The organism is Bradyrhizobium sp. WSM2254, from assembly GCF_000472645.1.
Lineage (GTDB): Bacteria > Pseudomonadota > Alphaproteobacteria > Rhizobiales > Xanthobacteraceae > Bradyrhizobium > Bradyrhizobium niftali.
On sequence record NZ_AXAB01000001.1, the window covers coordinates 338,889 to 449,976 of the forward strand.

Genomic DNA, 111,088 nt, shown 5'->3' on the forward strand with positions numbered 1-111,088 from the left:
GCCGAAGAGCATGGCGCCGAGCGTTGCGCGCGGATCCCGGTCGAACTCCGCTTCGGCGACCCCCGGCTCCTGGAAGTACAGCTGATAGAACTGCGCATCCGCCGTCTGCGGCATGACGCTCGTCGGCCGCACCGGACCGCGCGGCCGATAGGGCACGCTGAGGATGGCGGCAGCGCGGAAGCGATCAGGCCGCAGGCGCGCCGTGTGCCAGGCGATCGTCGCGCCCCAGTCATGTCCGACGATGACGGCGTCCTTCGCTTCGAAGGCGTCGAGCACGCCGACGAGATCGCCGACCATGTGGAGGATCGTGTACTGGTCGATTGCTTCGGGCCGGTCGCTCTTGCCGTAGCCGCGCATGTCGGGCGCGACCGCGTGGTAGCCGGCCGCCGCCAGCGCCTCGAGCTGGTGGCGCCAGGAGTACCAGCCTTCCGGAAAGCCGTGGCAGAGCAGCACCATTGGCCCCTTGCCCTGCTCGGCGACGTTGAGGCTGATACCGTTGGCCTTGATCGTCCGCTGCGTCGGCTCGCCCATCTCGTCGCCTCCCGATTATTTGTGGTTGGGGCGCATCCTAATCGGGTCTGCGAGCTCCGCAAAGATTCTAATATATTGGACTGCCGCTCGCGGCGTTCGCCTCCGTCCGCGCTAAGCTACCGCTCGCCCTGATGGGTGCGGTCCTCGTGTCGGGCAATGTTCGGATGAAGACCATGGACCAGCAGAAACTCGATCGCGCGATCGGTCGTCGCTTGAAGACCCTGAGGACGCAGGCGGGCATGACGTTGAACGAACTTGCAGGCCGCTCCGGCGTCAGCCGAGCCATGATCGGGCGGGTGGAGCGGGCGCAGAGCAGTGCAACGGCGGCGCTGCTCAACAAGCTCTGTGCGGCGCTCGACGTCACGCTGAGCGACGTCGTCGCGCTCGCGGAGAAGCCGCCGGAGCGGCTGATGCGGCTTGCCGACCAGCCGCTTTGGCGTGATCCCGACAGCGGCTACCGCAGGCGCCATGCCTCGCCGCCGGACGCGGCAAGCGGCATCGAGATCATCGTCGTCGACCTGCCGGCCGGCGCGCGCGTCTCCTACAGCCCCTGGGGCCGCAACGCCTTCACCCAGCAACTGCTGATGCTGGAGGGCGCGGTCTGCGTGCATATCGACGCCAAGACGGTGCGCCTGCGCGAGGGCGATTGTCTCGATTTCGACGTGATGCGTGCGGTGACCTTCGAGAACGAAACCAGACAGGACGCGCGCTACGTCATCATCACGCGGCGCGGCACTTCTTACGGGAAAATGTGATGCCGATGATCGTGCGGGACGCCACGCTGGAGGATGCCGAAGATATTTTGGCCATCTACAACCATGCCGCGATCAACACCACGGCGGTCTGGACCGACGGCCCGGTTGATCTCGATTCGCGGCGCGCGTGGATCCGGGCGCGACGGGAAGCCGGCTATCCCGTTCTGGTCGCGATGAAGGGCCGGGATGTGGTCGGCTTCGCGTCCTTCGGCGATTTCCGTCCCTGGCCCGGCTATCGCCACACGGTCGAGAATTCCGTCTATGTCGACGAGCGGCATCATCGTGCGGGCATCGGCCGCGGCCTGATGGTTGCGCTGATCGAGCGGGCCACGGCGCTGAACAAGCACACGATGGTCGCCGCGATCGAGGCTTCGAATTCCGCCTCGATCGCGCTGCACGCCTCGTTCGGCTTTGCCGAGGTCGGCCGGATGCCTGAGGTCGGCTGCAAGTTCGGCCGCTGGCTCGATATGGTCCTCATGCAGATGCGGCTTTCAAGCGGAGTGAGGCCGTGACGATGCAGGTTCGTACCGGCGACACGTTCGATCCGCGCGTCGTCGCGCTGCTCGACCATCATGTCACGGCGGCGCGGGCGCAGACCGCGCCGGGCAGCGCCCATGCGCTCGATCTGGCAGGCCTTCGCGCGAGCGACGTCGCGTTCTGGTCCGGATGGGACGGCGAGACGCTGGTCGCCACCGGCGCGCTGAAGACGCTGTCGGCCACCCATGGCGAGGTGAAGTCGATGCATACGCTTCAGACCACGCGGCGGCGCGGCTTTGGCGGCCAGATGCTTCGCCACATCATCAGTGAAGCCCGCGCGCGCGACTTGACGCGGCTCAGCCTCGAGACCGGCTCGTGGGACTATTTCAGGCCGGCCCACGCGCTGTACCGGGCGCACGGCTTCGTCCCCTGCGGCCCGTTCGAGGGCTATGTCGAGGATCCCAACAGCCTGTTCCTGACGCTGGATCTGAGCGGCAGCTGAGGCCGCCGACGAGGTGGGGCCCCGGTGCAGCCGGGCTCGAAAAATCCGACACGCCCCTCAAAATGAGTTGCGTACCTCAAAACACATCTGCTAGCCTTCAGCCATGGCCCAAGAGAGCTACTCAGACACGCTCACTGCCACCGCGCTGACCCTGAAGGACATCGCGCGCGAGGCGGGCGTGAGCTTGGCGACCGTGGACCGGGTCCTGCACAATCGCCCGGGTGTGCGGCCGGACACGGTCAGGCGCGTCAAAGAGATCATCGAGCGCAACTCCTTCCAGCCGCATGTGGCCGCCGCAGAGCTCGCCCGTGCCCGCGCCCGCCGCTTTGCCTTCGTGATGCCGTCCGGGCCGAACCCGTTCATGCAGCAGATCGAGGCCTATCTCGGCGAGATGTCGGCGTGGCTCTCGGCGCGTCGCCTGAGTGTCGAGATGGTCGCAACCGACGTGTTCGATCCCTCCGTGCTCGCGGTTTCGCTGGAGACGCTCTTCGGCGACTACGACGGCGTCGCCGTGGTGGCGCTGGATCATCCCGGCGTCCGCGCCGCGATCAACGATCTCGTCGACGCCGGCACCAAAGTGGTCACGCTGGTCTCGGACGTGCCGACGTCGCGGCGCCACCATTATGTCGGCATCGACAACATCGCCGCGGGGCGCACCGCCGGTGCGCTGGTCGGTCGGCTGGTCGGCGGGCGGACCGGCAAGGTTGCCATCGTCGCCGGCTCGCAGGGCCTGCGCGATCACGCCGAGCGCATTTTCGGCTTCAACCAGGTGATGGCGTCGGAATTCCCTGGTCTCGCCGTGCTGCCGGTGCTGGAAGGGCGCGACGAGGACGAGCGTTCGGAGCAGCTGCTGGCCCGGCTGTTCGGCAGGCATTCTGACATTGTCGGCCTTTATAACGTCGGCGCCGGCACGCAAGGCGTCGCCAAGGCGTTGAGCGATTCCGGCCGCGACAAGCAGGTGGTCTTTGTCGGGCACGACGTCACGGCGCTGACGCGCCGGCTGCTGTTGCAGGGCGTGATGGATGCCGCGATCTCGCAGAACCCAGGACATGAAGCGCGCGCCGCCGTGCGCGTGCTGCTTGCGCTCGCCCGCGGCGAGCCGATCTTGCGCGAACAGGAGAAGATCAGGATCGACATCGTGATGCGGGATAATCTGCCCTAGCGGCAGGCGATTTTTGAAACGGCCCGTGGCGGGGAAGGCGACGCAAGATCGCACGCTGCGACAGGTGAATGGGAGGGATGGCGTGTATCTCGGAATGGACATCGGTACGTCCGGTGTGAAGGCGGTGCTCGTGAGCGAAGCCGGCGCGATTCTCGCGACGGCGGCGCGCGAGCTTGCGCTGTCGCATCCCGCGCCGCTGTGGTCCGAGCAGGATCCCGACGCCTGGGTCGACGCGGCGACCGGCGCGGTCGACGATCTCGCATCCCGCCATCCGCGTGAGGTCGCGCGGGTAGCCGGCATCGGACTATCCGGCCAGATGCATGGCGCGACGCTGCTGGGCGAGAACGGCCGCCCGTTGCGTCCCGCAATCCTCTGGAACGACGGCCGCTCGCAGGCCGAATGCGGCGAGCTCGAGCGACGCTGTCCGTCACTGCACGCCATCGCCGGCAATCTCGCGATGCCGGGCTTCACCGCGCCAAAGCTGCTCTGGGTCGCGCGGCATGAGCCGGACATCTTCGAGCGCGTCGCAAAAGTGCTGCTGCCGAAGGCCTATGTCCGCTATCGCCTCACCGGCGAAATGGTCGAGGACATGTCGGACGCCGCCGGTACGCTGTGGCTCGACGTCGGCCAGCGCCGCTGGTCGGAGGCTCTGCTGCAGGCCACCGGGCTCGATCTGCGTCACATGCCGCGCCTCGTCGAAGGCAGCGAGACCAGCGCGGTGCTCGCGCCGGACCTGGCGCAGCGCTGGGGCATGGCGAAAGGTGTCGTGGTGGCCGGCGGCGCCGGCGACTGCGCGGCGAGCGCGATCGGGCTCGGCGCCATCGCACCCGGAGATGCGTTTCTGTCGCTGGGAACTTCAGGTGTGGTGTTCCGCGTCACCGATCGCTTTGCGCCGGCGCCGGCTTCAGCCGTGCATGCCTTCTGTCACGCGCTGCCCGGGCTCTGGCACCAGATGGGCGTGATGCTGTCGGCGGCGGCCTCGCTCGCCTGGCTCTCCGGCGTGATGGAGACGCCGGCCGCGGCGCTGCTGGCGCCACTCGGCGAGCGTGTCGATGGACCGAGCCCGATCAAGTTCCTGCCCTATCTCGATGGCGAGCGCACGCCGCACAACGATGCCGCCGCCAGCGGCGCCTTCGTCGGTTTGCGCGGCGCGACCGGGCGCGGCGAGATCGTGCAGGCCGTGCTCGAAGGCGTCGCCTTCGCCGCGCGCGACAATCTGGCGGCACTGAGCGCGGCGAGCGCGCCGATCGTGGAAGTCGATCTCGTCGGCGGCGGCTCGCGCTCGCAACTCTGGGCCCAGATCTGTGCCGACGTGCTCGGCATTTCCGTCCATCGCGTCGAGGAAGGCGAGGTGGGGGCCGCGCTCGGCGCCGCGCGGCTCGGGCGCCTTGCCGCCACCGGTGAAGATCCCGCCGAAGTTTGCACGCGCCCGCGCCGACTCGCGAGTTTCGCGCCCCGCGCATCCGTCACCGCCGCCTATGACGATGCCTATCGTCGCTGGCGCGCGCTTTATCCCGCGTTGAAGGAGTCCGCCTAAGTGAACGCGTCAGCCAAATTCTTCGAGGCAAGCACGCCTGTCGCCTTCGCCGGCCAGGATGCCGGACAAGCGCCCGCCTTCCGCTGGTACGACAAGGATCGCCTCGTCCATGGCCGCCGGCTCGAGGATCACCTGCGCTTTGCGGTCTGCTACTGGCACTCCTTCTGCTGGCCGGGCGGCGATCCCTTCGGCGGCGAGACGTTCGTGCGGCCCTGGCACCACGGCAGCGATGCGATGGCGCAGGCACGGGCCAAGGCCGATGTCGCCTTCGAGCTGTTCCGCCTGCTTGACGTGCCCTTCTTCACCTTCCACGACGTCGATGCGGCGCCGGAAGGTGCTTCGCTCGCGGAGTCCGTCGCCAACCTCAACGCGATCGCCGATCTGTTCGAAGCGAAGATGGCCTCCGCCAAAGTCCGGCTGCTCTGGGGCACCGCCAATCTGTTCACGCATCGCCGCTACATGGCGGGCGCCGCGACCAATCCGGACCCTGACATCTTCACCTATGCCGCCGGCCAGGTCCGTGCCGCGCTGGAGGTGACGCACCGGCTCGGTGGCCAGAACTATGTGCTGTGGGGCGGGCGCGAGGGCTACGAGACGCTGCTCAACACCGATCTCAAGCGCGAGCTCGACCAGCTCGGCCGCTTCGTCTCGCTCGTCGTCGAGCACAAGCACAAGATCGGCTTCAAGGGCCCGATCCTGATCGAGCCGAAGCCGAAGGAGCCGACCAAGCATCAATATGATTTCGACGTCGCCACCTGCTACGGCTTCCTCGCGCGCTACGATCTCCTCAAGGACGTCAAGCTCAACATCGAGCAGAACCACGCCATCCTCGCCGGCCATTCCTTCCATCACGAGGTCGCGCTCGCCGAGGCGCTCGGCGTCTTCGGCTCGCTCGACGTCAACCGCGGCGACGATCTGCTCGGCTGGGACACCGACCAGTTCGCGATGAATGTGCCGGAGCTTGCACTGGTGTTCCACGAGATCCTGAACCGCGGCGGCTTCACCTCGGGCGGGCTCAATTTCGACGCCAAGATCCGGCGTCAGTCGATCGACCCCGACGATCTGATCCATGCCCATGTCGGCTCGATGGATGCCTGCGCGCGCGCCTTCCTCGCCGCTGCCGACATGCTCGATGCCGGCGCCCTCTCCGCGCCGCTTACTAAGCGCTACGAAGGATGGGCGAGCCCCGAGGGCCGGGCCATCCTCGGCGGCCAGCGCTCGCTCGCCGATCTCGCCGATCGTGCGCTCGGCTCCGGCTTCGATCCGCAGCCGCGCTCGGGCCGGCAGGAATATCTGGAATCCCTGGTCAACCGCTATGTCTGAGGAAGGCCCGCTGATGACAAATGCTGAAGCAACGCCGGTGCTCCAACTCTCCGGCATCGGGAAGGAGTTCGGCGCAATCCGCGCACTGCATGACGTCGACATGCAGGTCCTTCCCGGCGAGGTGGTCGGCCTGATGGGCGACAACGGCGCGGGCAAGTCGACGCTGGTCAAGATCATCGCCGGCAATTTCCGCCCCAGCCATGGCGAGATCCGCTTTGCCGGCAGCGCGGTCCATTTCAATCGGCCGATCGATGCCCGCACGGTCGGCATCGAGGTGGTCTATCAGGACCTTGCACTGGCCGACAATCTGACCGCGGCCGCCAACGTGTTTCTCGGCCGCGAGCTGAAGCGCAAGTTTGGCCCGCTTGCCTTGCTCGACCACAAGGCGATGGCGGCGCGTGCGCTGGAATTGTTCGGCGAGCTGCGATCGGAAACGCGGCCCGACGATCTCGTCAAGCAGATGTCGGGCGGCCAGCGCCAGGCGGTCGCGATCGCGCGGACGCGGCTCTCAAATGCGAGGCTGGTGATGATGGACGAGCCGACCGCTGCGATCTCGGTCCGCCAGGTCGAGCAGGTGCTGAGCCTGATTCACCGGCTGAAGGAGCAAGGCGTCGCCGTGATGCTGATCTCGCACCGCATGCCCGACGTGTTCGCGGTGTGCGACCGCGTGATCGTCATGCGCCGCGGCGAGAAGCGCGCCGACAAGGCGATCCATACGACGTCCCCCGAGGAAGTCACCGCACTCATCACCGGCGCGAAGGAGGCGGCGTAATGGCCATGCAGTTGGAATCCCCGGTCAGCTTCTCGAATGTCGGCGAGATTAAATGGTGGCGGCGTGGCATCTTCGCCTCCCAGACCGGATACGTCCTGCTAGCGCTCCTGGTGCTGATGGTCGTGATGCATTTTGCCAGCCCCTATTTCTTCACCCAGGGCAATATGCAGAACGTGGCGAAGAACTTTTCCTTTATCGCCATTGCCACCCTGGGCGTCACCTTCGTCATCATTACCGGCGGTATAGATCTCTCAGTCGGCTCGCTGATGTGCTTCTCCGCCATGATCACATCGATGGTCATGTCGGGCCTCTCGACGCCAGGCATGCCCGGCGCGTCGCTGTTCGTGCACCTCGCGGCCGACGGCAAGACCGTGGTAGCGAACCTGCCGGGCCTGATCCTGGTCGTCTCGATCGTCGCGGGCCTCGCGGTCGCGTTTCTCGTCGGGCTCGTCAACGGCTTCTGCATCGCAGTGCTCGGGCTGTCGCCCTTCGTCACCACGCTCGGCATGCTCTCGATTGTGCGCGGCCTCGGTTATGTTGTCTCCAACGGCCGCGGCAGCTTTCCGGGCGGGCCGGACGCCGATTACTTCTATGCGCTCACCTCGGGCGACGTGCTTGGTGTGCCTGCGCCCTTCATCTATCTCGTGATCCTCGCGCTGACGATGGCGGTGGTGCTGCACCACACCTCGTTCGGCCGCCACGTCTTCGCACTCGGCGGCAACGAGAAGGCGGCTGAACTCACCGGCATCCCGGTGGTGCGTGTGAAGATCGAGGTCTATGTGATCTGCGCGCTCGCCGCAGGCCTCCAGGGCATCATTATCTCCGGATGGCTCGGATCGGCACCCGCTAACATGGCGACTTCCTACGAGCTCAACGTGATCGCGGCCGCCGTGATCGGCGGCGCCAATCTGGCCGGCGGTATCGGCGGTCCGCTCGGTGCCATCGTCGGCTGTGTGTTGCTCGAAGTGATCCGTAACGGCCTCGTGCTCGCGCAGGTCAACTCCTATTGGCAGCAGACGCTGGTGGGCGTGATCATCATCCTTGCCGTGCTGGTCGACCGTATCCGCTCGCGCATGACTTAACGAGTTAATCCGGAAGGACAACGAAAGATCGTCTATCCGCCTGCCGGACCATCGCATCACAAATGGATAGGCAACAAAGTGTGGAGGGAAAGTAATGAAGAAGTTTCTGTTGGCTGGCGTGACCATCGCGATGATGGCGACCCCGGCATTTGCCCAGACCTACAAGTTCGCCATCGTGCCCAAGGCGATGAACAATCCGTTCTTCGACGTGGCGCGCGACGGCTGCCTGAAGCGAGCCAAGGAACTCGGCAACGTTGAGTGCATCTACAAGGGACCGGTCGAACACGAACCGGCGACGCAGGCGCAGATCATCCAGGACTTCGTCACGCAGAAGGTGGATGGGCTCGCGATCTCGGTTGCCGACGTCGCGGCGATGACCAAGTCGATCGAGGCGGCAACGGCGGCCGGCATTCCCGTCATCACCTTCGATGCGGACGCGCCGGGCTCCAAGCGCATCGCCTATATCGGCACCAACAACAAGGACTTCGGTCTGGCGCTCGGCAAGCAATTGGCCCAGCTCAAGCCCGAAGGCGGCAAGTATGCGATCGTATCCGGCGGTCCCGGCGCGAAGAACCTTGCCGAGCGTGTCGACGGCGTCCGTGAGTCGCTCAAGGGAACGAAGTGGGTCGAGGTCCAGGGCTCTCCGACCTTCTGTAACGACGACCCCGCGCTCGCGATCCAGCAGATGGCCGATTTGCGTACGGCGACGCCGGATCTCGGCGCCATCGTGCCGATCGGCGGCTGGCCGATGTTTGCACCCGAAGGTTACAAGGCCTTCGTCAACAAGAACAAGAAGGACATCGACGCCGGCAAGTTCACGCTCGTCGTCGCCGATACGCTGAAGATGCAGCTTGAGCTGCTGCGCGACGGCTACTCCAACGCCCTCACCGGCCAGCGCCCGTTCGAAATGGGCGAGAAGTCGATGGACACGCTGCTCGCGATCAAGAAGGGCGAGAAGGTGCCGGAGATCATCTATACCGGCCTCGATCTCGTGACGAAGGACAACGTTGCGCAGCTGCTGAAGTAGGAGCGCCACCAGCCCCGTGCTCCTGCGTGCCTCTCCCGCTTGCGGTTTCCGCAAGCGGGAGAGATGATTTGGGCTGTCGGAAGGAAATTTGGAATGAAACGGTCGCGGCTCGGCCCCCTTGATGTCACGTCAATCGGCCTCGGCTCCGCCCCGCTCGGCGGATTGTTTGCACCGGTCAGCGATGCCGATGCGCAAGCGACGCTCGAACGGGGTTGGTCGGCCGGCATCCGCTTCTATGACACCGCGCCTCTCTACGGTTTTGGCCTCGCGGAACGGCGGCTCGGCGCATTTCTGCGGCAACAGCCGCGCGACTCCTACGTCATCTCGACCAAGGTCGGCCGCCTGCTGCGCGCGCCCGATGGCGCTGCCGCCGAGGACGATCATTACAAGAGCGGTCAGCGCGAGCGGCCGGTGTTCGACTTCTCTCATGACGGGGTGATGCGCTCGGTCGAGGAGAGCCTGCTGCGCCTCGGGCTCGACCGCGTCGATGTCCTGCTCGTGCATGATCCCGACGATCATTACGACGACGCCGTCGCCGGCGCCTTCCGCGCGCTCCAGCGTCTGCGCGCAGAGGGCACGGTCAAGGCGATCGGCGCCGGCATGAACCAGTCGGAGATGCTGGTCCGTTTTGCCGAAACCGTACCGGTGGACTGCTTCCTGCTCGCCGGCCGCTACACGCTGCTCGACCAGGGCGCGCTGGATGCGCTGTTTCCGGCCTGTCAGGCCAAGAACATCGGCATCCTGCTCGGCGGCATCTACAACAGCGGCATTCTGGCCAACCCCCGCACCGGCGCGAAGTTCAACTATGAGGATGCCGACGCGGCGCTGGTCGCGCGGGCGCTCGAGCTCGACGAGCTCTGTCGCAAGCACGGGACCGAGCTGAAGGCCGCCGCGCTCCAGTTCTGCATGGCCCATCCGGCCGTGACGGTCGCCGTGCTGGGCGCGCGCAATGCCGCCGAGGTCGCCGACAACATCGCGATGTCGCAGGCGCCGGTGCCGCCGGCCTTCTGGCAGGAGCTGCGTGCGCGGAAACTCGTCGACGCGCGGTCGCCGCTGCCGGGTGGAGCGTGAGCCATGATCATCGACGCCCACCAGCATTTCTGGGATCCGGCGCGTGCCGACTATCCCTGGATGGACGCGCCAGAACTCGCGCCGATCCGCCGCGCCTTCGGGCCTGCCGATCTCGCGCCACTTCTGAACGCGAATGGCATCGGCGCGAGCATTGTGGTGCAGTGCCGCTCCGCGCTGGAGGAGACTGAGGAATTTTTGCGCATCGCGCATGCAACGCCCTTCGTCGTCGGCGTGGTCGGCTGGGTCGATCTGACCGATGCTACGCTTGGTGACACGCTCGACCGGCTGCGCGCAGGGCCGGGCGGCGACAAGCTGGTCGGAATCCGCCACCAGGTCCATGACGAGGCCGATCCCGATTGGCTGCTCCGCGAGGACGTCCAACGCGGGCTCACCGTATTGTTCGCCACCGATCTCACTTACGATTTCCTCGTCCGCACCCGCGAATTGCCGGCGGCGATCGCAACCGCGCAGGCCTTTCCCAACGCGCGCTTCGTGCTCGACCATGCCGCCAAGCCGCCGATCGCTTCGGGCGGAAGCGCAGAATGGGCCGATCGCATCAAGGCGCTCGCCGCCTGCGGCAATGTCTGGTGCAAGATCTCCGGGCTCGCGACGGAAGCGAAGTGGCATGATTGGGATGCGGAGCGGCTGTTTCCGTTCGTCCAGCACGCCGCAAATTGCTTCGGTGAGGATCGCCTGATCTTCGGCTCCGACTGGCCGGTGTGCCTGCTTGCAGGCAGCTACAGCGAGATCAAGGGCGCACTGGAGGCGTGTCTGGCGAAGCTAGGCTCCAGTGTGCGCGAGAAGGCGTTCGGGGTGAATGCGAAGGCTGCGTATCGGTTGGCGATTGACTAAAGCCTGCTGAGTTGGGCAGACCTCGTACCCAACCAAAGGTGTCGTCCCGGCGAAGGCCGGGACCCATAACCCCAGGGAGTTGTTTGGTGAAGATGAGTCGTTCGGTACTCCCGTCCTTCGCTATCCGAGAAATCACGCGGTATGGGTCCCGGCCTTCGCCGGGACGACGGCTCAGATTGGGGAGGCAGTGCAACGCACCTCACGCGCCCGCGGGCACCTGGTCCAGAAATCCGGTGATGCTCCTGATGCGGCCGTCCTTCAGCACGGCGAAGTCGGTGCCCTTGATCGGGCTGTCGACGCCGTCAGGGCCAAGGCCCCAGCTGAAGCGCAGCTGATCGCCGTAGCCGTTGGGTTCGCCGATCAGCTTGAACTTGAAATCGGGAAAGCGCTGTTGCACGCCCGCGATCAGCGCGTCGATGCCGTCCTGGCCGTCGCCCTTCATCAGCGGGTCGACATAGCTCGCATCCGCCGCCCAGTTCTCGCTGAGCAGTTCGCGCCGGCGGCTTGTCGTGCGCTCGTTCCAGAGCTCGATGTAGCGGCGGGCAATGGTGACGTGGTCGGTCATGGTGCTCTCCTTCGGTGACGCCGTCTTCGGCTGCTCGTCACTATCGAAGGTTTGCGCGCGCTGATCGATTACCTCCGAGGTCATCGGCGTGCGCAAAAAAATGAAGCGCGATGATGGTCTCATCGCGCTTCATCGGCATGCGACTGGTTCGCGAAGATTACTTCGCCGCCGTCACCATGATCTCGACGGTGTATTGCGGCGCCGCCAGCTTGGCTTCGACGGTGGCGCGGGCCGGGGTGTTGCCGGGGGAGACCCAGGCGTCCCACACCGCATTCATCTCGCCAAACGTCTTCATGTCGGTGATGTAGATCGTGGCCGAGAGCAGCTTCGACTTGTCGGTGCCGGCCTTGGCGAGATGGCCGTCGATCGTCGCCAGGATGTCCTGGGTCTGCTTCGTCACGCTTTCGCCGCCGGCCTTGTTGGCGACGACACCGGCGAGATAGACGGTGTTGCCGTGCACGACGACCTGGCTCATGCGCGGGCCGGTTTCAAAACGCTGAATGCTCATTTGGGATCTCCTGGTGGAATGGCGGCCCTGTCTAGCGCAGCCCCCCGCGCTCAGCCACCCCAGGCACGCATGCGTTGCCAGGCACGCATGCGTTGCCAGGCACGCATGCGTTGCCGGGCACGCATTCCCTAAGGAAACTGACTGAAGAACGTCCAGATCGTCTCGGCGCCGTCGATGTCGCTGTTCTGTGGCCCGAGCAGGCTGGTTGCGACCTTGGGGAAGCGGGCGTCCGGAGCGAAGCCGGGCATGCGATGCCCACCATGGTTGACGCGATAGAGCACGACGTCGTGCCCCCTGGGGCAGCGCGAGGCGATCCGCGTGACCGTGGACTGGTCCGCGGGCACCCTGTCGGGCATTTCGGTCACGTTGGCATCATCGGCCTCGCAGCCGTTCAGCTTGCGCCAGAATGCCAGCGTCTCCTCGGTCGACCAGAACCCGTCTGCGGCAAAATAGCCCGATCCGCGTCCGCCCTCGTAGGGCACCAGCGGGTCGGCCGTGCCGTTCATGATCAGCATCGGCAGCGGCCGCGAGGGATGGCACGTGACCGCGGCTTCGTCGGTGAGGTTCATGATCACGCTCGCACCTGCCGTAAACAGATCGGCGCGGGCGCAGGCAAGCGTCATCGCCATGGCACCGCCATTGGAGATGCCGGCGACATAGACGCGGCCAGGGTCGGCCGTGCCGTTCGCCACCAGTTTCTCGACGAGCTTCGCGATGAAGGCGACGTCGTCGGTGCCCTCGGGCGGGCCACGGAGCGCGGGTCCCGCCTTCGTCCTCGCATCGGCCCAGGCATGGTTGAGCCCGTCCGGAAAGACCACCGCAAAACCTTCGCGCTTTGCGACCTGGGGCCACGCCGTCCGCGCGACCATGTCGGCGCCGCGCTGGGTCTTGCCATGCAGCACGACCACCAGCGGCACAAGTCGCTTGGCTGGCAGTTGCACGGTGTAGGACCGCATCACGCCGTTGACGTCGATGGTGTCGGCCGACGCCGCCGGGGCGGCGGCGAAGCCGGCGAGAAGCGCCCCGATATGCATCCACCGCCGCACGATCTACCCCACCGCCTTCGCCGCCGCGCGGCCCGCGTTGCGGCCCGAGAACAGGCAGCCGCCGAGGAAGGTGCCTTCGAGGGAGCGATAGCCGTGCACGCCGCCGCCGCCGAAGCCCGCGGCTTCGCCGACCGCATAGAGGCCGGGAATGACGCTGCCCTCGCTGCCGAACACGCGCGAGTCGAGATCGGTCTCGAAGCCGCCGAGCGTCTTGCGGGTGAGGATGTTGAGCTTGACCGCGATCAGCGGTCCGTGTGCTGGATCGAGGATGCGGTGCGGGGAGGCGGTGCGGATCAGCTTGTCGCCGATATAGCGACGCGCATTGTGGATGTTCATCACCTGCGCATCCTTGACGTAGGGATTGGCGATCTCGCGGTCGCGCGCCTCGATCTGCATCTTGATGTGCTCGAGCCTGAGGAGGTCGCTGCCGACGAGCTTGTTCATGGCCGCAACGAGATCGTCGATCTTGTCACGCACGATGAAGTCGACACCATGGCTTTTGAATGCTTCCACCGGCGCCGGCGCGCCCTTGTTGGTGGCGCGGCGCAGCGTCATGCGCCAGCTCTTGCCGGTGAGGTCAGGGTTCTGCTCCGAGCCCGATAGCGCGAACTCCTTCTTGATGATGCTCTGGGTCAGGATGAACCAGGAATAATCATAGCCCGTCGACATGATGTATTCGAGCTGGCCGAGCGTATCGGAGCCGGGGAATAGCGGCGCCGGCAGCCGCGTGCCCGTGGCGTCGAACCACATGGACGAGGGCCCCGGCAGGATGCGGATGCCGTGGCGTGGCCAGATCGGTGACCAGTTCTGGATGCCCTCGACGTAATGCCACATCCGGTCGCGGTTGATCAGCCGCGCGCCCGCCTTCTCCGTGATGCCGATCATGCGGCCGTCGACGTGTTCGGGCACGCCGGAGATCATGAATTTCGGCGGCTCGCCGAGTCGCTTGGGCCAGTTCTGCCGCACCAGCTCGTGATTGCCGCCGATGCCGCCGGAGGCGACGATCACGGCCTGCGCCTTCAGTGCAAACTCCCCGATGACATTGCGCGAGGAACTCTTGCCGCGCTCGACATCGTCAGGCGCGAGAACGGCGCCGCCGACGCCATCCACCGTGCCGTTGGTGATGGACAATGCGTCGACGCGGTGGCGGAATTTGAAGGTCAGGCGGCCGCTCTTCATCGCCTCGCGCGCGCGGCGCTCGAACGGCTCGACGATGCCGGGCCCGGTTCCCCAGGTGACGTGGAAGCGCGGCACCGAATTGCCGTGGCCCATCGCGTCATAGCCGCCGCGCTCGGCCCAGCCGACCACGGGAAAGATGCGATGCCCCATCGCGCGCAGCCAGTCACGCTTCTCGCCGGCCGCGAACGCCACATAGGCCTCGGCCCATTTGCGCGGCCAGTGATCCTCGTCGCGGTCGAAGCCGGCGGTTCCGAGCCAGTCCTGCATCGCGAGCTCGAAGGAATCCTTGATGCCGAGCCGGCGCTGCTCCGGCGAATCGACCAGGAACAGCCCGCCGAACGACCAGAACGCCTGGCCACCGAGCGACTGCTCGCCTTCCTGGTCGACCACGATCACGCGCTTGCCGGCATCCGCGATCTCGGTTGCGGCCACGAGGCCGGATAGTCCGGCGCCGACAACGACGACGTCTGTCTGTTCAGCCATAAGTTCCCCCCTGTAGTTGCCCGGATTGAAGCCAGCGGTTGTTACTGAGATCAAGGGTGTGGCGCGTAAGACATCATTAACTTGTTCCACTTTGAGATAGAGCCCGGCCAAGTGCAGCGCGGACGCAACACTGGATTTGAATTTGTTTTGAGCGAGCCGGCCTGCCTAGACAAAACCTTGGTTACGACGGACGCTAGCCGTGCATCACCACCTGACACGCAGATTCGAATTCGACTGGGGCGGGGGACAATGAAGTTTCTGACGGGGTTGCTGGCCGCGGTTGTGCTGATCGCTTGCATGGGGGCTTCTCACGCGGTGGTCCGGATCGCGGATGACCGCGGCGGCCGGATCGGAACCTACGTCGACAAATATCAGGACCTGCGGCAATCGGGCGAAACCGTCATCATCGACGGCCTCTGCGCCTCCGCCTGCACCATCGTCCTTGGCGCAATCCCGCGCGACCGCATCTGCGTGACCTCGAGCGCGACGCTGGGCTTCCACGCCGCCTGGGATTTCGGCGCCAATGGCCGCGCCGTCACCAATTCCGAAGCAACCCAGATGCTCTATGCGATGTACCCCTCGCAGGTGAGGCGCTGGATCAACCAGCGCGGCGGCCTGACCCCGCACATGCTCTTCCTGAGGGGCAAGCAGCTTCAGGCCATGTACAAGCCCTGCTACATGGACGCACAGGCCTCGACGATCAAGCCGACCCGCCGGTCTCTCCCGCAATCGGACGAGCTCGAGTCCGCTCGGGGCCAGCTCCTGCACTGACATCCTCGGCACGACGGGTTTGTTTCAGCCCGCCAGCGGCGCCTTGCCCGCAGGCGGGCTAAAGCTTATCTGAAAGCCTGGGAACCGGGGCCTTCGCCCCGATCATTGTCATGGCTCAACCAGTGCGCCCGGCCCATCCGTTACAGGACAATTCGTCCACTGCCGGCCGGACGCCGTCCGTGCTGCTGTTGGCTGGCACAGGTGTTGGCGGTCTGGTCGTGATTGGCGCGCTGGCGCTGTGGTTCCACTACGGCACCCAGGTGTTCTTCGAAATGATCAGGACCGGCTTCATTGCCTGCTTCTGACCCCCGACAGGAAGTCTTCCGCCCATGAGCTCCGCCGCCCGCCCGCTGGTGATCGCGACCGCATTCGCCGCAAGCCTTGTCGTCGGGCTGCTGATCATGTTCTGGGCCATGGGCGGGGTCGGCAAGGTGGCGCAGCCGGCTGCGATCGGCGGCCCGTTCCAGCTCACCGACCAGAACGGCAAGGCCGTCACCGACAAGAGCCTGAAGGGCAAGCCGACCCTGATCTTCTTCGGCTACACCCATTGCCCCGACGTCTGCCCGACCTCGCTGTTCGAGATCTCGGAAGTGCTGCGCGCGATGGGCAAGGACGCCGACAAGGTCAACGCCATCTTCATCTCGGTCGACCCCGAGCGGGACACGCCGGCGGCGATGAAGGACTATCTGTCGAGCTTCGATCCGCATCTCGAGGGCCTCAGCGGCGATCCCGCCGAGACCGCCAAGGTGATCACCTCCTACCGGGTCTATGCCAAGAAGGTCCCGACCAAGGACGGCGACTACACCATGGACCACACCGCGCTGATCTATCTGATGGACCGCGACGGCCGCTTCGTCTCGCCGTTCAACCTGAAACGGACGCCGGAAGAGGCCGCGGTCGAGCTGAAGCGGTATCTCTGAAGGCCGTTTTCGGGCCGCAGCTGCGTCCACATCGTCATGGCCGGGCTTGACCCGGCCATCCACGTTCTTGGGTTAGGCTAGAAAGTTCGTGGATGCCCGGGACAAGCCCGGGCATGACGACCGCCTGACCTTCACCGTGTCTGCAATCGGCGCTCGCGTTCCCGGGCGGATGGTCTATAAGGCCTCCGATCCCAACGAAATTCGTTCATTTCCGGCCGATGGCTCCATCGCAACAGGCGAAATCGTCCAAATCTGCCCGTGGCTTGCTGACAGGGCTGGCGGTCGGCGCCTGCCTGTTCGCAGCCCTGCCCGGCGCGAGGGCGCAGGCTCCGGCCAAGCAGCCACCGGCGGCAACTCAGGCAACCCCGCAGGTCGCGCCCCAGGCGGCCCCCCAGGCGGTGCCCGGCTTCTGGGACCCGCGGCGGCGGCCGGAGCGGCCGGACCTGTCGCGCCTGACCGTGATCCGCTTCTTGACCGAGACCGACTATCCGCCGTTCAACTACACCGGCGCCGACGGCAATCCGGCCGGCTTCAACGTCGATCTCGCCCGCGCGCTCTGCGAGGAGATCAAGGTCACCTGCACGGTGCAGATGCGCCGCTTCGAGACGCTGGTCGACGCGCTCACCTCGAACCGGGGCGATGCCATCATCGCCTCGATGGCGGTGAGCCCGCAGCTCCGTGCCCGCGTCGACTTCTCCGATCCCTATTACCGCGTGCCGGCGCGCTTCGCCTCGCGCAAGGATGCGGTGATGCCGGAGATCCGCCCGGAATATCTCGAGGGCAAGAAGGTGGGCGTGATCGGCGGCTCCGCGCATGAGGCCTATCTCAAGGCGATGTTCACCGACGCCGAGCTGCACCCCTATCCCAACGACGACGCGATGCGCGCCGCACTTCGCAAGGGCGAGGTCGACTTCATCTTCGGCGACGCCATCTCGCTCGCCTTCTGGATCAACGGCACGGATTCGGGCGATTGCTGCGCCTTCTCCGGCGGCCCCTTCGTCGAGAGCCGCTTCTTCGGCGAGGGCATCGGCATCGCCGTGCGCAAGGGCAACGACGTGCTGCGCCAGGCCCTGAACTGGGCCCTGTTCCGGGTCTGGGAAAAAGGCCGCTACACCGATCTGTGGCTGCGCTATTTTTCGGTGAGCCCGTTTTAGCCATTCAACCCCGTCATTCCGGGGCGCGCGAAGCGCGAACCCGGAATCTCGAGATTGTGGCGCGAGATTCCGGGTTCACACGCTGACGCGCGTGCCCCGGAATGACGATCAAGACCATTTTTGCATTCTGCCCGGAAATCGCTATTTTCCGCGGCCCGGAGGCCCCTGATGTCCGTTATCGATCTTGCCGCGAACCCGAGCGACCTGCGTGCGCTCGCCGAACAATCCAACGCCTGGCCGTTCGAGCAGGCGAAGGCCATTGTCGCGCGGCTGAAGAAAAGCCCGAAGGACGAGGTGCTGTTCGAGACCGGCTATGGCCCCTCGGGCCTGCCGCATATCGGCACGTTCGGCGAGGTCGCGCGCACCTCGATGGTGCGCCATGCCTTTCGCGTGCTGACCGAGGACAAGATCAAGACGCGCCTGCTCGCCTTCTCCGACGACATGGACGGGTTTCGCAAGGTGCCCGACAACGTGCCGAACAAGGATCTCTTGGCGCAATATCTGGGGCGGCCGCTCACGGCGGTGCCTGACCCGTTCTCGAACGAGCATCCGTCGTTCGGTGACGCCAACAATGCGCGCCTGCGCGCATTCCTGGATCATTTCGGTTTCGACTACGAGTTCGCAAGCTCGACCGTCTATTACAAGTCCGGCCGCTTCGACGCGACGCTGCTCAAGATGCTTGCCGCCTACGACAAGATCATGGACATCATCCTGCCGACGCTTGGGCCCGATCGCCGTGCGACCTATTCGCCGTTCCTGCCGATCAGCAAGACGTCAGGCGTCGTCCTGCAAGTGCCGATGATCCGCCGCGACGTCGCCGCGGGCACGGTGACCTATGTCGATCCAGACACCAACGAAGAAGTCGAAACGCCCGTCACCGGCGGAAACGTAAAATGCCAGTGGAAGGCCGACTGGGCGATGCGCTGGGTCGCGCTCGGCGTCGACTATGAGATGGCCGGCAAGGACCTGATCGATTCCGTGAAGCTGTCCGGCGCGATCGCCAGGGCGCTCGGCGCCACGCCGCCCGAGGGCTTCAACTACGAGCTCTTCCTCGACGAGAAGGGCCAGAAGATCTCGAAGTCGAAGGGCAACGGCCTCACCATCGACGAATGGCTGCGCTACGCTTCGCCGGAATCGCTGTCACTGTTCATGTACCGCGAGCCGAAGGCGGCGAAGCGGCTGTTTTTCGACGTCATCCCGCGCCAGGTCGACGACTATCAGCAGTTCGTCGACGGCTTTGCCAAGCAGGATGGCAAGCAGCAGCTTGGCAATCCGGTCTGGCATATTCACAACGGCAATCCGCCGAAGGGCGACATGCCCGTCACCTTCCAGCTTCTCTTGACGCTGGTGTCGTCGTCGAATGCGGAGAACGCAGAGACCCTGTGGGGCTTCATCGGCCGCTATCGCCCCGGCGTGTCGCCTCAGACGCATCCCAAGCTCGATGCGATGGTCGGTTACGCCATCAACTATTACCGCGACTTCGTGGCGCCGACGAAGCAGTTCCGCGAACCGACTGACACCGAGCGCGCCGCGCTCCAGGATCTGCGCGATGCGCTGTCGCAGTTGCCGCAGGATGCGTCGGCTGAGGACATCCAGAACGTCGTCTACGAGATCGGCCGCCGCGACCCGTTCCTCGACCAGGTCAAGAAGGGCAAGGACGGCCGTCCGGGCGTCACGCTCGACTGGTTCAACATGCTCTACCAGGTGCTGCTCGGCCAGGAGAAGGGCCCGCGCTTCGGCTCCTTCGTCGCGGTGTACGGCGTGCAGAACGCGGTCAACATGATCGACGGCGCGCTGGCGCGGAGCGCGTGAGGCAGGTGTAGCGGCGCAGCCCTAAAGCGGCTCGCCCGCCTTGGTCGTGAATTTGTAGACGCCATCTGGCCCGAGCACGGCGTGCATGTCGACGTCGGGATAGGTGATCACGTCGTCCGGCGTGCGGTCGCCGATCACGAGCAGTCTGACGTCGCGCGTGGTGCGATTGACGAAGCGGTGCGCATCGCCGCTGCCGGCGGGGAAGCCGGCGCACATTCCCGTCGTCAGCACCTGCGCGCCGGAATTGGTCTCGAGCACCACCTCGCCCTCGATCACGAAGACGAACTCGTCCTGGCGCGAATGCGCGTGACGGTACGAGGATTGCCCGCCCGGAATGATCCGGGTCAGGTTGACGCCGAAATTCTTCAACCCCGCATGCTCGCCGAGCCGGCGGTTGTAGCGCATCTGGTTGGCGGCCCGGTGCAGCTGCGGATAGCCGGTGAAATTGCTCTCGCTGACGTCCTCCGGATCGAATGCGGGGAGTCTCGGTTTCGATAGTGTGGTCATTTCGCTTTCTCGGTCAGGCCAGGAATCGGCTCGGCGCCCGCCGCGCAGAGCCTCCACAGTATCGCAGTAGGGCGCGTATTCCCCGGCAGTATTGGCCGAAATTGCGGCGTCAGCCGGCCCGCGCGGCCTGCGCAAACTGCAAGGGCGTGATGCCGTAGCAGCGCCTGAAATGCTTGTTGAGCGCGGCCTGGTCGCAGAATCCCGCCGCCAGCGCGCTGTCGGCCAGCGAATGGCCACGCTTCAAGAAACGGCAGGCGGCGTTGAGCCTGATGTGAACCAGATAGGCGTGCGGGGTGAGGCCAACCGTGCGCTTGAACAGCCCGATCAGCTGGAAACTGGTGAGGCCTGTGAGGTCGGCAAGCTGGTCCAGGCTCAGATTTTCGGCGTGACGCTCCCGCATCACGGCGATCAACCGTGTCACGATCGCGTCGCGGCCGGCAGGGATCTTGGTGCGGCGTCCGTCACCGTAGCGCTCGAACAGACGGCCGAAGGCATCGGCGACGAGCTCATCGGCCAAAAGGTCGTCCTGTTCGGTTTCCAGCACCCGGTGCAACCGGTCGAACCGCCCGATCAGATCGCCGTCGTCGAGCATGCTCTCCCGGAGGTGGGGCAGGGTGTCCGTGCCGAAGCGCCGCGCGAGCTCGCCGATTGCAGGCCGGGCGAGATAGAAGGCGCGATAGCGCCACCGTCCGCTATCGCCCATCCGTGCCGACTGCCGCTCGTCCGGATTGGAGACGAACAGCGTGGCGGCGCCGACCTTTCGCACGACATTGCGGTTGCGGATTTCGGCGCCGCCGGACTCGGTCACCGCGATCACATAGGCATCATGGGTGTGCGAACCGTAGTCGTGGTGACGGAAATCGGCGCGCAGCAGGCTCATGCCGGGAATCCGGCGGCTGTGCCAATAGCTCGTGTGGTTGCCAGTGTGCCGGCGCGCCATGGTCGGTCCGTGTGCTCCGTCTCTCGCACATCATGACGCGACGGGCCGTCCTGGACGAGAGGCAAAATCGGGATGGGAGCGTTGCCGCAATTTCGGCCAATACGGCGCCGGGGGTGTTCCCCGAGACTCGACCTTGCAAGTTTCGGAGAGAAGGATGATCGCTCGCATCTGGCGTGCGGCGGCCACGCGCGACAAGGCCGCCCTTTATCAGCATCACTTTGCAACCCGGGTGGTGCCGCACCTCCAGGCCATCGACGGCTTCGCCGGCGCCTCGCTGCTTCGCCGCGACGTCGAGGGCGGCGCTGAAGTGTTGGCCCTGACGCTGTGGCAGGATCTCGACAGCATCCGCGCCTTCACGGGGCCTGATCCGGGCAAAGCCATCGTTGATCCCGACGCGCAGGCCATGCTGACGAGCTTCGATGCCACCGCCGCCAACTACGAGGTCGTCGTGGAGGCCGGACCGGACATCGGAAGCGCTGCCGATCAGATCGAGCGCAGCACGTAGCGGCGGTTGTCCTTCTGCACCGGGCGCGCGTTCATCGGATAGAGCTTTGCGAAGGCGGCGACGTCGGCGGCCGCGACCTGGATCGGGGTGGCCAGCAGCAGCCATTCGACCACTTCCGAGCAGGGCGGCGTCGTCAGCGAACCGGGATAGCGGAAGTAGCTGAGCTTCGTTGGCAGCATGGCGTGGGGATCGATGCTCGCGTCGGCTTTCACCGCGGGGCCTTCCGCCGCCGGCATGGTCTTGACGATCTTGCCGAAGGCCGCGTTCGGCTTGCCCTCGGCCATCAGCACGCCGACCACAGCGAGACCGCCGGCATCGTTGCGATGGACGAAATGCGCCTCCATCGGAAAATTCTTGCCGCCGATCATGTGCTCGCTCGGCCGGTGGAAGTGCACCTGGAGCAGCTTGTATTTGACGTCGCCGAGCGTGAGCGTGCTGCCTTCGGCGAAGTTGAGCTGAATCGTGTGCCCGTTGTTGACGATGGTGTCGGCGCTCTTGCCCCAGTTCGGCTTCAGCATCGGCAATTGCGACTTGATCGTCGCCTCGATGTCGATCGGCGATTGTTGCAGGCCGACCGCGCAGGCCTTGTTGGCCGCGTCGAGATCGCCCCATTTGGCAGGCGCACCGGCGCCTTCATAGCTCCAATGCACGCCTTCGGCGGCGAAGGCCGGCTTGCAGACCGGACAAAGCGCGAGACCCGCGAGGGCCTTCAATGCGTGACGGCGATTCATCATATTCCCCCCAAGATGAATTTGATCGGCGATGCGCGCGCAACCTAGGCGAGGGCCGCGGTGAGTCGCAACGGCGATCTCGCCGCGAACCTATTGGCGCGCCCACACGATCCGCGCGATCCAGCCGACGTCGCTCGCCGCCATCGTCCGCTCGGCTTGCGAGGCATCGAGCGGCTGCAATTCCACTGCCTTTGCCGTGCGGCGCTTCAAGGTTGCGACGGTCACCTCGCCCGCCTTGGTCTTCACCACGACGCGATCCCCCTTGCGGATCGGTGAGCCGGGTGAGACCAGGATGATGTCGCCGTCGCGATAGGTCGGGGCAAGCGCATCGCCGGCAATCTCCAGCGCAAATGTCTGCCTGTCGTCGGCGATGGGAAGCGCGACCTCGGTCCAGCCCTTGCCGGATGGACGGCCGGCCTCGTCGAAAGCGCCGCTCGCGCCGGCCTGTGCGAAGCCGAGCAGCGGTACCGAGCGGCCGTCGCCTGCCTCGTCGTCGATCAGTCTTGCAAAGGTGTCGATCGAGGCGCCGGTCGCTGTCAGCGCTTTCGCGATCGATTCGGTCGAGGGCCAGCGCTCGCGGCCGTCCGAGGTGATCCGCTTGGACCTGTTGAAAGTGGTGGGGTCGAGCCCGGCCCGCTTGGCGAGGCCGGACGGAGACAGCCCGGCACGCGCCGCCAGCCGATCCAGCGCGACCCAGATCTGGTCGTGAGTGAGTATCCTCTGCGCTTTGGCCTGCCTGACCATGGAAGGTCCAGCCCGTCGCAACTCAGGAAAACTGTCCTCAAATCAACCGGTTTTCCGATTTTCGCGCAAGAGGCGGCGGGGGAAGCGTTTTCAAGCGAAGGTCGATACCGGTTTGCGTCAAGAAACCGCGTCAAAACAAGAATTTAGACCCCGTTCCGATTTCATCGGAACGGAATAGGCTCTAAGTCTTGAGTTCGGAAGGGGCCGCCTTTACGGTCGCGCCGGGTTTTGAGACCCGCAAGAGACGAAAAACCCCAAGAGACTCAACGAGCTGACTCAAAGAGCAAACAGGGCTCCACATCAGGTGGTCAAGATCTACAAAATCTGTCCGGCCTCGGCCTGGCGCGAGGCGGAACGGCAGGGCGTGTACCGCGGCAGCGCGGACGACGCGCGCGACGGTTTCATCCATTTCTCGACGGCCGCCCAGGTTCCCGAGACCTTGCGCAAGCATTATTTCGGGCAGCGCGCGCTGTTCCTGGTCGAGGTCGACGGCGATGCGCTCGGCAGCGAATTGCGCTGGGAGCGCTCGCGCAATGAGGAGCTGTTTCCGCATCTCTATGGCGAGCTCGATGTCGGCGCCGTCATCTCGGTGGCGAGCCTCAACATGCGCTCGGACGGCGGCCACGACGTGCCGGAGCTTGCCCCGTGATCCGCGCCTTCGATGCTCTTTCGCTGCCGGTGCTGCGCTGGCTCGATCCGGAGGATGCGCATCGCCTGGCGATCCAGGGCCTGCGCTTCCTGCCGCCGGTCAAGCCGCGCGCTGACGATCCCAAGCTCGCGGTGCGCGCCTTCGGGCTCAACTTTCCCAATCCGATCGGCATGGCCGCGGGCTTCGACAAGAGCGCGGAGGTGCCGGATGCGCTGCTGCGCCTCGGCTTCGGCTTCGTCGAGATCGGCTCGGTGACGCCGAAGCCGCAAAGCGGCAATCCACGGCCGCGGCTGTTCCGGCTCGAGCGCGACGAGGCCGTCATCAACCGCATGGGCTTCAACAATGACGGCGCGGATGTCGCGCTGCGCCGGCTCGCCGCGCGCGCGCAGCACGGCGGCATCGTCGGCGTCAATGTCGGCGCCAACAAGGATTCGCCGGACCGCGTTGCGGATTACGTCAAGCTGATCGAGGCCTTTGCGCCGGTCGCGAGCTATTTCACCATCAACGTCTCCTCGCCGAACACGCCGGGCCTGCGCAATCTGCAGGAGGGCGCGCTGCTCGACGACCTCCTCGCAAGGGTGATCGACGCGCGCGAGCGGGTGCGCCAGAAGGCCGGCGACACGCCGGTGCTGCTGAAGATCGCGCCGGATTTGAGCCTTGCCCAGCTCGATGACGTCGTGCAGGTCGCGCGCTCGCGCCGGGTCGACGGCATGATCGTGTCGAACACGACGATCGCGCGGCCGAGCACGCTGCGCGAGCAGATGCGGGCGAAGGAGCAGGGCGGCCTGTCGGGCCGGCCGCTGTTCCGCCTGTCGACGCGCATGGTCGCGGAGACCTATGTGCGCGTCGAGGGCGCGTTCCCGCTGGTCGGCGTCGGCGGCGTCGATTCGGGCGGCGCCGCGCTGACGAAGATCCGCGCCGGCGCGAGCCTGATCCAGCTCTATTCGTCGCTGGTCTACAAGGGCCTCGGCCTCGTCGAGGAGATCAAGCGCGACCTCACCTCGACCTTGCTGCGCACCGGCCGGGATTCGCTCGCCGACATCGTCGGCGCGGATGCCGCAACGCTGACGGCGGAAGACTGGCCGGGGATGTAGCTCTTCGCCTCTCCCCGCTTGCGGGGAGAGGCCGGATTGCATCGAAGGTGCAATCCGGGTGAGGGGGACTCTCCGCGAGTCTCACTCTCACCGCCCCTGCCGAGACTCCCCCTCATCCCGACCTTCTCCCCGCAAGCGGGGAGAAGGAGAAGAAAACGTCGCCCCATACAGCGCCGGATAGCGCGCGCCCTGCAAGCCGCCGCGGGCGACATAGAACGCGATCAGTGCGCACCATAGCCCGGCATTGCCGAGGGATTGCAGCGCCCACCAGGTGATGAGGAAGATCGCCAGCGAGGCCAGCATGAGATTGCGCATCTCGCGCGCCCAGGTCGCGCCGACATAAATGCCGTCGAAGCCGAACGCGAACACGCCGGGCACCGGCGCCAGCACGATGAACGGCAGGAACTCGCGCGCGGCCCGCCGGACGTCTTCGCTCGCGGTCATGACATTGATCAGCGCCGTTCCGAACAATGCGAACAGCACCGCCACCACCAGCGCGAAGCCGAGCCCCCACGCGAGCACCAGCCGGGTCGAATCCGAAAAGCCTCGTGCATCGCGCGCGCCAAAGGTGCGGCCGCAGAGCTGCTGGGCTGCGTTGGCAAGGCCGTCGAGGAAGAAGGCGCTGACCAGCAGGAAATTGTTGAGCACGGAGTTCGCGGCCAGCGTGACGTCGCCGGCGCGCGCGCCCTTGGCGGTGAAGAACAGGAACACGGCGATCAGCGCCGCGGTGCGGATCATGATGTCGGAGTTCACCGCCAGCAGCCGCATCAGTTTTGCCTGGTCGAACAGCGTGGCAAGGGGCACCGCAAAGCCGCCATCAGCATAGCGCCGGCAGACGATCACGCCGAGCAAGAAGCCAATCGTCTCCGAGAGCAGTGCTGCGATCGCCGCGCCTGCGATGCCGGTGTCGTAGACCAGCACCAGCAGGATCGTCGCAGCCATGTTGATGAGGTTGATGACGACCTGCAGCAGCAGCGCCGGATTGGCGCGGGCCTGTCCCACCAGCCAGCCGAGGATGACGTAGTTGGCGAAGGCCAGCGGCGACGACCAGATCCTGATCATGAAATAGGTCTTGGCGGCGCGCGTGACGCCCTCGCTGCCGCCCATCAGGTCGAACAGCCCGGCCGCCAGCGGCAGCTGCAGCGCGATCAGCACCGCCCCGATCAGGCCCGCGACGATGAAGCCGCGCATCAGGATGGCGGTCAGCTCGCGCGTCTCGCCGGCGCCCAGGGCCTGCGCGGTGAAGGCGAGCGTGCTCATGCGCAGGAAGCCGAACAGCCAGAACAGGCAATCGAAGATGACGGAGGCCATCGCCACGCCGCCGAGCAGCGTGGCATCGTCCAGCCGCCCGATCGCCGTGGTCGAGACCACGCCGATCAGCGGCGTGGTGAGGTTCGCGACCATCGCGGGACCCGCGATGGCGAAGACCTGGCGGGATCCGATCTTGAGGGGAACGGGCGCGTGCATGTCAGAACACGAGCACCATGCCGTCTTCGGCGGCGAGATGTTCGATATCGACGAGGCGCGACAGCATGTCGTCGCTCATGTGGGTGAGGACGAGGCGTTTTGCGCCAATTGCCGGCAAATGCTGTTCCAAGGTCTTCAGGCTGAGATGGTTCTTGACCACCTTCTCGTACATATAGGCTTCCGCGATGAAAAGGTCCGCGCCATGCGCCAGCGGAATGAGCGTCTCCGTCCATTCGGTGTCGGCGCTGTAGGCGAGCGTGCGGCCCTCGGTCTCGATGCGGTAGGCCAGGAACGGCCCGCCGGATTCGCCGTGCACGACCGGGTAGGGCGTCACCGTCACCGCGCCGAAGTTGCGGCTTTGCTCGGGCGCGAGTTCGACGACGGCGAGCTCGAAGCGCTGCCTGGTCTTCGAGGAATGCTCGAACAAGACCTCCATCACCTCCCGCAGCCGCGTCTCGATGCCTTGCGGGCCCGCGATCGTCAGCGGTCGCGTCCGCCGCGAGAACTGCGCGTCGAGCAGGAAGAAGGGCAGGCCTGCAAAATGGTCGCCGTGGAAATGCGTGATCAGGATCAGATCGATGTCGTTCCGATCGATCTCGAGTCGCTTCAGCGCCGGCAAAGCCGACGCGCCGCAATCGATCAGGAAGTTGGCTTCGCGCCCCGCAACGTGGAAGCAGGTGTTGAGCCTGCCGCCCGAGCCGAAGGCGTCGCCGCAGCCGACAAAGCGTAGTTGCATCGGCTGCGGGCTCCCTGAGCTTGACCCGGACCTAGCGGCGCGGCGCGCCGAAGACGCGCGACAGCAGCCAGATCGGGATCACGATGACCGCGCCGAGCAGGAAGTAGCGCCACAGCCAGTTGATGGTATCGAAGCCGAGATCCCACAGCCGCTGGAACAGGAGGCGAATGCTGTGGATGATGTTCCAGGGATCGAAGCCGATCGCCGCCAGCACGACGCCGACCAGGATCGAGAGCAGGACCAGGCGAAATGCGACCGCCAGCGGCGAGCCGCCGAGAAAGCGGTTCAGCCCGTCGCTGCGGCCGGCCGGCAAATCTCTGACGTCTTGGACCATCTGGAAACTCCTCGGGGATTCGACCCCCATTATACGGCACCGCGAGGCACATGGGGAACCCGCAACGGGGCGTCAATCGGCTTACGGGATTTTAATCCCGGATCGGGCCCGGGTTCACGCCTCCACTTCGACGGCTTCCGCCTTCAGCATCTTTTCCAGCGTTTCCAGCCGGTCGGCCTCCCGCGGCGGCTTGTCCCAGCGGAGGCGGCTGATGCGGGGGAAACGCATGGCGACGCCGGATTTGTGCCGCGGCGAGCGCTGCAGGCCTTCGAACGCGACCTCCAGCACCAGCCCCTTGTCAGCCTCGTGCACGACATGACGAACGGGGCCGAACTTTTCGGTGGTGTTGCGGCGGACGAAGCGGTCGATCTGCAAGAGCTCCTCGTCGGTGAAGCCGAAATAGGCCTTGCCGACCGGCACCAGCTCCTCGCCGGTCTCACCTTCGGTCCAGACGCCAAACGTGTAGTCGGAATAATAGGACGAGCGCTTGCCGTGGCCGCGCTGCGCATACATCAGCACGGCATCGATGATGTGCGGGTCGCGCTTCCACTTCCACCACTGCCCCTTCGGCCGTCCAGGCAAATAAGGCGCATCGCGCCGCTTCAGCATCACGCCCTCGACGGCGTCCGCGTCCTCGCCGGCGCCGGCACTTGCGGGGTCGGCACGCGCGGCGGTCAGCGCCTCCCAGCTTGTGAAGGGCACGGTGGGCGACAGATCGATGCGGGGATCGCCAAGTTCCCTGATGAAGGTCTCAAGTCGCTCGCGCCGCTCCGCGAACGGCAATTCGCGCAGATCGTTCTCATCGTCGCCGAGTAGATCGTAGGCGCGCAGGTGAATTGGGAACTCCTTGATCAGCTTTGGCGAGACGACCTTGCGGTTGAGCCTCTGCTGGAGAACGTTGAAGCTCTGCACGCGGCCCTCGCGCAGGATCAGAAGCTCGCCGTCGATCGCGCCCGGCAGGCGCAACAATGGCACGAGATCCGGAAAGCTTCCCGTAATGTCCTCGCCGGTGCGCGAATAGAGTCGCGCCGTGATGTGGCCGCGGTCGTCGCGGCCTGCCACCGCCTGCACGCGGATGCCGTCCCATTTCCATTCGGCGACGTAGTCGGCGGGGTCGAGTGCGGCGAAATCGCTGTCCTCGATCGCATGCGCGAGCATCACCGGGCGGAACGGCGCGGGATCGCGATTGACCGGCTTGTCGCTGCGGCCTTCCAGCCAGGCGAACAGGTCGAGATAGGGCGGCGCGAGCCCCGGCCAGATCAGCTCGACCTCATGCGGGTCCTTGTCGCCGAGCGCCGCCGCGGCGGTCTTCGCCAGCCGCGCGGAAATGCCGATGCGAAGCGCGCCGGTGACGAGCTTCAGCAGCGCCCAGCGGCCGGTCTCGTCGAGCTCGTCAAGCCAGCGTTCGAGCTGCCTCGGCAGCTCGGTCTTGCCGAGCGTGCGCAGCGTGGTGACGACTTCGGTGAGGGTCGGCGGCGGCGGGTTGTTGTGGTTGCTTGGGTGGAGCGCATCGCTGGCATCTCGCCCGCGGTACCCCCCTCCCTGACCCTCCCCCGCAAGGGGGGAGGGAACGGAGAGGCTCGTGCCTCCATCACTTTGGGATTCGCTATTAGTTGTTGTGCTCGCTGACAGCGCCGCGTTCCGCTGCGCTCCCTCCCCCCTTGCGGGGGAGGGCGGGGGAGAGGGGTGGCCCGGAAAAGACTCACTGTTACCGGGCACCCGCCGCGGCCACATCAGCGCCACCGTCTCCGAGAGATCGCCGACATAATCGTAGCTCAGTCCAAACAGCACCTCATCGGTGCGCGACGCGATCAGGTCGCGGATCAGCGCCGGCTTGGCGTGCTTGAAGCTGAGCGCGCCGGTCAGCGCCGCCAGCGCATAGCCGCGGTCGGGATCGCCGACCTCGCGGAAATAGCCTGTGATCAGCCGCAGCTTGTTGTTGCGGCCGGGCTCGTAGGCGAGACGGTCCAGAAGTTCGGCGAAGCGGTTCATGCTTCGGCCTCGTCTTGAAGCGGCGTCTCGCTCTCCTCCTCGTCGCCATAGCCGACCAGATCGAGCGGCTGTGCCCGCAGGCCGAGCGACTTGCACCAATGCACCAGCGCATCTTCCTGGCCGTGCGTGACCCAGATCTCGCCGGCGCCGGTGGCGGCGATCGTGGCGGTGAGGCCGTCCCAGTCGGCGTGGTCGGAAATCACCAGCGGCAATTCGACGCCGCGCTGCCGCGCCCGGGCGCGCACGCGCATCCATCCTGACGCAAAGGCGGTAACGGGATCGGGAAAACGGCGCGTCCAGAGATCGGATGTTGCCGACGGCGGCGCCAGCGTGATGGTGCCGGCGAGCGCCGCCTTCTTCACGCCCAGCACCGGCCTGAGATCGCCGAGCGCGATCCCGCGGCTCTGATAGTACTCGGTGATCTTCTCCATGGCGCCATGCAGATAGATCGGCGCGTCATAGCCGGCTTGCCGCAGCAACGCGATCACGCGCTGCGCCTTGCCGAGCGAATAGGCGCCGACGAGATGCGCGCGCTCGGGAAACAGCGCGACCGAGGCGAGTAGCTTCTTCACCTCACCGGCCGCATCGCCATGCCGGAACACCGGTAGGCCGAACGTCGCCTCGGTGATGAAGACGTCGCAGGGTACGAGCTCGAACGGCGTGCAGGTCGGATCTCGCGCGTCCTTGTAGTCGCCGGAGGCGACGATGCAGGTGTCCTTGCATGTCACCGCGATCTGGGCGGAGCCCAGCACATGACCGGCCGGGTGGAATTTCACGCTGACATCGCCGAGCCGGATCTCCTCGCCATAGCGGATCGCTTGGGTCGAGCCGGCAAAATTCTCGCCATAGCGCAGCCGCATCATGTCCAGCGTTTCCTGCGTCGCCAGCACCGCGCCATGGCCGGCGCGGGCATGGTCGGAATGGCCATGGGTAATCACGGCCCGCTCGACCGGGCGCACGGGATCGATGTGGAAGCCGCCGGGCTTGCAGGACAGGCCGGCAGCAGCTGGCAACAGGATGTCTTGCGAACGCATGTGCACCATATAGTCAGCGGACGCCTCAAATTAAGTCGTCATGCGCGGGCTTGACCCGCGCATCCATCTCCCTAAAGAGTTCCATTTTGATGGATTGCCGGGTCAGGCCCGGCAATGACGAGCTGTGTCCAATGCCCCTGCGCCTTTTCCTCTCTTCCGGCGATCTCATGGCCGACCGCCGCTTCGAGTTCGCGCGCGACCTCCAGCTCAAGGGCGATCTGCCTGCCGCTGCCGACCTGCTGGAGCAGGCGATCGAGCTCGCACCGGATTTCGCCTCGGCCTGGTTCACGCTCGGCGAGATCCGTCAGCAGCTCGGCGAGCGCGACAAGGCCATCGCGGCCTTTCGAAAATCGCGCGAGTCCGATCCCGAGGACCAGCATGGCGCCCATTTGCACCTGATACGTCTCGGCGACGAGCAATTGTCCGAGATGCCCAAGGCCTACGTGCAAGCCTTGTTCGACCAGTACGCGCCGCGCTTCGAGCACGTGCTGATCAACGATCTCGACTACCGCGCGCCGTCGCTGATCTTCAAGGCGGTGCTGGCCGCACGCGTCGCCGCGAAGAAGCCCGCCCTGTTCAAGCTCGCCATCGATCTCGGCTGCGGCACCGGGCTTGCGGCCGCCGCCTTCGCCAGGCAGGTCGATCATTTCATCGGCATCGACCTGTCGCCCGGCATGATCAGGGAGGCGCGCGCGACTGGTCTCTACGCCGAGCTCGAGGTCGCCGACATGATCGAGGGCCTGCGTGGCAAGGGCGATGCGAGCGCGAACCTTGTCGTGGCCGCGGACGCGTTCGTCTACCTCTCCGATCTCGCGCCGGTGCTGAGCGAAGCCGTGCGCGTGCTTGCATCGGGCGGCGTGCTCGCCTTCACGCTGGAGACGCATGACGGCCGCGGCATCGTTCTCGGCGAAGGCCTGCGCTATGCCCATTCGGCGGAATATGTGCGCGGCGCCATCGCGCAAGCCGGTCTCAAGCTCCTCACCCTGGAGCCGGCCTCGCCGCGCAACGAGAACAACGAGCCGGTGCGCGGCCTCGTCGTCGTCGCCGAGAAAACTTGAGTCTAGGCGCTAGCGCCCCGCGATTTGAGCGTCATTGCGTCGCAAAGCTGCGACTTCCCACTTGCGAGCTGAGCTGCGATGCCAGCACAATGCGCGCGCTAGGGAGAAACAAATAATGACCAAGAATCCATCGCGGCGCGATTTCAGCGCCGCCGCGCTCGCCACCATCGCCGCATCCACCTTGCCCGCGCCGTATGTCTGGGCCGCGGAGAAGAAATACGATGCGGGCGCCAGCGACACCGAGATCAAGATCGGGCAGACCGTGCCGCATTCCGGCCCCGGCTCGCTCTACGGCGTGCTCGGCCGCGTCGGCGAGGCCTATTTCCAGATGCTGAACGAGAAGGGCGGCATCAACGGACGCAAGATCAAGTTCCTCACCATGGACGACGCCTACAGCGCGCCGAAATGTGTCGAGGCGACGCGGCGCCTGGTCGAGCAGGAAGAGGTGCTGGCGCTCTACGGCTCGCTCGGCACCGCGCCGCAGACCGCCGTGCACAAATACCTGAACTCCAAGGGCGTGCCGCAGCTGCTGCTCAACACCGGCGCGTCGAAGTGGAACAATCCGAAAGAGTTCAAATGGACGATGGCGGGCCTGCCGCTCTATCCGACCGAGGCACGCATCCTGGCCCGGCACGTCGTTGCCGTGAAGCCGAACGCCAAGATCGGCATCCTCTACCAGAACGACGATTTTGGCCGCGACTTCCTCGGTCCCTTCAAGAAGGTGCTGACTGACGCCGGCGGCACCGCGCAGGTGATCATGGAGCAGACCTATGATCTGACCGAGCCGACCGTCGATTCCCAGCTCATCAATCTCTCGAAGTCGGGCGCCGACGTCTTCTACAACATCTCCACCGGCAAGGCGTCGTCGCAGTCGATCCGGAAAGTGGCCGAGCTCGGCTGGAAGCCGCTGCAACTTTTGTCCGCGGGCTCCACCGGCCGCTCGATCCTCAATGCCGCGGGCCTCGAGAACGCCACCGGGATCGTCGCCATCCGCTACAACAAGGAAGTCGGCCTGCCCAAATGGGAGAAGGACCCCGACGTGATGGCGTTCGAAGAGCTGCGCAAGAAGTACACGCCGGCGATCGATCAAGACAACACCATCGCCTTTGCCGGTTACGGCCAGGCCGTCACCATGGGCGAGATCCTGCGCCGCTGCGGCGATGATCTCACCCGCGCCAACGTGCTGAAGCAGGCCTCCACGCTAGCGGGCTTCCACTCGCCCTATTTCCTCGACGGCGTCACCTACAGCTACACGCCCGAGGACTACACGCCGATGAAGACGCTCTTCATCTCCACCTTCTCCGGCAAGGATTGGGACATCTCCGACAAGCCGATGTCGGAGTAGAGCGGCGCGCTGTCTCTTCCCCTCTCCCCGCGTGCGGGGAGAGGGTAGGGTGAGGGGGAGTCGCTTCGCGCCGGCCTCTCCCCGCAGGCGGGGAGAGGCGAAGGAAGCCCACCCCCTCGACGAACCCGTCCCCACGGCTTACCTGTGATGCCGTGCCGCCCCGCATCCTCAAAATCCCGGCCGAGCCGGCCGCGCTGCTGCCCGACCGCTTCAACGCGTGGTTCGCGGGGCGCGGCTGGTCGCCGCGCGAGCATCAGCTCGCGCTGCTGGAGAAGGCGCGCGAGGACGCTAGCGCGCTGCTGATCGCGCCGACCGGCGCCGGCAAGACGCTGGCGGGATTTCTGCCGACGCTGGTGGAGCTTTCGACGCAGGCGCTTGAACGAGACGCCGGCGCCAGGCAAAACCTCGTCTCCACCGGCCGTTCCGTGCAGCGCGCCGGCGGCCTCCACACCCTCTACATCTCGCCGCTGAAAGCGCTCGCCGTCGACATCGCGCGCAACCTGGAGCGACCCATCGCCGAGATGGGTCTGCCGGTCAAGGTCGAGACCCGCACCGGCGACACGCCGGTGTCGCGGCGGCAGCGCCAGCGGCGCTATCCGCCCGATATCCTGCTGACGACGCCGGAGCAGCTCGCGCTTCTGCTCTCCTCCGACGACGCCCCGTTCCTGTTCTCCTCCTTGAAGCGCATCGTGCTCGACGAGCTGCACGCGCTGGTGACGTCCAAGCGCGGCGATCTGCTCTCGCTCGGGCTGGCGCGGCTGTGGCGGCTCGCGCCGCAGATGCGCGCGATCGGATTATCGGCGACCGTGGCCGAGCCGGATCAGCTCGCGCGCTTCCTGGTGCCGCAGCCTGATGGCAAGGAAGTGGCCGCCGACATCGTGATCGCCGGCGGCGCCGCGCCGCCGCTGGTCGAGATGCTCGATACGAGAGAGCGGCTGCCCTGGGCCGGCCATGGCGCGCGTCACGCACTCGCCGAGGTCTATGAGCTGATCAAGCAGAACAAGACCACGCTGGTCTTCGTCAACACCCGCAGCCAGGCCGAGATGTTGTTCCAGGATCTCTGGCGCATGAACGACGACGGGCTCGCGATCGCGCTGCATCACGGCTCGCTCGACGTCGCCCAGCGCCGCAAGGTCGAGGACGCCATGTCGGCGGGACGCTTGCGCGGCGTGGTCTGCACCTCCTCGCTCGATCTCGGCGTCGACTGGGGCGACGTCGATCTCGTGGTCAATATCGGCGCGCCCAAGGGCTCCTCGCGACTGATGCAACGCATCGGCCGTGCCAACCACCGCCTCGACGAAGCCTCGCGCGCGGTGCTGGTGCCGGCCAACCGCTTCGAGGTGCTGGAGTGCCGCGCCGCCATCGACGCCATCGCCGAGAACGCGCAGGACACCCCGCCGCTCCGCACCGGTGCGCTCGACGTGCTGGCCCAGCACGTGCTGGGCCGTGCCTGCGGCGAGCCATTCTTCAACGATGACCTCTATGACGAGGTGCGCTCCGCCGCGCCCTATGCGGGCCTCGCGCGCGTCGATTTCGACGATGTCGTCGATTTCGTCGCCTCCGGCGGCTATGCGCTGAAGACCTACGAGCGCTTCGCCCGCATCAGGCAGGACAAGCAGGGGCGCTGGCGTGTCGCCAATCCAAAGGTGCGGCAGAGCTATCGTCTCAATGTCGGCACCATCGTCGAGGAGCCGATGCTCAAGGTGCGGCTGGTGCGTTCCCGCTCCACCGGCAGCGGTTCGACCGGCGCGATCGCGCGGGGCGGCCGCGTGCTCGGCGAAATCGAGGAATATTTTATCGAGGGGCTGACCGCCGGCGACACCTTCGTGTTCGGCGGCGAGGTCGTGCGCTACGAGGCCCTGGCCGAAGATCAGGTCTACGTCTCTCGCGCCAACGACAAGGATCCGAAGGTACCGTCCTATATGGGCGGCAAATTTCCGCTCTCGACCTATCTTGCCGAACGTGTGCGCCGCCTGCTCGACGACAGGCGCGCGTGGAACGGTCTGCCGGAGCAGGTGCGCGACTGGCTGTCGCTCCAGAAGGACGTCTCGCGCGTGCCGGGTGTCCGCGAGCTCCTGGTCGAGACCTTTCCGCGCGGCAGCAAGCATTACCTCATCTGCTATCCCTTTGAGGGGCGGCTGGCGCATCAGACGCTCGGCATGCTGCTGACGCGGCGGCTGGAACGCGGCCGCGCGCGGCCGCTCGGCTTCGTCGCCAATGAATATGCGGTGGCGATCTGGGGCCTGGGCGATGCCTCCTTCATGATCCGCAACGGTGAGCTCGATCTCGACGCGCTGTTCAACCCCGACATGCTGGGGGACGATCTCGAAGCGTGGCTGGCCGAATCCGCGCTGATGAAGCGCACGTTTCGTAATTGTGCCTTGATCAGCGGCCTGATCGAGCGCCGCTTCACCAGCGAGGACAAGAGTCGCCGCCAGGTGCTGTTCTCGACCGATCTGGTCTACGACGTCTTGCGAAAACACCAGGCCGACCACGTCCTGCTGCGCGCCGCCCGCGCCGATGCCGCCACCGGCCTGCTCGACCTGCGCCGTCTCGGCGGCATGCTGGCCCGCATCCAGGGCCGCATCACGCACCGGGAACTCGATCACGTCTCCCCGCTCGCCGTCCCCGTGATGCTGGAAATCGGCCGCGAGTCAGTTTATGGCGAAGCTGCAGACGAGCTGTTGGCGGAAGCCGCCGACGAACTCGTCAAAGAGGCGATGTCGTAGACTGCTGCATAATGTCATTTCGTGGCGCAACTCTCTCCACACCGTCATGCCCGGGCTTGACCCGGGCATCCACGTCTTTCTCGCTGCGGCAAGAACGTGGATGGCCGGGCATAGGCGAGCGGAAGCGACGCCGTTTTTCGAACGGCTACGCCCGGCCATGACGGAGCAAGCGGCGCTATCGATCTCTTTGACGCGCACGCTGGATGTCGCCGGCATCTCGCTCCACGCCGATCTCTCCGGTGCCCTGTTCTGGGAAGAGCAGCGCCTGCTCGTCGTCTCCGACCTGCATCTGGAAAAGGGCTCGAGCTTCGCCAGCCGCGGCGTGCTGCTGCCGCCTTACGATACCATCGCGACACTCGGCCGGCTTGCTGCTGTCATCTCCCGCCATGATCCGCGCACCGTCATCGCGCTCGGCGACAGTTTTCACGATCGCACCGCGCATGAGCGCCTCTCCACGGAGGATCGCGACGCCGTCGCCGCGCTCCAATCTGGCCGCGACTGGATCTGGATTTCCGGCAATCACGATCCGATGCTGCCGCGCGATCTCGGCGGCACCATCGCGGACGAGGTCGCGATCGGCCCGATCACCTTCCGCCACGAGCCGACCGGCGCCCGCGGCGAGATCGCCGGCCATCTCCATCCCAAGGCCCGCGTCTCCGCGCGCGGTCGTTCGATGGAGCGTCGCTGCTTCGCCAGCGACGGGATGCGCGCCGTGATGCCCGCCTTCGGCGCCTATGCCGGCGGCCTCAGCATCCGCGATGCCGCGTTTGCAAAGATCTTCCCGGAGAACGGTTTCGTCGCCCACTTGCTCGGCGATCGCCGCGTTCACGCCATCGCCGCGTCGCGGTGTTACTGAAGCGGGGGCTTCGTAGGGTGGGCAAAGCGTAGCGTGCCCACCATTTGCAAGATTCGCTGAACGATGGTGGGCACGGCGCTTCGCGCCTTTGCCCACCCTACGCTTCCTGCCAGCTCATGCCGCCTTCGCCTGCACGTTATCGCAGAACTCCGCGAGCCGATCGGCGAGCCGCAGCGTCGCCGGGCTCGCATCCGGTGACGCCATCAGCGCCACCTCGGTCTTGTTGATCGGCGCAAAGCCGTCCTTTGCAGTCAGCACGCGATGATCGGCCTGGATCGACATTTCGGACAGGATGCTCAGCCCCATGCCGGCGGCGACCGCGGCCTGGATGCCGGCGAGGCTCGACGACGTGTAGGCCATGTGCCAGGTGCGGCCGGCGCTCTCCAGCGCGTGGATGGCGCCGGCGCGATAGAGGCAGCCCAGCGGAAAGCCGATCAGCGGCACCGACGGCGCGCCCGCATCGATCGGATGGCTCTTGCTGGTGACCCAGTGCACCCGCTCCGGCCACACCGCGATGGCGCCCTTCTCGCCGGCCTCGCGCTTGTAAAGCGCCAGATCAAGTTCGCCGCGTTCGAGATCGCGGGCGAGGTTCTTGCTCTGGTCGGCGCGGACGTCGAGCCGCAGGCCGGGATGCGAGCGCGAGAACGTCGCCAGCAATTTCGCCAGGCGATAGGCCGCAAAATCCTCGGGAATGCCGAGCCGGATCGCGCCTTCGCTGTCGGGCTGGCTCAGCACGTCGCGCGCCTCTTCCGCAAGCGAGAGCAGCCGCCGCGCATAGGACAGCAACCGCTCGCCGGCCTCGGTCGGGCGCACGTCCTTGCCGTCGCGATGCAGGAGGACCTGGCCGACGTCGTCCTCCAGCCGCTTGATCTGCTGGCTGACGGTCGACTGCGTGCGGTGGACGCGCTCGCCGGCGCGGGTGAAGCCGCCGGCCTCGACGACCGAGACGAAGCTGCGCAGAAGCTCGAGATCGAGCATGGGCGCCTCCATTCGAAAATCCACTGATTGGAAGTTAATCATTTAATTTCCAAATGACAAGCGGGCTCCCTAGATCGAGGGCTCAGGAGAATGCCCTCATGTCGCTCGCCCCCTCGATTCCCGTTCCCCGCCGCCGCTTCAACACGCTGCCGCTCGCTATCGGACTGTTCTGCCTGCTCTGGAGCTATGCCTTCGTCGCCGGCAAGATCGGCGTCACCCATTGCCCGCCGCTGATCCTGCTCGCCGCGCGCTTCTCGCTCGCCGGCATCTTGATCCTCGGCGCGACACTGATCCGCGGCGACGACTGGTCATTGTCCTGGCGCGATGTCGCGATCTTCGCCGTGCTCGGCATCGCCAACAACGCGCTCTATCTCGGGCTCGGCTACACCGGCCTGCAATCGGTCTCCGCCGGGCTCGGCGGCCTGATCGTGTCCGCCAATCCGGTGTTCACCGCCGCGCTCGCCGCATCGCTCCTTGGCGAAGGCATGACCTGGCGCAAGGCGAGCGGTCTCTTGCTCGGCGTCATCGGCGTGATGGCGATCGTCTGGCACCGCCTGTCGGTCGGCACCGACAGCCTGCATGGCATCGTCTTCACGCTGGCCTCGCTCGCCTCCATCGTCGCCGGCACCATTCTGTTCAAGCTGCTCGCGCCGAAGGGGTCCTTGTGGATCGGCAACGGCGTGCAGAACCTCGCCGCCGGCATCGTGCTGACCCCGGTTGCGCTCACCTTCGCCGACGTCCACGCGATCGATTTCACCCCAAGCCTGGTCGGCGCCTTCGCCTTCCTCGTGCTCGGCGGCTCCATCCTCGCCTACTGGCTCTGGTTTCATCTCCTGAAAGTGTGTGGCGCCACGGCTGCCAGCGCCTATCATTTCCTGATGCCGCCGCTCGGCATGCTGTTCGCCTTCCTCGTGCTCGGCGAGCATGTCGAGGCCCGCGACCTGCTCGGCATCGTCCCGGTCGCGCTCGGCATCTATCTGGTAACGCGGCCGGCCGCGAAGCCTGTGTCGTAGAAGGAGTTATTCATGCCCATCTCCATCACCCTGATCGGCGGCCCGACCGCACTGATCGAGATCGACGGCTTCCGCCTGCTCACCGATCCGACCTTCGACGATGCGCACACCGCCTATCAGCTGCCGCATGTGACGCTGGAGAAGACGATCGGCCCCGCGCTGACCGCAGATGCGATCGGCCCGGTCGACGCGGTGCTGCTCAGCCACGACCAGCATTCGGACAATCTCGACAATTCCGGCCGCGAGTTTCTCAAACATGCCAAGCGCGTGCTGACGACAGAAGCCGGCGCCAGGCGCCTCGGCAGCCATGCCGAAGGCCTTGCGCCCTGGGCGACCTCGCATGTGAGGGATCGTGACGGCAATTCACTGACGATCACCGCGACGCCGGCGCGCCACGGTCCGGCCGGCATCGAGCCGCTGTCGGGCGATGTCATCGGTTTCGTGGTGTCCTCAAACCGCAAGGACACAAGCGCGGTCTATATCAGCGGCGACACCACCTGGTTCGACGGTGTTGCCGAGGTCGCGCGGCGTTTCAAATGCCGCGTGGTGCTGCCGTTCGCGGGCGCTGCGCAGACGCGCGGACCGTTCCATCTTACCATGGACACCAACGACACCGTCGAGACCGCACGCGCCTTTCCCGACGCGGTGATCGTGCCGCTGCATACCGAAGGCTGGGCGCATTTCCGCCAGAACGGCGAGGATCTGCGCAAGACGTTCGACGTGCTCGGCTTCGGGACGCGATTGCGATTGCTGGAGCCGGGCGTGCCGACGGTGATCGAAGCGCCATAGCCTCCGCTGTCATGCCCCGGCTTGACCGGGGCATCCAGTACGCCGCGGCGGTTGTTGTGAGAGCGAACTCCTTAACGCCGGCCTCTGGAATACTGGGTCGCCCGGTCAAGCCGGGCGACGACGAGAGGAGAGAGCGTCGCCCCCTCAATCCTTCCGGAACACGATCGACGCCATCCAGCCCGTCATCAGCGCCATGGCCGCGGTGGCGAGGCCGTAGATCAGGCCGTTCTGTCGCGCGGTGGTCGCGACGAACTGTTCGAAACCGACCTTGACGATCTCGAAGGCGGTCTCGGTCTTGCCGATGAACGCGCCGTTCGCAAACAGCTTGATCTCGACCTCGTAGGTGCCGATCGGCACCTCCGCCGGCAGCGGAATGCCGGTACGGAACAGCGTCGGTGTCAGGAACGTCACGGCGCTCGTATCCTCGCGGTAGAGGCCGCGCTGGGTGCGCAGGCGGATGAAGGCGGAGCGGAAAGCGTCGTTCGGCACCACGTCGGCATAATCGCCGCTGACTCGCTGAGTCAGCAGCACGTTGTTCAGCCCGATCTGCTGCCGCCGTGCGATGTCGGGCGAGGTGATGACGTCGAACGGGCGGTTGGCGAACAGCGCCAGATAGCTCGGCACCTGCAGGAACTGCCGGTAGTCGGTGTTGATCCAGATGCCGAAAGTGCGCTCCTTGCGCCGTGTCACCATGTCGGCGCGCGGGCCCATCACGGTGACCACGAGGTCGTAAGCCGTGCGATCCGCGGGCGTCGTGGCGTCCTTCTCGACCGAGCCGAACAGCACCAGCTCCTCGCCGGAATAATTCGGCGTCACCGTGACGCGGTGGTTGGAGACCGACACGATCAGCCGCTCGGCCCGCGCGGTGCTGCCGAGCAACAGAACGAGCACGACTGCGAGAAGCGCGCGTGTCATCCGCTCACCCCCAGCTCACGGATGGTGAAGAGATCCTCCGGCCGGATTACCAGCTCGATCACAAAGCGGACGCCGACCGAGAGGATCAACAGGCCCAGCAGCAGCCGCAGCTGCTCGCCGCGGATCTTCTGGCCGGCACGCGCGCCGAACTGCGCGCCGGTGACGCCGCCGACCATCAGGATCAGCGCCAGCACGGCATCGACGAGGTGATTGGTCACCGCATGCAGCATGGTCGCGAGCAGCATGGTGGCCACGGTCAGGACCATCGAGGTCCCGATCACCGTCGAGGTCGGCACCCGCAGCAGGTAGATCATGATCGGCACCAGGATGAAGCCGCCGCCGATGCCCATGATGGCGCCGATGAAGCCGATCATGATGCCGACGATCACCACGGGGATCACCGAGAGATAGATCTTCGAGCGCTTGAACCGCATCTTCAGCGGCAGGCCATGGATCCAGTTGTGCGTGCGTCGCGGCGGCACCGCGCCGCGCCGGGTCCGCATCAGGGCGCGCAGGCCTTCGGAGAACATCAGGCTGCCGACGGTGGTGAGCAGCACGACATAGGACAGTGCGATCATCAGGTCGAGCTGGCCGAGCGCGCGAAGCTGCGTGAAGGTCCATACCCCCAGCGCGGTGCCGGTTACGCCGCCGCAGAGCAGCACGCTCGCCAGCGTCGGATCGATCGCGCGCCGCCGCCAGTAGGAGATCGCGCCGGAAAAGGAGGAGGCCGCGATGTGGCTCGCCACCGAGGCGACCGCGACCGCCGGCGTGATGCCGATGAAGATCAGCAGCGGCGTCATCAGGAAGCCGCCGCCGATCCCGAACATGCCGGAGACGAAGCCGACCGCCGCGCCCATCGCCAGCACCAGGAAGACGTTGACCGGAAGATCGGCGATCGGGAGATAGAGTTGCATTGAACCACGCACCGGCGAGACGGATCGACTAGCGCGGAATGCTCGCGGGAAGATCGGAACGATTGCCGCGTCCCTCAATAGCCGAATTCGCCGGCGGAGGGATCAGGAATCTTGGGCGCTGCGAATGGGCTAAGAGGGATCAGATCACAGCTTCGCTGCGAGCGGAGGATTCCGCCACATTCTCCGCCGTCATGCCCCGGCTTGACCGGGGCATCCAGTACGCCGCAGCTCCTCCGCATCCAACCGGCGTCTCTGGAATACTGGGTCGCCCGGTCAAGCCGGGCGACGACAAGAGGAGAAAGCGTACTCAGCCGCTCAGTGCGCTGCTGACGCCGAGCGCTTGGTCGCGACCGGCTTCGGCGCGGGCTTGGCGTTCGCCTGCGGCGCGCTGTCCCAGCCGCCGTTCGGGGCCGGGACGTTGACGGCGTCGTCGGGCTGCGGTTCGGCGCTGAAGGTCTGGATCGCGAGCTTGGCGGCGGCGAGCGATTGCGGGTCGAGGCGCTTGGCCACGTCGTCGCGCTTGCCCGCCGCGTCCGCATCGCCCTGGGCGGCTGCGAGGCTGAACCATTTGTAGGACTCGGCGAGGTTCTGCTCGACGCCGATGCCGCGGGCATAGAGGATGCCGAGATTGAACTGGCTGTCGGCGACGCCGCGGTCGGCCGCTTTCCGGAACCACTGCGCCGCGCGATTGTAATTGGCACCGCGTCCGCCGCCGTCGGCATCGAGCACCGCGAGATTGTGCATCGCCTTGGCGCTGCCGCGCTCGGCGGCCTGCGTGTAGTAGCGGCGGGCGATGTCGGCGTCCTTCTTCACCCCGAGGCCCTTTTCGTAGAGCGTGCCGAGGCGGAAGGTTGCGGGCACCACGCCGGCCTGCGCCGCGCGGTCGTACCATTTCGCAGCTTCGTCGTAGTTTGCAGCGACGCCCTTGCCTTCGGCAAAGCGCACGCCGATCTCGTAGGCGGCGGTCGCATCGCCCTTCATCGCGGCGGTGCGCAAGGCCGGGCCGCCGATACCGTCAGGCAGCTTTTCGCTCGGCGGCACCTGGATGAGACTGAGCCGCGCGCGGCTCGTGCCGGACAACGCGCCGGTGACGTCGCTCGACGCCATAGGCGGGGTTGGCGCAGCGGCCGGGGTTTGCGGGATTTCGACCGAGGCGGTGCCGCTCGGGCTTGTCACCGACACCGGCGCGGTATTGTTCTGCGACTGCTTTCCAATCGGCGTCGGCGAGGTCATCGACGGCGTGACCTGTTCCGGCGCAGCCGGCTTGTTCTCAACGGGCGGCGGGGCTCGCGGCGCGGGCTCGCTCGACGTATTCTCCATCGCCTGCGGCGCCGGCGGCGCACTGCCACCATCGAGCAGGTTCATCGCCATCTTGAAGGTGCCGAGCACGATCACGACCACGCTCGCGCCGACCAGCAGCGAGCGAATCTTCGAGGTGATGGTCGAGGCGCCTTCCTGGCCCTTGTCCTTGGCGCGGGCGATTGCGGCCTTGGCGCCACGGGCCGGCTTCTCAGGCGGCTGCGCGGCGGCGGCCTGGGCAGCGCGGCGCGCGGCCGCGATGAAGCTCGACGACGACACCGGCTCCTTCGGAGCAGTGGGAATTCCGCTGATCGCGCTTTCGGAAGCGGCAATGCGCTCCGACGGCGTGGCGACGCGCCCGCCCGGCCGTGTGCCCGGCTCGAGCGGATGGTCCGGCGGCAATTCCGGCGCGAGCGCACCGCGCGCGGTATGCGGCTCCAGGATTTCGCTGATCGCGCGCGACGGCAAGGGTGGTGCGGCTTGCGGCGCCGTCGGCGCCGTCGGGACCGGCGGCGGAGCGGTGGGTGCCCCGGCGGCGTGGAATTCGCGCGGCGCGGCCACGAAGGCAGAATGCGCCGGTTGTTGCATGGCGGCCGGATTCGGCAGCTCAGGCTTCGGATCGTATTTCGGCTGCTGTTGCTGCGGCCGAGATTCGCGCGCCATCGGCGCGGGCTCCACGGGCGCAGCCATCGGCATCGGCATCGGCTGCGGTGCAGGGGCCGGCGGAGCAGTGCGCACCGCGCGCAGATCGCCCTCGATCATCGAGAGGCGATCGACGACGTGGCCGAGCGCGCTGTGGACGGCTTCGAGCGAGTCCTGGGTGCTGCGGTTGGTCTCGGCCTGGCTGAAGCGGATGTCGGAGAGTTCGCGCTTGACGAGATCGACCATGCCGGAATCGGGGGCCGGCGCCGAATTGCGGCTCTCGGCGAGCGCGGAATAGGTCGCCTGCTGGCGTTCCAGGTGGCGCAGGATGTCGTGCAGCCCGTCCTCGACGCGGCTCAGATTGCCGTTGCGCGGATCGGAGGCGGCTTCGATCCGCTCCAGCAGATAGGAGACGCGCTGTTCGAGATGCGCAAAGGTCGAGGCCGAATCGTTGCCGACCTGCATACGGTCGAAACGATCCGACAGCGCACGGATCGCGGCTTCCAGATGTTCGGTGCTCTCGGCAGGCTGGGTCCGCTCGCGCGTCTCCAGCGCGGCCGTGAGCGCCGCGATGCGCTGCTCGAGCACGGCAAAGCTGTCGCCGGGGCCGGACGAGCGGGTGATCTGGTCGACCTTGGACGACAACAGCTGCACGTCCTCGGAAAGCCGTGCCAGCGCTTCGTTGGAGGCGACGTTGGAGACGATGCCGCGCAACGCCGAGATCGCGCCTTCGAGTTGGCGCACCGTGGACGGATCGTCATTGGCGCGCAGGATCAGATCGAGCTTGGCGCCGAGATTGCGGATCGCCTCGTCATAGCCGGTGAGCTGCTCGGCCGGCGTCAGCGTGCGCAGCACCTGCTTGATGTCGGACAGCGCGTGCTCGATGCCCGACAGAACCTGGCCGTCGGTGCCGGACGAGCGGGTCTCGTCGATGCGACGGTGCAGCGAGCGGATTTCGTTTTCGATCGACTCGATCGCGCGGCGCGGCATCGCCTCGGTGATGGCGTGGCGGATCTCCGCAAGCTCGCTGCGGAAAGCGTTGATCGCCTGCTCGGTATTGTCAGGGCGCTGGAGCGACTCGATCTGGCTCGTGATCTTGAGCAGATGGCGCTCGAGCGACGAGAAATCCGGCTGCGGTGGCGGCGGAGCGTAGGCAGGCGCGGGCGGCGCTATGGGCGGCGCGTAAGGAGCTGCCGTGGGTGCAATCGACGGCGCGGCGCGCGGCGGCATCTGCCTGGGCGTAAAGCCGTCGAGCTCGCTCTGCCGCGCCGTGATCTCGGCGACGGCGACGTCGAACGAGGCGGGGCTCAGCGGCGGCGAGCTGCGATAGACCTGTGCGGCCGCGCGCTCGACCATATCGGCCTGGCGCTGGCGCGTCTCGGCAGGTGCAGGCCGCGGAGGCTGCGGTTGAAGCTGCTGCGGCTTGGAGATTTGCGACAGGCGCGCGTCGAGCCGCGAGATCGCATCGTTGAGCTGGCGTGCAACGCCCTGCTCGCGCGAGACCTCTTGTCGTGAAGAGTCCTGGCGCGGGGTGGGCTTTGAAATCCGTTCGATCTGCTGGGTGATCGCGTCGAGCCGCTGGTGGATGTCGGCGACTTCGCGGCTCTCCGGACTCGGTACGTGGTTCGGCATGTGTTGCGGACGCTGCTCGTAAGGTCCGCGAAAGTTTGGCGGGGCAGTTTCGCCGAGCGTGGAGTTCAGCCAATCGTTGAGTGACATGCCGGCTCTGCGCGCAGCAGCTTCGGCCCGCTCCCGGACGGAGGGATCGATGCCGTCAACACTCCACGATACGCGCGAATTCATGACTCTGTCCGGTTCCGACTCCGGCGCCCCACCCGGCACCTCCAGCCTCCCCACGCGTGCCGGTTGTAAAGACAATCGGATTTGGCGCGGGTCGTCTGCCTCGAAAACCGACTTTTTCCTGTTACGGTAAATAACGGGTTAAGGAACGCGTTGCCGATGTCTTAAAGTTGGGCGCGGGGAACCGGGGGGCGTCGTTGTGGCGCTCATCCGGTCGCCAAATAACCGGTGTCATGCCCCGCGCAGGCGGGGCATCCAGTACTCCGAGGCAGCGCGGCTGGAAGAGAGACGCCGCGGCGTACTGGATCGCCCGCCTTCGCGGGCGATGACGGCGGAGGAGATGGCGAAAGGTCGAGTCGGGCCAGCCCCTCAGCCCTTCCCCTCGCGCTTGCCGTCTTCCAGCGGCACCACCGTGCCTTTGCCGCTCATCGTCGACAGCGCCGCGAGTGCCTCTTCGCAAAAATCGGCCACCATCTGCTCGTGGCGGGCGCCGAGGCGAAGCAGGAGCAGGTTGCCGAGATCGAGCCGGCCCTCCGCCGTGCCGTCCGGAAAACGCTTCTTGAGGATCCGCTCGTAATTCTCGTGCCGGTCGCGGTGGTGCTCGAGCCGGGCCATCAGATCGGTGCGCATGGGCTCGATGTCGATGCTGTCGAGCGCATGCAGCCGCACCAGGAGGTCGTCCTTGATCGAGGGCGGCGTGCTCGGCCGCGCGGCCCAGTGCCGCAGCGCTGTTCGGCCCTCGGGAGTCAGCGTATAAATCAGTTTGTTGGGCTTGCCCGTTTGCACGACTTCGCGGCCCTGGATGTAGCCGCGGTCGCGCAGCTTGGAGAGCTCGCGATAGATCTGCTGGTGGTCGGCCTTCCAGAAGAAGCCAATCGAGGAATCGAACGTCTTGGCAAGCTCGTAACCCGTCATCGGACGTTCCGTCAGGCATGCGAGGATTGCGTCGCCCAGTGCCATGACTGGCCTCCTTCGTCTTCGATCTTGACCAACCAGCTTGACTTTATGCGCATCTGCGCATATGCGTCAATGTGCATATGGGACGGCTTCGGAGCGGGCCACAAGACCCACCCCGAAGATCCAGCAAAATCAACCTCTTCGCTACTGTGCATGGGGTTGTTTTCGCGTTTTTTTGCCCAGGCCTTTAGGGAGGCACCTGAGAATGACCGGCCTCGACTCCTGGTACGGCTACATGAAGTCTCATGACCGCAAAGCGCTCTGGGACCTGCTCCATCCCGATGCGGTCTTCGAAAGCCCTGTGGTGCATTCGCCCCAGCGCGGCCGCGACATCACCTTCAAATATCTGTCGAGCGCCGAGAAGGTCCTCGGCGGTCCCGGCTTCACCTATGTCGGCGAGTGGCGAAGCGACAGCGGCGCCGTGCTCGAATTCAAGAATGTGATCGACGGCATCGAGATCAACGGCGTCGACATCATCAGCTTCGATCCCGAGGGACGCATCACGAATTTCAAGGTGATGGTGCGTCCGCTCAAGGCCATCAACATGCTGCACCGCCTGATGGCGGAGCAGCTTGCCGCCCAATCATAGCGAATCCCACCACTTCAACGGCCATGCCGGGAGACCACCATGCCGATCTATAAAGCCCCCGTCGAAGACGTGAATTTCCTGCTCAACGACGTCTTCCAGATCGATCGTTACGACAATCTGCCCGGCTTCTCGGATGCGTCCAGCGACGTGCGCGAGGCGATCCTGGGCGAAGCCGCCAAGCTCGCCGAAGAGGTGCTCCAGCCGCTCAACCGCGTCGGCGATCTCGAAGGTTGCAAGCGCGCCGATGACGGCAGCGTCACCACGCCGAAGGGTTTCAAGGACGCTTTCAAGCAGGTCGCCGAGGGCGGCTGGCTTGGCCTGTCGGCTCCGACCGAGTTCGGCGGGCAGGGCCTGCCGGTGACGCTCTCCCAGGCCGTCAACGAATTCCAGATCTCCGCCAACATGGCGTTCTCGATGTATGGCGGCCTCACCATGGGCGCCACCGCGGCGCTGATCGTGCACGGCTCGCCGGAGCAGAAGCAGACCTACGTGCCGAAGATGGTGGCGGGCGAATGGACCGGCACCATGAACCTGACCGAGCCGCATTGCGGCACCGATCTCGGCATGCTCCGCACCAAGGCGGTCCGGCAGGCCGACGGCAGCTTCAAGATCACGGGCACCAAGATCTTCATCTCGGCCGGCGAGCATGATCTTGCCGACAACATCATCCACCTCGTGCTCGCCCGCATCGAGGGCGCACGTAGCGGAATCAAGGGCGTCTCGCTGTTCGTGGTGCCGAAATTCCTGGTGAATGCAGACGGTTCGGTCGGCGCCCGCAACGGCGTGGTCTGCGGCTCGATCGAGCACAAGATGGGCATCCACGGCAATTCCACCTGCGTGATGAACTACGACAGCGCCACCGGCTGGCTGATCGGCGAAGAGAACAAGGGCATGCAAGGCATGTTCGTGATGATGAACGAGGCCCGCCTCGGCGTCGCCGTGCAGGGGCTCGCGCAGTCCGAGGTCGCCTATCAGAACGCCGTCGCCTATGCCCGCGAGCGCATCCAGGGCCGTTCGCTGACCGGCACCAAGGCGCCGGACAAGCCGGCCGATCCGATCATCGTGCATCCCGACGTGCGCCGCACGCTGCTCTCGATCCGCGCCTTCAACGAGGCCGCGCGCGCCTTCGTGATCTGGACCGCGCTGAAGAGCGACGTCGCTCATCGCTCGGAGGATCCCAAGGACCGCCAGGCCGCGGACGACCACATGGGCCTGATGACGCCGGTGCTGAAGGGCTTCCTCACCGATTACGGCTTCGCCAACGCGGTGCAGGCGCAGCAGATGTATGGCGGTCACGGCTACATCGCCGAGCAGGGCATGGAGCAGTTCGTGCGCGATGCCCGCATCGCCATGATTTATGAAGGCGCCAACGGCATCCAGGCGCTCGACCTCGTCGGCCGCAAGCTGCCGCGCGACGGCGGCCGCGCCATCATGGCCTTCTTCGGCGAGGTCATGGCCTTCGCCAAGGAGAACGGCGGCGACGAGGCGCTGAAACCCTTCATCACCCCGCTCTCGGCTTCGCTCGGCCATCTCCAGCAGGCCACCACCTGGCTGATGCAGAACGCGATGATGAAGCCGGACAATGCGGGTGCTGCCGCAACCGATTACCTGCATCTCTTCGGCTTCGTCGCGCTCGGCTACATGTGGGCGAAGATGGCCAAGGTGACCAATGCCAAGATTGCCGAGAGCGGGGCGACGCCCTATCTCTCGACCAAGCTCGTCACCGGCCGCTTCTTCATGGAGCGGATGTTGCCGGAGACCGCGGCCAATCTCGCGCGCATCCAGTCGGGCTGCGCCACCATCATGGAACTGCCGGCAGAAGCGTTCTGAATATTTTCGCTTCACCCAAAATCCCGGCCGCGTCGCGGTCGTAACCGATAGCTGCAATCAGGAGGCTCCCATGGCAGATGCCTATATCTACGATCACGTCCGAACCCCGCGCGGCCGCGGCAAGGCGGACGGCGCGCTGCACGAAGTCACCGCGCTCGCGCTCGCCACGGTGCCGTTGAAGGCGCTGAAGGACCGCAACAACCTGCCGGAAGATTCCGTCGACGACGTCGTGCTCGGCGTGGTCGATCCGGTCGGCGAGGCGGGCTCCGACATCGCGCGTTTCGCCGCGCTGAAGGCGGGCCTCGGCGAAGCCGTGCCCGGCGTGCAGATCAGCCGCTTCTGCGCCTCCGGCCTGGATGCCGTGAACTTTGCCGCTGCCCAGGTGATGAGCGGCCAGCATGATCTCGTCATCGGCGGCGGTGCCGAATCGATGAGCCGCGTCGGCATCGGCGCCTCCGGCGGCGCCTGGCCGATGGATCCGTCGATGGCGGTGCCCGCCTATTTCATGCCGCAGGGCGTCTCGGCCGATCTGATCGCGACGAAGTACGGTTTCTCCCGCGATGACGTCGACGCTTACGCCGTGCAGAGCCAGCAGCGTGCCGGCAAGGCCTGGGATGAGGGCCGTTTCAACAGGTCCGTCGTGCCGGTGAAGGACATCAACGGCCTCACCATCCTCGCCAAGGACGAGCACATGCGTCCCTCGACGACGATGCAGTCGCTGGCGCAGCTGCAGCCCTCGTTCACGATGATGGCGCAGATGGGCGGCTTCGACGGCGTCGCGGTCCAGTCGCATCCGGAGATCGAGCGCGTCAATTACGTGCACCACGCCGGCAACTCCTCGGGCATCGTCGACGGCGCCGGCGCCGTGCTGCTCGGCAGCAAGGAGGCGGGCAGCAAATACGGCCTGAAGCCGCGGGCAAAAATCCGTGCATTCGCCAACATCGGCTCCGAGCCCGCGATGATGCTGACCGGTCCGGTCGACGTCACCGAAAAGCTGTTCGCGCGCTCCGGCATGAAGAAGTCGGACATCGACCTGTTCGAGCTCAACGAGGCCTTTGCCTCGGTGGTGCTGCGCTACATCCAGGCCTTCGACATCGACAACGCCAAGATCAACGTCAATGGCGGCGCGATCGCACTCGGCCATCCGCTTGGCGCGACCGGCGCGATGATCCTCGGCACCGTGCTCGACGAGCTCGAGCGCACCAACAAGTCCACTGCCCTGGTGACGCTGTGCATCGGCGGCGGCATGGGCACCGCCACCATCATCGAGCGCGTTTAACGATCTGCCGTAGGGTGGGCAAAGCGAAGCGTGCCCACCACTGCTGCCTCCGCGAATAATGGTGGGCACGGCGCAAGGGCGCCTTTGCCCACCCTACAAGATCTTAAGTCAACCGCCGCGCCTGACGTCGGCTGCGGCACCGAGGAGCAACCAACATGGCTTACAAGAATTTCAAGGTTGAGACCGACGCCGACGGCATCGCGCTCGTCACCTGGGACATCCCGGGCCGTTCGATGAACGTGCTCGACGAGACCTCGACCAGCGAGCTCGATGCGATCGTCAAGGAAACCACGGCCGACGCCGCGGTGAAGGGCGTCGTCATCACCTCGGCCAAGGAGGCGTTCTGCGCCGGCGCCGATCTGTCGATGCTGGAAGGCATGAACCAGGCCTACGCCAAGGTCTTCAGGGAGCAAGGCGAGACGGCGGCGAACCAGATGCTGTTCGACCAGAGCCGGCGCTTCTCGCAGGTGCTGCGCTCGATCGAAACCTCCGGCAAGCCGTGGGCGGCCGCGATCAACGGCCTCGCGCTCGGTGGCGGCTTCGAGATCACGCTGTGCTGTCACTACCGCGTGGCGGCTGAGAATCCCAAGACGCGCCTCGGCCTGCCCGAGGTCAAGGTCGGCCTGTTCCCCGGCGCCGGCGGCACGCAGCGCGTGCCGCGCCTGGTGCCGCCGCAGGACGCGATGACCATCCTGCTCAAGGGCGATCCGGTCACGATCGACAAGGCCAAGGCGCTGAATCTGATCCACGCCATCGTTCCGGCCGCCGATCTCATCAAGGCCGCGAAGGACTGGATCAAGGGCGGCGGCAAGGCCGTCGCGCCCTGGGACGAGAAGGGCTTCAAGCTGCCCGGCGGCCCGGTGTTCTCCAAGGCCGGCATGATGATGTTCCCGGCCGGCAACGCGATCTATCGCCGCGAGACCTACGACAACTATCCGGCCGCGCGCGCGATCATGAGCTGCGTCTATGAAGGCCTGCAGTTGCCGATCGACGCCGCGCTGCGCGTGGAGTCGCGCTACTTCACCTCGGTGCTGCGCTCCAAGGAAGCGGCCGCGATGATCCGCAGCCTGTTCCTGTCGATGCAGGAGCTCAACAAGGGCGCGCGTCGTCCGAAGGACGTGCCCGCAACCAAGGTGAAGAAGATCGCCGTGATCGGCGCCGGCTTCATGGGGGCGAGCGTCGGCTACGTCTCCGCCCGCGCCGGCCTCGACGTCGTCCTGATCGACCGCGACCAGGAGAGCGCCGACAAGGGCAAGGCGCATGCGCAGAAGGTGATCGAGGAGCAGATCAAGAAGGGCCGCGCCAAGCCCGCGGATGCCGAAGCTCTGCTCGCGCGCATCACGCCGACCGCGGACTACGCGGCGCTGAAGGACGTCGACCTCGTCATCGAGGCCGTGTTCGAGGACCGCAAGGTCAAGGCGGAGACCTTTGCCAAGGCGCAGGAATATCTGAAGCCGGACGTGGTCTTCGCGTCGAACACCTCGACGCTGCCGATCACCTCGCTTGCGGAAGCCTTCAAGGACCAGGGCAAGTTCGTCGGCATCCACTTCTTCTCGCCGGTCGAGAAGATGATGCTGGTCGAGATCATCCTCGGCAAGAACACCGGCGATGTCGCGCTCGCGACGGCGCTCGACTATGTCCGGCAGATCGGCAAGACGCCGATCGTGGTCAACGACAGCCGCGGCTTCTTCGCCAACCGCTGCGTCGGCCGTTACGTCGCCGAAGGCAACGAGATGTTCCTGGAAGGCGTGCCGCCGGCGATGATCGAGAACTGCGCCAAGATGGCCGGCATGCCGGTCGGCCCGCTCTCGCTGTCGGACGAAGTCGCGCTCGACCTCGGCCTCAAGATCATGAAGGCGACGGAAGCCGACCTCGGCCCGAACGCCATCAACCCCGACCAGAAGAAGCTGATGGTCGAGATGGTCGAGAAGCAGGGCCGTCTCGGCCGCAAGAACAGCAAGGGCTTCTACGACTATCCCGAGAAGGGCAAGGGTCAGAAGAGCCTGTGGCCGGGCCTCTCGGCGTTGCAGCCGAAGCAGCTCGACCCCGACACGCTCGACGTCGAGGAGCTGAAGCAGCGCTTCCTGGTGGTGCAGGCGGTCGAGGCCGCGCGCACGGTGGAGGATCACGTCATCACCGATCCGCGCGAGGCGGATGTCGGCTCGATCCTCGGCTTCGGCTTCGCGCCGTTCACCGGCGGCACACTGTCCTACATCGACTTCATGGGCACGAAGAAGTTCGTCGAGCTCTGCCACAAGCTGGAAGCGAAATACGGCTCGCGCTTCACGCCGCCGAAGCTGCTCGAGGAGATGGCGGCGAAGGGCGAAACCTTCTACGGCCGATTCGCGCCGAAGAAGGCGGCGGCCTGATCGCCCCAAAGTCATTTGAGAAAAAAGGCCGGATCATCGATCCGGCCTTTTTGTTTGGGAGATGTCATCACGGTTGCGTCAGGAGGTTCCCGATCTGTGGAACCGGTCACAGAATTCGCGTAGGAACCGTGCCAGAGTCCCGCTGCCGCGGTGTCGCGCAATTGTCATAGGCGCGTCAAAGCGGCGCCGTTCTTTTGCTCGGCCCTGGCACTAGTCTTGCTGCGGGTCAGGGTCATGAACCCCGGTTGGGACGCTTGCCGATGCATCGGCAAGTTGAAGACGAAATAAGAAAGTGTCCTTGATGAACTCTTTGGTGCTGCGGAAGACCGCGCTCGGCCGCGATCTCACCGCGAAATACGCTGTTGCATCCACGAATGGCCGTCTCTGGCTGCAACAGAAGCCGGCACGCCTGCGCCGCAAGGGGCCTGTGCTTTGGGCAGCCCTGGCGTTACTTGTGCTGGCGGCGGATTTTCTGCTCGGGAGTCTCGTTTGGCTCGCCGTCGATTTCGTCATCGGATGAGACGTTGCGCGCGTGCAGCGCATAGGCTGCCAAGAGATAGGCGAGCTGGCTGACGACAAGACAGATGGCAATGACGATCACGCCCGCCATCATCCCGAATTCGTAAACGCGCAGAATTATCGCCGAGAAAACTGCGATGAGCGGCGAGGTCACGACCAGCGCCCAGATCTTGTAGACGTAACCTGTCGCTAATCCCACCAGCGCACTTGCGACGATCAGGACGAAGGCAATCGTCAAGTTCAGCTCCGATGAGAGTCCAAAATAATCGTCGACAATTTCGCCACGCTCGCCCGCTTTGCGAGTGCTGACAAGACAGCACTACTTACATTTGGTGAACAGTAGGTCATAAGTCTAATTAAGGTACGATGATCCGGCGAAATGGTTTCGCTCCGCCGGGCAGCAAATGAGGAAAGGCCGGATCGTCGTCCGGCCTTTCGCTTTTGCGTCTTGCGAGGACTTACTTCGTCTGCGCCAGCCCTTCCTTCCTCAGCGCCTCCTGCACCTGCGGCCGCGCTGCGACGCGGGTCTTGTAGGCAGTGAGATTGGGCATCGCCGAAAGGTCGAACTTCATCCGGTCGCCCCAGGTCAGCATCGTGAAGAGATAGCCGTCGGCAACCGTGAACTGCTTGCCCATCAGGTAGTCGCGGCCGGCGAGCTGGCTGTCGATGTATTTCAGCTTGCCCATGACGCGGTCCTTGAAGAACGCCTTGGCCTCGTCGTTCAGCGCCGGCGCAAACATCGGACCGAAGCTCTTGTGCACCTCCGAGGTGAGGAAGTTCAGCCATTCGAGCAGCTTGTAGCGCTCGGCACTGCCGTGGGCCGGCGCCAGCGCCTTGGCAGTAGCCTGATCGGCGATCATCTGGACAATCACCGGGCCTTCGGTCACGATCTCACCGCTGTCGAGGCCCAGCGCAGGGACCTGGCCCTTGGGGTTCAGCTTCAGATAATCCTCACCATTTTCGAGCTTCTTGGCCCGGATATCGACCTTGACCAGCTCGTAGGGCAGGCCGGCTTCGAGGAGCGCGATGTGGGGGGACAGGGAGCAGGCCCCGGGCGAGTAATAGAGTTTCATGGAATTTCCTCCTCTTGTTGCTTGGCTTGGGCGAATGAACGCCTACATGCACCTGCATGCAATAGTCAAGATTGATGCAGGTGCATCGAGTGGGGTAAGAGACGGGCGACGAGTTTGAGTGAGATCATGAAACGCAAACCATCGACCGAGGCAACCGCCGCCTGGATCCGCCTGATGCGGGTGCAGAGCCGCGTCCTCGACTGCGTCGAGCAGGACCTGAAGAAGGCCGGGTTCCCGCCGCTGGCCTGGTATGACGCGCTGCTCGAACTGTCGCGCGCGCCCTCCGGCGAGTTGCGGCCTGTGGAACTCGAACGGCAGATGCTGATCCCGCAATACTCCACCTCGCGCCTGATCGACCGCCTGGTCGACGAGGGGCTCGCCTCGCGGCGCGAATGCAAGATCGACAAGCGCGGACAGTTCGTCGAGATCACGGAAGCCGGCCGCGAGTTGCAGAAGCGGATGTGGAGTGCCTATTCCGCTGCGATCGAAAAATATGTCGGTTCGAAATTGTCCGATGCCGATGCCGTCAAGCTCAGCGGCCTGCTCGACCGGCTGGGCTGCTCGTGTGGCGAGATGAAGTTGCCGCCCGCCGCCAACGTCAACGAAAGCACGCCGTCGCGATGATCGCGCGGCAAACCAACACGTCTGCGCGCCCGGTGGGTTCGCGGACCATCCCGTCACCCGCGCATTCGGTCGAAGCGCTTTTGATTAGAGTTTGATATGGCGCGAGACCAGATCGATATGACGCCGTTGCAGTCGCGCGACGAGCTCGTTGCGTGGTTCGAGGAGGGCTGCAAGAACCCGTCCGAATTCCGCTTGGGCACCGAGCACGAGAAGACGCCGTTCACGCTCGAAGGGCACTGCCCGGTGCCTTACGAAGGCGCGCGCGGCATCGGCGCGCTGCTCGAGGGCATGAAGCTCCTGCTCGGCTGGGAGCCGATCATGGAGAAGGGCAACATCATCGGCCTCTACGACGTCACCGGCGGCGGCGCGATCTCGCTCGAGCCGGGCGGGCAGTTCGAGCTTTCCGGTGCGCCGGTCGAGAACGTGCACCAGACCCAGAGCGAGCTGATGGCGCATCTGGCGCAGGTGCGCGAGATCGCAACGCCGCTCGGCATCGGCTTCCTCGGGCTCGGCATGACGCCGTCCTGGTCGCGCGCCGACATCCCGGTGATGCCCAAGGGCCGCTACAAGATCATGACCAACTATATGCCGAAGGTCGGCCAGTACGGCCTCGACATGATGTACCGGACCTGCACGGTGCAGACCAATCTCGACTTCTCCTCCGAAGCCGACATGGTCAAGAAGCTGCGCGTGTCGCTCGCGCTCCAGCCGGTCGCAACCGCCTTGTTCGCAAATTCGCCGTTCACCGAAGGCAAGCCGAACGGCTTCCTCTCCTTCCGCTCCGAGATCTGGCGCGACACGGACAATGCGCGCGCGGGCATGATGCCCTGGGCGTTCGAGGACGGCATGGGCTTCGAGCGCTATGTCGACTACGCGCTCGACGTGCCCATGTATTTCGTCAAGCGCGGCGAAGAGTACATCGACGTCTCGGGCTCCTCGTTCCGCGCCTTCTTCGACGGCCGCAACAACAATCTTCCCGGCGAGCGGCCGACATTGTCGGACTGGGCCAATCATCTCTCGACGATCTTCCCGGAAGTGCGGCTGAAGCGCTATCTCGAGATGCGCGGCTCCGATGGCGGACCGTGGGGCCGTCTGCCGGCGCTGCCGGCGTTCTGGGTCGGGCTGCTCTATGACGATGTGTCGCTCGATGCCGCCTGGGACATGGTGAAGCACTGGACCGCGCATGAGCGCCAGGCCCTGCGCGACGACGTGCCGCGCTTCGGCTTCAAGGCGCGGATCAGGGACCGCTATCTGTTCGAGATCGCCAAGGAATGCCTCGTTCTGGCACATGCCGGCCTGCGCCGGCGCGGCCGGATCGACCAGCTCGGCCGCGACGAGACGCGGCATCTGGAGCCGCTCGACCGCATTATCGATTCCGGCCGCACGCCGGCCGAGGAAATGCTGGAGAAGTTCAACGGCCCCTGGAAGGGCTCCGTGGAACCGGCCTACGCGGAATACGCGTTCTAGCTGCGCGAAGTACGCGTTCTAGACCCACAGGCCGACGACCAGGACTTGAGCCGTTCATCGCCCATACAGGTTTGCGGCGATCAAATGACCGGCTGAAAAAACCTGAGCGTCGTCAATAACTCGAAAGCTGTTCTGATGGGGAAGGGCCGCCTGTCCGTCATGGCAAGGGTCCTGGCAAGGGTCTTGGCAAGCGTCGTGGCATGCGCCGCGCTGCTTTCGCTCGCGGTTGCGAGCGGGCCTGCAAGCGCCCAGACGGCATTCGACCGGCCCGGCGGCGACTATTTCAGCACGCCGGTCACATCAGGCGACCCCGAGGATTGCGCGCTGCTGTGCGAGCGTGACCGCCGTTGCCGCTCCTGGAGCTTCAACTATCCCGACGTCGAGGGCGGCTCAGCGGTGTGCTGGCTCAAGAACACGGTGCCGGCGCGCGTGCCGGGCAGCTGCTGCATCTCCGGGGTCCGCGGTGCCGGCGTGATCGAGCCGCGCATCGAGGGCGTGGAAACGTCGATCGACCGCCCCGGTGGCGATTTGCGCAATTTCGAGCTCAAGGACGGCGAAGGCGAGGAGGCCTGCAAGGCCGCTTGCACCGCCGACAACAAGTGCCGCGCCTTCACCTATGCCCGCCCCGGCTACACCGGCCGCGAGGCGCGCTGCTTCCTGAAAAAGGAAATCAAGCCGCCGCGTCGCAAGGCGGGGTTCACGTCGGGCGTGGTGCGGTAACACGCAGCTCTCACCGCCGTCATTGCGAGCGTAGCGAAGCAATCCAGGCTGCCGCCGCGGACGGATTCTGGATTGCTTCGCTGCGCTCGCAATGACGAGGAGGACGAAGCGGGCATCTCACTCCGCTGCGATTACCGTGAGCTCCGGCCACAGCGCCTTCCATCGCGCGGCCTTCACCGCGTAACTTGCCGCGGAAAAATTCGGGCCCGGATTGGGCCGTGCGATCAGCCCTGCGACATCGCCGAAGTCATGCGGCGCGTAGACCTCGTAGCCATCGCCTGCGCGTCTGACCCCGACTTGGGTGTTCTGCGTGAGGAAGCGGTCGATGCCATCGGTCGAGCACGTCAGGGGCGGATAGGGCAGGCCGTGCTTGCCCGGATACCACAGATGCACCCGCGCCTGGTTGCGCGTCTCGACCTTGACGCCGAGATGCCCGAGCCTCGCCTGCAGCTCGCGGATTACCGAGTCCTCCGCCTCCCATGAGGTATCGGAGTCGAAATAGAAGACGTCGTAGTCGGCGATGCCGTGATCGACTGCGCGGCCGGTGAGAACGTTCCACGCCGTCTGCACCAGGCATCCCGACACCAGCCAGGCATCGGGCAGGGCAAGACGCGCGAGCTCGTCGATGATCGCCGCGTTGATCGGATTGCGCAGGGCGAGAGCGAGAAATTCGTCACGGGTCATCGGAAATCGCAGGGTGGGCAAAGGCGCGCTCTTCGCGCGTCGTGCCCGCCATCTCTCCACGTTGCGACAGACGTGGTGGGCACGCTTCCGCTTTGCCCACCCTACGATCTACGTTCCGCTCAATGCACCGCGGTGAAGAACCGCGCCAGGCGGAAACCGGACAGCCAGGTCCACACCGGCTGGCCGCGCATGCCGAGATCCCAGGAGCCGAGCACGGCATCCGCACGTCCGACCAGATTGTCGATCGGCAGCATGCCGACGCCGCCGGAGCGCAGCGGCACGCGGCTGTCGGCGGAGTTGTCGCGGTTATCGCCGAGCACGAAGAGATGTCCTGCCGGCACCGTCACCTCAGGCGTGTTGTCGAGCGGGCCGTTGTCGCGCATCTTGAAGATCAGGTGCGAGACGCCGTTCGGCAGCGTCTCGACATAGCGGGAGGCGGGCTCGCTGCCGCCATTGTCGTCCTCGGCGGCGCCGACGCCGTCGGGCTTGAGCTCGGCGGGCCGGTCGTTGATGAAGAGCTGGCCCTGCCGCATCTGGATGCGGTCGCCGGGCAGACCCACGACGCGCTTGACCCAGGCCTGCGAGCGATCGCCGGGCCAGCGGAACACGACGACGTCGCCCTGCTTCGGTGTCTCCGCGAACACGCGGCCGCTCTCGGGCAGGTTGATCTGGATCGGCAGCGACGAGGTGCCGTAGCCATAGGGGAATTTCGAGGCGAGCAGGGCATCGCCGATCAGCAGCGTCGGCTCCATCGAGCCCGACGGCACGTAGAACGGCTCGGCGAGCGCGCCCTTGGCGATGAACACCGCGACGACGATGCCGGCGAGTTGCACCAGTTGCCCGCCCCAGCCGCTGCTCTTCCGTTTGGTTGCGGTCGCAGTCACCTTCTCGACACTCATGCGCCCGTTCCACCCACCGTAATGCGTTCCATCAGAAGCGACGGCTGGCCGACGCCAACCGGCACGCCCTGGCCGTTCTTGCCGCAGGTGCCGATGCCGGTATCGAGCGCGAGATCGTTGCCGATCATGCGGATGCGATGCAGGTCGGTCGGCCCGTTGCCGATCAGCATGGCGCCCTTCAGCGGGGCGCCGATCTTGCCGTTCTCGATCTTGTAGGCCTCGGTGCACTGGAACACGTATTTGCCCGAGGTGATGTCGACCTGGCCGCCGCCAAAATTCGCGGCGAAGACGCCGTTCTTCACCGACGCCAGGATCTCGGCCGGATCGCGGTCGCCCGCGAGCATGTAGGTGTTGGTCATGCGCGGCATCGGCACATGGGCATAGCCCTGACGGCGGCCGTTGCCGGTCGGCTTCATGTTCATCAGGCGCGCGTTCTGACGGTCCTGCATGTAGCCGACCAGGATGCCGTCCTCGATCAGCACGGTGCGGTTGGTCGGCGTGCCCTCGTCGTCGATCGAGAGCGAGCCGCGGCGCGAAGCAATGGTGCCGTCGTCGACCACGGTGACGCCCTTGGCCGCGACCTGCTGGCCCATCAGGCCGGCAAACGCCGAGGTCTTCTTGCGGTTGAAGTCGCCTTCGAGGCCGTGGCCGACCGCTTCATGCAGCATCACGCCGGGCCAGCCTGCGCCGAGCACGACGTCCATCTCGCCGGCGGGGGCGGGAACGGACTCCAGATTGACCAGCGCCTCGCGCAGCGCGCCGTCGGCGGCGTCGCGCCAGTTCTTGCTCTCGATGAATTCGGCATAGCCGGCGCGGCCGCCATAGCCCTTGCTGCCGCTCTCCTGGCGGTCACCCTGACCGGCGACAACGGAGACGTTGACGCGCACCAGCGGGCGGATGTCGCGATAGCTCTCGCCGTCGGGCCGCAGGATTTCGACGACCTGCCAGGTCGCACCCAGGCTGACGCTGACCTGCCGCACCCGCGGATCCTTGTCGCGCAGATAGGCGTCGATCTCGGCGAGCAGCTTGACCTTGGTCTCGAAGCCCGGCGCGTCCAGCGGATTGTCGTCGCCATAGAGCCGCACATTGGTGTGCGGAGGCGGCGCCGCGAAGCTGCCCGAATAGCCGCCACGCACGGCGGCAACCGCATCAGCGGCGCGAATCAGCGCCGGCAGCGAGACGTCGGAGGAGTGAGCGTAGCCGACGGCGTCGTCCTTGACGGCGCGCAGGCCAAAACCCTGCGAGGTGTCGTAGGTCGCCTGCTTCAGCCGCCCATTGTCGAACATCAGCGCTTCGGTCTGGCTGTACTCCAGGAACAGCTCGCCGTCGTCGGCGCCGGCAAGCCCGCGCGCGACCTCGTGGCGAACCTGGTCGCGGTCGAGATTGGCGCGGTCGAGCAGGGAGGTCGTGGCGGGATTGGTCATGTGTCCGTCCATTATCTGGAGATGTGGGGCAAGATAATGGTTTCAGACCAGTTCCGCGAGGGCGCGAATCCTCACATTACGGAAACAATAGGTCCGCCGGTCCAGCCGCCTACGGCAGCTTGTCATAGCCCTCGCCGAGCCCGTTCAGGCTGAGCGGGAAGCCGATGCCTTCTTCAGGCGTCTCGAAGATGATGAAGGTGGCGGTCTTGGCGGTGCGGAGCTGGCCGAGCAGCTTGTCGTCCATGACGACCTCGGCGACGCAGCCATTGGGCAGGCAGCGGACGAAGCCGGCGCGGCCGACGTCCTGGTTGTCGAGCTTCAGCCCGAGGCCGGAGGGCAGCAGCACACCCAGGGGGGCGACCACGCGCATCAGGCGGCTCTTCTGGTCGGCGGTCTTGAGCACGATCACGGTCAGGCCGGCATTGGAGCGGTCTTCGGCCACCACGCTCTGGATCAGGGCGCATTGCTCGGTCTGGGCGCCCGGCGGGGTGTCGCAGCGGATCTGCCAGTCGCCATGGACGGAGCGCACCGCGCCCTGCGCATGGGCGAGACCGGGCAAAGCAAGGAGAAGGGCGGCGGCCAGAAGGCCGATCAGCGCGTTGAGGCTGTTATCCGGCCTGGCCATGCATCTCGAAAGCCCCATCGGGGTCGGTCCCTCTGCTCGCTTGGGTCGCTTGCGCGGGTGGACTGATACGGAAATGACGGCGTCTTGAAGGCAATTCCCAAGCAAATTCCGCGCCGCCGAGGCCGCCGTCGCCGGCACGAATCAGGTTCCTGTGCGGCCGTTCGCCAGTGCCTACAACGGGCAATTCCGCTGTCAAGACACAGCGTCCCGGGAAACGGTATTTTTGTTTGATGTTACTAGGAAATATCTTGCGGGTGATCGCTGGCAGGTGGGGCTCAAGACTGCATTGCGATAGATCAAGAATTATGGTTTGAGAAGCTTGATTTCGGCGTTCTAGCGATCTGGCCCCAATTCCTCTTAGAGGTATTCTTGAGTGGCGGTTTGTCAGACGGACGGATCGAATAAGCGTTTCCCAAAAATAGGGGAACGCACTTGGGGTGATTTCGTAAGGGGAGCGCGAACGGCATGAGGATGTCGATGGGCCGGGTAGGCCGGCATTTGCTGGGATTGGCCGTAGCTGGTCTGACACTGGCGACGGGCGGCGCGGCATTTGCCGAGCTTGGGCAGCCGGCGCCATGGGAGTGGACGCTCCAGCAGTCCGGCTCGCCGGTGATGGACAATATCGTCTGGTTCCACAACTTCCTGTTCGTGCTCATCACGCTGATTACGCTGTTCGTTCTGGCGCTGCTGGTGGTCGTGGTCATCAAGTTCAACGCGAAGGCCAATCCGGTGCCCTCGCGGACCACCCACAACACGCTGATCGAGGTGGCCTGGACGCTGGTTCCGGTGCTGATCCTGGTCGGCATCTCGGTGCCGTCGTTCCGCCTGCTGTTCCTCGAGCTCGACGTGCCGAAGGCGGACCTGACCATCAAGGCGACCGGCAAGCAGTGGTACTGGTCCTATGCCTATCCTGATAACGGCAAGTTCGAGTTCGACTCGCTGATGGCCCAGGACAAGCAGCCCCGCCTGCTCGGCGTCGACAACGAGATGGTGGTGCCCGTCAACAAGGTGATTCGTGTCCAGGTGACCGGCGCAGACGTCATCCACGCTTTCGCGCTGCCGGCTTTCGGCGTCAAGATCGACGCCATTCCGGGGCGGCTGAACGAGACTTGGTTCAAGGCCACCAAGACCGGCATGTTCTACGGCCAGTGCTCGGAGCTCTGCGGCAAGGATCACGCCTTCATGCCGATCGCGATTCGCGTCGTGGAAGACAAGGAGTTCGCCTCCTGGGTCGAAACGGCGAAGAAGAAATATGCGAGCGGCGGCACCAGCACCTACGCCTCCGCAGCCGGCCCGACGCGGTAAGCGCCGGGTGAGGGCTCGAGGGGACTGAAAGCGACATAAAGGGCGGGACCGCATAAGGTCCGCATGGGACGCAAGGCAGGATTTGAAAATGGCAACGAGCGCAGCGGCACACGGCGATCACGCGCAAGACCACGGACATGACGAGCACGCCCATCCGACCGGATGGCGGCGCTACGTCTATTCGACCAACCACAAGGACATCGGCACGATGTACCTGATCTTCGCGGTCATCGCCGGCGTCATCGGTGCCGCGATGTCGGTCGCGATCCGTGCCGAGCTGATGTATCCGGGCGTGCAGATCTTCCACGAGACGCACACCTACAACGTCTTCGTGACCTCCCACGGCCTGATCATGATCTTCTTCATGGTCATGCCGGCGATGATCGGCGGCTTCGGCAACTGGTTCGTGCCGCTGATGATCGGCGCGCCCGACATGGCGTTCCCGCGCATGAACAACATCTCGTTCTGGCTGCTGCCGGCCTCGTTCGGGCTGCTGCTGATGTCGACCTTCGTCGAGGGCGAGCCGGGCGCCAACGGCGTCGGCGCCGGCTGGACCATGTATGTGCCGCTGTCGAGCTCCGGCCATCCCGGCCCGGCCGTCGATTTCGCGATCCTGTCGCTGCATCTGGCGGGTGCCTCGTCGATCCTCGGCGCCATCAACTTCATCACCACGATCTTCAACATGCGCGCGCCGGGCATGACCCTGCACAAGATGCCGCTGTTCGTGTGGTCGATCCTGGTGACCGTGTTCCTGCTGCTGCTGTCGCTGCCGGTGCTCGCCGGTGCGATCACCATGCTGCTCACCGACCGCAATTTCGGCACGACCTTCTTCGCGCCCGACGGCGGCGGCGACCCCGTGCTGTTCCAGCACCTGTTCTGGTTCTTCGGCCATCCCGAGGTGTACATCCTGATCCTGCCCGCCTTCGGCATGATCAGCCAGATCGTCTCCACCTTCTCGCGCAAGCCCGTGTTCGGCTATCTCGGCATGGCCTACGCCATGGTCGCGATCGGCGGCATCGGCTTCGTGGTGTGGGCGCATCACATGTACACGGTCGGCATGTCCAGCGCGACGCAGGCCTATTTCGTCGCGGCGACGATGGTGATCGCGGTTCCGACCGGCGTGAAGATCTTCTCGTGGATCGCCACGATGTGGGGCGGCTCGATCGAATTCCGCGCCCCGATGATCTGGGCGGTCGGCTTCATCTTCCTGTTCACGGTCGGTGGCGTCACTGGCGTCGTGCTGGCGAATGCCGGCGTCGATCGCGTGCTCCAGGAGACCTACTACGTCGTCGCGCACTTCCACTACGTGCTGTCGCTCGGTGCGGTGTTCGGGATCTTTGCTGGCTGGTACTACTGGTTCCCGAAGATGTCGGGCTACATGTACAACGAGACGCTGGCCAAGGCGCACTTCTGGGTCACCTTCATCGGCGTCAACCTGGTGTTCTTCCCGCAGCACTTCCTCGGCCTGTCGGGCATGCCACGCCGTTACGTCGATTATCCCGACGCTTTCGCCGGCTGGAACCTGGTCTCCTCGGTCGGCTCCTACATCTCCGGCTTCGGCGTGCTGATCTTCCTCTACTGCGTGCTCGACGCCTTCATGAAGAAGGTGCCGGCTGGCGACAATCCGTGGGGTGCAGGCGCGACCACGCTGGAGTGGACGCTGCCCTCGCCGCCGCCCTTCCATCAGTTCGAAGTGCTGCCCCGCGTGCAGTAAGCGATCGCCCGCGGCGCCCGTGTCGGGCGCCGCGGCTCCATAACGAAGCGAGTTGATTTAGTGTCCGTCCTCGACCACAACGCCGTCGACATCAATCCCCGCATCTCCGAAGCGGAGGTGGGCGACTACATTGCGCTGCTCAAGCCGCGGGTGATGTCGCTGGTGATCTTCACCGCACTGGTCGGAATGGCGATGGCGCCCGGGCATTTCCACCCGGTGCTGGCGATCACCTCGCTGCTCTGCATCGCCGTCGGCGCCGGCGCCTCCGGGGCGCTCAACATGGCGCTCGAAGGCGACATCGACGCCAAGATGTCGCGCACGGCGAACCGGCCGATTCCGCGTGGCCGCATCACCCGTCCCGAGGCGATGACGTTCGGCATGACGCTCGCCTTCTTCTCGGTGATGACGCTCGGCATCCTGGTCAACTGGATCGCGGGTGCGCTGCTCGCCTTCACCATCTTCTTCTACGTCGTGATCTACACGATGTGGCTGAAGCGCTGGACCGCGCAGAACATCGTGATCGGCGGCGCCGCCGGCGCGTTGCCGCCGGTGGTGGCCTGGGCCGCGGTCACAGGCACGGTCGACGTCGAGCCGCTGCTTCTCTTCGCCATCATCTTCTTCTGGACCCCGCCGCATTTCTGGGCGCTGGCGCTGTTCCGCTCGGACGATTACGCCCGCGCCGGCATTCCGATGCTGCCCAACGTCGCCGGTCCCGACGCGACGCGTCTGCAGATCCTGCTCTACACCGTCGTGCTGATCGCGGTGGCCGCCGCGCCCTGGGCGCTCGGTTATTTCGACGCGATCTATGGCGTGGTCTCGCTGATCCTCGGCGCCGGCATGCTGGTGCTCGCGATCAACGTTTATATGCGCCGCGAGCGTAGCCAGTCGCTGCGCGCGACCCGCAAGCTGTTTGCTTTCTCCATCCTTTATCTGTTCGCGCTGTTTGCGACCTTGCTGGCCGAGGTCGTGTTCCGGGCGCTTGCTCCGATGGTAGGGGGCGCATGATCGCTGCGATGGCGGACAAACCTCAGCCAGATGGAATCGTCCTCACCGAGGCGCAGAAGAAGAGCCGTCGTCAGCGCTCCATTGCCATTGCTTGGACGCTCGGCGTGCTCGTGGTGCTGTTCTTCGCCGTCACCATGGTCAAGGGACCGGCAGTTCTAGTCCGGCCGATGTAGGGAAGATGGATCACGAGCCGACCATATCGCGGGATCAGAGCCGGGCGGCCACCAAAGGCCGTTCCAGGGGCCTCGGTCGTGACGTGCTGGTCGCCTCGATCTGCGGCGGCGTGGTGGCGCTGATGGTCGGCGCCTCCTACGCGGCGGTGCCGTTCTACAACTGGTTCTGCCGCGCCACCGGCTTCAACGGCACGACCCAGGTCGCGACCGCCGCGCCGGCCTCGGGTCCAATCGCGCGGAAGATCGCGGTGCGCTTCGATTCCAACGTCGCGCCCGGCCTGCCCTGGAAGTTCGAGCCGGAGCAGAGCGAGATCGAGGTCAATATCGGCCAAGTCGTGACCGTCTTCTACACCGTGACCAACCAGGCCGCGCGCACCACCGCGGGCCAGGCCGCCTACAACGTCGCGCCGCTGACGGTCGGGTCCTACTTCCAGAAGATCAACTGCTTCTGCTTCACCGAGCAGACCATGGCGCCCGGCGAGAAGCGCGAGATGCCGGTCGTGTTCTACGTCGATCCGTCGATCGCCGATGACCACGAGAACGACGGGCTCAACACGATCACGCTGTCCTACACGTTCTACCCGGTGAAGGATCCGGTGGTGAAGCCGCTCGCATCCGGCGAAGCGGACAAACGCAAGGGAAATCTCTGACCGCCGGGCTTCAGGCTCGGCAGGTCGGAAACAAGGGGATAAGTGCCGGACAGGCACGGGATTGAGGAGAGAGACCGCAAATGGCAACGGCGCACACCAAGCATCACGACTATCACCTGGTCGATCCCTCTCCCTGGCCGGCCGTCGGTTCGCTCTCGGCCTTCATCATGGCGGTCGGCGCGATCGCCTGGATGCATCACATGTTCTCCGCCGCGCCGATCGTGTTCGGCGTCGGCACCGTCGGCGTGCTCTACACCATGGCGAGCTGGTGGAGCGACGTGATCAAGGAAGCCCAGTACAAGGGCGACCATACCCGCGTCGTGCAGCTCCATCACCGCTACGGCATGATCCTGTTCATCGCCTCCGAGGTGATGTTCTTCGTCGCCTGGTTCTGGGCCTATTTCAACGCGGCGCTGTTTCCGGCCGACGCTGTCCACGCCACCCGCGACGCCGTGTTCGGCTGCGGCCTCGGCACCCAGGCCGGCGCCTGCGCCGTGCCGGGCACCTGGCCGCCCCACGGCATCGAGACCTTCGATCCCTGGCACCTGCCGCTCCTGAACACGCTGATCCTGCTCACGTCGGGCACCACGGTGACCTGGGCGCACCATGCGCTGCTCGAGAACGATCGCCAGGGTCTGAAATACGGCCTGATCCTCACCGTCCTGCTTGGCGCGCTGTTTACCTGCGTGCAGGCCTATGAGTACGGCCACGCGGCGTTCTCGTTTGCCGGCAACGTCTACGGCGCGACCTTCTTCATGGCGACCGGCTTCCACGGCTTCCACGTGCTGGTCGGCACCATCTTCCTGATCGTGTGCCTCGCCCGTGCCTATGCCGGACACTTCACGCCGAAGCAGCACCTCGGCTTCGAATTCGCCGCCTGGTACTGGCACTTCGTCGACGTGGTCTGGCTGTTCCTGTTCCTCGCCATCTACGTCTGGGGACGTGGCGCCGAGGCCATGGCCCACGGCGCGCACTGAGCAGCCTTGGATCGATCAGAAAGGGCGGCCGCACGGCCGCCCTTTCGCTTTTGCGCCGCCGGAAGCTTTGGCGGAAACTGTGATAGAGTCCGCCATCATGAACGACACCGCCGGTCCACCTGAGTCCGAAACCACCGTCCTGCAAAGCGCGATGCGCGGGCTGGCGTGCAAATGTCCGCGCTGCGGCAAGGGCAAGCTCTATGCGGGCTTCCTGACGCTCGCACCTCGCTGCGAGCGCTGCAGCCTCGACTACGCTTTCATCGACACCGGCGATGGTCCGGCGATCTTCATCATCATGCTGGCCGGAGGGATCGTCGTTGCGTGCGCGCTGATCGTCGAGGTCAAGTACCAGCCGCCGTACTGGCTGCATGCCGTGCTGTGGCTGCCGCTGATCCTCGCCACCACGCTGCTGCCGCTGCGCGCGATGAAGTCGCTGCTGATCGCACTGCAATTCCACCACAAGGCAGCTCCGGGCCGGCTGGTCGACCGCGCGAAATGAACGAGACTGCGCGCAAGCCTCGCGTGGCCGGCTTTGCGCTGTTCACGCTGCTCCTGACGGCCGCCTTCGTCGCCCTCGGCGTCTGGCAATTGCAGCGCCGGACCGCCAAGCACGAGCTGATCGCAGCACTCACCGAGCGTCTGGCGGCGGCACCCATCGCGCTGCCGCCGCCCGCGCAATGGGCTGCGCTGAATCCCGCGCGCGACGAATTCCGCCGTGTCAGCTTCACCGCGACCTACGCCGCCTCGCCCGATGCGATGGTCTATTCGTCCGGCTCGGCGGTGCGCAAGGACGCCTCCGGTCCCGGCACCTGGGCCTTCCTGCCGGCGCGGCTTTCGAGCGGCGAGATGGTCGTGATCGATGCCGGCTTCGTCGAGAACACGATGCAGGATCGCGGTGTCGAGGATCGCGCGGTGAAGAAGCTCGTGACCGGGCAGCCGGTCGCGCTCACCGGCTATCTGCGCTTTCCCGAACCGTCGGGCTGGCTGACGCCGTCAGAAAACCGAGACAAGCGGCTCTGGTTCGTGCGCGATCATGTGGCGATCGCGAGCGCGCTCGGCTGGGGCGCGGTTGCACCGTTCTACATCGACCTGGAACAGCCAGCGCCCGCGAATGGCATCCCGCGTCCGGGTCCGCTCGACGTGCATCTGAAGGACGATCACCTGCAATACGCCATCACCTGGTTCGCGCTCGCAGGCGCGGTGCTGATCGCATTCGGCGTCTGGGTGAGGGGACGTCGGCCGGGCTGAATTTTCCCGTAGGTTTCCGGAAGGAACCCGGTATCACCCGGGGTTTACCATTCAGCGCACATTCACGAGTGTGGTCCTAAGCCGCATGCAAATTTTCGCGGCAGACAGGATTGCGGCGTGAGCGATTTCGATCAGATGGGAATTGTCGTCGATTGGGTGGATGCCTGCCGGAAGGGCGACCTCGCGACGCTGCTCGACCTCTATGCCGACGACGCCCAGGTCGAATGCATGTGCAATGGCACGCAGCATTATCGCGGCCGAGGCGAGCTCGAAACCTACTGGGGGCCGCGGCTCAGCGCATTCTCGTCGGCCGGCTTCGGTCTCGAGGAGATCCATCCCGTGCCTGATGGCGTCGATCTCGAATATTCCGTCGCAGGCACGCTGCGCATTCGCGCCTCGTTTCGCTTCAGTGCGGAAGGCAAGATCTACAGCACGCTGTGCGCGCCGGCGCGACAGAACGCGCATCACGGCTGCGCCTGCTAGAGCCATTTCCGGTCCGGCTGAATCGGAACGGGGGGCTCTGGATTCCCGTTTGACGCGTCTTCTTGATGCCAACCGGTATCCACGTCGCTCGAAAACGCTCTAGCTTTGCGTCGGCTCGTCCCGCGTCGTCTCCACGGGCAGACGGCAGCGCACATAGGTTCTTTCATCCGCGCGCAGCAATGACAGCGATCCGCTGAGCGCGCGCACGCGCTCGTGCATGCCGGTCAGGCCCCGGCCGAAGACGTTGCCTTCGGGAAATCCGCCGCCGTCGTCGGAGATCTCGATGGCGAGCGTCTCACCGGCGAGGATCGCCTGCACATGGGCGTTGCGTGCTGCGGCATGGCGCAGCACGTTGGTCAGCGCCTCCTGGATAACGCGATAGACGGTCTGCGCCAGCGGCCCGTCGATTCCGTTGAGATCAGGATCGACCGTGGCGGTCAGGCCGATATGCGGGGCCTGCTTGCGAAAGTTCCGGAGCAGCGTCTGCACGCTGGCCTCCAGCCCCAATTCCTCGATGTAGAGCGGCCGCAGCCGGTCGAGGATGCGGCGGTTGGTCTGCTGGAGCGCCTCGACCGATTGCAGCACTTCCTGCACCGCATTGCCGAGATGTCCCACCGGCGGCGAAGCCTCGATCAGTGCGATCGTGCCGGCGCGGATGCTGAACAGCAGCGGGCCGAGCTCGTCATGCAGTTCGCGGGCAAGATCGCGCCGCTCGTCGTCCTGGAGCGAGACCAGGCGGTGCAACAGGTCGCGATTGTCCTGGCTCAATTGCGCGAGCGTTGCAGCCAGCGCATTGGCCTCCTCGCAGCTTTGCCGGATTTCCGGCGGTCCGCCGACCGGGATTGGCACGGTGTAGTCGCCGCGCCGCATCCGCGTGAGCCCTTGGCCGAGATATTGCAACGGGCGCATGGCCGACCCCGCGAAGACATAGGCGATGGTGCCGGTGGTCGCCATCAGCACGACGACCAGGCTGGTCAGCGCGAGGAAGCCGATCCACTTCTCGAACAGATCGGCCGACAGGTCCGGCACGAAGACGAGATCGCCGACATGCTTGCCGTCGATCGTCACCGGAGATGTCGCGTCCATGTCCGGGACGGCGAGCAGATCGACGAACCATTGCGGCACGCTATGCGGCTTGCGCAGGCCGTCCGTCGGGGCGGATGCGGGACCCGCTTGCACCGCGCGGAATTGGATATCGGAGGAGGTGTCCAAAGAATGGGCAAAGGCGTCGAGCGTCCGCCGCGGATTGTCCGAGGCGCGCAGGGTGTTGTTGAGCGCCGCGGCGACCGCTCGGGTCGAATGTCGCCCGGATTCGTTCTCGTCGGCCAGCTGGCCGGTCGCAAAGCTCTGGAGCAGCACGCCGCCCATGACCAGAGCGGCGAGGAAGCTCACGCCGAGCGGAAGAAACAGTTGGGTCCTGAACGACAGATGTTGCCACATTAGGTCAATTCTAACGTGTCCTGGCGGATTTCTCTCTTTCCATTTGTTCCCGCCGGTCTATGAGTCGAAAAACCAGAGAGCGCGCGATGCAAGATACCGCCAAGCCGGCGACCAGGGTTCTGATCGTCGACGACCATCCCGTGGTGCTGTCGGGGTGCCGCACCCTTTTCGCATCCGACCATTCGATCCGCATCGAAGAGGCGACGGACGCCAAATCCGGCCATCGCGCCTATATCAGCAAGCGGCCCGACGTCACCGTGATCGACATCAGCCTGCCCGATGTCTCCGGCTTCGAGTTGATGCGGCGGATCCGCAAGGACGATCCCGACGCCAAGATCATCATGTTCAGCATGAACGACGATCCGGCCTTTGTGGTGCGGGCGGTCGAGCTGGGGGCGCAGGGCTATGTTTCCAAGGGCGACGATCCCAGGATCCTGCTGAAAGCGGTGCGCAAGGTGGTCGCGGGCGACAATTTCATCTCACCGCAGCTCGCGGAAGCCGTGACGTTTTCCGGCGCCGCGATCAAGGCCAATCCGGCCTCGCAGATGACGCCGCGGGAGCTCGAGATTCTCCGCCTGCTCGGGCGCGGCGACAAGATCGTCGAGGTCGCCGAGGCGCTTGGGATCTCCTACAAGACGGTCGCCAACACCACTTCCCTGCTCAAGCAGAAGCTGGGGGCCAAGAACCATTCCGACCTGATCCGGATTGCGGTTGAAATCGGCATGAACTGACGTCCCGCCAGCGACCGAACCGGCTGCTCCAGGATGCAGCGGTTCGGTCAACGGATCGGCGACTCCGCCGGCCGGGCAATGCGTGGCCGACGGCGGACGCCATCCGCCGACATAATGGACTGCGCCCGCCTTCGTTCCTGTCGCGATCAGGAGATCAGGAAAAAACGGCAAAGCCGATCTTGTCGCCAGCTCAAAGACGGGATGCAGCGTTTCATCCGCATCGGGAAAAATAGGAACATCTTCCCGGGTTCGTCGTTTTCGCCCTTGACGATGCGGTGACAGGCAACGAAAGGTTGCGCGACCAGTTTCAGCGGACGAGCCAAATCGGTCTGCACATATCAACGACAGACCTTCCAAGAGAGGGCTGCGGCATCGCCGCAGCCCTTTTCGTTGGAAAGGGTGCGGGCGGGAAGCGGTTTCCCGATGCCGCAAAACACTTTATGGTGGCCCAAAGCCTCTGGCTGTTAACCAGGAACATCGTGAAATCAAAGGCTTACGGATCGAGCCCAAGCTCGACCGGCCTTTGGAGGGCAGTTTGACTCGTTATATCTCGACCCGGGGCGAGGCCCCCGAACTCGGCTTCTGCGACGTGATGCTGACCGGGCTTGCCCGCGACGGCGGCCTGTATGTGCCGGCCATCTGGCCGCAGCTCTCGGCTGACACGATCGCCGGCTTCTTCGGCCGTCCCTATTGGGAGGTCGCGGTCGACGTGATCCGTCCCTTCGCCGGCGGCGAGATCACGGACGCCGAGCTCGGTCGCATGGCCAACGAGGCCTACGCCACCTTCCGCCATCCGGCGGTGGTGCCGCTGCGCCAGATGTCGCCGCACCAGTTCGTGCTGGAGCTGTTTCACGGTCCGACGCTCGCCTTCAAGGACGTGGCGATGCAGCTGATCTCGCGGCTGATGGACCATGTGCTCGCCAAGCGCGGCCAGCGCACCACCATCGTGGTCGCGACCTCCGGCGACACCGGCGGCGCTGCGGTCGAAGCCTTCGCGGGGCTCGAGAACGTCGACCTCATCGTGCTGTTCCCGCACGGCCGCATCTCCGAGGTGCAGCGGCGGATGATGACGACGACGGGCGCGGCCAACGTGCATGCGCTCGCCATCGAAGGCACGTTCGACGACTGTCAGGCCCTCGTGAAGGGAATGTTCAACAACCATCGCTTCCGCGATGCGACCTCGCTGTCCGGCGTCAATTCCATCAACTGGGCGCGCATCGTCGCGCAGGTGGTCTATTACTTCACCTCCGCCGTCGCCGCCGGCGCGCCGGCGCGCGCGGTGGACTTCGTCGTGCCGACCGGCAATTTCGGCGACATCTTTGCCGGCTACGTCGCCAAGCGCATGGGCCTGCCGGTGCGCACCCTGCGCATCGCCGCCAACGTCAACGACATCCTCGCCCGCACGCTGAAGACCGGCATCTACGAGGTGCGCGAGGTGCACGCCACGGCGTCGCCGTCGATGGACATCCAGATCTCCTCGAACTTCGAGCGGCTGCTGTTCGAAGCCGGCCGGCGCGATGCGGCCGGTGTGCGCCGTCTCATGGAGTCGCTGAAGCAGTCCGGGCGCTTCGTGCTGCCCGACGCGACGCTTGCGTCGATCCGCGAGGAGTTCGACGCAGGGCGCGCCGACGAGACCGAAACCGCGGCCGCGATCCGCGCCGCCTGGCGCGAGGCGGGCGAGCTGGTCGATCCCCATACTGCGGTCGCGCTCGCGGTCGCCGACCGCGATACCACCGACACCACGGTGCCCAGCATCGTGCTCTCCACCGCGCATCCGGCCAAATTCCCCGACGCGGTCGAGGCGGCCTGCGGCCAGCGGCCGCAATTGCCGGCCTGGCTCGACGGCCTCATGACCAAATCCGAACACATGAAGGTGATGAAGAACGATCAGGGCGAGGTCGAGCGGTTCGTGCTGTCGGTCAGCCGCGCCGCAAAACAGGGAGTTGCCGGATGAGCGTCGAGATTTCCAAGCTTGCGTCCGGCCTTACCGTCGTCACCGACAAGATGCCCCATCTCGAGACTGCGGCGCTCGGGGTCTGGGCCGGCGTCGGTGGACGCGACGAGAAGCCCAACGAGCACGGCATCTCGCATCTGCTGGAGCATATGGCGTTCAAGGGCACGACGAAGCGCTCCTCGCGCGAGATCGTCGAGGAGATCGAGGCGGTCGGCGGCGACCTCAATGCCGGCACCTCGACCGAGACCACGTCCTATTATGCGCGGGTGCTGAAGGCCGACGTGCCGCTGGCGCTCGACGTGCTCGCCGACATCCTGGCCAATCCCGCCTTCGAGCCCGACGAGCTGGAGCGCGAGAAGAACGTCATCGTGCAGGAGATCGGTGCCGCGCAGGACACGCCCGACGACGTCGTGTTCGAGCATCTCAACGAGCTCTGCTATCCCGACCAGCCGATGGGCCGCTCGCTGCTCGGCACCGCCAAGACGCTGCGCGCCTTCAACCGCGACATGCTGCGCGGCTATCTGTCGACCCATTATCGCGGGCCCGACATGGTGGTGGCCGCCGCCGGCGCGGTCGATCACAGCCAAGTGGTCGCCGAGGCCGAGAAGCGCTTTGCGAGCTTTGAGGGCACGCCGGGTCCGAAGCCGCAGGCCGCCCAGTTCGGCAAGGGCGGCGCCAAGGTCGTGCATCGCGAGCTCGAGCAGGCGCATCTGACGCTGGCGCTGGAAGGCGTGCCGCAGAACGACCTGTCGCTGTTCTCGCTCCAGGTCTTCACCAACATCCTCGGCGGCGGAATGTCGTCGCGGCTGTTCCAGGAGGTGCGCGAGAAGCGTGGCCTCTGCTACTCGATCTACAGTTTCCACGCACCCTATACCGATACCGGCTTCTTCGGCCTCTACACCGGCACCGATCCGGCCGACGCGCCGGAGATGATGGAGGTCGTGGTCGACATCATGAATGATTCGGTGGAGACCCTGACCGAGGCCGAGATTGCGCGGGCCAAGGCGCAGATGAAGGCGGGGCTCCTGATGGCGCTGGAGAGCTGCTCGTCCCGTGCCGAGCAGCTCGCCCGCCACGTGCTGGCCTATGGCCGGCCGCAGACGGTGCAGGAGCTGGTGGCCCGGATCGACGCCGTCAGCGTCGAATCGACCCGCGATGCGGCGCGTGCACTGCTTTCGCGCAGCCGCCCTGCGGTTGTCGCATTAGGCAGTGGCAGGGGTCTGGACACGGCGGTGTCTTTTGCGGAAGGATTGACCCGGGCACGCGCCAAGGCGCGGCTGCATTAGGAGCCGCGCACGGGCTGACCCGCCCCGGGAAGCATCACCATGGCCCTCTTTCGCCTGCCATCCAGTGGACCTGCCGCCCTCGCGCCGCGCGGCAACGGGCTTTTGCTGCGCGCACCGCAGATGTCGGACTTCCTGCAGTGGGCTCACTTGCGCGAGTCCAGCCGCGACTACCTCACGCCCTGGGAGCCGATCTGGCCGTCGGACGACCTGACGCGCTCCGGCTTTCGCCGCCGCCTGCGTCGCTATTCCGAGGATATCGCCGCGGACCGCTCCTACCCCTTTCTGATCTTCCGGGAGCTCGACGGTGCCATGGTCGGCGGCATCACGCTCGCCAATGTCCGGCGCGGCATCGTCCAGGCCGGCACCATCGGCTATTGGGTCGGCCAGCCCCATGCCCATCGCGGCTACATGACGGCTGCGCTGCGGGTGCTGCTGCCGACGCTGTTCGGCGAGCTCAACCTGCACCGGGTCGAGGCCGCCTGCATTCCCACCAATGCACCCTCGATCCGGGTGCTGGAGAAGTGCGGCTTCTCCCGGGAGGGGTTGGCGCGCCGCTATCTCTGCATCAACGGGGTCTGGCAGGACCATTTGCTGTTCGGCCTGCTGCACGAGGATTTCCGCGGCTGAGCCAGTCGGTTCGTGCGGCCAAAGTCTCTGGCGTCCCGCCTTTTTTGCTGCCTTATTTGCTTGCCTTGGGTTCGCCGATTTTGGCGATATAAGGCGGCGCGGACGGCTGGCGATCGGCCGGGTTGTTGTCATGGAGTATGGGCGTTGATGGTGCACGAGCTTCGGTCATCGCGGAATGCGTTGCGGCGGGGGACAGCGGTCGCGCTGGCGTTGTCAGTTGCGTTCGCGTCCGTCTCGCCGGTGGGGGCCCAGTCGTTCAGCGACCGCTTCAAGAGCCTGTTCGGCGGGAAGTCCGAAGAGGATCCGGCCCAGCCCAAGCCGGCGCCTGCGCCGGGCCAGCCTGCGGCCGACGACGATATCGATTGCCCGCAGGTCACGGTGCGCGCCGGAGCCTCCACCTATGCGGTCGGTGCGACCGGCAAGCCGGCCGTCGGCAATGAGGTCCGCTTCCAGGCCACCATCACCAAGATGGCGCGTGAATGCGTCCGCAACGGCGGCGACATCACGGCCCGGATCGGCATTCAGGGCCGCGTCATCGCCGGTCCCGCCGGTGCGCCTGCCTCGGTCGATGTGCCCTTGCGCTTCGCCGTGGTGCAGGGCGGCGTCGGCGAGAAGGTGATCGCCTCGAAGGCCTACCGGACCACGGTCGGGATGTCGGAAGGCGGCAGCGTGCCCTTCACCTTCGTCGCCGAGGATCTGTCCTATCCGGTGCCGTCGGCGGCGGCCGCCGATTCCTACATCTTCTATGTCGGCTTCGACCCGCAGGCGCTCTCGCCCGAGCCGAAGGCAAGGCTGAAGAAGAAGTAGGTGGCCGCCAACTCAGCTGTCATGCCCCGCCAACGGGTCTCGCCTTCGGCGAGCCCGATGACAGGCTCCGGCGGGGCATCCAGTACGCCGCTGCTTCTCCGTACCTCATTGCTGTCTCTGGAATACTGGATCACCCGCCTTCGCGGGTGATGACATCCAATTTGCGGCCACAGCGCCAAACAAAAAAGCCGGCGCTCATCGCGCCGGCTTTTTGATTGATGAGAGCAAATCCCTCAGTTCAGCTTCTGCCGAACCTCGCTGATGCTCTTGGCGAGCAGGTCGTCGGCGACCTGGCCCTTGACCGACTGCGACAGGATCGTGGAGGCGGCCTGGACGGCGGCTTCCGCGGCTGCGGCGCGGACATCGGCCAGCGCCTGGGCCTCGGCGAGCGCGATCTTGCTCTCCGCGGTCTTGGTTCTGCGGGCGACGAAGTCTTCCATCTTCGCCTTGGCCTCGGTCGCGATGCGCTCGGCTTCGACCTTGGCGTTGGCGATGATGTCGGCAGCCTCGCGCTCGGCGGTGGCACTGCGCGCCTTGTAGTCGGCGAGCACCTTGGCCGCCTCCTGCTTGAGGCGCGTCGCGTCGTCGAGCTCGGCCTTGATACGCGCGGCGCGATGGTCGAGCGCGGTCATCGCCGACTTGAAGACCCCGAGATAGCCGAACACGACCATCAGGATCACGAAGGCGATGGCGACCCAGGTTTCAGGATCGAAGAACATCTCGACTAACCTTTCAGGGACGCATCGACCGCGGCATTCACTGACGCGGCATCGGGAACGACGCCGGTGAGCTGCTGCACGATCTGGCCTGCCGCATCGGCCGCGATGCCGCGGACATTGCTCATGGCCGCCGTGCGGGTCGCGGCGATGGTCTTCTCCGCCCCGGCAAGCTTGGCCGCCAACTGCTCTTCCAGGGCCTTGCGCTCGACGTCCGCCTGCGCATTCGCCTTCTCGCGGGATTCGTTGCCGATCGCCTGCGCCCGCGTGCGCGCCGCAGCGAGCTCGCTTTCATAGGCCTTCAGCGCCGCGTCGGACTGGTCCCTCAGCTTCTGCGCCTCGGCGAGGTCACCCTCGATCTTGTTCTGACGCGCTTCGATCGCCCCGCCGACCTTCGGCAGAGCGAGCTTGGACACGATCACGTAAAGCACGACGAAGAAGATCGCGAGCGACACCAGCTGCGAAGCATAAGTGCTGCTCTCGAACGGCGGAAAGCCACCACCGTGACCGCCTTCGGCCCCGGTGTGGGCGCCCGCCGCTGGACCCTTCGCCCCGCCATGACTCTCAGCCATGGAGTTCTCCTGTTGCTGTCATGCGCGCCGCTTCGGTCGAAGCGGCGCGAAGAACGTCGTCCTCAGAGCGGAACGAACAGCAGCAGCAGCGCGATCAGCAGCGAGAAAATGCCGAGCGCTTCGGTCACGGCAAAGCCGAAGATCAGGTTGCCGAACTGGCCCTGAGCGGCCGACGGATTGCGAACGGCCGCGGCGAGGTAGTTGCCGAAGATCACGCCGACGCCGACGCCCGCGCCGCCCATGCCGATGCATGCGATGCCCGCGCCGATAAGTTTTGCTGCTGCCGGATCCATTTTAGACTCCTTGGAAGAAAGATTGGGTTGTGGGTGGAAATTCCCCGGACCGCTCAGTGTCCCGGATGAATGGCGTCGTTGAGGTAGATGCAGGTCAGGATCGCAAACACATAGGCTTGCAGGAACGCGACCAGAATCTCGAGGGCGTACAGCGCGACCGTGAGCGCCAGCGGCAGCACGCCGCCGACCCAGCCCAGGGCGCCGAGCGAGAAGCCGAGCATGGCGACGAAGCCCGCGAACACCTTCAGCGCGATGTGGCCGGCCAGCATGTTGGCGAACAGACGGACGCTGTGGGAGACCGGCCGCAGGAAGAACGACAGGATCTCGATGAACATCACCAGCGGCAGGATGTAACCGGGGACGCCGTGGGGCACGAAGATCGAGAAGAATTTCAGGCCGTTCTTGGCAACGCCGTAGATCAGGACCGTGAAGAAGACCAGCAGCGCCAGGGCTGCCGTCACGATCAGATGGCTCGAGATCGTGAAGGTATAGGGAATGATGCCGATCAGGTTCGAGACGCAGATGAACATGAACAGCGAGAAGATCAGCGGGAAGAACTTCATGCCTTCCGAGCCGGCGGTCGAGCGGATGGTCGAGGCGACAAACTCGTAGGAGATCTCGGCGACCGACTGAAGGCGCCCGGGAACCAGCTGCGCGCCACTGGCAAGCATCAGCAGCGAGATGATCGCCACGGCGATCAGCATGTAGAGCGATGAATTGGTGAAGGCGATCGTCTGATGGCCGATATGGCCGATCGTGAAGAGAGGCTCGATGTTGAACTGGTGGATCGGGTCGATTTTCATCAGCGCGGCATCTCTTGGTCTGCCGGGCAATGCCGGCGGGTCTCGGTCTGCCGGCCGGGCCGGCCCGTACCGGCGAAGCCGGCACGATCATTCCTCTCCTGGTGCGGATCGCTTAAGAACCACCGCGCCTGTTTTGCCCCGCGCCCGCCGTTCTCACCACATTCACCACGCCGGCGACGAAGCCCAGCAGCAGGAACACGATAAATCCGAAAGGCGACGTCGACAGCAAGCGGTCGAACCCCCAGCCAATCCCCGCCCCGACAACGACGCCGGCGACCAACTCCGAAGATAACCGAAAACCAAGCGCCATAGCCGAGGCTCTGGCCGCTCTGTCTCCATCGTCACCTGCGGGTTGCTCGGTCTTGACGTGGCGGTCGCGAAACTCGGACAACCGCTGATCAAGATTTCCGAGCCGTTCGGAAAGCGCAGCTTCCTCGGACGATTTATCGCGATCCCCATTCTCGCCGTGCCCCGTGCCCTGTGTCATGCAACGAAGACCCGAAACGCCGCGGCTGAATGGAAATTACGCCCGCCACCCTCAAAAGCCGCGCGGACCATACTGATGGCCCATAATCAAGTCAAGCCAAGTCACGATTGCGTCGCTTTCCGTTATGTGTCTGATTTATTTGATGATATCGGCCTGTTCGGCAGCGCTGCACACAGCGTGACGCCGCACCGCAGCAGCTCTCCTCATGATCGGTGGATGCGGCCGCCATTTCGCCGAGCTGCCGGGATCAAACGGGCCGCCGGGATCGTTGATTTAGGGGGAGTGTTTTTGGCGGCGGATGGCCTCGCCGGGGTGTAGAATTGGAGATGTGCCACCTGCGCGTCGTGGCGGAGAGTGCGATGAGACCAGCGACGTCCTCCACAACATCATGGTTTGCGGCAGCGGCGCTTGCCGCGGTGATGGCAACCAGCGGCGGTCTCGTTGTCGCCCAATCTGCCCCCGACAGCGAAAACGGCCGCTACAGCATGACACCGATCCCCGAGGGCGTGCTGCGGCTCGACACCCGCACCGGTACGGTGTCGACCTGCAGCAAGAACGGCGCCGGCTGGGCCTGCTACGCGGTGCCCGACGAACGGATCGCGCTCGACGCCGAGATCGGCAGGCTCCAGGCCGAAGTCGAGAAGCTGAAGGGACAGATTGCGGCGGGACCGACCGTGTCGGGCAAGATCGACGAGGCGCTGCCGAAATCCGACCCGCTCAAGAAAGCGGATCCGAAGGTCGCCGAGGGCGACCGCAAGATCGAGATCCCGTTGCCGAGCGACCAGGACCTGGATCGTGTGATGTCGTTCCTGGAAAAGGCCTGGCGTCGGCTGATCGACATGGCCAACCGCGTGCAAAAGGACGTGTCAGGGAAGATTTGACGGATGTCGTCCTGGCGAAAGCCAGGACCCATACGCCGTGGCTTCTCTGTTTTTGGCGGTGCACGTTGCCACTCTTTTCGCACTCGCAAGCATTTGGGGTAATGGGTCCTGGCCTTCGCCAGGACGACTTCAAGAGAAGCTCTGATGACATCAGCCAAATCCATCACGCGCTCGGCGCCATCCTCGGTGCAGGCCACCAGCATCGCATCGTCGCTGCTCACCGTGCAGACGCCGGGTCGCGGCTTCACCGATCTCACCAGCGAAGCTGCGAAATTCATCAATGAGGCCCGCGCGCGCGATGGCGCGCTGACGCTGTTCATCCGTCACACGTCGGCGTCGCTGACGATCCAGGAGAACGCCGATCCCTCCGTGCTGGTTGATCTCACCACCGCGCTATCCAGGCTCGCGCCGGAGAATGCCGGGTGGACCCACGACACCGAGGGGCCCGACGACATGCCCGGACATATCAAGACGATGCTGACGCAGACCTCGCTTCAGGTCCCGGTCCTGAACGGCAGGCTCGCGCTCGGCACCTGGCAGGCGATCTACCTGATCGAGCATCGCGCCCGCCCGCACCGGCGCGAGGTGGTGCTGCAATTCATCGGCAGCAATCAGTAAGGGCTGAAAACAAAACCGGCCGCGGAGACCGCGGCCGGTTGGTGTTGGTTGATCGTTGCTTGCGATCAGTTCGACTTGATGTCGACGTCCTTGGTCTCGGGCAGGAACAGGAAACCGACCACGGCGGTGATCACCGCGAACCCGATCGGATACCAGAGACCCGCATAGATATCGCCCGTCGAGGCCACGATCGCGAATGCGGTCGCGGGCAACAGTCCGCCGAACCAGCCGTTGCCGATGTGGTAGGGCAGCGACATCGAGGTGTAGCGGATCTTGGTCGGGAACAGTTCGACCAGCATCGCCGCGATCGGCCCGTAGACCATGGTGACGAAGATCACCAGGATGAACAGGAGGCCAATGATTGCCGCGACCTGCGGGCGGAAGATGTCGAACGGATTCGACATCTTCACGATGCCGGCGTCACCCGCCTTCGGATAGCCGGCCGCCTGCACCGCAGCGAGCACCGCCGCGTTGCTGTCCTTGGCGTTGGCGTAGGCTACGTCCTTGCCGTTGACGACGACCTTGACGCCGGAACCGGCTGCGCCATAGGTCGTCGAATACTTCACAGACGATTTGGCGAGGAAGTCGCGCGCGGTGTCGCAAGGCGTGGTGAACACGCGGGTGCCGACCGGGTTGAACAGATTGCCGCAGCCTTCGGCATCGGCCACCACCTCGACCTTGGCCTGCTCGATGGCCTTTTCCAGCGCCGGGTTGGCGTTGGAGGTGATCATCTTGAAGATCGGGAAGAAGGTCAGTGCCGCGATCAGGCAGCCGCCGAGGATGATCGGCTTGCGGCCGATCTTGTCGGAGAGCACGCCGAACACGATGAAGAAGCCGGTGCCGAGCAGCAGCGACCAGGCGATCAGCAGGTTGGCGGTATAGCCGTCGACCTTGAGGATCGATTGCAGGAAGAACAGCGCGTAGAACTGGCCGGTGTACCAGACTACGCCCTGGCCCATCGTGCCGCCGAGCAGCGCGAGCAGCACGAGCTTGCCGTTCTGCCAGTTGGCGAAGGCCTCCGTCAGCGGCGCCTTCGAGCTCTTGCCCTCGTCCTTCATCTTCTGGAAGATCGGCGATTCGTTGAGGCGGAGCCGGATCCAGACCGAGACGCCGAGCAGCAGCACCGACACCAGGAACGGGATACGCCAGCCCCAGGCGGCGAAGTCGGCTTCGCCGGTCGCGGTGCGGGTGAACAGGATCACCAGCAGCGACAGGAACAGGCCGAGCGTTGCCGTGGTCTGGATGAAGGAGGTGTAGTAGCCGCGCTTGCCGTTGGGGGCATGCTCCGCGACATAGGTCGCCGCACCGCCATATTCACCGCCGAGCGCGAGGCCCTGGGCGAGGCGCAGCGCGATCAGGATGATCGGGGCCGCGAAGCCGATCGTCGCCGCATTCGGCAGCAGGCCGACGATGAAGGTCGACAGACCCATGATCAGGATGGTGACGAGGAAGGTGTACTTCCGGCCGACGATGTCGCCGATGCGGCCGAACACGATTGCGCCGAACGGGCGCACCAGGAAGCCCGCGGCGAACGCCAGCAGCGCGAAGATATCGCGGGTTGCCGGCGGGTAGGCCGAGAAGAACTGCGCGCCGATGATGCTGGCCAGCGAGCCGTAAAGGTAAAAATCGTACCACTCGAAGACGGTACCCAGCGAGGAGGCGAGAATGACGAACCGTTCGTCCTTCGTCATCCCTCCTGCGCCAGATTGAGACACAGCCATTGTCGACATGTTGAGTCGCTCCCCGAAAAATGCGTTTCCTCGCGCCCCAGACGCCCCGGTCATGCCGGATCAACCCAGGTCTTGGCTCCAAGGTAACATCGGCGTGAAACCCGCCCCAATACGACTTTCGGCCTTGCACACTGACGCGCGCCTGACGGTGCGGCATCGGGCGCCGATGCGCAGCCGCGAAGTTTCCGGATTAACCCCTTTGCAGCAAAGGGATAATGTGCACTTGCATGCCACGGCCGGTCAGGGAAGAATTGACCGGCCGCGGCATCGACTCGCCGGCCCGGCACGAACGACAGCAAGAGAACGATGAACGCTCCCTCGACCCATCTCGTCATTGCCGATGATCATCCCCTGTTCCGCGATGCGCTGCGGCAGGCGGTGGCGAGCGTCCTGACCTCGGCCAGGATCGACGAGGCCGGATCGTTCGAGGATCTGACCAAGCTGCTGGAACAGACCTCCGACGTCGACCTGATCCTGCTCGACCTCTCGATGCCCGGGATCTCGGGCTTTTCCGGCCTGATCTATCTGCGTGCGCAATATCCGGCGATCCCGGTGGTGATCGTCTCGGCCTCCGACGACAGCGCCACGATCCGCCGCTCGCTCGATTTCGGCGCGTCCGGCTTCATCCCGAAGCGTTTCGGCGTCGAGACGCTGCGCGACGCCATCCTCAAGGTGATGGAGGGGGACGTCTGGGTTCCCGCCGACACCGACCTGTCGGCCGCCTCGGACCCCGACATGACGCGCCTGCGCGACCGCCTGGTGACGCTGACGCCGCAGCAGGTCCGGGTCCTGATGATGCTGTCGGAGGGGCTGCTCAACAAGCAGATCGCCTACGAGCTCGGCGTCTCCGAGGCCACCATCAAGGCGCATGTCTCGGCGATTCTGCAAAAGCTCGGCGTCGAGAGCCGGACGCAGGCGGTGATTGCCGCTGCGAAGATCGCCGGTGGCCAGTGGCGGCAGGGCACGCCGACGGGCTGAGAGCCGTTACAGCGTCTTCAGGCGCGCGCTGGCAGCCCTGATATCAGCCGTTTGCGAGCCTTCGGCGAAGCCGTCGAGCGCCGATTCCAGCAACAGCTTTGCTTCCTTGCGGCGGTGCTGGTCGGCAAGAAGCTCCGCGAGATCGATCGCCGCTCGCAACACCCAGGCCTTCGCACCGTTGCGACGGCTCAGCTCCAGCGATCGCATGAGGTGGGTCTCTGCTTCCCCGATCTTCGGCTGCGGGAAGGACAGCAATACCCTTGCCTTCATCCGCAGCAGCTCCGGCATGTAGAGATGATCGCCGCCCTGTTCGACGAGGCGGATCGCCTCGTCGATCAAGTGGGCGCTCTGCTCGACCTGCCCCAGTGCCAACAAGCCTTGCACCAGCGCAATGTTGAACGTCGTGGTGAGAAGCTCATAGCCGGAATCATGGAGCTCGCGCAGGCAGGCCCTTATCGTCTCGACGCCGCCTGCGGCGTCGCCGCGCCGGATGGCCAGCTCGCCTTTGACGCCTCGGCCGACCGAGAGATAAGGGCCCATCGAACGCGAGGTGGCATGCGCGATGAAGTGGTCGATGCTGTCTTCCGCATCGTCGAGCTCTCCGCTCCAGAGATCGATCGAGACCAGCCAAATCAGCGCGATGCAGAGCGTGATCGGATGCTCCATCTGCGCGGCCTCGGTGACGGTCTGTCGCGCCAGCTGCCGCGCATCCAAGGGCCGGCCCTGCAGCCAGATCTCTCGCGCGAGCGAGATGCCGGCCCGGTTGCGGTGATCGAAGCCATGGACCGTGCTGATCCGTTCCGTACCCGGCCCCTGCCAGGCCGCCTCCAGCATGTTCAGCGCGTCGCGATGCTCGCCGGCCAGATGCAGCGAGACACCCAGGAGCGAGTGGGCGAGCCCAATGGACGCGGCATCGCCCAGCGTCTCGGCGACTGCGAGGCTCTGCCGTGCGTAACCAAGCGCGGCATCGAACTGTCCCATCCGCTCGTGAAAGATATGCATGCGGCCGAGCAGCTGAAGCTGGTTCGGCGCGTCGCCGCGCGCTTGCGCGATCGCAAGGCTTCTGCTCAACGCGCCGCGCGCCGCTTCGCTGCCGCCGCGCGTGAACATCAGGGTCAGTCCGAGGGCGGCCTGGATGTGCATCTCCTCGGCGCCGCCGTGCGTGGAAGGATCGATCGCAAGCAGCGCCCGTTCCGACCAGCGCCGGCATTCGATCAGCAATGACATCGCGAGAAAGATGGGAGCTGCCGCGGCGGCGAGCGCAATGCCGATGCCCGCATCGCCGTTCGCGCCAAAGCACCAGTCCAGCGCGGCGCGCACGTTGTGAAGCGCGGAGAAGTGGATCGCGCGTTCGTCGGCGCTCGGCACCGTCGCCCACGTCGTACCGGCCCGTTCCAGCCACCGCCGGTAGTAGGTCGCGTGACGGGCCGCGAGCGCCGCGTCATCAGGCTCGATCTCGAGCAGATAGGCGCGCGTCGTGTCGAGCAGCCGGTAGCGCATCATGGCGCCGATCGGTCGCGGTGCGACCATCGACTTGGCGACGAGGCTGTCGATGGCGTCGAACAGGCGGGCGCGGTCGACACGGTCGTCCGGCACGACCTCGAGCGCGGCGTCGATGGTGAAATGGCCGGCGAAGACCGCGAGCCTGCGCAGCACGAGGCGCTCAATGTCGGACAGGAGCCCGTAGCTCCAGTCCAGCGTCGCCTGCAATGTCTTCTGCCGCGGCGGCGCGGTGCGCTGCCCCTGCCACAGCAGATTGAGGCGTTCGTCGAGCAGGGCCGCTGTCTGCTCCAGGCCGTAGGCTTCGACCCGGCCGGCGGCGAGCTCGATCGCCAGGGCCATGCCGTCGAGCCTGCGGCAGATGCCGGCGACGATCGCAGCATTGCCATCGTCGAGCGCGATCTGCGCGCCGCCGGCGGTCGCCCGTTCGAGGAACAGCTGAAGCGCGGGATAGGTCTGTGCGACGGCCGCCGTCAGTCCGGCACCGTCAGGTGGAACGGCAAGCGGTGCCAATCGATAGACCTGCTCGCCCTCGACGCGCAGGGCTTCGCGGCTCGTGGCCAGGATATGGACATGCGGCGCGGTGTGGAAGATCTCCGCCGCCAGCGGCGCTGCGGCGGCGATGACGTGCTCGCAATTGTCGAGGACGAGCAGCATCCTCTTGTCCCGGAGATGCGTGAGCAGCGCGGGCATCGGGTCGTCAGCCTGGGCTGGCAGACCCAGCATCAGCAGGATCGAGGTGATCACGAGATCGGGATCGCTCAGAGCAGCAAGGTCAACAAAGTGTGCGGCGTCGTCGAAGGTCGCGAGCAGATCGTGAGCGACCGCCACCGCAACGGCGGTCTTGCCGACGCCGCCCGGGCCGACGATCGTGACGAAACGCGAGGTGATGAGCCTGTCCGAGATGGCCGCGACCACTTCGTCGCGTCCGACCATCCGTTGCAGCCGGTTCGGCAGTTTCACGGGCGGCAGTTCCATGCGCGGTGCGGGGCGCCGCTCTGCCGGAATATCCGTTTGCGAGATCGGCGCCACGAAGCAATAGCCGCGGCCGGAGAGCGTGGTGATGTAGCGGGCGCCGTCCTTGCCGTCGCCGAGGACTTTACGCAGCGCTGCGACATGAAAGCGCAGATTGGCCTCCTCGACGGCCATGCCGGGCCACACCAGCGCCATCAGATCCCACTTGCTGACGACCTCGTTCGGCCGCGACATCAGCGCGATCAGCGTGTCGAAGGCCTTCGTGCCGAGCGGCAGCGCGACGCCGTCGCGCGTCACGAGCCTTTCGCGCGGCGTCACGGTGAATGGCCCGAACGACAGGGGTCCTGCCGTAGGCGCAGCCGGCTCAGTCATGGCGAGATCTTGGTCCTTGTGAACGGACCGGATAGCCAGATGATCGCGATCCGGCAAGACCGCTCCTGCATCGGCGTCAGACCGCGCATGCAGGCCTCGTGAGGCGCGCAGGCGGAGATCTCACAATTTCTCACAAGTCCAAACGGGTGCCCCGCGACAGCCGCTGCTAGTCAGTTGCGCGACGGCAAGGAGACCTTCATGACGCAAGCGGCAAAACTGCTCTACACGGCCCGAACCCACACCAGCGGCGGGCGGCAGGACGGCATGTCCCGCAGCTCGGACGGCCGACTCGATGTGCGGCTCACTCCGCCGGGCGCCGCCGGCATCGGCACCAATCCCGAACAGTTGTTCGCGGCCGGCTGGTCGGCCTGCTTCGAAGGCGCCATGGAGATCGCGGCGCGCAAGCGGAAGATCACGCTTCCCAGGAAATGCGCGATCGACGCGGAGATCGACCTCCTTCTCGATGAAGGCGCTTACTCCCTCCGGGCCCGCCTCAACGTCAGCCTGCCGGGCCTCGATCGCGAGGTCGCACGCGACATCGTCGATGAGGCGCACCAGACCTGTCCCTATTCCAAGGCCGTCCGCGGCAACATCGACGTCGCGGTCGCGCTGATCTGACCAGCGTCCCCGACCATCAACAAGGTAGCACCATCATGAAACAGCTCATCGACCAGCATCGCCGCAAGTTTTTTGGCATCGCCGCGGGAACCGTTGCCGTCGGTCTTGGCGTGGTCGCCCGCGCTGAAACGGAAGCGCCGCGATCTTCCGCATCGAATGCGTCCTTCGGCACGATCAAGCAGATCGACGCCGGCGTTCTCAATGTCGGCTATGCCGAGGCAGGTCCCTCGAACGGTCCCGTCGCGATCCTGCTGCACGGCTGGCCCTACGACATTCACGCCTTCGTCGACGTCGCGCCGATCCTGGCAAAGGTCGGCTATCGCGTGATCATTCCTCATCTGCGCGGCTACGGCTCGACGCACTTCCTCTCCAGCGAGACGCCGCGCAATGGCGAGCCCGCCGCAATCGCCGTCGACATCATCGCGCTGATGGACAAGCTCGAGATCAAGAAGGCGGTCGTCGCCGGCTTCGACTGGGGCGCGCGCACCGCCGACATCATCGCCGCGCTGTGGCCGGATCGCTGCCGCGCGCTGGTGTCGGTCAGCGGCTATCTGATCTCCAGCCAGGCCGCCGGCAACGCGCCGCTGCCGCCGTCGGCCGAACTGCAATGGTGGTACCAATTCTATTTCGCGACCGAGCGCGGCCGCGCCGGATACGAGAAATACACGCACGATTTCGCAAAACTGATCTGGAAGCTCGCCTCGCCGCAGTGGAAGTTCGACGACGCCACGTTCGACCGCAGCGCCGCGGCGCTCGACAACAAGGATCACGTCGCGATCACGATCCACAATTACCGTTGGCGGCTTGGGCTCGCCCAGGGCGAGGCGAAATACGAGGAGCTCGAAAAGAAGCTCGCCGCGGCCCCGCTGATCAGCGTGCCGACGATCACGATGGAAGGCGACGCCAACGGTGCGCCGCACCCCGACCCCAGCGTCTATGCCAAGAAATTCTCCGGCCGGTACGACTATCGCCTGATCACCGGCGGCATCGGCCACAATCTGCCGCAGGAGGCACCGCAGGCCTTCGCCAAGGCCGTCATCGACGCCGACGGCGCCTGAGGATCCGCCGGCACCTCGGTCCAGCCGACCTGGACCGGGGTCCATCCTTTGATCCCAGCTTGATGAAACCTCATGACGCCAACTGAACCTGCCAAGAAAAGATTCTCCTTCACCACGGTGATGGTGCTCGCCGCGCTTCTTCTGGTCGTTCTCCTGACCTGCGTGCCGTACCTCGTCTCGATCGCGCTGGCGGAAGGCCCCGCGACAGCCGATGCCTCGCCGATCTTCGGCGTCACGATTCCCGCGGGCTACAAGCAGTGGGAGCTGATCGCGCCGGCCGAAGAGGCCGCGCCGCTCGACGAGCTTCGCGCGGTCGTCGGCAACCAGGTGGCAATCGACGCCTATCAGGCCGGAAAGCTTCCGTTCCCGGACGGCACCATTCTGGTCAAGCGCGCCTGGAAGCGGAAACAGTCACCGGAATTCGCGTCGGCAACGATTCCCGGCGCGGCCACCACGGTCCAGGTGATGGTCAAGGATTCCAGGAAATATGCCTCCACCGGCGGCTGGGGTTTTGGCCGCTTCGTCAACGGCAAGCCGGTCGACGAAGCGCAGCACCGCACCTGCTTCGCCTGTCACGACGCTCGCGCGAAGGGCCGCGATTACGTCTTCACCCGCCTCGCGCCCTGAGTTGCGAAAGCGGGGCCGGGCGCTCGCCAACAGGCCGTCTTACTCCGCCGCCACCATCTGCTGCGTGCGCCACTGCCCGAGCAGGGCGCGCAGCGAGGCCGGCTTCACCGGCTTGTTGAGCACGGCGATCTTCTCCTCGCGCGCGGCCAGCTGCACGGCGGGGCTGCGGTCGGCGGTGATCAGGATCGCAGGAATGGCGTCGCCGAAGCGGCGGCGGACGTCGCGGATCGCAGCGATACCGTTGCCGCGGTCGAGGTGGTAGTCGACCAGCAGTCCGGTGACGCGCTTGCCCGCAGCTTCGATCGCGGCGATCGCGCCTTCGGGATCGGCGACCGCGATCACCTCGGCGTCCCAGGCTTTCAACAGCGTCCGCATGCCGTCGAGGATCGCCGCATCGTTCTCGATGCAGACGATCAGCGCGCCCGCGATCGGCGTGCGCGCCAGCGGCGTCGCGCTGGTCACGGCGGCGGTGAGGGTGATCGCCTTCGCCGTCGGCACCGTTACCGAGAAGACCGAGCCGCCGCCCACATTGGAGTCGATGGCGATGCCGTGGTTGAGCACGCGCGCCAGCCGTTCGACGATCGAGAGGCCAAGGCCGAGCCCGCGCGCGATCCGCGCGCCCTGCTCGAGGCGGTGGAACTCCTTGAAGATCTCGCCGCGCTTGACCGTGGGGATGCCGACGCCGGTGTCGTAGACGCAGATCTTGAGCGAGGCGCCGCGGCGGCGGCAGCCGACCAGCACGCGGCCGCGCGGGGTGTATTTGATCGCGTTGGAGATCAGGTTCTGGAGCAGGCGCCGCAGCAGGAGACGGTCCGACTCCACCGGCAGCGAGCAGGGCACGAAGGTGAGATCGAGGCCCTTGGCGCGCGCGATCGGCGCGAACTCGATCTCCAGCGAGCGCATCAGATCGGCCATCTTGAAGCTCGAGATCGAGGTCGCCATCGCGCCGGCGTCCAGCCTGGAGATGTCGAGCAGCGCGCCGAGGATTTCCTCGATGGCCTGGAGCGATTCGTCGATGTTCTCGACCAGCCGCGTCTCCTCGCCGCTGTGCTGGCGTTCGACCAGGCTGGTGACATAGAGCCGCGCCGCGTTCAGCGGCTGGAGAATGTCGTGACTGGCGGCGGCGAGGAACCGCGTCTTGGAGATGCTGGCGTCTTCCGCCGTGCTCTTGGCCAGCGCCAGCTCGGAGTTCAGCCGGGTCAGCTCTTCGGTGCGGTCGCGCACGCGCTTTTCCAGCGTCGCGTTGGCGCGCTCCAGCGCTTCCGCCGCCTCGAAGGTGGGCGTGACGTCGGTGAAGGTGATGACGAAGCCGCTGCCGGGCATGCGGTTGGTGAGCACCTCGATCACCATATGGCGGTCCGGCAGACGCTCGAGATAGGGCTCGCTGTCGATGGTATACGCGGCAAGCCGCCGCTCCAGCATGGCCTCGCGCTCGATCGGATCGGCCGGATTGCTCACGTCCATGAATTCCAGGATTTCGCGAAGCGGCGTGCCGAACTGGATGAAATGCGGGGGCACGTTGAGGAGATCGCCGAATTGCCGGTTGGAGCAGATCAGCTGCAGGTCGTCGTCGAACACCGCGATGCCCTGGCGCACATGGTTGAGCGCGGTCTGGAGGATCTCGCGGTTGAAATGTAGCGCCGCATGGGAATCGTCGAGCAGTTTCAGCGCGGCTTTGGCGGAGACCGTCCGCTTGCGCAGCAGCAGCGACATCACGAGGCGCGAGGACGCAGCTCCAATCGAGGAGGCGATCAGGTGCTCGGCGTGCTGCAGCAGCTCGAAATCGGCGGGCGCCGCCGGCTCGAGCCGCATATTGCGCCGCGCCGAGAAGGCCTCGAACGAATGCCGGGCACGGTCCGGGCCGAGATATTGCGCCACCGTGGTCTGGATGTCCTGCACGGTGACGGTGGTGCGCCAGCGGCGGAAATTCGGGGAGATCGGCGCGAGCGTGTTTGGCACGAACAGATCGGCCTGCACCAGCTCGATGGACGAAGGCCGCCGTGCCAGCGACAGCAGCACATAGGTGAGGATGTTGAGCGACAGCGACCAGATGACGCCGTGCATCAGCGGCGGCAGGTCGGCGCCGAACAGCGCCTGCGGCCGCAGCGCCTCGATCCCGAACGGGCCGTGCTGGAGCAGCAGGATGCCCGCGGTCGAGGAATCCATGAAGCTCGGAATGAACAGCGTGTAGAGCCACACCACGAAGCCGACCAGCATGCCGCCGATCGCGCCGCGCGCGGTCGCCCGCCGCCACAATAGCCCGCCGAAGAAGCTCGGCGCGAGCTGGGCGATGGCGGCAAAGGACAAGAGGCCGATCGCGACAAGCTGGGTGTTGCCGAGCGCGCGGTAGTAGAAATAGGCCATCACCATGATGGCGAAGATCGCGAGCCGGCGCGAGCGCAGCAGGAAGTCGCTGAAATCGGCGCCGCCGGTGCGTCCCTCCGGCCGCCGTTGCAGCACCAGGGGCACCACGAGGTCGTTCGAGACCATGATGGAGAGCGCGACGCATTCGACGATCACCATCGCGGTTGCCGCCGACAGGCCGCCGACGAAGATGGCGACGCTGAGCAGATCCGCGCCGCCCTCTATCGGCAGCGCCAGCACGTACATGTCGGGGTCGGCTGTGCCGAAGGGAAAGCTGACGAGGCCGGCGATCGCGATCGGGATCACGAACAGGTTGATGGCGACGAGATAGAGCGGAAACAGCCAGCGCGCGCGGCCGACCTCGGCATCCGAGGAATTCTCCACCACGCTGACATGGAACTGGCGCGGCAGCAGCATGACCGCGCACAGCGACAGCAGCGTCATGGTCAGGAAGTTGCCGATCGACGGCGAGTAGTTGATGGCACGCACCGCCTCCGGCGTCTTCATCGCGCGCTCGATCAGTTCATGCGGCGAGAACATCCAGAATGTGACGAAGATGCCGGCGGCGAGGAAGGCGACCAGCTTAACGATAGATTCGGTCGCGACCGCCAGCATAAGGCCGTGCTGATGCTCGGTGGCGTCGGTCTGCCGCGTGCCGAACAGCACGGCGAAGGCCGCCATCGCCAGCGTCACCATCAGCGCCATGTCGCCGAGGATCGGGATGTGGGAGAAGGCCTGATCCTCGCTCAGGATCGTCTCCAGCGAGGAGGCGACCGCCTTGAGCTGGAGCGCGATGTAGGGCACCGAGCCGATGATCGCGATCAGCGCCACGGTCGCCGCCACCGCCTGGCTCTTGCCGTAGCGGGCGCCGATGAAGTCGGCGATCGAGGTGATGTTGTGGGCCTTGGCGAGCTGGATCACGCGGCGCAGTACGCCGGCGCCGAGCCCGATCATCAGGATCGGGCCTACATAGATGGCGAGGAAGTCGGTGGACGTGCGGGTGGCAAAACCGACCGAGCCGAAGAAGGTCCAGGAGGTGCAGTAGATCGCCAGCGACAGCGGATAGATCAGCCCGGAGGCACGTCGGGGCCCGGCCTGCGAGCGGCGGTCGCCATGGCTCGCCACCAGGAACAGGAAGCCGATATAGCCAAAGGCGGCGGCAATCACGCCCCAGTCGTGCAGCATGGCGAGCGTGCTTCTCCCTGGGCGCGACGGCGCCCGATCTCATTTTCCCTGCAAATCTAGCGCGTTGGGTGGGCGCAAGCGACAGCGAAATGTCGTGCCCAGGGCGGGAACTGGGGATGTCGTTAAGTTGGTCGCTTGAGGCTCACCGAGAGAGTCCCCGTGTGGCACCCCCCTCCCTGACCCTCCCCCGCAAGGGGGGAGGGAATGGAGAGAACGTCGCTTGTTGCGACAAAGGCGACACCAACACGGCGTCGAGCAGTTGCGCTTAATCGATGTGAGGCAGCCACAACCGTCTCGCTCCCTCCCCCCTTGCGGGGGAGGGTTGGGGAGGGGGGTGCCCCGGGGACGGTGTGTGTTGGATGGAGAGGCGAAGAGGCCTACTCCGCGGCCAGCGACTTTTCGCGCAGCGGCAGGCCGAGACGGTCCCATACTTGCAGCAGCGCGTCGGCGAGCTGATCGATCAGGCCGTCGTCGTGATAGGGCGAGGGCGTGATGCGCAGGCGCTCGGTGCCCTTGGCGACGGTCGGATAGTTGATCGGCTGGATGTAGATGCCGTGCTCTTCCAGCAGGAGGTCGGAGGCCTGCTTGCACTTCTCGGCATCGCCGATGAACAGCGGCACGATGTGGGTGTCGCTCGACATCACCGGGAGGCCGGCGGCGTTGAGGATCGCCTTGACGCGGGCGGCGCGGTCCTGGTGGCGCTCGCGCTCCCAGCTCGAGCTCTTCAGATGCTTGATCGCGGCGGTCGCGGCCGAGCAGATCGCCGGCGGCAGCGCGGTGGTGAAGATGAAGCCCGGCGCGTAGGAGCGCACGGCATCGATGATCTGGCCGTTGGCGGCGATGTAGCCGCCGAGGCAGCCGAACGCTTTCGCGAGCGTGCCTTCCAGAATGTCGATGCGGTGCATGACGCCGTCACGCTCGGCGATGCCGCCGCCGCGCGGGCCGTACATGCCGACCGCGTGGACCTCGTCGACATAGGTCATCGCATTGTATTTCTCGGCGAGATCGCAGATCTTGGCGAGCGGGGCGACGTCGCCGTCCATGGAATAGAGGCTCTCGCAGGCGATCAGCTTCGGCCGGTTCGGACCCGCCGCCTTCAACAGCGCTTCGAGATCGGCGAGGTCGTTGTGGCGGAACACGACGCGCTCGCAGCCGGACTGGCGGATGCCCTCGATCATCGAATTGTGGTTGAGCTCGTCCGACAGGATCAGGCAGTTCGGAATGAGCTTTGCGATCGTCGCGATACCGGTCTGGTTCGAGACGTAGCCCGAGGTGAACAGCAGCGCCGCTTCCTTGCCGTGGAGGTCGGCAAGCTCGGCCTCGAGCTGCACCAGCGGATGATGCGTGCCGGCGATGTTGCGGGTGCCGCCTGCGCCGGTGCCGACGCGCGTCGCGGTCTCGACCATGGCGCCGACCACCTTCGGGTGCTGGCCCATGCCGAGATAGTCGTTGGAGCACCAGATCACGACGTCGCGCTTTCCCTTGGGCGAGTGCCAGATCGCGTGCGGGAACCGGCCCGCCATCCGCTCCAGATCGGCGAACACGCGGTAGCGCCGTTCGGTGTGGAGACGCTCGAGGGCGGAATCGAAGAACTGGCTGTAATCCATCGGCAAAACCTGCAACGGAACCTGATCAAGGGGCCGCATCTTCTTAGAGCTTTTCCAGCTCCAATGTCTATGCGCTATCCCACATTTGGCCCTGGAGGGCATTTGGGCAAAATGCCCTATCGTGCGATTTGAAACTTGATCCCGATCAAAGAACTCACGGGCTTGTGTAATGCTGCTTTGCGGTAGGCGTCCCGAGGGGCCGACACGGCAGCCTCGGCCTGCCTTGGGCTCGGCAAGACAATTCAGCAGATTTCCATTCGAAAGGACGCTCCCATGAAGCGCGTGATGATCCTCAACGGTCCCAACCTCAACATGCTCGGCATCCGCGAGCCGCACATCTACGGCACCACGACGCTCGCAGAGGTCAACGCGAGCTGCGAGGAAGCCGCCGCGAAGCTCGGGCTCAAGCTCGCTTTCCACCAGTCCAACCATGAGGGCGTACTGGTCGATCTGATCCAGTCGGCGCGGCAGGACGCCGATGCCATCGTCATCAACCCGGCTGGCCTCTCCTTCACCTCGGTCTCGATCATGGACGCGATCAAGACGTTCGAAGGCCCGGTGTTGGAAGTCCACATCTCCAACATCCACGCCCGCGACGAATATCACCGGCACTCCAAGATATCGTTCGTGGCGTCAGGCGTGATCTGCGGGCTGGGCCCGTTCGGCTACATCGCGGCCCTGCACGCGATCGCGAATATGAAGTGAGCTGTTGCCGCAGCGACGGTCTGCCCCTCTCCCCGCAAGCGGGGAGAGGCTAAGAAACAATCACGTCGTCCTGAACTGGAGCACGCCGTCCCTGGTCTCCGCCGTCAGCCGGCCCTCGACGATCATGTAGTTGACGTGGGCGACGAGCTCGCCGGCGGCGAAGCCCATCTGGTGTTCGTCCAGCACGTGCTTGTTGAACACCACGGGCACCAGGGCGCGCGAGGTCTGCGGCACCTCGCGGCAGGCTTCCGCGATCAGGCGGCAGCGCTCCTCGTGGTGGTCGGCGAGCTGCTTGATGCGGGTCTTGAGCCCGTAGAACGGCACGCCGTGGCCGGGCAGCACCAGCAGGTCGTAGGGCAGGGTGGTGGTGAGGCTTGCGAGCGAAGCCAGATATTCGCCGAGCGAGTTCTGGTCGGGCTCGACCGCCCACACGCTGACATTGGGCGAGATCTTGCTCAGCACCTGGTCGGCGGAAAGGAACAGCTTGTCGTCGGCGCAATACAGCATCACCTGGTCGAGCGCGTGGCCGCCGCCGGTGATCACCTTGAAGCGGCGCGTGCCGATCACGACCTCGTCGCCATGCGAGATGCGGCGGTAGGACGGCGGCAGCACCGAGACGCGCTTGAGATAATCCTGGCCGCGGCCGAGCAGCTTTTCGGTGAGCGACTCGTCCATGCCGTGGCGACGGAAGAACAGCCGCTGCGCCTCGCGCCGTTCCTCGGTGCCGCGGTTCTGGTGATAGACCGATTGCAGATATTCGACCTGCGACATCACCAGCGGACAGTTGAATCGTTCGACGATCCACCCGGCGAGACCGACATGATCGGGGTGCGAATGGGTGACGATCAGGCGCGTGATGTTGACGCCCTTGAGCGGGCCGTCGAACAGTTTCGTCCAGGCCTCGATCGTCTCTTCGTTGCCGAAGCCGGCATCCACCATGGCGTAGCCGTCGCCGTCGGCGAGCAGATAGATGTTCACATGGTTGAGGCGGAACGGCAGCTTCAGCCGCGCCCACAACACGCCGGGCTTCACCTCCACGACCTCGTCGGGGCCGGGATGCTGGTCCCAGGGGTAGCGCAGGGCCTCGCCGGAGGACTGCACGGTGTCGGGTTTTGCGTTCATGCTACCGACTTAAACCCAGCTGGCGCGCCGCGCCAGCCGAAAAAGGACGCGCGGCGGCCGTCGCATGGCCGTCATACCGTGGCTTTTTCCGTAGCCCGGATGGAGCGCAGCGTAATCCGGGGTTCGTGCCACGAGCGAGCAGGTCCCGGATTGCGCTGCGCTCCATCCGGGCTACGGGACGGCGCCTTACGCCGCCCGCATGTTGTTGAGGAACGCGTCGATCTCTCCGCGCAGCAGGTCGGCCTCGCGGCGCAGCGAGTCGGAGGCGCCCAGCACTTCGCTCGCCGCAGCGCCGGCTTCGGCAGAGGCGGTGGAGACGCCGATGATATTGCTGGAGACCTCGCTGGTGCCGCCGGCGGCATGCTGGATGTTGCGCGCGATCTCGCGGGTGGCCGCGCCCTGTTCCTCGACGGCAGCCGCGATCGTCGTGGTGACGTCGTTGATCTCGCCGATGATCCGGCCGATGCCCTGGATGGCGCCGACCGCCGAGGTCGTCACGTTCTGCATGCTGGCGATCTGGGTGCGGATCTCCTCGGTCGCCTTCGCGGTCTGGCTCGCGAGGCTCTTCACCTCGGAAGCGACCACCGCGAAACCACGGCCGGCCTCGCCCGCGCGGGCCGCCTCGATGGTGGCGTTGAGCGCGAGCAGATTGGTCTGCGAGGCGATGGTCTGGATCAAATCGACCACGACGCTGATGCGGCTCGCGCTGTCGGCGAGACTCTGCACCGTGGCGTCGGTCGCGCCGGCTTCGTCCACGGCCTTCTTGGCGATCCCGGCCGAGGTGACCACCTGGCGGCTGATTTCGGCGATCGAGGAGGACAACTGCTCGGTGCCGGCCGATACGGTCTGCACGTTGACCGAGGTCTCCTCCGCGGCGGAGGCGACTGCGTTGACCAGCGCGTTGGACTGGTCCGCGGTGTTCGACATGCTCTGCGCGGTCGATTGCATCGAATTGGCGGACTGCGCGAGATTGTCGAGCGCGGCGCGCACCGTGCTTTCGAATTCGGCGATCTTCGCCTCCATGCGTGCGGCACGCTCGGCCTTGGCGACGCGATCCTTGTCCTGCTCGCTGGCGAGCGCGCGGGCCTCGACCATGCTATCGCGGAACACGGTCAGCGTGTCGGTCATCGCGCCGATCTCGTCATTATGCTTCGCGCGCGCGATCTCGGTGTCGAGATCGCCGGCCGAGAGTGACTGCATGGCGCGCTGGAGGCCGGTGATCCGGCGCAGGATGTTGCGGCCGACATAGAGCCAGACGAACAGGGCCGAGCCGACCAGCGTCAGCGCGCCCAGCGCCAGCATTACGGTCGTCGCAAGCGAGATCTCCTGCCGCGCCTGGAAGGTCGACGCGTTGGTCTCCTTCTGCACGCCGTCGACGAGCTGCTGCACGCTGATGCCGAGGCCGACATTGAGCTTGCGGGTCTCGTCCAGGATGGTCTGGCCGTAGTCGACGGAGTCGAGCTCCTTCTCGCGCAGATTGAACACGCCGGTCTTGCCGGTGCCGAGCGCCAGCAGCTTTTCCGCCGTCTCGCGCAGCATCTTGTTGCCCTGATTGTCCGGCAACAGGTCGAGGTTGGACCGCAGGCGCCCTTGCGCCGTCTTGAATTCCTTCTGGATGTCGTCGAGCTTGTCGCTCGTGTTCGCCGACAGCGCCGCGCTCATGTCGGCGGCTGCGAGATTGCCGCTGGCGACGACGTTGCCGAGCTGGCCGACGGTCTGCGCGGCTTCGGTGGCATCTTCGGCGGACATATTGGCCGAGCCGAGAATGGCGTTGACCCGGGTCTGCGCGTCCAGCATCGCCGGGCTGGCCGCGCCGACGAACGCGCCCTGCGCGTTGCGCAGCGCGTCATACTGCTTGTCATGGAGGGCCGCGATGTCCAGCCGTTCGCGGGCGGCCTTGGCCAGGCTTTGGGCCGCCTCGTTGATGCTCTTCATCGTTTCGCTGAGTCCGGAGACGACGGCCTTGTCGCCGCCGAGCTCGATGATCTCGTTGAGCTTCTGCTGCGTCTGCTCCTGAAATTCCCTGAGCTTCTTGGTGCGCTCGTTCAGGGCGTCCTCGCTTTGAGCCGCAAGCAGGGCAGGTCCCTGTGCCGCGAGGCTCGCGCTGAGTGCCGACAATTGCAGGCTGGCGGCAAGACGCGGAATGTCCCGCCCGCTCAGTTCAGTCATGCGTCCGCCGAGATTCTGCAGCACCAGGCCGGCGCCGGCCGAGATCACGAGGCCCATGCCCGCGATCACCGCGAAGGCCGCGAACAAGCTGCCACGCACGCCCCATGTCGGCATCCTGAAACGAGGCCTCAATCGGCCAAGGAAACTGCCACGGCTCAGGCCCAGACGGATCGCCATCGAACTTCCCCCACGCTCTTGCTTCTGTTTTGTGGCGGGCAGTATCGGTCGGGCCGGTTAAAAAATCGCAATTGGTGCAATTGCTTGCGCTGGTTCCGCAGAGCGAAAAAAGAAGGGCCGGCAACATGGCCGGCCCTTCGTCAGGATAAGGTTTTGCTAACCGATCAGTAGCGCGCGACGCCAGAGTTGGCCCAGTTGAAGCGATAATTGACGCCAGCCTTGATGGTGTGGTCGTCGGTGGTGAAGTTGCCGGTGCCCGCGAGCGGGCCCGCGGTGAAGTGCGCGTCGCCGAAATTGTAGTACTGGTACTCGGCCTTGGCCGACCAGTTCGGCGCGAACATGTATTCGAGGCCGGCGCCGACGGTGTAGCCGTTGCGATGATCGCCATCGATGATGAAGCCGGTCGGGACGCCGCCGACAGTGACCTTCTCATTGTTGTCCGAATAGGCGTAGCCGCCCTTCACGTAGAGGAGGCCCGGACCCCAGGTGTAGCCGACGCGGCCGGTGATCGAGCCGAGGCCGCGCTGGTCGTTGGTGTAGGCGACGCCGCCCGGGAATACCGCACCGACGCTGCCGGAGAGCCAGGAATACTGGCCCTCGACGCCGACCACGAAGTTCGGGTTGAACTGCCAGTCCGCACCGACCTGCACGCCGCCGAGGAAACGGCCGTTGCCGTTGTTGCCGGTGGAGAGGCCGCTGAAATTGTTGTCGCTGGAGAACGCGCCGCCGACATGGGCGCCGAGATAGAATCCCGTCCAGTTGTAGATCGGCGCGGCATAGGCCGGCGCAGGCGCCTTGTAGTAGTTGCGGTTGCCGAGATCGGCGCCGACGGCCGGCGCAGCGGCGCCCACCACGAGCAGCGCAACGGTCGCAAACAGAATCTTCTTCATAGTCCAAACTCCAACACTTTAGATCCCCGGCAGGCGCGCTTTCCGCGCCGTCGTTGGTTTTGCAGATAGCTAGCTTTTGAGGAAAATGCTGTCACATCCGTGGCACAGCGTGAGCCAACCTAACTTATTGGGGTGCAATTGATTTTCGTACTTAATGGCGACTTAAGAAATGCTGAAGGAAGGCTTAACTTCGCGTCTTCCCGGTAACCTGCGTGCGGCTCCTGTTAACCAAGTCGCCGCCGCGCCTCATCGCGCATCTGTTCGCGGAACGCCGCGCGCTTTGCCGGCCGGTCTTCCTCGCGCACGTCGTGACGATCGAAGATGTCGAACTTCTCCAGGATCGGATAGCGCTCGCTCGCCATCGCGAGCACGCGCAGCACCTTCGTCGCCGACGGCGTCGGGCCGCTGACTTCCCAGCGCCGGATGGTGTCGGCGCCGCCCTTCTCCGGCAATCCGCATAGTTTTGCCATGTCGGCGGCTGTCAGTTTCCTGTCGATGGCCTCGGAGAGGTCGGTTCGGAGTTGCTTCAGTTCGGGACCGGTCATGCTGCTCGCGCCAAGTGTACGTCCAGCAGAACGCGCTAACGGTGATTCGAGTTCATCCTGTGGCGATGACAGCAACCGCGTTGTCCCTTCCATCATTCCAGGCCGAGGAAGTAGCGCCACTCGGTGCCCATGTTGTCGTCGGTGATCGGCGTCTTGCCTTCCGTTGCGGCGAGAAGCTGCGGGCATTGCTCGAACATCGGGCCGTCGTTGCGGTAATCGGTCATCAGCCGGTCGAGCACGGCCTGGTCGGCCGCATCGCCGACGGCGAATTCGGGCTTGCCGTCGATGCTGTAGGCCTCGAGCGTCCTGCGCCAGCGCGCCTGGTTCCAGTCGATCGGCGATTGCGACACCACCATGTGATTGAGGAAGTGGGCCCCATGGGCGAAGGCGGTGCAGGCGGTGCGCTGGGCGCGCCGGGAATTGGTGGTGTTGTAGAGATAGATGCCGCCGTCGTTAAGATGCCGCTTCACCAGCTCCATGAATTCCGAAGACAGAAGATTGGAGGCGTTGGCGCGGAAGTGCCAGGTGGTGTTGACGACCACGGCATCGAAATGCGCTTCGGGATGATGGCTGAGCCAGCGACGGCCGTCGTCCTCGATGATCCTGACCTTGGGGTTGTTGAGGACGGATCGGACGTCGTCCTGCGCCGCAATGACCTGGAGATAGCCGCGGTTGATCTCGACGATCGTAAGCGAGGCCACGTCCGGGTTGTTGGCGATGACCTGGGCCCAGGAGCCGGAGGCGAGCCCGATCATCAGCACGTCGCGCGGCGCGCCGTGGAACAGGCTCAGCGCATAGGGGCGGATGATGCCGTTGCGGTCATGCTTGACGTCGGTGTTGAAGGCGCCGTCATACATGCCGTTCCCGAAGACAGTGCCATTGGTGTCGACGGTGATGATGCCACTGTGGTTTTCCACGACCCTTGCGAAATCACGGCCGGCGATCGACTTGCTCTGGAGATTTTCCAAGAGCCGCTGCGCGAACAATGCATTCGCGGCGATGCCAAGAGCGAGCACGGAGGCCGCGATGACGCCGAAGCGCAGCCGCTCCTGCGGCGCCGCCGGATGTGCGAAGGCCAGCATCAAAGCGCAGAGCGTTCCGGCAACCAGCAGCAGCACGGCCATCTGCCTCAGACCAAAATAGTCGGTGAGCACGAAACCGGTCAGCACGGCGCCCGTGGCACAGCCGACGATGTTGGAGAAATAGAGCAGCGCGGTCTGCTGACCCGCGCGGGCGTCCGCGGCGATGCCGAACTGCGAGAGATAGGGCAATAGCGCGCCCCATTGCCGCGCGATCAGATAGATCGCGATCACGGCGACGATCATCATGGCGACGATGTTGGAGGCCAGTTGCGTCATCAGCGGCAGGAATGCCGCGGCGAAGCCGTTGGCCCAGACCAGGTCCATCGCCGCGCTCGCCATCGCGTTTTTCGTGGATCGGGTCTCGCAGACCTGCCCGGCACGCTGCGCGCCGACGGCAATGCCAATCAGGAAGCTGCCCAGCGTGACGGCAAAGGCGAGTGAGCTCGAACCTGAGGCAAAGGAAATGGTGCGAAACAGATAGATCTCGTAAGACAGCGAAATGAAGCCGCCGGCGGCCGCGAGCGTGGCGACGAAACCCATGCCGAGAATCGGTGTTGCGTTCCGGTGGACGGCCGCCTTCGATGACGCCGTGGCCGGCGCGCCGCCGAAGACATGCGCCGCGATGGCGCTGGCACCGACCGCGATGTTGATGCCGGCCGCGATCATGATCGCGCCGTGCATACCGAGGAAGGGGAAGATCAGCACAGCGGAGACCAGGCAGGCAGCACCAGCGCCGAGCGTGTTGACGAAATAGAGCGTGCCGACCGCGCTGCCGATCTGGCCGGAGATCCTGACGAGGTACGCGACCAGGATCGGGAGCGTCGCGCCCATCAAGAGCGTGGGCACCAGCACCAGCAGCAGGTTGATGACGGCGATCGCCGGCAGCGACATGTCGGCGGTGAGGCGACCGACCAGGTCGAAGATCGACAGCGAGACCAGGCCGAAAGCGGCGGTCGCGAGCTCGATGATCCCAAGCAGCAGCAGCGGCCTGATGCCGTCCCGCTTCGACAGCCAGCCGCCGGCGAGGCTCCCCAGGCCGAGCCCCAGCATGAAGGCGGTGACGACGATGGTCACCGATTCCGTGTTGACGCCAAAGATCCGGAACAGGCTGCGCTGCCAGGTGAGCTGGTAGATCAGCGCGGGAAAGCCGGAGAAGAAGAAGAGGATGCAGAGGACGCGGATCCGCGCGGGTGCGGCAGCTTGAGGCGGCGAGGCCGCAGACAGTTCGATTGTGGCCATATCCACTCCCCAAGTCTTGCCGCGACAACCTAGGCAGGAAAGGTAAGCAAAGATTTCTGCACGTTGCGCAATCTTTCCGAGTGCGTCCGTACGCCGTGCGATCAGCGGATAGGGTTAAGCGAACACCAACGCCGTGGTCTTCGGACCGGCGCGTCCCGATGGCCTCGGTCGCGGCCTGAGGCGCGGCATGGGCGCCATGCCGCCCGAGGTGGCAGCGATCCCGGAGCGCAGCTGCGCTCCCGCACATTTAACCGTGAAGGGCGTTGCAAGTCCGGTCGGTATGGTTACCTCCAGTACGTGAATGGCCCAGTACGAATTGACTGCACCAATGAAAGGATAGGCCATGACAACAACCAGACGCGCCATCGCCGCACTCGTTGCCGCTGGGCTGGCCCTCGCGCCCGTCGCGGTTGACGCGAAGCGGTACAAATCGAGCAGAAATTACACGCCTGTGATGGCCACTCAATCCGGGAGCGCAGGACTTTCGGCAACAACGCAACCGAGGACATACGGCAGCTCCGGACAGTCGATCGGGACCGTCACGGCGCCGTCGATCGGAACGTACAACTGGCCATCGGTCGGAGTGACCAACGCAGTCCCCACCTGGAACAACACCAACCCGCCGGTCAGGTAGGCAGCACTCCTCCTGCGCGAGCCGATGTCGGCGAGAGGATCGTTCTACCTGCCGCTCACAATGAACGAAGCCCGGACATCGTGGGAGTCGCGGTCTTGCGCGCCCGGACATAGCGATGCCCAGTATCAGGTTGCGACAACTTGACGGGCGCCTTAGCGCGTGCCTGTCGCCAGTCCAGAAAGAAGATAGAGTGCGACCAGCAGTGTCGCGACCGACAGCATCGTCGTGACCGAGACGGTGGCCGCAACCAGTTTCTCCTCGACCTTGTGCTCGTGGGCGAGAACGTACACGGTTTTCGCCGTCGGCACGGCCGCACACACGACGGCGGCGACGGTGTCAAGCGGATTGAGGCCGGTGATCACGCAAAGTCCGTAGACGATCAGCGGCATCACCACCAGCTTCACGGCCGAGAGCGCGAACGATGCCTTCAGGTTCGATCGCAAGCCTTCGACCGACAGGCCGAGCCCGATGGCAAACAGCGCGCAGGGCGTGAGCGCAGCCGCGATCATGTTGAGGTAGGCCGCAACGGGCGGCGGAATCGGCAGACCCGTGATCGCCCATGCGAGCCCAATGAGCGTCGACAGCACCATCGGATTGAGCAGGATCTGTTTCGCGAGGCCAGCGGAGTGCGCAGGCCCGTTCGCGCTCCTTTCCAGCAGGATGACCGTGATCGGAAACATCACGGCGGCCACGAACACCGTCGCCACCGCGGCGGGCAGGACGGCGGGCTGGCCGTAGATCGCGTGCAGGATCGGAAGCGCCACGAAGCCGGTGTTGGTCATGGCCGCGGCCATGCCATGGATGGTGCTGCTGGCGAGATCATGCTTTCCGCCGGCGCGGACGGCTACGAAGACGAGCGCGAAGCAGAGCAGCGAGCCGCCGCCAAACGCGAGCAGGAAGCGCCATTCCAGCAGATTGCGCGCCGGCTCCTGGGCGATCGTGACGATCAGCAGCGCCGGCATCGCCACGTTGTAGGCGAAGTGCACCAGCGCGTCGGCGAGCGTGCGCGAGAGATAGCCGAGCGCGCCGGCCAGCCAGCCGGTGACGATGATCGCGAACACGGGAAGAACGAGGCTGGCGACCTCCATCCGGCTTCCCCCTTTGCCAGGCGGCTATAGGCCATCCTAGCTCGCCGGTGCGTCGTCGTCACGGCTCAGCGGGGTCGGGGAGGTCCGATCAGGCGCCCCGGCCGCCCTGTTGCCCGATCACGCAGCGCCATCCCGCCAGGCGCTCGGCCGGATGCTGGTTCATCCATTCGGCAAGCTGCGGTGCGCCCATCATGCAGGACTGCATCGAAACGTCGGCGAAGTCCGATGTGGTGACGATCTGCTCGTGACAATTGGCGGGAGAGGAGAGGCTGCAAAGCACGGCGATGATCTTGATCACGACAGATTTTCCACGTTGCCGCCGCCGACGGCGCGCCCGATCGTGGTCGTGTCGTGCCGCTCGCCAACCGGATCATCGGGTGGGAAGATGCTGTCATAGATCGCGCGTGCCTCCTGGATGAGGCGCAATCGTTCGCGCTCGGATCTCGAGACAAATTGAATAACCTGGCCCATGTTTGGCTCCGAAGAGATTGGCAACCATCATCAGATGATGGAAATCATTCCAAACCGATGTGGGGTGCGGCCCGGCGCTTTGAAGCTGTGTAGGCGGTCACGAGGAATAAAAAGCGCGTGACAGCGCCGTTACGACAGATGCGGCTCGATTCGGTCCAATCGTCTGGGGCCGAACCGGATACCGCTCGCCTCACGCCGCCGGCGCGCGCTCCTTCCGCCCCGGCACCGCCGCGAGCAGCTCGCGCGTATAGGCGTGCTCGGGCGCGGCGAACAGCTGCGCGGTCGGCTTCAGCTCGACGATGGCGCCGCGCTGCATCACCGCGATGCGGTCGCAGATCTGGGCGGCGACGCGCAGATCGTGGGTGATGAACAGCATCGAAAGGCCAAGGCGCGTCTTGAGGTCTTCGAGCAGCCGCAGGACTTGCGCCTGCACCGAGACGTCGAGCGCGGAGACGGCTTCGTCGGCAACGATGATCTCGGGCTCGAGCGCGAGCGCGCGCGCAATGCCGATGCGCTGGCGCTGGCCGCCGGAGAATTCATGCGGATAGCGTTCGAGCGCGCCGGCATCCAGGCCCACCATCTTCAGGAGATCGCGGGCGCGCTCGAAGGCGACCTTCGGATCGATGCCGGCCGCGATCGGGCCGTCGGCGATGATGTGGCCGATCTTGCGGCGCGGATTGAGCGAGGCGAACGGATCCTGGAAGATCATCTGGATGCGATGGCGCTCAGTGCGCAGCGCCTTGCCCGAAAGCTGCGTCAGATCGATCTCGCCGATCCGCACCGTGCCGCGGTCGGCTTCGATCAGCCGCATCACGAGGCGCGCCACCGACGACTTGCCGGAGCCGGATTCGCCGACGAGGCCGAGCGTCTCGCCCTTGAGGATGTTGAAGTTGACCTCGCGCGCGGCATCGACGCGGCGGTCCTCGCGAAACCAGCCCCCTGATGTGACGTAGGTCTTGTCCAGCCCGATCACCTCGACGGCCCTGGCCTGGTCATCGAGCGGCTCGCGCGCCGGCGGATCCATCGACGGCACGGCGGCGAGCAGCGCCTTGGTGTAGTCGTGCTGCGGCTCGTCGAAGACGTTGGCGGCGGGGCCTTCCTCGACCACCTTGCCGTGCCGGAGCACCACGACCTGGTCGGCGATATCGGCGACCACGCCGAAATCATGGGTGATGAACATCACCGCCATGTTGCGGTTGCGCTGGAGGTTGCGGATCAGTTTCAGGATCTGCGCCTGCGTGGTGACGTCGAGCGCGGTGGTCGGCTCGTCCGCCACCAGCACCGCGGGCTCGAGCGCCAGCGCCATCGCGATCATGGCGCGCTGGCGCTGGCCGCCGGAGAGCTGGTGCGGATAGGCGCGGACGATGCGCTCGGGATCGGGCAAGCCGACCTCGCGTGCCAGCGCCAGCGCTCTTGCGCGCCGCTCCCTGGGCGTGAGCAGGCCGTGGGCCTCGAACATCTCCGCCATCTGGTCGCCGATCCGCATCAAGGGATTGAGCGCGGTCATCGGCTCCTGGAAGATCATTGCGAGGCGGCGGCCGCGCAGATCGCGCCAGCCGTCGTCGTCCAGCTTGAGCAGGTCGCGGCCCTCGAACAGGATCTCGCCGGAGGTGACGTTGACCGTATCCGGCAACAGCCCCATCAGCGCATGCGCGCACATCGACTTGCCGGAGCCGGATTCGCCGACGACGCAGACGATCTTGCCGGGCCGAAGGTCCAGCGAGACGCCGTCGACGGCGAAGGCACGCTCGGCGCCCTTGGGCAATGCGATCTGCAGGTTCTTGATGGAGACGGCGGGCGGCGCGGTCATCATCAGCGTCCCTCCCGCGACAGCCGCGGATTGAGCGCGTCGTTGAGGCCTTCGCCGATCAGGTTGAGGCCGAGCACCGAGATCAGGATGGCGACGCCGGGAAACACCGTGATCCACCAGGCCTGCCGGATCACGGTGCGGCCGGCGCCGACCATGTAGCCCCAGGAGATCAGGTTGGGATCGCCGAGGCCGAGGAAGGCCAGCGAGGATTCCAGCAGGATTGCGGTCGCCACCATCAGCGAGGCCAGCACGATCACCGGCGACAGCGCATTGGGCAGGATCTCGCGCAGGATGATCCAGGTGTTGCTCTGGCCGGTGACCACGGCGGCCTGGACGTATTCGCGCGTGCGCAGCGACAGCACCTCGCCGCGCACGAGGCGGGCGACCGGCGGCCAGCTCACCACCGCGATCGAGGCCACGATCGAATAGATCGAGGGCTGCAGGATCGCAACCAGCACGATCGCCAGCGCGAAGCTCGGAATGGTCTGGAAGAATTCCGTGAAACGCATCAGGGCATCGTCGACCTTGCCGCCGAAATAGCCGGCCATGGCGCCGATCGGCACGCCGACGACCAGCGCCACCAGCGTCGAGACGAGGCCGACCAGCAGCGACACGCGTGCGCCAAAGATCATGCCGGCGAACACGTCACGGCCGAGCGCGTCGGTGCCGAGCGGCACGGTCGAGAGCGTGAACGGCGGGAGGAACGGCCGCTGCACCATGCGCCAGGGCGAGTTCGGGAACAGCATCGGTCCGAACACCGCGATTCCGATCGCAAGCAACAGGATGATCAGCCCGATGACGCCGCTCGGGCTCTTCAACATCGATTTCCAGAACTGTTTCATGAGGCGAATTCGATGCGCGGATCGACCAGTCGATAGACGAGGTCGGTGATGAGGTTGAAGATCAGGACCATGGCGGAGCAGATCACGAACACGCCGAGCAGGAGGTTGTAGTCCCGCTGCAGCAGTGCGTCGTACATCAGGCGCCCGATGCCGGGCCAGGCGAACACGGTCTCGGTGATGACGGCGCCGCCGATCAGCGTGCCGGAATGCACGCCGGCGAGCGTCACGACCGGCAGCAGCGCGTTGCGCAGCACGTGGCGGCGCTGGATCACGGCGTCGGAGAGGCCCTTGGCGCGCGCGGTCTTGACGAAGTCGAGGCGCTTCACCTCCAGCATCGAGGCGCGCGTCATGCGGGTATAGGTCGCCATGAAGAACAGGCCGAGCGTCATCGCCGGCATGATCAGGTGTTTTGCAACGTCGACCGCGTGGGCAAGGCCGGTGAGATTGGCGCCGACCGTCTCGTAGCCGAAGCTCGGCAGCCAATCGAAGGTGACCGAGAACAGGAGGATACCCATCAGCGCCACCCAGAAGATCGGCATGGCGTAGAAGATCAGGGCGAACACGGTGATGCCGGTGTCGAGAAAGGTTCCGGCAAAGCGCGCCGCGAAACTGCCGAACAGGACGCCGAGCATCAGCGAGATCGCGAAGGCGGTCAGCGTCAACAGCAGGGTCGCCGGCAGCCGTTCGAGGATCAGCTTCGACACCGGCGCCTGCTGGCGGAAGGAGAAACCGAGGTCGAGGGTGACGACGCCCTTGACGTAGATGAAGAGCTGCTCGGGCAGCGGCTTATCGAGGCCGAACTTTTCCCGGAGCTGCTTGACGAAGATCTGGTCGCTGGCGCCGGCCTCGCCAGCCATCACGACCGCGGGGTCGCCGGGCGCAAGCCGGATCAGGAAGAAATTGAGGACGACGATCGCGAGCAGGACGATCACGCCCTTCACGACACGCTGAGCGACGAAGGAGAGCATCTAGGGAGTCATATCTTGTAGCGTGACCTGGAGCCGTGGTGACGGTGATCTCCCTCTCCCCGCAAGCGGGGAGAGGTGAAAAGACCAAGGCTCACTTGTCGAGCCATGCGTCCTTGAAGCCGTCATTGACGCCGATGCCGGTGGTGATCAGGTTCTTGACCTTGCAGCGCATGATGGTCGGGAATTGCAGCTCGAGCATCCAGGCTACCGGCACGTCCTCGACCAGGATCTTCTGCGCCTTCTCGTAGATTTCCTTGCGCTTGGAATCCGGGGTCGCGACGGCGCCGTCGGCGAACAGCTTGTCGATCTCCGGGTTGGAGTAGCCCTCGACATTGTTGAACACCTGGCCCTTGGCGATGTTGCTGGAGATATAATTGCGCCCGACGCCGAGGGCCGGATCGCCGTACTGGTAGAGATAGGTGAAGGCGATGTCGTAGTCCCAGTCGCCGATCTTCTGGTTGCCGCCGGCAACGTCGGTGGCGATCGTCTCGATGGTCATGCCGACGTCCTGGAGGTTCTGCTTCACGGCTTCACCCCAGCGCTGCCAGGTCTCGCCATAGGCAAGCGGCAACAGGCGGATCTTCTCGCCCTTGTAGCCGGCTTCCTTCAACAGCGCCTTGGCCTTGGCCGGATCGTACGGATATTTCGGCACGTCGGCGGTGTAGTACTTGATGGTCGAGGCGGACGGGCCGGTCGCCACCTTGCCGAGCCCGTTCCAGATCACGTCCTTGGCGAAATCGCGGTCGATCGCATACATGATCGCCTGCCGCACCCGCTTGTCCGCGAGCGGTCCCTGGCGGTTGTTCAGCCACAGCCAGGCCAGCGGCGAGAAGAACTCCCAGCCGGCGCCGGTGACGCAGGTGTCCTTCAGCTTGGTCAGCCGCGGCACGTCGAAATTCTCGACCGAGCCGCCGGGCAGCACGTCGACCTTGCCGGTCTCATACGCCACCGAGCGCGCGGCGGCGTCGGGAATGACCTGCCAGTAGACCTCGTCGAGATAGGGCTTGCCCTTCTCGTGGTAGTTCGGGTTCTTGACCATGCGGATGAACGAGCCCTTCTGCCATTCCTTGAACATGAAGGGGCCGGTGCCGACAGGTGCATTGTTGTAGGGGTTGGTCTTCCAGTCGGTGCCGTCATAGAGATGCTTCGGCACCATCGGCATCGAGCCGACCTCGAAGATGCCGAGGAACGGGCCGAACGGCTGCTTCAGCGTGAAGACCACCGTATAGTCGTCCGGCGTCTCGATCTTGTCGACCTGTGCCAGGTTGGTGCGGGCACGCGCGTGCGTCTGCTTCAGCATCTCGATCGAGAACAGCACGTCGGCGGCGGTGAAGGGCTTGCCGTCATGCCAGGTGACGCCCTTCTTGAGCTTGAAGGTGTAGGTCTTGGCGTCCTCGCTGACGGTCCAGCTCTCGGCGAGCTCCGGTTGCGGCTCGAGCTTGGGGCTGTAGCGCAGCAGGCCCTCGAAGATGTTGCCCGACACCATCTGGACCGGGCCGTTCTGGACCATCGCAAGCATCAGGCCGGGCGGCTCGGGCTGGATCACGGCATTGATCACGCCCCCCGTTTTCGGCTCTTGCGCCAGTGCCGAGGCCGTGAGGCCGCAAGCCAGGAGGACACCAAGCAACACTCGTTTTGGCATGTCGTATCTTTCTCAAGCGAGACCAGCCGCAAACGCTTCGCACGTCATGGCGCGCAAAGCTACGGCCGGCCCATCCCAGTCCCCATCCGGTATCGAGGCTCACATAGTCCCGTTCGGCGCCGCAAGATGAAAGTCTCGACAGTGTTCGCACAAAAAATGTACAGCGCGTCCTGTTTTCACTTGATTCATTGTCGTGTCACGGGGACAAGTCGGCCATGGACAATGCCACACGCTCCGAACGGTCCCGCAACGCCGCGCTCGAGGCGGCGACCAGGATCATTGCGCGGGACGGGCCCGGCCGGCTGACACTCGACGCGATTGCGCGCGAGAGCGGCCTCAGCAAGGGCGGCGTGATGCATCAGTTCCGCACCAAGGAAGCCGTGCTCAAGGCGCTGCTGGAGCGGCAGATGGAGCATTTCGAGGAATTCTCAACCCGTTATATGGCGAAGGTGAGCGAGACCTCGGCGAATCCCAACCTGGCCACGCAGCTTGCGACCGTGCGCGAAGCGGCCACGTCGCCGAATTCCGCCGCGCTGGCGCTGGTCGCGGCCATGGTCGAGAATCCCGGCCTGATGTCGCTGCCGCGCGACCGCGAGATGAAGAGGGTGGAGGCGATCAAGGCGGAGGCCGCTGATCCCGATCTCGCGCTGTTGCGCTGGGCAGCGGCGCGGGGACTCTTGTTGAGCTCGCTGTTCGGCATGTCGCCGCTTGGCAACGACGAGCACCAGCGGCTGTTCGCGCGTCTGCTCGATGACGATCAATGGCGCCCGCTCGAAAAGCCGGCCAAGGCCCGCGCCGCAAAAGCCGGCGGGGCATCCGCGGCGAAGGCTGGCGCGGCGCGCAAGCGCGCCTGATTCCTCGTTAACGAACTCCAACGGACGCTGCCCAAAACCGCGCCTGCGGCCAAATGTGCCAGGCCCTCATTTCTGCACTTTACAAACCAACTGGTCGGTTTTATAGGTGGGGACACTGAGACGGCCCAAGGCGTCTGAAATGGCCCCGGACGATGCCTTGGGCCGGCAATGGTGAGCGCCGCAGCCGCGTCTGGTCCCAAAACGCGGCTGCGGTCCCCATCGCCTTTGCTGAAAGCCGCTAAAGGAGTCTGGAATGGATCGCTCGATCGCCCTGCGCGGTCTGGGAACGCTGGTGCTTTGCGCGGCCGCAGCCGGCTGCGCCTCGGTCGCGCCCGTGCCCTATTCGGAGATGGCATCCTCGGCCTACATGGCCCCGGACAGGTCGGACGCCTCCGGCCGCGTGCCCTACCGCTATTCCACGCCGGTCGACTGGCGCGCATATAATAAAGTGATCCTCGATCCCGTCGTGCTCTACCGCGGCAAGGATCATCAGTTCGGCGACATGTCCGACAAGGACAAGGCGACGCTCGCCGCCTACATGCAGAATTCCTTCGCCGAGCGGCTGCGCGGCCGCTTCGCGCTGGTGCGCGCGCGAGGACCGAACACGCTGCGGATCAGGCTGACGCTCACCGGCGCCGTCACCAACACACCGGTGCTCGGCACGCTCTCGCGCTTCGACCTCGCCGGTGCCGTTTACAACGGCGTGCAGGCCGCGCGCGACGGCGAGGGGACGATGACCGGCTCGGTCGTCTATGGCGTCGAGATCTTCGATGCCGCCACCTCGCGCCTGCTCTCTGCCTACGTCACCAAGCAATACCCTGCTGCCTACGACATCAAGGCCAGCGTCGGCGCGCTCGCAGCCGCCACCGCCGGCCTCGACAAGGGCGCCGACGCGCTGATGGCGCAACTGAACTGACGCGGGCAACCCGCGCAAAGAGAGAGGCATCGCAGATGAACTTTTTTCTCCGCTTCGTGCTGCGCGTCGCGATCACCGTCGCGATGATGATCATCGGCGGCCGCGCCGGCGCTGCCGCGCCCACCGATCCCAGCGGCACCTGGCTGGTCGAGGACGGCCGCGCCCGTATCCGGCTCGAACGCTGCGGTCCGTCGCGCGAGCGCATCTGCGGCTTCATCGTCTGGATGAAGGAGCCGGCCGACAAGCGCGGCCAGCCCTACCGCGACAAGGAAAATCCCGATGCGGACAAGCGCGCCCGCCCGCTGCTCGGCCACCAGCTCATCATGGGCCTGCAGGCGACACCCGAGGGGCGTTTTGCCGGCGACATCTACAATGCGGAGGACGGCAAGTTCTATTCGGTCTCGCTGTGGCGCGAATCTCCCGACCGCCTCAAGCTCAAGGGCTGCCTGATCAAGTTCCTGTGCCAGACCCAGACCTGGCAGCAGACCCTCGATGTGCTGCCCTGCCAGCTCGTCGGCCTGACCGGCGATCTCAACGGCCCACGCGCCGACAAGGAATGGGCGGCCGTGCCGGCCCCGAAGCCGATGCAGGCGAAGGCGAAGTAGCCTTCAGGGCGTTCGCAGCGCCCGCCGCAATTCGTCGAGCGCGTCTGCGAGTTGCTCGCGATGTGCGATGTCGTCCTTGGGGAGGGCGGCGACGCTGCTTGCGAGCTCACGCAGGATGCCGGCGAGCAGGCCGAAATTGATGTGCAGATGCACCGATTTGCGTTCGTCGGCCGCCCCCGGATGTTGCAGCACCAGCGCGACGCCGCTGCCGTCGAGACGTGCCTCGAACCGCGATGAATGCTCGAAGGTGCCGACATAGAACTTGTCGGGATATTCGAGCGCGACCTCTGCCTTGTCGGGAACCGGCCTGGACATCTGAACCTCATCGATATCCTTGCATTCTGACCGGGAATAAACCGGGCGGCCTTGCGATAGGTCAGAGGCGTCCGCTTCCGGATTTGATCCGGATCAAAGCCAAGCCGCCGCTTCTGCGATCGAATGGCAACTGGCCGGACGCCGCGTTGCGTGCCCTGGTTCTTTCAGCCGTGAGACGATCGATGGACATGCAGGCCACGAATATCCCCGCGGGCGACGACGCCGGAACGGACGTCGTCGGACCGGAGCCGGATGAGGGCGTGCAGCGCTGTCTGCAATTGCTTGTTGATGCGGGCCTCCGGCCAACGCGCCAGCGCCTGGCGCTCGGCCGGTTGCTGTTCCTGCGCGGCCATCGCCACGTGACCGCCGAGGGGCTCTATGAGGAGGCGCTGGCAGCAAACGCGTACCTGTCGCTCGCGACCGTCTACAATACGCTGAACCAGTTCACCGAAGCCGGCCTGCTGCGCCGGATCGCCGCCGACGGCATCAAGTCGTTCTTCGATACCGACACATCCGTGCATCCGCACTTCTATTTCGAAGGCGAGGATGTGCTGGTCGACGTCGCCGATGGCCTCGCCTTCACCAGGATCCCCGAGGCGCTTCCCGGCCACGAGATCGCACGGCTCGACGTCATCGTCCATCTGCGCCGGAAGAGCGTGGTGTAAAGCCGGGCCTGACGATTTCCTACTGCAACCCCGCCCGCCGGAATCCCTCCAGATAGTGCTCGCGATCGGCGTCGCTGGCCCATGGCAGTTGCGTCGCGATCCAGTGCAGCGAGATGCCCGGCTGGGTGCGGCGGAGCTCGCCCAGCGCCGTCTCCGCAAGCACCCCGTCGCCGCTCATTCCGGCGGACACGGCGAGCACGCGATAGGCGCCGGTGAGGTCGCCGCGATGGCGGATCGCCTCGCGCGCCAGTGCGATGGCCTCGTCATAGCGCCGCTCGGTGAAGCGCGCATAGCCGGCGATACCGTGATAGATCGCCAGCGACGGGTCGCGCGGTGAGAGCCGGATCGCCCTCTGCGCCGCCTCGAACGACTCCCTCGACCGCCCGGCATAGGACAGCGCCAGCGCGTAATAGCCCTGCGCCATCGAGAAGTTCGGATTGAGCGCGAGCGCCTGCTCGAACTCGGACAGTGCGTCCGTAAGCCTGCGCGTCGAGAAGTAGACGCTGCCGAGCCCGGCATGCGCCCAGGCGTCCTCATGATCGCAGCGTACCGCGGCCAGCGCGGCGGCTTCCGCTATCGGCGCCACCCTCGCCAGCTCGGCCCAGCCGAGATGCGCGCCGAACATGTGGTTCGCTGCGAGCAACGACAGCGCCTGGCCGTAATTCGGATCGATCCCGATCGCGCGCTCGAGCAGCGCCTGTGCGGCCTCGTGATCCTGCCGCGTCACGCGCCAGTAATGCGACAGCGCGCGCATCAACAGATCCCAGGCGTCGAGGCTCGCGGGCGGCTTGCGACGGCTGCGAAAATCCTCCGCCGCGTGGATCCGCGGCTCGATCGCGGCGACGATCGCGTTGGTGATCTCGTCCTGCACAGCGAAGACGTCGACGAGCTCGCGGTCGTAGCGCT

General features: G+C 65.5%; 108 protein-coding genes (2 of these 108 only partly in view). 59 read left to right on the plus strand and 49 right to left on the minus strand.

The window, feature by feature from the left end:
* Positions 1–531, minus strand: the 5' portion of a protein-coding gene (locus A3M7_RS0101540) for an alpha/beta fold hydrolase (protein WP_027542329.1). The gene continues 462 nt to the left of window position 1, outside the view; the window shows 531 of its 993 coding nt (coding positions 1–531); its start codon is at positions 529–531; its stop codon lies beyond the left edge, outside the window.
* 173 nt (positions 532–704) lie between these two features.
* Here A3M7_RS0101540 and A3M7_RS0101545 point away from each other — a divergent pair, with 173 nt between their 5' ends.
* From A3M7_RS0101545 to A3M7_RS0101595, 11 genes are all read left to right on the plus strand, one after another.
* Positions 705–1,286, plus strand: coding sequence for a helix-turn-helix domain-containing protein (locus A3M7_RS0101545; RefSeq protein WP_027542330.1), 582 nt, complete (start codon positions 705–707; stop codon positions 1,284–1,286).
* Positions 1,286–1,798, plus strand: a complete 513-nt coding sequence (locus A3M7_RS0101550) for a GNAT family N-acetyltransferase (RefSeq protein ID WP_198033679.1) — start codon at positions 1,286–1,288, stop codon at positions 1,796–1,798. The genes A3M7_RS0101545 and A3M7_RS0101550 overlap by 1 nt, the downstream gene beginning before the upstream one ends.
* Positions 1,799–1,800: 2 nt before the next feature.
* A complete protein-coding gene (locus A3M7_RS0101555; protein WP_027542332.1) occupies positions 1,801–2,265 on the plus strand; it encodes a GNAT family N-acetyltransferase in 465 nt (154 codons plus the stop codon).
* A 103-nt stretch (positions 2,266–2,368) separates the two neighbouring features.
* Entirely contained in the window at positions 2,369–3,427 is a 1,059-nt protein-coding gene (locus A3M7_RS0101560) for a LacI family DNA-binding transcriptional regulator (protein WP_049823161.1), read from the plus strand.
* An 82-nt stretch (positions 3,428–3,509) separates the two neighbouring features.
* The gene (gene xylB / locus A3M7_RS0101565; RefSeq protein WP_027542334.1) at positions 3,510–4,964 is read left to right on the plus strand and encodes a xylulokinase; all 1,455 of its coding nucleotides are present in this window, start codon (positions 3,510–3,512) and stop codon (positions 4,962–4,964) included.
* On the plus strand, positions 4,965–6,287 hold the full coding sequence (gene xylA / locus A3M7_RS0101570; protein ID WP_027542335.1) for a xylose isomerase: 1,323 nt from the start codon (positions 4,965–4,967) through the stop codon (positions 6,285–6,287).
* Positions 6,288–6,300: 13 nt separating this feature from the next.
* Positions 6,301–7,059, plus strand: coding sequence for an ATP-binding cassette domain-containing protein (locus tag A3M7_RS0101575; protein WP_027542336.1), 759 nt, complete (start codon positions 6,301–6,303; stop codon positions 7,057–7,059).
* A complete protein-coding gene (locus tag A3M7_RS0101580; RefSeq protein ID WP_027542337.1) occupies positions 7,059–8,141 on the plus strand; it encodes an ABC transporter permease in 1,083 nt (360 codons plus the stop codon). The genes A3M7_RS0101575 and A3M7_RS0101580 overlap by 1 nt, the downstream gene beginning before the upstream one ends.
* Before the next feature lie 94 nt (positions 8,142–8,235).
* Positions 8,236–9,168, plus strand: coding sequence for a sugar-binding protein (locus A3M7_RS0101585; RefSeq protein WP_027542338.1), 933 nt, complete (start codon positions 8,236–8,238; stop codon positions 9,166–9,168).
* Positions 9,169–9,261: 93 nt separating this feature from the next.
* Complete coding sequence (locus tag A3M7_RS0101590; protein ID WP_027542339.1) at positions 9,262–10,239, plus strand: aldo/keto reductase; 978 nt, start codon at positions 9,262–9,264, stop codon at positions 10,237–10,239.
* 3 nt (positions 10,240–10,242) lie between these two features.
* The gene (locus tag A3M7_RS0101595; RefSeq protein WP_027542340.1) at positions 10,243–11,091 is read left to right on the plus strand and encodes an amidohydrolase; all 849 of its coding nucleotides are present in this window, start codon (positions 10,243–10,245) and stop codon (positions 11,089–11,091) included.
* Positions 11,092–11,290: 199 nt separating this feature from the next.
* On the opposite strand, the gene A3M7_RS0101600 is transcribed toward A3M7_RS0101595, so the two are convergent.
* From A3M7_RS0101600 to A3M7_RS0101615, 4 genes are all read right to left on the minus strand, one after another.
* Positions 11,291–11,656: a nuclear transport factor 2 family protein gene (locus tag A3M7_RS0101600; RefSeq protein ID WP_027542341.1), complete on the minus strand. Its 366-nt coding sequence runs from the start codon at positions 11,654–11,656 to the stop codon at positions 11,291–11,293.
* 157 nt (positions 11,657–11,813) lie between these two features.
* A complete protein-coding gene (locus tag A3M7_RS0101605; protein ID WP_027542342.1) occupies positions 11,814–12,164 on the minus strand; it encodes a RidA family protein in 351 nt (116 codons plus the stop codon).
* Positions 12,165–12,292: 128 nt separating this feature from the next.
* Positions 12,293–13,210 (minus strand): PHB depolymerase family esterase, encoded by a 918-nt coding sequence (locus A3M7_RS0101610; RefSeq protein WP_027542343.1) that lies wholly within the window; start codon positions 13,208–13,210, stop codon positions 12,293–12,295.
* Positions 13,211–13,213: 3 nt separating this feature from the next.
* Positions 13,214–14,872, minus strand: coding sequence for an FAD-binding dehydrogenase (locus A3M7_RS0101615; RefSeq protein ID WP_027542344.1), 1,659 nt, complete (start codon positions 14,870–14,872; stop codon positions 13,214–13,216).
* A gap of 249 nt (positions 14,873–15,121) precedes the next feature.
* On the opposite strand from A3M7_RS0101615, the gene A3M7_RS0101620 reads away from it, so the two are divergent.
* The 5 genes from A3M7_RS0101620 (at position 15,122) to A3M7_RS0101640 (ending at position 19,529) form a co-directional block, all read left to right on the plus strand.
* Positions 15,122–15,643: a hypothetical protein gene (locus A3M7_RS0101620; RefSeq protein ID WP_027542345.1), complete on the plus strand. Its 522-nt coding sequence runs from the start codon at positions 15,122–15,124 to the stop codon at positions 15,641–15,643.
* A gap of 110 nt (positions 15,644–15,753) precedes the next feature.
* On the plus strand, positions 15,754–15,948 hold the full coding sequence (locus tag A3M7_RS0101625; RefSeq protein ID WP_027542346.1) for a hypothetical protein: 195 nt from the start codon (positions 15,754–15,756) through the stop codon (positions 15,946–15,948).
* 24 nt (positions 15,949–15,972) lie between these two features.
* The gene (locus A3M7_RS0101630) at positions 15,973–16,563 is read left to right on the plus strand and encodes an SCO family protein (protein ID WP_027542347.1); all 591 of its coding nucleotides are present in this window, start codon (positions 15,973–15,975) and stop codon (positions 16,561–16,563) included.
* A 218-nt stretch (positions 16,564–16,781) separates the two neighbouring features.
* Positions 16,782–17,717, plus strand: coding sequence for a transporter substrate-binding domain-containing protein (locus A3M7_RS0101635; RefSeq protein WP_027542348.1), 936 nt, complete (start codon positions 16,782–16,784; stop codon positions 17,715–17,717).
* 168 nt (positions 17,718–17,885) lie between these two features.
* Positions 17,886–19,529: a lysine--tRNA ligase gene (locus A3M7_RS0101640; RefSeq protein ID WP_027542349.1), complete on the plus strand. Its 1,644-nt coding sequence runs from the start codon at positions 17,886–17,888 to the stop codon at positions 19,527–19,529.
* Positions 19,530–19,550: 21 nt separating this feature from the next.
* On the opposite strand, the gene A3M7_RS0101645 is transcribed toward A3M7_RS0101640, so the two are convergent.
* Positions 19,551–20,036: a cupin domain-containing protein gene (locus tag A3M7_RS0101645; protein ID WP_084301488.1), complete on the minus strand. Its 486-nt coding sequence runs from the start codon at positions 20,034–20,036 to the stop codon at positions 19,551–19,553.
* A gap of 109 nt (positions 20,037–20,145) precedes the next feature.
* Positions 20,146–20,976 carry an AraC family transcriptional regulator gene (locus A3M7_RS0101650; protein ID WP_027542351.1) on the minus strand — a complete coding sequence of 277 codons (831 nt, stop codon included), beginning with the start codon at positions 20,974–20,976 and terminating at the stop codon, positions 20,146–20,148.
* 154 nt (positions 20,977–21,130) lie between these two features.
* On the opposite strand from A3M7_RS0101650, the gene A3M7_RS0101655 reads away from it, so the two are divergent.
* Complete coding sequence (locus A3M7_RS0101655; protein WP_027542352.1) at positions 21,131–21,481, plus strand: antibiotic biosynthesis monooxygenase; 351 nt, start codon at positions 21,131–21,133, stop codon at positions 21,479–21,481.
* On the opposite strand, the gene A3M7_RS0101660 is transcribed toward A3M7_RS0101655, so the two are convergent.
* The gene (locus tag A3M7_RS0101660) at positions 21,460–22,212 is read right to left on the minus strand and encodes a carbonic anhydrase (RefSeq protein WP_027542353.1); all 753 of its coding nucleotides are present in this window, start codon (positions 22,210–22,212) and stop codon (positions 21,460–21,462) included. The genes A3M7_RS0101655 and A3M7_RS0101660 overlap by 22 nt on opposite strands.
* 90 nt (positions 22,213–22,302) lie before the next feature.
* A complete protein-coding gene (locus tag A3M7_RS0101665) occupies positions 22,303–22,956 on the minus strand; it encodes a helix-turn-helix transcriptional regulator (RefSeq protein ID WP_027542354.1) in 654 nt (217 codons plus the stop codon).
* A 304-nt stretch (positions 22,957–23,260) separates the two neighbouring features.
* On the opposite strand from A3M7_RS0101665, the gene A3M7_RS0101670 reads away from it, so the two are divergent.
* Both A3M7_RS0101670 and A3M7_RS0101675 read left to right on the plus strand, forming a co-directional pair.
* Positions 23,261–23,605, plus strand: a complete 345-nt coding sequence (locus A3M7_RS0101670) for a DUF952 domain-containing protein (protein WP_027542355.1) — start codon at positions 23,261–23,263, stop codon at positions 23,603–23,605.
* Positions 23,602–24,699, plus strand: coding sequence for a quinone-dependent dihydroorotate dehydrogenase (locus A3M7_RS0101675; protein WP_027542356.1), 1,098 nt, complete (start codon positions 23,602–23,604; stop codon positions 24,697–24,699). Before A3M7_RS0101670 ends, A3M7_RS0101675 begins: the two co-directional genes overlap by 4 nt.
* 87 nt (positions 24,700–24,786) lie before the next feature.
* Here the strand turns inward: A3M7_RS0101675 and A3M7_RS0101680 are convergent, their stop codons facing one another.
* From A3M7_RS0101680 to A3M7_RS0101700, 5 genes are all read right to left on the minus strand, one after another.
* Complete coding sequence (locus A3M7_RS0101680) at positions 24,787–26,166, minus strand: MATE family efflux transporter (RefSeq protein ID WP_027542357.1); 1,380 nt, start codon at positions 26,164–26,166, stop codon at positions 24,787–24,789.
* Position 26,167: 1 nt separating this feature from the next.
* Positions 26,168–26,902: an MBL fold metallo-hydrolase gene (locus tag A3M7_RS0101685; RefSeq protein ID WP_027542358.1), complete on the minus strand. Its 735-nt coding sequence runs from the start codon at positions 26,900–26,902 to the stop codon at positions 26,168–26,170.
* Between the two features lie 31 nt (positions 26,903–26,933).
* Positions 26,934–27,236, minus strand: a complete 303-nt coding sequence (locus A3M7_RS0101690; protein WP_027542359.1) for a DUF6460 domain-containing protein — start codon at positions 27,234–27,236, stop codon at positions 26,934–26,936.
* 114 nt (positions 27,237–27,350) lie between these two features.
* Positions 27,351–29,228, minus strand: coding sequence for an ATP-dependent DNA ligase (locus A3M7_RS0101695; protein ID WP_027542360.1), 1,878 nt, complete (start codon positions 29,226–29,228; stop codon positions 27,351–27,353).
* Positions 29,225–30,262: a ligase-associated DNA damage response exonuclease gene (locus tag A3M7_RS0101700; protein ID WP_027542361.1), complete on the minus strand. Its 1,038-nt coding sequence runs from the start codon at positions 30,260–30,262 to the stop codon at positions 29,225–29,227. Before A3M7_RS0101700 ends, A3M7_RS0101695 begins: the two co-directional genes overlap by 4 nt.
* A 131-nt stretch (positions 30,263–30,393) precedes the next feature.
* On the opposite strand from A3M7_RS0101700, the gene A3M7_RS0101705 reads away from it, so the two are divergent.
* The 4 genes from A3M7_RS0101705 (at position 30,394) to pdeM (ending at position 36,250) form a co-directional block, all read left to right on the plus strand.
* Positions 30,394–31,320 carry a class I SAM-dependent methyltransferase gene (locus tag A3M7_RS0101705; protein WP_027542362.1) on the plus strand — a complete coding sequence of 309 codons (927 nt, stop codon included), beginning with the start codon at positions 30,394–30,396 and terminating at the stop codon, positions 31,318–31,320.
* A 115-nt stretch (positions 31,321–31,435) separates the two neighbouring features.
* Positions 31,436–32,665, plus strand: coding sequence for an ABC transporter substrate-binding protein (locus A3M7_RS0101710; protein WP_027542363.1), 1,230 nt, complete (start codon positions 31,436–31,438; stop codon positions 32,663–32,665).
* A 152-nt stretch (positions 32,666–32,817) separates the two neighbouring features.
* Positions 32,818–35,394, plus strand: a complete 2,577-nt coding sequence (locus A3M7_RS0101715; RefSeq protein ID WP_027542364.1) for a ligase-associated DNA damage response DEXH box helicase — start codon at positions 32,818–32,820, stop codon at positions 35,392–35,394.
* Positions 35,395–35,551: 157 nt separating this feature from the next.
* Complete coding sequence (gene pdeM / locus A3M7_RS0101720; RefSeq protein ID WP_049823163.1) at positions 35,552–36,250, plus strand: ligase-associated DNA damage response endonuclease PdeM; 699 nt, start codon at positions 35,552–35,554, stop codon at positions 36,248–36,250.
* A gap of 114 nt (positions 36,251–36,364) precedes the next feature.
* On the opposite strand, the gene A3M7_RS0101725 is transcribed toward pdeM, so the two are convergent.
* On the minus strand, positions 36,365–37,228 hold the full coding sequence (locus A3M7_RS0101725) for a LysR family transcriptional regulator (RefSeq protein ID WP_027542366.1): 864 nt from the start codon (positions 37,226–37,228) through the stop codon (positions 36,365–36,367).
* A gap of 98 nt (positions 37,229–37,326) precedes the next feature.
* On the opposite strand from A3M7_RS0101725, the gene A3M7_RS0101730 reads away from it, so the two are divergent.
* Positions 37,327–38,241, plus strand: a complete 915-nt coding sequence (locus A3M7_RS0101730; protein WP_027542367.1) for a DMT family transporter — start codon at positions 37,327–37,329, stop codon at positions 38,239–38,241.
* Between the two features lie 12 nt (positions 38,242–38,253).
* Complete coding sequence (locus tag A3M7_RS0101735) at positions 38,254–39,030, plus strand: MBL fold metallo-hydrolase (protein WP_027542368.1); 777 nt, start codon at positions 38,254–38,256, stop codon at positions 39,028–39,030.
* A 144-nt stretch (positions 39,031–39,174) separates the two neighbouring features.
* Here the strand turns inward: A3M7_RS0101735 and A3M7_RS0101740 are convergent, their stop codons facing one another.
* The 4 genes from A3M7_RS0101740 to A3M7_RS0101755 all read right to left on the minus strand — a co-directional run bounded on the left by A3M7_RS0101740 (position 39,175) and on the right by A3M7_RS0101755 (position 45,560).
* Complete coding sequence (locus tag A3M7_RS0101740) at positions 39,175–39,945, minus strand: TIGR02186 family protein (RefSeq protein WP_027542369.1); 771 nt, start codon at positions 39,943–39,945, stop codon at positions 39,175–39,177.
* A complete protein-coding gene (locus tag A3M7_RS0101745) occupies positions 39,942–40,859 on the minus strand; it encodes a sulfite exporter TauE/SafE family protein (protein WP_027542370.1) in 918 nt (305 codons plus the stop codon). Before A3M7_RS0101745 ends, A3M7_RS0101740 begins: the two co-directional genes overlap by 4 nt.
* A gap of 315 nt (positions 40,860–41,174) precedes the next feature.
* The gene (locus tag A3M7_RS0101750; RefSeq protein ID WP_027542371.1) at positions 41,175–44,603 is read right to left on the minus strand and encodes a tetratricopeptide repeat protein; all 3,429 of its coding nucleotides are present in this window, start codon (positions 44,601–44,603) and stop codon (positions 41,175–41,177) included.
* A 366-nt stretch (positions 44,604–44,969) separates the two neighbouring features.
* On the minus strand, positions 44,970–45,560 hold the full coding sequence (locus A3M7_RS0101755; RefSeq protein WP_027542372.1) for a PadR family transcriptional regulator: 591 nt from the start codon (positions 45,558–45,560) through the stop codon (positions 44,970–44,972).
* A gap of 202 nt (positions 45,561–45,762) precedes the next feature.
* Between A3M7_RS0101755 and A3M7_RS0101760 the strand changes: the two genes are divergently transcribed.
* The 4 genes from A3M7_RS0101760 to A3M7_RS0101775 all read left to right on the plus strand — a co-directional run bounded on the left by A3M7_RS0101760 (position 45,763) and on the right by A3M7_RS0101775 (position 51,624).
* Positions 45,763–46,146: a nuclear transport factor 2 family protein gene (locus A3M7_RS0101760; RefSeq protein WP_027542373.1), complete on the plus strand. Its 384-nt coding sequence runs from the start codon at positions 45,763–45,765 to the stop codon at positions 46,144–46,146.
* A 39-nt stretch (positions 46,147–46,185) separates the two neighbouring features.
* Positions 46,186–47,976: an acyl-CoA dehydrogenase C-terminal domain-containing protein gene (locus A3M7_RS0101765; protein WP_027542374.1), complete on the plus strand. Its 1,791-nt coding sequence runs from the start codon at positions 46,186–46,188 to the stop codon at positions 47,974–47,976.
* Positions 47,977–48,046: 70 nt separating this feature from the next.
* On the plus strand, positions 48,047–49,255 hold the full coding sequence (locus A3M7_RS0101770; RefSeq protein WP_027542375.1) for an acetyl-CoA C-acetyltransferase: 1,209 nt from the start codon (positions 48,047–48,049) through the stop codon (positions 49,253–49,255).
* 155 nt (positions 49,256–49,410) lie between these two features.
* Entirely contained in the window at positions 49,411–51,624 is a 2,214-nt protein-coding gene (locus A3M7_RS0101775; protein ID WP_027542376.1) for an FAD-dependent oxidoreductase, read from the plus strand.
* A 448-nt stretch (positions 51,625–52,072) separates the two neighbouring features.
* On the opposite strand, the gene A3M7_RS0101780 is transcribed toward A3M7_RS0101775, so the two are convergent.
* Positions 52,073–52,381: a hypothetical protein gene (locus tag A3M7_RS0101780; protein WP_049823164.1), complete on the minus strand. Its 309-nt coding sequence runs from the start codon at positions 52,379–52,381 to the stop codon at positions 52,073–52,075.
* Between the two features lie 220 nt (positions 52,382–52,601).
* Positions 52,602–53,216, minus strand: a complete 615-nt coding sequence (gene gstA / locus A3M7_RS0101785; protein WP_027542378.1) for a glutathione transferase GstA — start codon at positions 53,214–53,216, stop codon at positions 52,602–52,604.
* Positions 53,217–53,342: 126 nt separating this feature from the next.
* Here gstA and A3M7_RS0101790 point away from each other — a divergent pair, with 126 nt between their 5' ends.
* From A3M7_RS0101790 to A3M7_RS0101800, 3 genes are all read left to right on the plus strand, one after another.
* Positions 53,343–53,840 carry a MarR family winged helix-turn-helix transcriptional regulator gene (locus tag A3M7_RS0101790; protein ID WP_027542379.1) on the plus strand — a complete coding sequence of 166 codons (498 nt, stop codon included), beginning with the start codon at positions 53,343–53,345 and terminating at the stop codon, positions 53,838–53,840.
* Between the two features lie 96 nt (positions 53,841–53,936).
* Positions 53,937–55,307 (plus strand): glutamate--cysteine ligase, encoded by a 1,371-nt coding sequence (locus A3M7_RS0101795; RefSeq protein ID WP_027542380.1) that lies wholly within the window; start codon positions 53,937–53,939, stop codon positions 55,305–55,307.
* Between the two features lie 135 nt (positions 55,308–55,442).
* Positions 55,443–56,027 (plus strand): PAN domain-containing protein, encoded by a 585-nt coding sequence (locus A3M7_RS0101800; RefSeq protein ID WP_027542381.1) that lies wholly within the window; start codon positions 55,443–55,445, stop codon positions 56,025–56,027.
* A gap of 117 nt (positions 56,028–56,144) precedes the next feature.
* Here A3M7_RS0101800 and A3M7_RS0101805 read toward each other — a convergent pair whose 3' ends face one another.
* From A3M7_RS0101805 to A3M7_RS0101820, 4 genes are all read right to left on the minus strand, one after another.
* Complete coding sequence (locus A3M7_RS0101805; RefSeq protein WP_027542382.1) at positions 56,145–56,711, minus strand: nucleotidyltransferase family protein; 567 nt, start codon at positions 56,709–56,711, stop codon at positions 56,145–56,147.
* 119 nt (positions 56,712–56,830) lie between these two features.
* On the minus strand, positions 56,831–57,610 hold the full coding sequence (gene lepB / locus A3M7_RS0101810; protein WP_027542383.1) for a signal peptidase I: 780 nt from the start codon (positions 57,608–57,610) through the stop codon (positions 56,831–56,833).
* The gene (gene tldD / locus A3M7_RS0101815; RefSeq protein WP_027542384.1) at positions 57,607–59,034 is read right to left on the minus strand and encodes a metalloprotease TldD; all 1,428 of its coding nucleotides are present in this window, start codon (positions 59,032–59,034) and stop codon (positions 57,607–57,609) included. The genes lepB and tldD overlap by 4 nt, the downstream gene beginning before the upstream one ends.
* Before the next feature lie 109 nt (positions 59,035–59,143).
* A complete protein-coding gene (locus tag A3M7_RS0101820) occupies positions 59,144–59,677 on the minus strand; it encodes an invasion associated locus B family protein (RefSeq protein WP_027542385.1) in 534 nt (177 codons plus the stop codon).
* Positions 59,678–60,124: 447 nt separating this feature from the next.
* On the opposite strand from A3M7_RS0101820, the gene coxB reads away from it, so the two are divergent.
* The 9 genes from coxB (at position 60,125) to A3M7_RS0101865 (ending at position 67,214) form a co-directional block, all read left to right on the plus strand.
* The gene (gene coxB / locus A3M7_RS0101825; RefSeq protein ID WP_027542386.1) at positions 60,125–60,964 is read left to right on the plus strand and encodes a cytochrome c oxidase subunit II; all 840 of its coding nucleotides are present in this window, start codon (positions 60,125–60,127) and stop codon (positions 60,962–60,964) included.
* A gap of 88 nt (positions 60,965–61,052) precedes the next feature.
* Positions 61,053–62,678 carry a cytochrome c oxidase subunit I gene (gene ctaD, locus A3M7_RS0101830; RefSeq protein WP_027542387.1) on the plus strand — a complete coding sequence of 542 codons (1,626 nt, stop codon included), beginning with the start codon at positions 61,053–61,055 and terminating at the stop codon, positions 62,676–62,678.
* A gap of 60 nt (positions 62,679–62,738) precedes the next feature.
* Entirely contained in the window at positions 62,739–63,683 is a 945-nt protein-coding gene (locus A3M7_RS0101835; RefSeq protein ID WP_027542388.1) for a heme o synthase, read from the plus strand.
* Positions 63,680–63,856 (plus strand): hypothetical protein, encoded by a 177-nt coding sequence (locus A3M7_RS0101840; protein ID WP_027542389.1) that lies wholly within the window; start codon positions 63,680–63,682, stop codon positions 63,854–63,856. The genes A3M7_RS0101835 and A3M7_RS0101840 overlap by 4 nt, the downstream gene beginning before the upstream one ends.
* Before the next feature lie 5 nt (positions 63,857–63,861).
* On the plus strand, positions 63,862–64,506 hold the full coding sequence (locus A3M7_RS0101845; RefSeq protein ID WP_027542390.1) for a cytochrome c oxidase assembly protein: 645 nt from the start codon (positions 63,862–63,864) through the stop codon (positions 64,504–64,506).
* An 80-nt stretch (positions 64,507–64,586) separates the two neighbouring features.
* Positions 64,587–65,483, plus strand: coding sequence for a cytochrome c oxidase subunit 3 (locus A3M7_RS0101850; RefSeq protein ID WP_027542391.1), 897 nt, complete (start codon positions 64,587–64,589; stop codon positions 65,481–65,483).
* 97 nt (positions 65,484–65,580) lie between these two features.
* The gene (locus A3M7_RS0101855; protein ID WP_027542392.1) at positions 65,581–65,982 is read left to right on the plus strand and encodes a DUF983 domain-containing protein; all 402 of its coding nucleotides are present in this window, start codon (positions 65,581–65,583) and stop codon (positions 65,980–65,982) included.
* Positions 65,979–66,731: an SURF1 family protein gene (locus tag A3M7_RS0101860; protein WP_027542393.1), complete on the plus strand. Its 753-nt coding sequence runs from the start codon at positions 65,979–65,981 to the stop codon at positions 66,729–66,731. The genes A3M7_RS0101855 and A3M7_RS0101860 overlap by 4 nt, the downstream gene beginning before the upstream one ends.
* A 117-nt stretch (positions 66,732–66,848) precedes the next feature.
* On the plus strand, positions 66,849–67,214 hold the full coding sequence (locus A3M7_RS0101865; protein WP_027542394.1) for a nuclear transport factor 2 family protein: 366 nt from the start codon (positions 66,849–66,851) through the stop codon (positions 67,212–67,214).
* A 99-nt stretch (positions 67,215–67,313) separates the two neighbouring features.
* On the opposite strand, the gene A3M7_RS0101870 is transcribed toward A3M7_RS0101865, so the two are convergent.
* Positions 67,314–68,654 (minus strand): histidine kinase, encoded by a 1,341-nt coding sequence (locus A3M7_RS0101870; protein WP_027542395.1) that lies wholly within the window; start codon positions 68,652–68,654, stop codon positions 67,314–67,316.
* 86 nt (positions 68,655–68,740) lie between these two features.
* Here A3M7_RS0101870 and A3M7_RS0101875 point away from each other — a divergent pair, with 86 nt between their 5' ends.
* The 5 genes from A3M7_RS0101875 to A3M7_RS0101895 all read left to right on the plus strand — a co-directional run bounded on the left by A3M7_RS0101875 (position 68,741) and on the right by A3M7_RS0101895 (position 74,059).
* Complete coding sequence (locus tag A3M7_RS0101875) at positions 68,741–69,385, plus strand: response regulator transcription factor (protein WP_027542396.1); 645 nt, start codon at positions 68,741–68,743, stop codon at positions 69,383–69,385.
* 535 nt (positions 69,386–69,920) lie between these two features.
* On the plus strand, positions 69,921–71,339 hold the full coding sequence (thrC, locus tag A3M7_RS0101880) for a threonine synthase (protein WP_027542397.1): 1,419 nt from the start codon (positions 69,921–69,923) through the stop codon (positions 71,337–71,339).
* Entirely contained in the window at positions 71,336–72,625 is a 1,290-nt protein-coding gene (locus tag A3M7_RS0101885) for a pitrilysin family protein (RefSeq protein WP_027542398.1), read from the plus strand. Before thrC ends, A3M7_RS0101885 begins: the two co-directional genes overlap by 4 nt.
* A gap of 39 nt (positions 72,626–72,664) precedes the next feature.
* Positions 72,665–73,252: a GNAT family N-acetyltransferase gene (locus A3M7_RS0101890; protein ID WP_011084002.1), complete on the plus strand. Its 588-nt coding sequence runs from the start codon at positions 72,665–72,667 to the stop codon at positions 73,250–73,252.
* A gap of 147 nt (positions 73,253–73,399) precedes the next feature.
* Positions 73,400–74,059, plus strand: a complete 660-nt coding sequence (locus A3M7_RS0101895) for a hypothetical protein (RefSeq protein WP_027542399.1) — start codon at positions 73,400–73,402, stop codon at positions 74,057–74,059.
* 233 nt (positions 74,060–74,292) lie between these two features.
* Here A3M7_RS0101895 and A3M7_RS0101900 read toward each other — a convergent pair whose 3' ends face one another.
* The 5 genes from A3M7_RS0101900 to A3M7_RS48205 all read right to left on the minus strand — a co-directional run bounded on the left by A3M7_RS0101900 (position 74,293) and on the right by A3M7_RS48205 (position 76,930).
* Complete coding sequence (locus A3M7_RS0101900) at positions 74,293–74,778, minus strand: ATP synthase subunit b 1 (RefSeq protein WP_027542400.1); 486 nt, start codon at positions 74,776–74,778, stop codon at positions 74,293–74,295.
* Positions 74,779–74,783: 5 nt separating this feature from the next.
* The gene (locus A3M7_RS0101905) at positions 74,784–75,347 is read right to left on the minus strand and encodes an ATP synthase subunit B (protein ID WP_027542401.1); all 564 of its coding nucleotides are present in this window, start codon (positions 75,345–75,347) and stop codon (positions 74,784–74,786) included.
* A 62-nt stretch (positions 75,348–75,409) separates the two neighbouring features.
* Positions 75,410–75,640 carry a F0F1 ATP synthase subunit C gene (locus A3M7_RS0101910; protein WP_007599451.1) on the minus strand — a complete coding sequence of 77 codons (231 nt, stop codon included), beginning with the start codon at positions 75,638–75,640 and terminating at the stop codon, positions 75,410–75,412.
* A gap of 53 nt (positions 75,641–75,693) precedes the next feature.
* Positions 75,694–76,443, minus strand: coding sequence for a F0F1 ATP synthase subunit A (locus A3M7_RS0101915; RefSeq protein ID WP_011084006.1), 750 nt, complete (start codon positions 76,441–76,443; stop codon positions 75,694–75,696).
* A gap of 112 nt (positions 76,444–76,555) precedes the next feature.
* Complete coding sequence (locus tag A3M7_RS48205) at positions 76,556–76,930, minus strand: AtpZ/AtpI family protein (RefSeq protein ID WP_027542402.1); 375 nt, start codon at positions 76,928–76,930, stop codon at positions 76,556–76,558.
* A 75-nt stretch (positions 76,931–77,005) separates the two neighbouring features.
* Between A3M7_RS48205 and A3M7_RS49420 the strand changes: the two genes are divergently transcribed.
* From A3M7_RS49420 to A3M7_RS0101935, 3 genes are all read left to right on the plus strand, one after another.
* Complete coding sequence (locus tag A3M7_RS49420; RefSeq protein ID WP_198033680.1) at positions 77,006–77,248, plus strand: hypothetical protein; 243 nt, start codon at positions 77,006–77,008, stop codon at positions 77,246–77,248.
* Between the two features lie 41 nt (positions 77,249–77,289).
* Positions 77,290–77,811: a hypothetical protein gene (locus A3M7_RS0101930; RefSeq protein WP_027542403.1), complete on the plus strand. Its 522-nt coding sequence runs from the start codon at positions 77,290–77,292 to the stop codon at positions 77,809–77,811.
* 144 nt (positions 77,812–77,955) lie between these two features.
* Positions 77,956–78,429 (plus strand): secondary thiamine-phosphate synthase enzyme YjbQ, encoded by a 474-nt coding sequence (locus tag A3M7_RS0101935; protein ID WP_027542404.1) that lies wholly within the window; start codon positions 77,956–77,958, stop codon positions 78,427–78,429.
* 65 nt (positions 78,430–78,494) lie between these two features.
* On the opposite strand, the gene A3M7_RS0101940 is transcribed toward A3M7_RS0101935, so the two are convergent.
* Positions 78,495–80,120 (minus strand): MFS transporter, encoded by a 1,626-nt coding sequence (locus tag A3M7_RS0101940; protein WP_198033681.1) that lies wholly within the window; start codon positions 80,118–80,120, stop codon positions 78,495–78,497.
* A 345-nt stretch (positions 80,121–80,465) separates the two neighbouring features.
* Here A3M7_RS0101940 and A3M7_RS0101945 point away from each other — a divergent pair, with 345 nt between their 5' ends.
* Positions 80,466–81,137, plus strand: a complete 672-nt coding sequence (locus A3M7_RS0101945; RefSeq protein ID WP_025575190.1) for a response regulator transcription factor — start codon at positions 80,466–80,468, stop codon at positions 81,135–81,137.
* Positions 81,138–81,143: 6 nt separating this feature from the next.
* Here the strand turns inward: A3M7_RS0101945 and A3M7_RS0101950 are convergent, their stop codons facing one another.
* Entirely contained in the window at positions 81,144–83,984 is a 2,841-nt protein-coding gene (locus A3M7_RS0101950) for a winged helix-turn-helix domain-containing protein (RefSeq protein ID WP_027542406.1), read from the minus strand.
* Between the two features lie 198 nt (positions 83,985–84,182).
* Between A3M7_RS0101950 and A3M7_RS0101955 the strand changes: the two genes are divergently transcribed.
* The 3 genes from A3M7_RS0101955 to A3M7_RS0101965 all read left to right on the plus strand — a co-directional run bounded on the left by A3M7_RS0101955 (position 84,183) and on the right by A3M7_RS0101965 (position 86,287).
* A complete protein-coding gene (locus A3M7_RS0101955) occupies positions 84,183–84,602 on the plus strand; it encodes an organic hydroperoxide resistance protein (RefSeq protein ID WP_027542407.1) in 420 nt (139 codons plus the stop codon).
* 35 nt (positions 84,603–84,637) lie between these two features.
* Positions 84,638–85,660: an alpha/beta fold hydrolase gene (locus A3M7_RS0101960; protein ID WP_027542408.1), complete on the plus strand. Its 1,023-nt coding sequence runs from the start codon at positions 84,638–84,640 to the stop codon at positions 85,658–85,660.
* Between the two features lie 72 nt (positions 85,661–85,732).
* Positions 85,733–86,287: a cytochrome P460 family protein gene (locus tag A3M7_RS0101965; RefSeq protein ID WP_027542409.1), complete on the plus strand. Its 555-nt coding sequence runs from the start codon at positions 85,733–85,735 to the stop codon at positions 86,285–86,287.
* 39 nt (positions 86,288–86,326) lie between these two features.
* Here the strand turns inward: A3M7_RS0101965 and A3M7_RS0101970 are convergent, their stop codons facing one another.
* Positions 86,327–89,836, minus strand: coding sequence for a hybrid sensor histidine kinase/response regulator (locus A3M7_RS0101970; protein ID WP_027542410.1), 3,510 nt, complete (start codon positions 89,834–89,836; stop codon positions 86,327–86,329).
* A 377-nt stretch (positions 89,837–90,213) separates the two neighbouring features.
* The gene (gene hemA, locus A3M7_RS0101975; RefSeq protein WP_027542411.1) at positions 90,214–91,443 is read right to left on the minus strand and encodes a 5-aminolevulinate synthase; all 1,230 of its coding nucleotides are present in this window, start codon (positions 91,441–91,443) and stop codon (positions 90,214–90,216) included.
* Between the two features lie 273 nt (positions 91,444–91,716).
* Between hemA and aroQ the strand changes: the two genes are divergently transcribed.
* Complete coding sequence (gene aroQ / locus A3M7_RS0101980; RefSeq protein WP_025575201.1) at positions 91,717–92,148, plus strand: type II 3-dehydroquinate dehydratase; 432 nt, start codon at positions 91,717–91,719, stop codon at positions 92,146–92,148.
* 60 nt (positions 92,149–92,208) lie between these two features.
* On the opposite strand, the gene A3M7_RS0101985 is transcribed toward aroQ, so the two are convergent.
* The 5 genes from A3M7_RS0101985 to A3M7_RS0102005 form a co-directional block, all read right to left on the minus strand.
* Complete coding sequence (locus tag A3M7_RS0101985; RefSeq protein WP_027542412.1) at positions 92,209–93,270, minus strand: MBL fold metallo-hydrolase; 1,062 nt, start codon at positions 93,268–93,270, stop codon at positions 92,209–92,211.
* A gap of 186 nt (positions 93,271–93,456) precedes the next feature.
* Complete coding sequence (locus A3M7_RS0101990) at positions 93,457–95,616, minus strand: methyl-accepting chemotaxis protein (protein WP_027542413.1); 2,160 nt, start codon at positions 95,614–95,616, stop codon at positions 93,457–93,459.
* A gap of 164 nt (positions 95,617–95,780) precedes the next feature.
* On the minus strand, positions 95,781–96,506 hold the full coding sequence (locus tag A3M7_RS0101995; protein ID WP_027542414.1) for an outer membrane protein: 726 nt from the start codon (positions 96,504–96,506) through the stop codon (positions 95,781–95,783).
* A gap of 224 nt (positions 96,507–96,730) precedes the next feature.
* Entirely contained in the window at positions 96,731–97,051 is a 321-nt protein-coding gene (locus tag A3M7_RS0102000) for a hypothetical protein (RefSeq protein WP_027542415.1), read from the minus strand.
* Positions 97,052–97,143: 92 nt separating this feature from the next.
* Positions 97,144–99,372, minus strand: a complete 2,229-nt coding sequence (locus A3M7_RS0102005; protein WP_027542416.1) for a fused MFS/spermidine synthase — start codon at positions 99,370–99,372, stop codon at positions 97,144–97,146.
* A gap of 343 nt (positions 99,373–99,715) precedes the next feature.
* Here A3M7_RS0102005 and A3M7_RS50360 point away from each other — a divergent pair, with 343 nt between their 5' ends.
* Positions 99,716–100,006, plus strand: a complete 291-nt coding sequence (locus A3M7_RS50360) for a hypothetical protein (protein ID WP_084301497.1) — start codon at positions 99,716–99,718, stop codon at positions 100,004–100,006.
* A 152-nt stretch (positions 100,007–100,158) separates the two neighbouring features.
* Here A3M7_RS50360 and A3M7_RS0102010 read toward each other — a convergent pair whose 3' ends face one another.
* The 7 genes from A3M7_RS0102010 to A3M7_RS0102040 all read right to left on the minus strand — a co-directional run bounded on the left by A3M7_RS0102010 (position 100,159) and on the right by A3M7_RS0102040 (position 106,827).
* Positions 100,159–101,094, minus strand: coding sequence for an AEC family transporter (locus A3M7_RS0102010; protein WP_027542417.1), 936 nt, complete (start codon positions 101,092–101,094; stop codon positions 100,159–100,161).
* 88 nt (positions 101,095–101,182) lie between these two features.
* A complete protein-coding gene (locus A3M7_RS0102015) occupies positions 101,183–101,392 on the minus strand; it encodes a hypothetical protein (RefSeq protein WP_011084026.1) in 210 nt (69 codons plus the stop codon).
* The gene (locus A3M7_RS49425; protein WP_198033682.1) at positions 101,389–101,565 is read right to left on the minus strand and encodes a hypothetical protein; all 177 of its coding nucleotides are present in this window, start codon (positions 101,563–101,565) and stop codon (positions 101,389–101,391) included. The genes A3M7_RS0102015 and A3M7_RS49425 overlap by 4 nt, the downstream gene beginning before the upstream one ends.
* 190 nt (positions 101,566–101,755) lie before the next feature.
* Positions 101,756–103,375: an ABC transporter ATP-binding protein gene (locus A3M7_RS0102025; RefSeq protein ID WP_027542418.1), complete on the minus strand. Its 1,620-nt coding sequence runs from the start codon at positions 103,373–103,375 to the stop codon at positions 101,756–101,758.
* A gap of 2 nt (positions 103,376–103,377) precedes the next feature.
* Positions 103,378–104,217 carry an ABC transporter permease gene (locus A3M7_RS0102030; protein WP_027542419.1) on the minus strand — a complete coding sequence of 280 codons (840 nt, stop codon included), beginning with the start codon at positions 104,215–104,217 and terminating at the stop codon, positions 103,378–103,380.
* The gene (locus A3M7_RS0102035; RefSeq protein WP_011084029.1) at positions 104,214–105,185 is read right to left on the minus strand and encodes an ABC transporter permease; all 972 of its coding nucleotides are present in this window, start codon (positions 105,183–105,185) and stop codon (positions 104,214–104,216) included. Before A3M7_RS0102035 ends, A3M7_RS0102030 begins: the two co-directional genes overlap by 4 nt.
* Before the next feature lie 91 nt (positions 105,186–105,276).
* Entirely contained in the window at positions 105,277–106,827 is a 1,551-nt protein-coding gene (locus A3M7_RS0102040; protein WP_027542420.1) for an ABC transporter substrate-binding protein, read from the minus strand.
* 215 nt (positions 106,828–107,042) lie between these two features.
* On the opposite strand from A3M7_RS0102040, the gene A3M7_RS0102045 reads away from it, so the two are divergent.
* The 3 genes from A3M7_RS0102045 to A3M7_RS0102055 all read left to right on the plus strand — a co-directional run bounded on the left by A3M7_RS0102045 (position 107,043) and on the right by A3M7_RS0102055 (position 109,202).
* Entirely contained in the window at positions 107,043–107,681 is a 639-nt protein-coding gene (locus A3M7_RS0102045; protein WP_027542421.1) for a TetR/AcrR family transcriptional regulator, read from the plus strand.
* Positions 107,682–107,934: 253 nt separating this feature from the next.
* Positions 107,935–108,597, plus strand: a complete 663-nt coding sequence (locus A3M7_RS0102050; protein WP_027542422.1) for a DUF3313 domain-containing protein — start codon at positions 107,935–107,937, stop codon at positions 108,595–108,597.
* Positions 108,598–108,632: 35 nt separating this feature from the next.
* Positions 108,633–109,202: a DUF2147 domain-containing protein gene (locus A3M7_RS0102055; protein WP_027542423.1), complete on the plus strand. Its 570-nt coding sequence runs from the start codon at positions 108,633–108,635 to the stop codon at positions 109,200–109,202.
* Between the two features lie 3 nt (positions 109,203–109,205).
* Here A3M7_RS0102055 and A3M7_RS0102060 read toward each other — a convergent pair whose 3' ends face one another.
* The gene (locus tag A3M7_RS0102060; RefSeq protein WP_025575224.1) at positions 109,206–109,517 is read right to left on the minus strand and encodes a hypothetical protein; all 312 of its coding nucleotides are present in this window, start codon (positions 109,515–109,517) and stop codon (positions 109,206–109,208) included.
* A gap of 182 nt (positions 109,518–109,699) precedes the next feature.
* Here A3M7_RS0102060 and irr point away from each other — a divergent pair, with 182 nt between their 5' ends.
* Entirely contained in the window at positions 109,700–110,182 is a 483-nt protein-coding gene (gene irr, locus A3M7_RS0102065; protein ID WP_027542424.1) for a Fur family transcriptional regulator Irr, read from the plus strand.
* Positions 110,183–110,201: 19 nt separating this feature from the next.
* Here the strand turns inward: irr and A3M7_RS0102070 are convergent, their stop codons facing one another.
* Positions 110,202–111,088: the 3' portion of a winged helix-turn-helix domain-containing protein gene (locus tag A3M7_RS0102070; protein ID WP_027542425.1), read on the minus strand. Its footprint extends 664 nt past the window's final position; the window shows 887 of its 1,551 coding nt (coding positions 665–1,551); the start codon falls outside the window, past its right edge — the gene reads right to left on this strand; it ends in the stop codon at positions 110,202–110,204.

Excerpts from the sequence above, each read along its gene's own strand:
- A3M7_RS0101545 (WP_027542330.1), top strand. The coding sequence starts at position 705 with ATGGACCAGCAGAAACTCGATCGCGCGATCGGTCGTCGCTTGAAGACC.
- A3M7_RS0101550 (WP_198033679.1), top strand. The coding sequence starts at position 1,286 with ATGCCGATGATCGTGCGGGACGCCACGCTGGAGGATGCCGAAGATATT.
- A3M7_RS0101555 (WP_027542332.1), top strand. The coding sequence starts at position 1,801 with ATGCAGGTTCGTACCGGCGACACGTTCGATCCGCGCGTCGTCGCGCTG.
- A3M7_RS0101560 (WP_049823161.1), top strand. The coding sequence starts at position 2,369 with ATGGCCCAAGAGAGCTACTCAGACACGCTCACTGCCACCGCGCTGACC.
- A3M7_RS0101575 (WP_027542336.1), top strand. The coding sequence starts at position 6,301 with ATGACAAATGCTGAAGCAACGCCGGTGCTCCAACTCTCCGGCATCGGG.
- A3M7_RS0101580 (WP_027542337.1), top strand. The coding sequence starts at position 7,059 with ATGGCCATGCAGTTGGAATCCCCGGTCAGCTTCTCGAATGTCGGCGAG.
- A3M7_RS0101585 (WP_027542338.1), top strand. The coding sequence starts at position 8,236 with ATGAAGAAGTTTCTGTTGGCTGGCGTGACCATCGCGATGATGGCGACC.
- A3M7_RS0101590 (WP_027542339.1), top strand. The coding sequence starts at position 9,262 with ATGAAACGGTCGCGGCTCGGCCCCCTTGATGTCACGTCAATCGGCCTC.
- A3M7_RS0101595 (WP_027542340.1), top strand. The coding sequence starts at position 10,243 with ATGATCATCGACGCCCACCAGCATTTCTGGGATCCGGCGCGTGCCGAC.
- A3M7_RS0101600 (WP_027542341.1), bottom strand. The coding sequence starts at position 11,656 with ATGACCGACCACGTCACCATTGCCCGCCGCTACATCGAGCTCTGGAAC.
- A3M7_RS0101605 (WP_027542342.1), bottom strand. The coding sequence starts at position 12,164 with ATGAGCATTCAGCGTTTTGAAACCGGCCCGCGCATGAGCCAGGTCGTC.
- A3M7_RS0101615 (WP_027542344.1), bottom strand. The coding sequence starts at position 14,872 with ATGGCTGAACAGACAGACGTCGTCGTTGTCGGCGCCGGACTATCCGGC.
- A3M7_RS0101620 (WP_027542345.1), top strand. The coding sequence starts at position 15,122 with ATGAAGTTTCTGACGGGGTTGCTGGCCGCGGTTGTGCTGATCGCTTGC.
- A3M7_RS0101625 (WP_027542346.1), top strand. The coding sequence starts at position 15,754 with ATGGCTCAACCAGTGCGCCCGGCCCATCCGTTACAGGACAATTCGTCC.
- A3M7_RS0101630 (WP_027542347.1), top strand. The coding sequence starts at position 15,973 with ATGAGCTCCGCCGCCCGCCCGCTGGTGATCGCGACCGCATTCGCCGCA.
- A3M7_RS0101635 (WP_027542348.1), top strand. The coding sequence starts at position 16,782 with ATGGCTCCATCGCAACAGGCGAAATCGTCCAAATCTGCCCGTGGCTTG.
- A3M7_RS0101640 (WP_027542349.1), top strand. The coding sequence starts at position 17,886 with ATGTCCGTTATCGATCTTGCCGCGAACCCGAGCGACCTGCGTGCGCTC.
- A3M7_RS0101645 (WP_084301488.1), bottom strand. The coding sequence starts at position 20,036 with ATGACCACACTATCGAAACCGAGACTCCCCGCATTCGATCCGGAGGAC.
- A3M7_RS0101650 (WP_027542351.1), bottom strand. The coding sequence starts at position 20,976 with ATGGCGCGCCGGCACACTGGCAACCACACGAGCTATTGGCACAGCCGC.
- A3M7_RS0101655 (WP_027542352.1), top strand. The coding sequence starts at position 21,131 with ATGATCGCTCGCATCTGGCGTGCGGCGGCCACGCGCGACAAGGCCGCC.
- A3M7_RS0101660 (WP_027542353.1), bottom strand. The coding sequence starts at position 22,212 with ATGAATCGCCGTCACGCATTGAAGGCCCTCGCGGGTCTCGCGCTTTGT.
- A3M7_RS0101665 (WP_027542354.1), bottom strand. The coding sequence starts at position 22,956 with ATGGTCAGGCAGGCCAAAGCGCAGAGGATACTCACTCACGACCAGATC.
- A3M7_RS0101680 (WP_027542357.1), bottom strand. The coding sequence starts at position 26,166 with ATGCACGCGCCCGTTCCCCTCAAGATCGGATCCCGCCAGGTCTTCGCC.
- A3M7_RS0101685 (WP_027542358.1), bottom strand. The coding sequence starts at position 26,902 with ATGCAACTACGCTTTGTCGGCTGCGGCGACGCCTTCGGCTCGGGCGGC.
- A3M7_RS0101690 (WP_027542359.1), bottom strand. The coding sequence starts at position 27,236 with ATGGTCCAAGACGTCAGAGATTTGCCGGCCGGCCGCAGCGACGGGCTG.
- A3M7_RS0101695 (WP_027542360.1), bottom strand. The coding sequence starts at position 29,228 with ATGAACCGCTTCGCCGAACTTCTGGACCGTCTCGCCTACGAGCCCGGC.
- A3M7_RS0101700 (WP_027542361.1), bottom strand. The coding sequence starts at position 30,262 with ATGCGTTCGCAAGACATCCTGTTGCCAGCTGCTGCCGGCCTGTCCTGC.
- A3M7_RS0101705 (WP_027542362.1), top strand. The coding sequence starts at position 30,394 with ATGCCCCTGCGCCTTTTCCTCTCTTCCGGCGATCTCATGGCCGACCGC.
- A3M7_RS0101710 (WP_027542363.1), top strand. The coding sequence starts at position 31,436 with ATGACCAAGAATCCATCGCGGCGCGATTTCAGCGCCGCCGCGCTCGCC.
- pdeM (WP_049823163.1), top strand. The coding sequence starts at position 35,552 with ATGACGGAGCAAGCGGCGCTATCGATCTCTTTGACGCGCACGCTGGAT.
- A3M7_RS0101725 (WP_027542366.1), bottom strand. The coding sequence starts at position 37,228 with ATGCTCGATCTCGAGCTTCTGCGCAGCTTCGTCTCGGTCGTCGAGGCC.
- A3M7_RS0101730 (WP_027542367.1), top strand. The coding sequence starts at position 37,327 with ATGTCGCTCGCCCCCTCGATTCCCGTTCCCCGCCGCCGCTTCAACACG.
- A3M7_RS0101735 (WP_027542368.1), top strand. The coding sequence starts at position 38,254 with ATGCCCATCTCCATCACCCTGATCGGCGGCCCGACCGCACTGATCGAG.
- A3M7_RS0101740 (WP_027542369.1), bottom strand. The coding sequence starts at position 39,945 with ATGACACGCGCGCTTCTCGCAGTCGTGCTCGTTCTGTTGCTCGGCAGC.
- A3M7_RS0101745 (WP_027542370.1), bottom strand. The coding sequence starts at position 40,859 with ATGCAACTCTATCTCCCGATCGCCGATCTTCCGGTCAACGTCTTCCTG.
- A3M7_RS0101750 (WP_027542371.1), bottom strand. The coding sequence starts at position 44,603 with ATGAATTCGCGCGTATCGTGGAGTGTTGACGGCATCGATCCCTCCGTC.
- A3M7_RS0101755 (WP_027542372.1), bottom strand. The coding sequence starts at position 45,560 with ATGGCACTGGGCGACGCAATCCTCGCATGCCTGACGGAACGTCCGATG.
- A3M7_RS0101760 (WP_027542373.1), top strand. The coding sequence starts at position 45,763 with ATGACCGGCCTCGACTCCTGGTACGGCTACATGAAGTCTCATGACCGC.
- A3M7_RS0101765 (WP_027542374.1), top strand. The coding sequence starts at position 46,186 with ATGCCGATCTATAAAGCCCCCGTCGAAGACGTGAATTTCCTGCTCAAC.
- A3M7_RS0101770 (WP_027542375.1), top strand. The coding sequence starts at position 48,047 with ATGGCAGATGCCTATATCTACGATCACGTCCGAACCCCGCGCGGCCGC.
- A3M7_RS0101775 (WP_027542376.1), top strand. The coding sequence starts at position 49,411 with ATGGCTTACAAGAATTTCAAGGTTGAGACCGACGCCGACGGCATCGCG.
- gstA (WP_027542378.1), bottom strand. The coding sequence starts at position 53,216 with ATGAAACTCTATTACTCGCCCGGGGCCTGCTCCCTGTCCCCCCACATC.
- A3M7_RS0101790 (WP_027542379.1), top strand. The coding sequence starts at position 53,343 with ATGAAACGCAAACCATCGACCGAGGCAACCGCCGCCTGGATCCGCCTG.
- A3M7_RS0101795 (WP_027542380.1), top strand. The coding sequence starts at position 53,937 with ATGGCGCGAGACCAGATCGATATGACGCCGTTGCAGTCGCGCGACGAG.
- A3M7_RS0101800 (WP_027542381.1), top strand. The coding sequence starts at position 55,443 with ATGGGGAAGGGCCGCCTGTCCGTCATGGCAAGGGTCCTGGCAAGGGTC.
- A3M7_RS0101805 (WP_027542382.1), bottom strand. The coding sequence starts at position 56,711 with ATGACCCGTGACGAATTTCTCGCTCTCGCCCTGCGCAATCCGATCAAC.
- lepB (WP_027542383.1), bottom strand. The coding sequence starts at position 57,610 with ATGAGTGTCGAGAAGGTGACTGCGACCGCAACCAAACGGAAGAGCAGC.
- tldD (WP_027542384.1), bottom strand. The coding sequence starts at position 59,034 with ATGACCAATCCCGCCACGACCTCCCTGCTCGACCGCGCCAATCTCGAC.
- A3M7_RS0101820 (WP_027542385.1), bottom strand. The coding sequence starts at position 59,677 with ATGGGGCTTTCGAGATGCATGGCCAGGCCGGATAACAGCCTCAACGCG.
- coxB (WP_027542386.1), top strand. The coding sequence starts at position 60,125 with ATGAGGATGTCGATGGGCCGGGTAGGCCGGCATTTGCTGGGATTGGCC.
- ctaD (WP_027542387.1), top strand. The coding sequence starts at position 61,053 with ATGGCAACGAGCGCAGCGGCACACGGCGATCACGCGCAAGACCACGGA.
- A3M7_RS0101840 (WP_027542389.1), top strand. The coding sequence starts at position 63,680 with ATGATCGCTGCGATGGCGGACAAACCTCAGCCAGATGGAATCGTCCTC.
- A3M7_RS0101845 (WP_027542390.1), top strand. The coding sequence starts at position 63,862 with ATGGATCACGAGCCGACCATATCGCGGGATCAGAGCCGGGCGGCCACC.
- A3M7_RS0101850 (WP_027542391.1), top strand. The coding sequence starts at position 64,587 with ATGGCAACGGCGCACACCAAGCATCACGACTATCACCTGGTCGATCCC.
- A3M7_RS0101855 (WP_027542392.1), top strand. The coding sequence starts at position 65,581 with ATGAACGACACCGCCGGTCCACCTGAGTCCGAAACCACCGTCCTGCAA.
- A3M7_RS0101860 (WP_027542393.1), top strand. The coding sequence starts at position 65,979 with ATGAACGAGACTGCGCGCAAGCCTCGCGTGGCCGGCTTTGCGCTGTTC.
- A3M7_RS0101870 (WP_027542395.1), bottom strand. The coding sequence starts at position 68,654 with ATGTGGCAACATCTGTCGTTCAGGACCCAACTGTTTCTTCCGCTCGGC.
- A3M7_RS0101875 (WP_027542396.1), top strand. The coding sequence starts at position 68,741 with ATGCAAGATACCGCCAAGCCGGCGACCAGGGTTCTGATCGTCGACGAC.
- A3M7_RS0101885 (WP_027542398.1), top strand. The coding sequence starts at position 71,336 with ATGAGCGTCGAGATTTCCAAGCTTGCGTCCGGCCTTACCGTCGTCACC.
- A3M7_RS0101890 (WP_011084002.1), top strand. The coding sequence starts at position 72,665 with ATGGCCCTCTTTCGCCTGCCATCCAGTGGACCTGCCGCCCTCGCGCCG.
- A3M7_RS0101895 (WP_027542399.1), top strand. The coding sequence starts at position 73,400 with ATGGTGCACGAGCTTCGGTCATCGCGGAATGCGTTGCGGCGGGGGACA.
- A3M7_RS0101900 (WP_027542400.1), bottom strand. The coding sequence starts at position 74,778 with ATGTTCTTCGATCCTGAAACCTGGGTCGCCATCGCCTTCGTGATCCTG.
- A3M7_RS0101905 (WP_027542401.1), bottom strand. The coding sequence starts at position 75,347 with ATGGCTGAGAGTCATGGCGGGGCGAAGGGTCCAGCGGCGGGCGCCCAC.
- A3M7_RS0101910 (WP_007599451.1), bottom strand. The coding sequence starts at position 75,640 with ATGGATCCGGCAGCAGCAAAACTTATCGGCGCGGGCATCGCATGCATC.
- A3M7_RS0101915 (WP_011084006.1), bottom strand. The coding sequence starts at position 76,443 with ATGAAAATCGACCCGATCCACCAGTTCAACATCGAGCCTCTCTTCACG.
- A3M7_RS48205 (WP_027542402.1), bottom strand. The coding sequence starts at position 76,930 with ATGACACAGGGCACGGGGCACGGCGAGAATGGGGATCGCGATAAATCG.
- A3M7_RS49420 (WP_198033680.1), top strand. The coding sequence starts at position 77,006 with ATGGCCCATAATCAAGTCAAGCCAAGTCACGATTGCGTCGCTTTCCGT.
- A3M7_RS0101930 (WP_027542403.1), top strand. The coding sequence starts at position 77,290 with ATGAGACCAGCGACGTCCTCCACAACATCATGGTTTGCGGCAGCGGCG.
- A3M7_RS0101935 (WP_027542404.1), top strand. The coding sequence starts at position 77,956 with ATGACATCAGCCAAATCCATCACGCGCTCGGCGCCATCCTCGGTGCAG.
- A3M7_RS0101940 (WP_198033681.1), bottom strand. The coding sequence starts at position 80,120 with ATGACGAAGGACGAACGGTTCGTCATTCTCGCCTCCTCGCTGGGTACC.
- A3M7_RS0101945 (WP_025575190.1), top strand. The coding sequence starts at position 80,466 with ATGAACGCTCCCTCGACCCATCTCGTCATTGCCGATGATCATCCCCTG.
- A3M7_RS0101950 (WP_027542406.1), bottom strand. The coding sequence starts at position 83,984 with ATGACTGAGCCGGCTGCGCCTACGGCAGGACCCCTGTCGTTCGGGCCA.
- A3M7_RS0101955 (WP_027542407.1), top strand. The coding sequence starts at position 84,183 with ATGACGCAAGCGGCAAAACTGCTCTACACGGCCCGAACCCACACCAGC.
- A3M7_RS0101960 (WP_027542408.1), top strand. The coding sequence starts at position 84,638 with ATGAAACAGCTCATCGACCAGCATCGCCGCAAGTTTTTTGGCATCGCC.
- A3M7_RS0101965 (WP_027542409.1), top strand. The coding sequence starts at position 85,733 with ATGACGCCAACTGAACCTGCCAAGAAAAGATTCTCCTTCACCACGGTG.
- A3M7_RS0101970 (WP_027542410.1), bottom strand. The coding sequence starts at position 89,836 with ATGCTGCACGACTGGGGCGTGATTGCCGCCGCCTTTGGCTATATCGGC.
- hemA (WP_027542411.1), bottom strand. The coding sequence starts at position 91,443 with ATGGATTACAGCCAGTTCTTCGATTCCGCCCTCGAGCGTCTCCACACC.
- aroQ (WP_025575201.1), top strand. The coding sequence starts at position 91,717 with ATGAAGCGCGTGATGATCCTCAACGGTCCCAACCTCAACATGCTCGGC.
- A3M7_RS0101985 (WP_027542412.1), bottom strand. The coding sequence starts at position 93,270 with ATGAACGCAAAACCCGACACCGTGCAGTCCTCCGGCGAGGCCCTGCGC.
- A3M7_RS0101990 (WP_027542413.1), bottom strand. The coding sequence starts at position 95,616 with ATGGCGATCCGTCTGGGCCTGAGCCGTGGCAGTTTCCTTGGCCGATTG.
- A3M7_RS0101995 (WP_027542414.1), bottom strand. The coding sequence starts at position 96,506 with ATGAAGAAGATTCTGTTTGCGACCGTTGCGCTGCTCGTGGTGGGCGCC.
- A3M7_RS0102000 (WP_027542415.1), bottom strand. The coding sequence starts at position 97,051 with ATGACCGGTCCCGAACTGAAGCAACTCCGAACCGACCTCTCCGAGGCC.
- A3M7_RS0102005 (WP_027542416.1), bottom strand. The coding sequence starts at position 99,372 with ATGGCCACAATCGAACTGTCTGCGGCCTCGCCGCCTCAAGCTGCCGCA.
- A3M7_RS50360 (WP_084301497.1), top strand. The coding sequence starts at position 99,716 with ATGACAACAACCAGACGCGCCATCGCCGCACTCGTTGCCGCTGGGCTG.
- A3M7_RS0102010 (WP_027542417.1), bottom strand. The coding sequence starts at position 101,094 with ATGGAGGTCGCCAGCCTCGTTCTTCCCGTGTTCGCGATCATCGTCACC.
- A3M7_RS49425 (WP_198033682.1), bottom strand. The coding sequence starts at position 101,565 with ATGGGCCAGGTTATTCAATTTGTCTCGAGATCCGAGCGCGAACGATTG.
- A3M7_RS0102025 (WP_027542418.1), bottom strand. The coding sequence starts at position 103,375 with ATGACCGCGCCGCCCGCCGTCTCCATCAAGAACCTGCAGATCGCATTG.
- A3M7_RS0102030 (WP_027542419.1), bottom strand. The coding sequence starts at position 104,217 with ATGAAACAGTTCTGGAAATCGATGTTGAAGAGCCCGAGCGGCGTCATC.
- A3M7_RS0102035 (WP_011084029.1), bottom strand. The coding sequence starts at position 105,185 with ATGCTCTCCTTCGTCGCTCAGCGTGTCGTGAAGGGCGTGATCGTCCTG.
- A3M7_RS0102040 (WP_027542420.1), bottom strand. The coding sequence starts at position 106,827 with ATGCCAAAACGAGTGTTGCTTGGTGTCCTCCTGGCTTGCGGCCTCACG.
- A3M7_RS0102045 (WP_027542421.1), top strand. The coding sequence starts at position 107,043 with ATGGACAATGCCACACGCTCCGAACGGTCCCGCAACGCCGCGCTCGAG.
- A3M7_RS0102050 (WP_027542422.1), top strand. The coding sequence starts at position 107,935 with ATGGATCGCTCGATCGCCCTGCGCGGTCTGGGAACGCTGGTGCTTTGC.
- A3M7_RS0102055 (WP_027542423.1), top strand. The coding sequence starts at position 108,633 with ATGAACTTTTTTCTCCGCTTCGTGCTGCGCGTCGCGATCACCGTCGCG.
- A3M7_RS0102060 (WP_025575224.1), bottom strand. The coding sequence starts at position 109,517 with ATGTCCAGGCCGGTTCCCGACAAGGCAGAGGTCGCGCTCGAATATCCC.
- irr (WP_027542424.1), top strand. The coding sequence starts at position 109,700 with ATGGACATGCAGGCCACGAATATCCCCGCGGGCGACGACGCCGGAACG.